The sequence below is a fragment of the Lentisalinibacter sediminis genome (assembly GCF_040706615.1).
Lineage (GTDB): Bacteria > Pseudomonadota > Gammaproteobacteria > Steroidobacterales > Woeseiaceae > Lentisalinibacter > Lentisalinibacter sediminis.
This window is the reverse complement of record NZ_JAPDRF010000007.1, coordinates 114,609-227,988: the sequence shown is the minus strand read 5'-3', so window position 1 is coordinate 227,988 and position 113,380 is coordinate 114,609. Positions and strand designations below refer to the sequence as shown.

Below are 113,380 nucleotides of genomic sequence, written 5' to 3'. Positions count from 1 at the left end.
GCCGTTACCGGAAGCAAGCCACCAGCGGCGATACCTCAGTCACTGCCCTTCAGAACCAGGGCGCGGCGGTACAGGCGGTTGCGGGGGATGCCGGTCAGGCGGGCGGCCAGCCTGGCGGCAGTCTTCACCGGCAATTCCTCGAGCAGCAGGCCGAGTACCCGGTCGGCTTCCGCCGCGTCCTCGTCTGCCCCGGCCGGCGGCGCGGCGCCCACGCAGACGACGAACTCCCCTTTTGCCGTGATGGCGCCACCCCGCCAGGCTGCGGCCATGTCGCCGGCAGAGCCCCGGTGGAAGGTCTCGTGGGACTTGGTGAGTTCCCGCCCGATCACGACCGGGCGCTCCGGCCCGAGCACCGAGACCAGGTCCTCGAGCAGCTCGCCGCAGCGATGCACGGATTCGTAGAGGACCAGTGTGCGCGGGTCCGCGCGCACCGCCTCCAGCCATCTCCGGCGGGCCTCGCGACGCGCCGGCGGGAAGCCGAGGAAGGCGAAACTGTCCGTCGGCAGTCCCGCGGCGCTGAGCGCGGCCACGGCGGCACAGGGGCCCGGGACGGGCGAGACCGTCAGGCCCGCGCCGGCCGCCGCCCGCACCAGGCGGTAACCGGGGTCGCTCACCAGCGGCGTGCCCGCATCGCTCACCAGCGCCACGGATTCGCCGGCGCGGAGGCGCTCGACGAGACCCGGGATCGCCTGTTCCTCGTTGTGCTCGTGCAGCGCGAATAGCGGCTTTTTGATGCCGAAATGCGTTAGCAATCGCCGGGTGTGCCGGGTATCCTCCGCTGCGATCAGGTCGACCGCCACGAGCGTCTCCCGCGCCCGCACGGACAGATCGTCCAGATTGCCGATGGGCGTGGCAACGACGTACAGTACTCCGGCGGTATCCGGCGCCGGTGAACTCTCTCCAGCGGCTCTGGCCATCTCGGGATCTTTCATGAGGAATCGTCGCATCGTGCATGGCAAATACACGCGAGGGCAAGCTGCCCTGCGCATCTTCGCGCTGCTGCTTACGGGGCTTTTCGCCGCCGGCTGCCAGACCACGCCGGGCGGCACGGGCTATCCCCAGGCCGAGGCCCGGGCCGATTCGCTGGCGGCGGCCGGCCGCCACCAGGATGCGGCCCGTATCTACATCGCGCTCGCCGGCGACGCGGGCGGCGACGAGCGCGCCCGCCTGACGCTGATGGCCGTGGAGGAATGGCTGCGCGCCGGCGATATCGCCCGGGCGCGGACCGCCTTCGCCAGCACGCAGCAGCCGGCGGATGCCGATCTCGCCACCGACTGGGCGCTGACCGCCGCACGTCTGGATCTCGCGGCCGGCGACGCGGCCGCCGCGCTCGAACGGCTGCAGGCGATGAACGACCTGAGCCTGCGGGTGGAACAGCGCCTGCGCCGGGATGCGCTGCGGGGCGCAGCGCTGTTCGACACGGGCAACACCCGGGAGGCGCTGGAACTGCTGGTAAGGCGGGAGCTGTGGCTGGACAACGCGCAGGCCGTGCGCACGAATCACGAGATCATCTGGGCGGGCCTCATCGCCACGCCGCCGGCGCAACTGGAGGCGACGCTGGCAGAGGCGTCCGACCCCACCATACGGGGCTGGCTCGAGCTCGGCCTGACAGGCACGGCCGCCGCCGCGGATACCCTGGCCTTCCGGCGCGGCGTCATGGACTGGCGCCGGTCGTACCCGCGGCACCCGGCCCTGGCCGACCTGGTGCCCTCCCTCCTGAACATCGACATGGCCGCAGGCGCCTATCCGCGCCAGATCGCTGTGCTGCTGCCCCTCTCAGGCCGCAGCGGCCGGGCCGGCGCGGCCATCCGCGACGGTATCCTCGGCGCCTGGTTCAACGACTTCCGCGAGGGCATGAAGCCGCTCATCCGGTTCTACGACGTCGCCGCCGAGGGCAACGTCTACGCATACCGGCAGGCGCTGGAGGAGGGGGCCGAGTTCGTGATCGGTCCGCTGCTGAAACCCTCGGTGATGGATATCGCCACCGGGGTGGAGATCGCGGTACCGACGCTGGCGTTGAACACGCTGCCGGACGAGGTCCAGCCCCCCGCCGGTCTGTACCAGTACGCCCTGGCGCCGGAGGACGAGGCGGCCCAGGTCGGCCGCCGGGTGGTCATCGACGAGCACCCCCGAGGGGTGGCACTGGTTCCTGCGTCCGACTGGGGCGAGCGGGTGCTGGGCGCCTTCGCCGCCTCGCTGGACCAGTCCGGCGGCAGGCTGCTGGACTACCGCCGCTACCAGCCCGGCGCCGCGGATTTCTCCGACACGATCGAGGATCTGTTGCTGCTCGACGAGAGCATCCAGCGCTACCGCCGGCTGCGCGGCGTCGTGGGCGGATCGCTGCAGTTCGAGCCCCGGCGGCGCGGCGATATCGACTTCATCTTCCTCGCCGCCGACGGCACGACCGCAAGGCTGCTGCGCCCGCAGCTGCGATTCCATTACGCCGGCGGCCTGCCCGTCTACGCCACCTCCACCATCAACGAGCGCGACGGCCGCAGCAACTCCGACCTGAACGGCATACTGTTCCCGGAGGTCCCCTGGATCGTCTCCGAACGCGCGGAGATCGGAGGCCTGCGTGCCACCTATACGGAGCTGTGGCCGGGGTCGCCCCCCCTGTCCCGACTGCACGCCATGGGCTACGACGCCTACCGCCTGGTCGGCGCGCTGCAGGACGGCGCCGGCAGCGGCCTGGAAGAACCGCTGCAGGGCATGACCGGGGAACTCAGCATGGACCTGCGTGGCGTGATCCACCGTCGCCTGCCCTTCGCTACCTTCGAGCAGGGCGAGATCGTCGCGGTGGCGGAACCGGTGCCGGAGACCGGGGACGAGGCCGACCTGCCGCCGGGCATCGACATCCTGCTCCGGGACTCGCCCCGGGCGCGGCCGCCGGCATCGTGGGACGCACCGGCCGACAGCGACTAGGAGACGGCGCCGAGGACCTGGCCCGCCGCCACCTCGAGAGGGCCGGGCTCGACTGCGTGGCGGCGAACTACCGCTGCCGCCTGGGCGAGCTGGACCTGCTCATGCGCGCCGGCAATACACTGGTCGTGGTGGAGGTCCGCTACCGGGGTGCCGGCGCACGCTACAGCGCCCGCGACTCGGTCTCGCCATCCAAGCAGCGCCGGATCGTCCGTGCCACCGAGCAGTTTCTCTGCCGGTATCCCCGCTACGCACAGATGGAATTCCGCTTCGACGTCGTCTGCATCGACGTGAGCGCGGACGGGCGTCCACGGTTACAATGGCTGCAGGACGCCTTCCGACCCTGGTGAAGACCACGGACGAGAGCACCGACGAGAGCAAAGAGTCACCATGGAAACCGAGAGCATCGTCAGAGACCACTTCGCCGAGAGCATCGCCGTCAAGCAGGCCGCGTCGGAGACCCTGGCGCTGCCCGTCGCCGCCGGCGGCGCCATGCTCACCCGCTGTCTGCTGGAAGACGGCAAGATCCTGTCCTGCGGCAACGGCGGATCGGCGGGTGACGCCCAGCACTTCTCCTCGGAGCTGCTGAACCGCTTCGAGCGGGAGCGCCCCGGCCTGCCGGGGCTGGCGCTCACCACGGATTCCTCGACGCTGACGTCGATCTCGAACGACTACGCCTACGACGAGATCTTCTCCAAGCAGGTCCGCGCACTCGGTCGGCCGGGCGACGTGCTGCTCGCGATATCGACTTCCGGGAACTCGGAGAATGTGTGCCGCGCCATCACGGCCGCCCACGAGCGCAGCATGCCGGTGCTGGCCATGACCGGGCGCGACGGCGGCCGCATGGCCGGCATGCTGGGCGCCGACGACGTGGAGATACGGGTGCCGGCGGAGCGCACCGCGCGCATTCAGGAAGTGCACCTGGTGGTGATCCACTGCCTGTGCGATCTCATCGACCGCTCGCTGCTGGGTGCCGGCTAGGGTCTATCGACAGGCGCTGCTGCCTACTTCACCACCTTGAGGTGAGACGGCCGGCTGCTGCGCCCGCCATCGTTCTCATTGTCGTCATCATTACCGCCGTCGCCGCCGGGGCCGTCGGGCGGCTCCGGGCCGTCGTCGTTCTGGGAGAAGATCATGCCCTGGCCCGTCTCCCGGGCGTAGATGCCCAGGATGGCCGTCACGGGTACCCAGACGTTGTAGGGTGTGCCGCCGAAACGGGCGCGGAAACTGACCGCCTCGTTGTCCAGCCTGAGGTCATGGGCGGCGGAATAGCTGATGTTGAGGATGATGCGGCCGTCCTTCGCGTGCTGCTCGGGCACGTTGACGCCGGCCATGGTGGCGTCGACGACGATGTGCGGCGTATGTCCGCTGTCACTCATCCACTCGTGCATCGCCCGCACGAGATAGGGACGCTTCGATACCGCGGCCGGGACGTCGGAACTCATCCTCCGGCTGCCGACCGCAGGCTCACAGCCGCATCTCCTGTTCGCGTTCGGTGAGACTCTGCTGGAACGAAGAGCGCGCGAAGATCCGGTCCATGTAGGCCTCGATGGCGCCGCTCTTGGTCGAGATGTCGATGTTGTAGACCGGGAGACGCCACAGGATGGGCGCGATGCTCGCATCCACCAGCGAGAACTCGTCGCTCAGGAAGAACTCCCTCGCGGCGAACACGTCCGCACTCTGCAGGATGGACTCCTTCAGCATTTTCCGGGAGCGGGTCGCCTGCTTCTTCTCGCTGGCCTCCTCGATCTCCTCAGCGAGGCGGTACCAGTCCGTCTCGATACGGAACAGAGCCAGGCGGAAATGGGCGCGGGTCACCGGGTCGACGGGCATCAGCGGCGGGTGCGGGAAGCGCTCGTCCAGGTACTCGATGATCACCCGGGAGTCGTACAGCACGAGGTCCCGGTCCACCAGAGTGGGCACCGTGTGGTAGGGGTTCAGATCGAGCAGGTCCTCCGGCAGCTCCGGTCCCTCGACGTTGACGATCTCGATGTTGATGCTCTTCTCGGCGAGCACCAGCCGCACCCGGTGACTGTGGATGTCGGTGGGCCGGGAAAATAGCGTCATCACTGAGCGCCGATTGGCAATTACCGCCATGATGGTCTACCTCTGACGTCCTGTTGCGGCGGGGCGCAAGGCCCGGCGGCAGGCTGGTAACTCAGTGTACGTCCTTCCAGATCTCTTTCTTCAGCAAGTAGGCGAAGAGGAAGAATACCACCAGGAACAGCAGCACCCAGATGCCGAGCACGCGACGCTCCAGCTGAACGGGCTCGCTGATGTAGTCGAGGAAGTTGACCGTGTCGCGAACGAACTGGTCGTACTCCCCGGGCGAGAGCGTACCCTCTGTGATCTGCTCGAACTCCACGAACTGCTGCACCGTGTGACCTTTCTCGTCCGTCACCTCCTCGTACACCGGCCGCTGCAGGCCCTGCAGCTTCCAGAGCACGTGGGGCATGCTGGCACCGGCCAGCAACATGTTGTTGGTGCCGGTGGGCCGGCTGTCGTCCACGTAGAAGGTGCGCAGAAAGTTGTAGAGATAATCCGTGCCCCGGCTGCGGGCGATGAGGGAGAGATCCGGCGGCGTCTTGCCGAACCAGCGTGCCGACTGATCGGCCGGCATGGAGGCCTGGACGGTCTCGTGGGTTTTCTCGGCGTTGAACATCAGGTTCTCGATGAGCTGTTCCTCGCTCAGCTCGAGACCGTCCGCCAGCGTGTTGTAGCGCACGTACTTGGCCGAGTGGCAGCCGGCGCAGTAGTTCATGTAGTTACGCGCCCCCCGCTGCAGTGACGCCTCGTTGCCCACGTCGTTGTTGGCCGGCTCGTTGAACTGCGAGCCGCCGCCGGCGGCCGTGGCCTGGACCGAGAAGGAAGCCGCCGCGGCCGCGACGAGCGTGACGACGATTCTTGCCTTAGCCATGGTAGACGACCCTCTCCGGCACCGGTTTGGTTTTCTCGATCTTCGTGTAGAACGGCATCAACAGGAAGAACGCGAAGTACACCACGGTGAAGATCCGCGCCAGCAGCGTGTACAGACCGGTCGCGGGCTGCACCCCGAGATACCCCAGCACGATGAAGCTGACGACGAAGGCAGCCAGCGCGCCCTTGTAGATCGCGCCCCGGTAACGGATGGACCTGACCTTGCAGCGGTCCAGCCAGGGCAGGAACAGCGGCAGCAGCACTGCCGCGCCCATCAGGATGACGCCGAGCAGCTTGTCGGGCACCGCCCGCAGGATCGCGTAGAAGGGCGTGAAGTACCACACCGGTGCGATGTGCTCTGGCGTCACCAGCGGATCCGCCGGATCGAAGTTGGCGTGCTCCAGGAAGTAACCGCCCATCTCCGGCGCGAAGAAGACGACCGCCGAGAACGCCATCAGGAAGACGATGATCGCCACCAGGTCCTTGGAGGTGTGATACGGATGGAACGCGACGCCGTCGACCGGCACGCCGTCCGCGTCCTTGTGCTCCTTGATCTCGATACCGTCAGGGTTGTTCGAGCCCACCTCGTGCAGCGCCAGGATGTGTACCACCACCAGCATGACCAGCACCAGCGGCAGCGCGATCACGTGCAAGGCGAAGAACCGGTTCAGCGTGATATCCGAGATGGAGTAGTCACCGCGTATCCACTCCACCAGCGTGTCGCCGATGGCCGGTATGGCGCCGAACAGGGAGACGATGACCTGGGCACCCCAGTACGACATCTGGCCCCAGGGCAGCAGGTAGCCGAAGAACGCCTCCGCCATGAGGACGAGAAAGATCAGCATGCCGATGATCCAGATGAGCTCACGCGGCTTCTTGTAAGAGCCGTACAGCATGGCCCGGAACATGTGCAGGTAGACCACGACGAAGAAAGCGGATGCGCCGGTGGAGTGCATGTAGCGGATCAGCCAGCCCCAGTCCACGTCGCGCATGATGTACTCGACCGAGGCGAACGCCTCCGTCGCCGAGGGCTTGTAGTTCATGGTGAGGAAGATGCCCGTCACCAGCTGGATGACCAGCACCACCATCGACAGCACGCCGAACACGTACCAGACATTGAAATTCTTGGCGGCGTAGTATTCGGTGACATGCTCTTTCAGCATGCTCTCCAGCGGGAAGCGGTCGTTGATCCACTTCACCAGGCCACCGCGGGTCGACTCGGTCACTTCAGCTTCGGTTCTAGCCATCGTCTTACGCTGCTCCCGTCTCGTCACCGACCAGTATCACGTCGTCATTGATGAAGCGGTACGGCGGCACCGGCAGGTTCAGCGGTGCCGGCACACCCGCATACACCCGGCCGGACAGGTCGAACTTCGAGCCGTGGCACGGGCAGTAGAAACCGCCGTACCAGTCGTCGCCCAGGTCCGCGGGCTGGACCTCGAACCGCTTGATGGGCGCGCAGCCGAGGTGGGTACACTGGCCGACCACCACGAAATACTCGGGTTTACGCGCCCTCGCCGGGTTTTGCGCGTATTCGGGCTGTTCGGATTCAGAGGAGTCCGGGTCGCGCAGGTATTGTTCAGCTTTCTCCAGACGCTCCAGCATGTCCGGGCTGCGACGGAGCACCCAGACCGGCTTGCCGCGCCACTCGACACGGACCATCTCGCCGACCTCCAGGGGGCCGACGTCGATTTCCACCGGCGCGCCGAGAGCCTCGGCGCGGGCGCTGGGCCGCAGGGAAATAACGAAAGGCGCCGCGGCGAGCACCGCGCCCACACCACCGGTTACGGCGGTCGCTACAGCAAGGAAATGACGTCTGCTGCGATCAACGTCGTCCGTCATCAGGCACTCCCATACAACCGGCTATGACAAGCTCGTTCTAGGTTTGGCTCGAAACTGGTAAATTGACTGAGATTCCCGGCGGGAGCCCGACAGGCCCGGAGAGGTCCTGGGCCGGAGGCCGCGCATGGGTCAAAACCGGGATTATACACACCGCCAGACGGAGTTGCCTACCAGCGGGCCGCCGGATGACCCGGGTCCAGGCGGTGTCCACGAGCGTCACGAGAGCGTCATGGCAGGCATCCAGCGGGCAGTCTACTTCCTCGTCCAGTCGATCGTGATCGGGCTGGCTGCGGCCTTCCTGATCGTGCTGGTGAGGCCGGAGCTGATGCCTGTCTCCGGCGGGCCGGAAGCCGCCGGCGTCCCCGCTCCGGGGGGCTACGCCGACGCAGTGGCCCGCAGCGCCCCGGCCGTGGTGAACGTGTACACCACACGACTGGTGCGCGACGGCGCGCGGCCCGAAGAACGTCGGCCGGAGCGCTTCCGTCTCGACTCCAGCCTCGGCTCGGCCGTCATCATCGACAGCGAAGGCTACCTGGTCACCAACTACCACGTGGTCGCCGGCGCCGTGCAGATCCGCGTGCAGCTCGCCGACGGCCGCGTGGCCGACCCGGTGCCCGTGGGCCAGGACCTGGAGACCGACCTCGCGCTCCTGAAGATCGACCTGCCGGACCTGCCGGCGGTGCCGCTGGGCCGCTCGGACCGACTGCGCATCGGCGACGTGGTCCTGGCCATCGGCAACCCCTACGGCCTGAGTCAGACGGTGACCCAGGGCATCGTCAGCGCGACCGGCCGCGGCCTGCTCGGCCTGACCACTTTCGAGAACTTCATCCAGACGGATGCCGCCATCAACACCGGCAACTCCGGCGGCGCGCTGGTGAACACGCGCGGCGAGCTGGTCGGCATCAACACGGCTGTGCTCGCGCAGGACATCGCCACCGAAGGCATCAGTTTCGCCATCCCGGTGAACCTGGTGCGTGGCGTGGTGCGCGAGCTGAAGGAGCACGGCCGCGTCATCCGCGGCTGGCTGGGCATGGAGCCCGACGATCTCACGCCGGCGGAACTGGCGGCACTGGGTCTCGAGAGCACGGGGGGCATCCTGCTGGAACGGGTCCATGAGAACAGCCCGGCGAGCCGCGCCGGTCTGCGGCGCGGCGACGTGCTGGTGGCGATCGACGGTGCGCCTATCGGCAACACGCAGCAGGCGCTGCTGAGGGTGGCCGGGGTGAAGCCGGGCACGCGCCTCGCTATCACCGGCATCCGCGACGGTGAGCGCTTCGAGACCGAGGCGGTCGTCGGCGAGCGGCCCCAGTTCCGACCGGCGTCCTCTTCCCCGCCCCCGCCGTCGGCGGAATCCTCCCGCTAGCCGGCCGCTCGTTCCGCTGCACCCTCGCCGTCGGCAGTCTCGCTGCCCGGCACCCGTCGAATGACCGCGCCGAGCTGGCGCAGCTTCTCCTCGATGCACTCGTAGCCGCGGTCGACGTGGTAGATGCGGTCCACCAGGGTCTCGCCCTTCGCGACCAGCCCTGCGAGCACGAGGCCGGCGGAAGCCCTGAGGTCCGTGGCCATGACCGGCGCGCCCTGCAGCGCCTCCACCCCCTCCGAGATCGCGGTATTCCCTTCCAGACGGATGCGCGCGCCCATGCGCTGCATCTCGAGCACGTGCATGAAGCGATTCTCGAAGATGGTCTCGGTGATGGTGCCGACGCCTTCGGCCACCGCATTCAGCGCGCAGAACTGCGCCTGCATGTCCGTCGGGAAAGCGGGATAGGGCGCGGTTCGGATGTCCACGGCGCGGGGCCGCCGTCCGCCCATGTCGAGCTCGATCCAGTCCTCGCCCGTGCGGATCTGCGCCCCCGCCTCGGTCAGCTTGGCCAGCACCGCCTCCAGGATGTCCGGCCGGGTCTGCTTCAGCCGCACGCGGCCCCGGGTCATGGCGCCGGCCACCAGGTAGGTACCGGTCTCGATGCGGTCCGGCAGCACCGTATGGCGTGTGCCCGAGAGCGTCTCGACGCCCTGGATGCGGATGGTCCCGCTGCCGGCTCCCTCGATCCGCGCACCCATGCTGTTCAGGAAGGCGGCCAGATCCGCCACCTCCGGCTCACGCGCGGCGTTTTCCAGCACCGTTTCGCCCCGGGCCAGCGTGGCCGCCATCATCAGGTTCTCCGTGCCGGTGACCGTGACCGTCTCGAACACGAAGTGGGTGCCCTGCAGGCGGCCGGCCCGGGCGCGGATATAGCCGTCCTCGATCTCCACCTCGGCGCCCATCGCCCGCAGTCCCGCCACGTGCAGATCAACCGGCCGGGCGCCGATGGCGCAGCCGCCGGGCAGCGAGACGTCGGCAGCGCCGTGGCGCGCCAGCAGCGGCCCCAGCACCAGAATGGAGGCCCGCATTGTCTTCACCAGGTCGTAGGGAGCCCGCAGCTCGCGTATCGCCGAGGCGTCCACCTCGACGCTGAGCCGGTCGTCCACGGTCACCTCCACACCCATGCGCTGGAGCAGCGAGATGGTGGTGGTCACGTCCCTGAGATGGGGAACGTTGGCAACGGTGACCCGCTCGGAGGCCAGCAGGGTGGCGGCAAGGATCGGCAGTGTGGCGTTCTTGGCGCCGGAGATGCGGATCTCGCCATCCAGCGCTGAGCCGCCGGTGATCTTCAGTTTGTCCATGCTCGAAAACGGGCCGCCGGGCGCCTCAGCCCTGGCGGCTCCACTCGTCCGGCGTGAAGGCGCGGATCGAGAGTGCATGGATCTCCCGGCCCATGCGCTCGCCGAGGCAGCCATAGACCATCTGGTGGCGCTTTAGCGGACGCTGGCCCTCGAACTGCGGACTCACGACGACGGCCTCGAAATGGGTGTTGTCGTTGCTGGCGACCTGCGCCCGGGTATCGGGCAGGCCCTGCTCGATAAGCTGCGAGATTTCCTGAGGTGTAATCATCCCCAAACTGATGAAGCACTCTGTATGATTCCGCGCGCAGTGTAGCCCAAAGGCAGTCCGGACCCAACGGCTGCGCCCGGCGTCGCGGCGGCCGGGCCCTATTGTGTATGATTCTGCCCCTCTTCGCCGTGGGGGCGGCTGCCGCGGGCGCTGGGTCGCCCCTGTCGAGGTTCGAACCTGACCATGTTGCTCGATCTCATCTCCGTCGCAATCGGCCTGGCGCTCCTGATCTGGGGCGCGGACCGCTTCGTCGTGGGCGCAGCAGGGACGGCTCGCAACCTGGGCGTCCCCACGCTGCTGATCGGGCTGACCATCGTCGGATTCGCGACCTCCGCACCGGAGATCCTCGTCTCCGTGGTCGCCGCCCTCGCGGGGCGCCCGAGCCTCGCACTCGGTAACGCGATCGGCTCGAATATCGCCAACGTCGCCCTGGTGCTCGGGGCCGTCGCGGCGGTGCGGCCCATCCTGGTCACCTCGACCATCCTGCGCCGGGAGATGCCCCTGCTGCTGGCGGTCACGCTGCTCACGCTCGCCCTGTTCCTGGATCTGCGCCTGACCCGCATCGACGGCTTCGTGATGCTGGGGGCCCTGGTCGTGGTGCTGTACTGGATCGTGCGGCTCGGGACCGGCGCGCGCGCCGCCGATCCCATCGAGGCGGAGTACGAGGCCGAGATCCCCCGCGACATGCCGATGCGCACGGCCATCCTGTGGCTGGCGGTAGGGCTCGCCGTCCTGCTCGTAGGCTCGGAATTGCTGGTGGACGGCGCCCTCCAGCTGGCCCGGGAGCTCGGTGTCAGCGAACTCGTGATCGGCGTCACACTGGTGGCCATCGGCACCAGCCTGCCGGAACTGGCGGTGTCGCTGGTGAGCGCGCTGAAAGGCGAGCAGGGTCTGGCCATCGGCAACATTCTCGGCTCCAACATGTTCAACCTTCTGGCCGTCATCGGCCTGGCCGTCGTCATCCACCCGGCGACGGTGGAACCGACGGTACTGACGCTGCACTTCTTCGTCATGGTGGCCGTCACGCTGGTCCTGTTCGCGATGACGTACAATTACGCTGATGCCGGCCGTATCGGCCGGCTGGAAGGCGTGGCGCTGCTCGTCGCGTTCGTGGCTTACCACAGCTACGTGGTCTCGCAGAACCTGGGGCAGACGCTCACCTGAGCCGCGGCGGCGACGCCGTCAGGAGCGAATGCTGGACGCAAAAGCCACCAGAGAACTGGCCCGCAACGTGCTCGGCATCGAGGCACGGGCGGTGCAGGACCTGGCCGAACGCATCGGCGAGGACTTCGACCGCGCCTGCAGCCTGTGCCTCGCCTGCACGGGGCGCATCGTTGTCACCGGCATGGGCAAGTCCGGACACATCGGCGGCAAAATCGCCGCCACCCTCGCCAGCACCGGCAGTCCGGCCTTCTTCGTCCACCCGGGCGAGGCGAGCCACGGCGATCTGGGCATGATCACCGCCACCGATCTGGTCATGGCCGTCTCCTATTCCGGCGAGACCCAGGAGATCGTCACCATCCTGCCGCTGGTCAAGCGGCTCGGGGTACCGCTGATCACGCTGACCGGCAAACGCGACTCGACGCTGGGCAGGGCCTCCGACGTAGTCCTCGACGTCGGCGTGCAGGAAGAGGCCTGCCCGCTCAATCTGGCCCCGACCGCCAGCACCACGGCGACGCTCGCCATGGGCGACGCCCTCGCGGTGGCACTGCTCGAGTCGCGCGGCTTCACGGCCGAGGATTTCGCCCGCTCGCATCCCGGTGGCAGCCTGGGCCGGCGTCTGCTGCTGACGGTGGGCGACATCATGCACACCGGCGACGACGTGCCCCGGGTGGGCCCCGGGGTCACGCTCAGTGATGGCCTGCTGGAGATGACCCGCAAGGGCCTGGGCATGACCGCGGTGGTGGACGCGGCCGGCCGCGTGGTCAGCATCTTCACCGACGGCGACCTGCGCCGCACACTCGACACCGGCGCCGACATACGCGCTACGACCATGGCGGAGGTCACCCACGCCGGCTGCCTGACGGTGACGCCGGATACGCTCGCCGCGGAAGCGGTGCACATCATCGAGCAGAACAAGATCACGGCACTGCTCGTCGTGGACGAACGCGAGCATCTGATCGGAGCGCTGAATATCCACGACCTGTTCCGCGCCGGCGTCATGTAACGGTGGCGGACCTCAGCGACAGGCTGTCCAGGCTGCGTCTGATCGTCTTCGACGTGGACGGCGTGTTCACCGACGGGCGCTTCCTCATGGACGAGGACGGCAGGGAATACAAGACCTTCCATACCCAGGACGGTTACGGCGTACGCCGCCTGCTGGAGGCGGGGGTGCAGGTGGCCGTCATCAGCGGGCGGCGTTCCGGCGCGGTGGACCGGCGCATGGCGGAACTGGGCGTGACCCGGGTCGTGCAGGGCTGCCGGCACAAGATCCCCGAACTCCACGCGCTGGCGCAGGAACTCGGTATCGACCTGGCCGAGGCAGCCTACGTGGGCGACGACCTGCCCGACCGGGAGGCGATGCGTGCCTGCGGCCTCGCCATCGCGGTGGCCAACGCCGTACCCGACATCGTCGCCGAGGCGGACTACGTCACGGCCCGCGGCGGCGGCCACGGCGCCGTCCGGGAAGTGGCCGATCTGGTACTCGCTGCAAGGCTCGCCGCCGCCGGCGACGGAGGCGCGTCCGCGTGAACCTGCGCGGCGTCCTCGCCCTGCTGCTGCTGGCGGCGGCCGCCGTCGGCACCTGGCTGCTGAGCCTGCGGGGCACCGAGGAGGTGCCGGAGGCGGCCGACCCGAGCACGATCGTCAGCGGCTACTACATGCGCGATGCCACCGTCACCGGTACGGCCGAGGACGGCGACGTCCTCTACCGGCTGCATGCGGCGGAAGCGACCCAGGCCGAGGACGGCGGTCCCGTGCAACTCACGGACGTGACCGTGCGCTACAGCCCGGAGGCCACCGTGCCCTGGTCGCTGACCGCCGCCAGCGGCGTGCTGCAGCCGGCGTCGCGGAAGATCGTATTGAGCGGCGATGTGCGCGCGGTCAGCGAACCGGACGACAACGGTGAGATCACCGAGCTCACCACGCTGCACCTCGAATTCGACCCGCGCGCGAAGACGGCGAGTACCGACGAACGCGTCACAATCCGCATCGGCGAGCAGAGTCTGTCGGCGACCGGCATGCTAGCATTCCTGCAGGAAGACCGAGTGGAGCTGAAGTCCAATGTCAGCGGCAAATTCATGCCCTGACGCCGGGCGCACCCTGCGCCGGCGAGGGTTCGACAAGCGACTCACGGCCGCGCCCCTGCTGGCGGCGGCCGTCGTCCTGCTGGCGGCTCCTCTCTTCACGTCGGGCCAGAGCCTTCGCGAGGGCGTCGACAGCCGGCTGCCGATCTCCCTGGATGCGGACTCCAGCGAATTCGACCGCCGTAACAACCTGATGATATTCCGCGGCCTGCGCATCACCCAGGGCACGATCGGCATCGAGGCCGACCGGGGCCAAACGCTGTTCGGCGGCGACAGCAGCCCGGACTTCCGGGACAGCGTCTGGCGTTTCGAGGGCAACGTACGCATCGACGTGGACACCACCAATATCCTCTGCGACAGCGCCGAGCTCACCTTCAGAGACCACCGCCTCTCCAGCGCCGTGGCCGCCGGCGACCCCGCCCGGTTCCGGGACGAACGGCCGGAGGAAGGCACGGTTACCACCGGCCGGGCCGGCCGCTTCGAGTACGACGTGACCGCCGGCCGGGTCAGGTTCACCGGTGACGCCCGCATCCGCGAAGGCTCCAACACGATTGCGGGCGAGCTGCTGGTCTACGACCTCGATCAGCAGGTGGTCACCGCACGCGGACGGGAGGGCGAGGACGGCAAGGTAAGCCTCACCATCGTGCCGGAGGAGGTGGAGCAGCGCCTGGACGACGACGAGGCGCCATGAGCATCCTGAGCGTCCAGGACGTCCACAAGAGCTACAAGTTCCGCGAAGTCGTCAAGGGTATCTCGCTGGAGATCTCCAGCGGCGAGGTCGTCGGCCTGCTGGGCCCGAACGGCGCCGGCAAGACCACCGCCTTTTATATGATCGTTGGCCTGATCCCCTGCGACAAGGGACGCATCCTGCTGGACGCGCAGGACCTCACCCACCTGCCCATGCACCGGCGCGCCCGCCTCGGTCTGGGCTACCTGCCGCAGGAGGCATCCATATTCCGCAAGCTCACCGTGGAGCAGAACGTGCTCGGCATCCTGGAAACCCGGGACGAGCTGGAACGCAGCGACCGCGAGCGTATCCTGGACGAGCTGCTGGACGAGCTGCACGTCGGTCACGTGCGTACCAGCCTCGGCATGAGCCTGTCCGGCGGCGAGCGCCGGCGCGTGGAGATCGCCCGGGCCCTGGCGGCGGACCCGCGCTTCGTGCTGCTGGACGAGCCGTTCGCCGGCGTCGACCCGATCTCGGTCATCGACATCCAGCGCATCATCCGCCACCTGAGCGACCGCGGCATCGGGGTGCTCATCACTGATCATAATGTGAGGGAGACCCTCGGAATCTGCAGCCGAGCCTATATACTCAACGAGGGGTCATTGATCGCAGAAGGCACGCCGGAGGAGATTCTGGCGGACCGCCATGTGCGGCAGGTCTATCTGGGCGAGGGGTTCCGGCTCTGACCATCGGCAGACGCACACGGACTCACCGGCAGCGCGACAGGGGCTGCCCGGCAGCAAGATGTTGAAACCGTCACTCCAGCTAAAACTCAGTCAGCAGCTGACGATGACACCGCAGCTGCAGCAGGCCATCCGCCTGCTGCAGCTGCCCGTGATGGATCTGACGGCGCAGATCCAGGAAGCGCTGGAAGAGAACGTCATGCTGGAGGCGGAGGAGCTGCCGGAACCGCCGCGCGTGAACGGCGAGTCCAGCGCCGAGGAGACGCCCGGCGACGTGCGCGCGGTCACCGCGGAGGACAGCTGGCGCGACCTGCCCGCGAGGAGCCAGGACTCCGGCTGGAGCGGCGATCGCGGCATGTCCGAGTTCGCCGACGAGAGTCAGGAATCGCTGCACGAGCATCTCCACTGGCAGCTGGAGCTGGAAAAGTTCACGGCCCGGGAGATGCTGATCGGCGAGGCGATCATCGACGCCATCAACGACGACGGCTATCTCACCGTCTCGCTGGACGAGATTCGCGACATCGCCGGCCCCGAGCTGGACGTCAGCGAGGAAGAGGCCGAACGCACGCTGAGGAAAATCCAGCGCTTCGACCCGGCCGGCATCGCGGCGCGCTCGCTGTCCGAATGCATCGACCTGCAGCTGCGCCAGCTCGCCGGGGACACACCCGGTCTCGGACTGGCCCGGGAACTCGCGGCCGAGCACCTGGAGCGGGTCGCCGAGAACGACCCGGCACACCTGCAGCGCGAACTGCAGGTATCGGGCGACGAGCTGACCGACGCGCTGGCGCTCATCCGCGGCTGTCATCCGCGGCCGGGACAGGCCATCGCACCCGCCCGCACCGAGTACGTCATCCCCGACGTCTTCGTGCGCAAGATCGACGGCGAATGGCTGGTCGAGATCGCCTCCTCCGGCATACCCCGGCTGACCGTCAACCAGCGCTACGCCGAGATGCTGCGCGGCGACGGCGGCCATACCGCACTGAAGGCACAGCTGCAGGAGGCCCGCTGGCTGGTGCGCAGCCTCGAGATCCGCAACGAGACGCTGATGAAGGTAGCCACCTGCATCGTCGAGCGCCAGACGGAGTTCTTCGAGCACGGCGAGGAAGCCATGAAGCCTATGGTGCTGCGTGACGTGGCGGAGGCCGTGGAGATGCACGAGTCGACGATCTCGCGGGTCACGAACAACAAATACATGCACACGCCGCGCGGCGTGCTCGAGTTCCGCTATTTCTTCTCCAGCCACGTCGGCAGCATCGACGGTGAGGACCAGTCCTCCGTGGCGGTGCGCGCGAAGATCCGCAAGCTGATCGGCGCGGAGGACCGTCGCAAACCGCTCAGCGACAGCAAGATCGCGGCGATGCTGAAGGAGGACGGCGTGGTTGTGGCGCGGCGGACCGTTGCGAAGTATCGTGAGTCCATGGACATACCGTCTTCCAGCCAGCGCCGCGAGCGCAGCTCCGCATGAGAGCTGAGGGGGCCCGGCGCGGCCTCGTCCCGAATGATCCCGGCCGCAGGGCGCGGCGGACCGACGCCCCCCTCCCCGGCCCCACCCAGCAGAGGAGAGAGCCATGCAGCTAGATGTCACCGGTCACCACGTGGAAGTGACGCCTGCGCTGAAGGATTACGTACAGACGAAGCTAGGGCGCATCGAGAGACACTTCGACCACGTGACCGACGTGCACTGTATCCTCACCGTCGAGAAACTGCGGCACAAGGCCGAAGCCACCGTGCAGGTCAGCGGCGGCCGGCTGTATGCCGACGCGACGGAAGAAGACATGTACGCCGCCATTGACGGACTCATCGACAAGCTGGACCGGCAGGTCAAGAAGCACAAGGAGAAGCTCTGCGACCACCATGCCCGCGAGGCGGACAAGCGCGCATTCAGTTGACAGTCACCGGCGGCCCGTCGCGGCGCGCGGCGGGCCGCCCCTTTCACGGTCTTACCCCATGACACTGCACGAACTCGTCAGACCCGACTCCGTACTCTGCAACGTCGAGGCGCGGAGCAAGAAGCACGCCCTGGAGATCCTGAGCGAGTTGCTCGCACACGGCTCGGACGATCTGCGCCAGCCGGATATCTTCGCGGCGGTCGCGGAACGCGAACGTCTCGGCTGCACGGCGCTCGGCCGCGCAGTCGCGGCACCCCACGCCCGCATCGCGGACGCCCCCTTCCCCATTGGCGCGCTGCTGAAGCTGTCCACGCCGGTGGACTTCGACACCCCGGACGACGATCCCGTGGACCTGATCTTCGGCCTGATCGTCCCCGAAGACGTGGACGACCAGGCCATCGAGGACTTCCGCGGTCTGACGGAGATGCTCTCGCAACGGGGCACGCAGGCGCGGCTCAGGAAGGCCCGCAGCAGCCGCGAACTCTACGAGGCGCTGATGGTCGAAGACCGTCCCCGCGCCGAGGGCGGCCTGGCGGCGGGCGGCGGGGCCTGAGGAGGCCGCGTGGCGCCCGGCACCGGAGAACGCCGCTCGACGCGCCTGATCATCGTCAGCGGACTGTCGGGCTCGGGCAAGAGCGTCGCGCTGAACGTCCTCGAGGACCTCGGCTTCTACTGCATCGATAACCTGCCGGCGGGATTGCTGCCGGCCCTGCTGCCCGAGATCACGCGGGACGGCGGCGCCGTCGCCACCCAGCGCATCGCCGTGGGCATCGACGCCCGCAATCCCGCCACCGACCTGGAGGCACTGCCCGGCCTGGTCCAGCGCATGAAGCACGACGACATCGAATGCGACGTCATCTTCCTGCAGGCCGAGGACGACATCCTGCTGAAACGCTACAGCGAGACCCGCCGGCGCCATCCGCTGGGGGACAGCGGCCTGGCACTGCGCGACGCCATCGATCGCGAGCGCGACCTGCTCGGTCCGGTGATCAACACCGCCGACCTGGTCATCGATACCACCCGCACCAGTGTCTACGAGTTGCGCGATGCGCTGCGCGAGCGCGTGGCGGCACGCCTGCCCCGGTCGCTGTCCACCCTGATCGAGTCCTTCGGTTACAAGCACGGCATCCCCACGGACGCCGATTTCGTCTTCGACCTGCGCTGCCTGCCGAACCCGTACTGGGAGGCGAACCTGCGGCCGCTGACCGGGACGGACGAAGCCGTCATCCGCTTCCTGGACGAACAGCCACTGGTGCAGTCCATGTACCGGGACATCATCGGCTTCCTGCGCCGCTGGATCCCGGAGTACCTGAGCTTCCACCGCAGCTATCTCACAGTGGCGGTCGGTTGCACCGGCGGCCAGCACCGCTCCGTGTACATGGCCGAGAAGCTCGCCCGGGCGCTGGCCAAAGAGCACGAGCCCATCCACACCCGCCACAACGAGCTGCCCGGCAAGAAGGCGCCGGACGCGGGCTGAGCCCGCGCCACCCTTAGCTTTGTCACCGGCCGCGGGCTAAACTGCCCGCTGATCCGGGCGGCCGCGGGGGCCGCCGTACACCCACCGCCCGACGGGCGGATGCGCCGGCAGCATGGATAACCAGGAACACAAGCAGACACCGCTGGAGACGCTGCGCGAGGCCCTGGAGGGCGGCGCCATGCGTCCCGTGCGGCGCATGATCGGCAGCCTGCATCCGTCCGAGGTGGCGCGGCTGCTGGAGTCACTGCCTCCGGCCGAGCGCGCCGTCGTCTGGGAGCTGGTGGACCCGGACGACGAGGGCGACATCCTGGTCGAGGTGGCCGACGAGGTCCGCAGCGGGCTCATCGAGCGCATGGACGCCCAGGAGCTCATCGCCGCCACCGAGGGCATGGAACTCGACGACCTGGCCGACCTGGTGGCCGGCCTGCCGGAGACGGTCACCCGCCAGGTGCTGCGCTCGCTGGACAAGCAGGACCGCGACCGTCTGCGCGAGGTGCTGGCCTACCCCGAGGACAGCGCCGGCGGCCTCATGAACAAGGACACCATCACCGTACGTCCGGATGTGACGCTGGAGGTGGTGGTGCGCTACCTGCGTGTACACGGTGGTATGCCGGACCAGACAGAGTCGATATTCGTCGTTAACCGGGACGACATTTTCCTCGGCACGCTCACCCTGTCCCGGCTTCTCACGAACGACCCGGACCTCACCGTGGCCGAGGTGATGGACACCGACACGAAGCCGATCCCCGCGGAGACCAGCGACCAGGAAGTGGTGCGCTTCTTCGAGAATCGGGACCTGCTGTCGGCGGCGGTGGTGGACATGGACAACCGCCTGCTCGGGCGCATCACGGTGGACGACGTACTCGACGTCATCCGCGAGGAAGCCGAGCACTCGCTCATGAGCCGCGCCGGCCTGGACGAGGAAGACGACATGTTCGCGCCGGTGGTGACCAGCGCACGGCGCCGGGCCGTGTGGCTGGGCATCAACCTCGCGACCGCCTTCCTGGCCGCCTCGGTGGTGGATCTGTTCCAGGACACGGTGGACGCCATCGTCCTGCTCGCCGTACTGATGCCGGTGGTGCCCAGCATGGGCGGCGTCGCCGGCACCCAGTCGCTGACCATCATCACCCGGGCGATGGCACTGGGTCAGATCGACAAGTCGAATGCGCGTCAGATCCTCGCCAAGGAGGTCTCCGTCGGCATCCTGAACGGCATCGGCTGGGCCCTGGTGGTGGCGGTCGTGACGGTGCTGTGGTTCGGCACCTGGATGGTGGCCGCGGTGATCGCCGCGGCGCTCACCCTGAACATGATCGTGGCGGCGGCGGCGGGCTTCATCGTGCCGCTGACGCTGAAGCGTCTCGGCGTGGATCCGGCCATCGCCGGCGGCGTGGTCCTGACCACGGTGACCGACGTGGTCGGTCTCATGGTGTTCCTCGGTCTGGGGACGCTGCTGCTGCTCTGAGGTACTCCAGGGCGCTCAGACGGCCAGGTCGCGGCGCATCCAGGAAGGCGCGAACAGCCGCGGCACGTCCGCGCCGCGCACGAACGCCTCGAGTTCGTCGCGCACCTTCATCGCATCACGGTAACCGAGGTCGATCAGCGCGCGGGTGAACTCCGACTCGAACAGCAGGTAGCTCAGCAGCCGCCGCTCGCCCTTGTCGGGGCCGCCGAGCCCGCGCATCAGCGCCCGCAGCGGCACCGGCGCCGCCTTGCGGCAGCTCGCCGCGATCTCCCGGATCTCCTCGCTGGGGATCACGATCATGGTATCGATGGGGCGCATCTTCGCCGCGGGACCGGTGCGCTCGGCCTCCGGTATGGAATCGAGCAGGTCGTTGATGCGGGACAGCCGCTCCAGGTCCGAGTACAGGCCGTCCAGGAACAGCGTGTCCAGCATGTAGCCGGCGATGTGTCCGAAGCTCGGGTAGATCGGCGGCGTGTGCGGGTCGCCGGCCGGCTCCGGCGTCTCGTCCCGGATGCCGATGACCAGGATGCGGTCGGCGCCGAGATGGACCGCCGGTGACAGCGGCGTGGAATGGCGCATCGCTCCGTCGCCGTAATACTCGCCGCGGATGCAGGCAGGCGGGAAGACCAGCGGCACGGCGATGCTGGCCATCAGGTGGTCCAGGTTGATGGCGCAGCGCACGCCGATGCGCCGCGTGCGCTGCCAGGCGCGGGTCCCGGGAGACGCCTGGAAGAAGGTCACCGAACGGGCCGACTGGTAACCGGCGGCCGTGATGGCCAGCGCCTGGACGTGCCCGCGGTCGATGGCAGTCTGTATCCGCGGGAAGCGGATATTGCGCGAGAGCAGCGAGCGCAGGGGATCGTTGTCCAGCAGCGAGCGCGGATTGTGTTCACCGAGGCCGCCGAGCACGATCGTCGCCAGCCAGTGCAGGCTCGACTTCAGCATGGTCAGTGCATCGGTGCGGAAGACCTGTTCCGAGCGGAAGCCGGCCCAGACGGCCTCCATCTCGCCCACCGCCGAGCGGAAGCGGCGGGCGCGGCTCGCGAGTACGGCCGAATTGATGGCGCCGGCGGAGGTGCCGCTCAGTATGGGGAACGGATTGGGGACGTCACCGGGCAGGATCTCGGCGATAGCCTTCAGTACGCCCACCTGGAATGCGCCACGGGCGCCGCCGCCGGGGAGTACCAGACCGAGTTTGCTGCCGCTCACCCCTCACCTCGCCCGGCGCGCAGCCGGTGTCCTTTCCTGCGTTCAGTGCAGACGCTTGATGCCCTGGTCGAGCCCGGCGACGGTCAGCGGATACATGCGGTCGTCCATCAACTCGCGAGTCAGCTTGACCGACGGCGTGTAGTCCCACCGCGCCCGCGGCTCCGGGTTCAGCCAGATGGCCTTCGGGAAGGCCTTCAGCAGGCGCTCGATCCACACCGCGCCCGGCTCCTCGTTCCAGTGCTCGACGCTGCCGCCGGCGTAGACGATCTCGTACGGGCTCATGGTGGCGTCACCGACGAACACCAGTTTGTAGTCGTGGCCGTACTTGTGGATGATCTCCATCGTCGGGATGCGCTCCGCGTGCCGTCGCCGGTTGTCCTTCCACAGGCTCTCGTAGACGAAGTTGTGGAAGTAGAAATACTCCAGGTGCTTGAACTCGCTGCGGGCGGCCGAGAACATCTCCTCGCAGACGCGCACGTGGTCGTCCATCGAGCCGCCCACGTCGAGGCACAGCAGCACCTTCACCGCGTTGTGCCGCTCCGGCACCATGCGGATGTCGAGCAGCCCCGCATTGCGGGCGGTCTTGTCGATGGTGTCGTCGAGGTCGAGCTGGTCGGCCGCGCCCTCGCGGGCGAACTTGCGGAGTTTCCTCAACGCCAGCTTGATGTTGCGGGTGCCGAGCTCTACGGAATCGTCCAGATTCTGGTACTCACGGCGATCCCAGACCTTCGTCGCCTTGCGGTTGCCACCGCCCTTCTGGCCGATGCGCACGCCCTCCGGATTGTAGCCGTAGGCGCCGAAGGGCGAGGTGCCGGCGGTGCCGATCCACTTGTTGCCGCCCTCGTGACGTTCGGTCTGCTCGCGCAGGCGCTCCTCCAGCGCGCGCATCAGCTCCTCGAATCCGCCCATGGATTCGATCTTCGCCTTGTCCTCCTCCGAGAGCTGGAGCTCAGCCATACGCTCGAGCCAGTCGTCGGGCACGTCGGCGACGAGGTCGGAGAAGGCGTCCTCGATGCCCTTGAAGTGAGCGCCGAAGATGCGGTCGAAACGGTCGAACTGGGTCTCGTCCTTCACCAGACAGGCGCGGGAGAGATAGTAGAAGTTATCGACGCTGCGTTCGGCCAGCCCGTTCTTCAGCGCATCGAGCAGAGTCAGCAGCTCGGTGATGGAGGTCTTCATCCCCCCTTCGCGCAGCATGAAGAAAAACTGGATCAGCACGGCTCAGCGCGCCCTCCTCGACATGAACACCAGCTGCTCGAACAGGTGCACGTCCTGTTCGTTCTTCAGCAGCGCGCCATGCAGCGGCGGTATCGCCTTGCGGTTGTCGTCGCTCCTGAGCGCCTCGGGCGGGATGTCCTCGGCCAGCAGCAACTTGATCCAGTCGAGCAGCTCGGAGGTGGAAGGCTTCTTCTTCAGCCCCGGTACGTCGCGCACCTGATAGAAGCTCTCCAGCGCCTCGCGCAGCAGATCCTTCTTCAGCCCCGGGAAATGGACGTCGACGATCTCGGTCATCGTCTCCTTGTCCGGGAACTTGATGTAGTGGAAGAAGCAGCGGCGCAGGAACGCATCCGGCAGCTCCTTCTCGTTGTTCGAAGTGATGATCATGATCGGACGGTGCCTGGCCTGCACGAGTTCCTTGGTCTCGTAGACGAAGAACTCCATGCGGTCGAGTTCCTGCAGCAGATCGTTCGGGAACTCGATGTCGGCCTTGTCGATCTCGTCGATCAGCAGCACCGGCTGTTCGTCGGAGGTGAACGCCTCCCACAGCTTGCCGCGCACGATGTAATTCGCGATGTCGTGCACCTTCGGGTCGCCCAGCTGCGAGTCGCGCAGCCGCGCCACCGCGTCGTACTCGTAGAGCCCCTGCTGAGCCTTCGTCGTCGACTTGATGTGCCACTCCAGCAGCGGCTTGCCCAGCGCCCGGGCCACCTCCTGCGCCAGCATCGTCTTGCCGGTGCCCGGCTCGCCCTTCACGAGGATGGGCCGCTGCAGGGTCACCCCCGCGTTCACCGCCATCATCAGGTCTTCGGTCGCGACGTAGCGGTCGGTACCCGTAAATCTGCTTTCCGTCATGTCCAGTCCTGTACCCGTGCGTTGCGCACTGAGCCATTCAGTATCCGGGTACAGCCCCGCGCTGACAACCCGGCTCAGCCGCCCGCCGGCGGCACCAGTTCGAGGCGATACGCGGCCGTGCCCGGCAGAAACGGGGTCGGGCGGCCTTCGGCCCAGTCCCCGTGACCGGCGTCGTACCAGGGCGAGAGCGGGTGGCCGCTCTGGCCCGTCGGCATGTGGAAATAGCCCTGCTCCTCCGCTCCCGGGGAGACGGCGAAACGCTCGGAGGCGCCGAAACGCGCCGACTGGGCCCGGGGCAGGTTGGCATCGCCCGGCAGGGGCTCGTACGGCATGTCCAGCCACGGCGCCAGCGCCGGCAACGCACGGGACAGAGGGTGCTGGATGCGCACCGTGTTGCGCTCGCCCCAGGTGCGCTGCGCCAGCGGCGAGTCGTAGTTCTCGTCGTACCAGTCCAGCGAGACGTCGACGGCGTCCAGCAACAGCTCGCGCCAGGTGCCGTAGTCCGGGTTCAGGAGATGCGGCGGCCGCTCGGTGACCAGGCGCCAGGCCGTGCCCTCGAACTGCCGGCTGAGCGCCAGGCGGCGGTCCTCCGGCAGCGCCGGCGTCAACTCCGCGGTGAGGCCGGCCATGACCCGCTCCAGGACCCGGCTGCGGAAGCTGCGTACCAGCCGGTAGCCCACGGAGTCCACGCTGGCGCGGGGAATCCAGTCCTCCGCCAGCGCCCGATAACGACCGCGCGCCGGGTCGGCCTCGATTGCCTGCCGGTCGAGGAGGTCGAGCAGCAGACGGCGCCAGCGGGCGAGGAAGACGGCCCGGTCGTCCAGCTGGATGGCCAGCATGTCCTCGGGCTGCGCCGCGTCTATCAGGGCGAGCGCATCGCGGATCTGCCCCGCCCGGGCGCCCAGATCGTAGTCGCCGGGACCGATCACGCGGAAGGCCTCGCCGTCGATCACGCGGGCGTTGGCGGTCCAGATGCGCCCGGAGGACGGATTGACGATGCGCGGGTACTCCTCCGGCGCCAGCCAGCCGTCCCAGCCCGTGCCCGGCCGGCTCCAGTCCGCCGGCCGGCGCGAGTCGAAGCCGCCGATACGCCGCGGGATGCGGCCCGCGATGGTCCAGGCGATGCGGCCGTCCGCGTCGGCCACCGTGAAGTTCTGCGGCGGTATGCCCGCGGCGGCGGCCAGCGGCAGCGCCTCGGTCACGCTGCGCGCCCCCTCCAGGCGCATGAGGCCCAGGTTCACCGCCCCCGGGCGGTGCGCGGTCCAGGCGACGGCAAATTCGCCGTCCTCCGGCGTGATGCCGGGTATCACCGGACCCCAGATCGTCTCGCGCACGAGGAGCTCCGCGGGCTCGCCGCCGGCGATCTCGATGGTCTCGGTGACGTGCCGGTACTCGCGCTCGCCGTCCGGCGTCCTGTAGGTGCCGGGTCGCGACCCCGGACGCAGCGCCACGAGGTCCGTCCAGTCGCCGTAGCTGTTGGTGAAGCCCCAGGCGATACGGCCGTTGGAGCCCGCGACGAGGGCCGGTGTGCCGGGCAGGGTGACGCCGCACAGGCGCACGCCGTCCGCCTCGTGCACGAGACAGGCGCGGTAGAACGTATTCGGCACTGCCAGACCCAGGTGCATGTCGTTGGCGACCAGGCCGCGGCCGTCCGCCGTCAGCGGGCCGGCCAGCGCCCAGTTGTTGCTGCCCGGGATCACGGGAGGCTCCGGCTCCGCCGCGGGCGCCGGCGCCACCCGACCGGTGACCCTGCGCAGGTCGTAGCGCGTCTCGGCCGGCAGCGGCGGCAGCGGCGCGGGCCCGCCCGCCAGCGGCGCGTCCCATTCCGTGCCGAGCGGATAGAGCAGGTCATACAGCGGGCGGGGCACGCGGCGATGGACGAAGCCCCGCTCCATGTCGCGGCGGCCGGTCTCGTCGTTGAGCTGCAGGAACATGGCATAGAGAACCAGCACCGTGTCCTCCGGCCGCCAGGGTACGGGCTCCTCGCCGAGCAGGAGATACTCGAACGGTCGCGCGCCGAGGCTCCCGAGCCCGGCGTTCACACCGGCCGTGTAGGCCCGGATGATCGCCTGCTCCGCGGCGCTCGACGCGGCCACCACGGCCTCGGCCCGGCTGCGGAAACGGTGCAGGCGCAGGCCGCGGTCCATCTCCACCGCGGCCTCGCCGAACAGCGCCGCCAGCTCGCCGGCGGCACCCCGGCGCGCGAGATCCATCTGGAAGTAGCGGTCCTGGCCGTGCACGAAGCCGGTCGCGAACGCGAGATCGGTGCGGTTGCCGGCGCCGAGCGTCGGCACGCCCCCGGCATCCCGCTCGATGGCGACAGGCGCCGCCAGGCCGGCCTGCTCGATGCGCCCGTCGACGGGAGGCAGGCTAGCCCGCAGGAGCCACCAGACGGCGGCGAGCGCGCCGAGCGCGGTCAGTCCGAGCGCCGCCGCGCCGCGCACGAGCCAGCGTCGTCGCCGCCCGGTCGTCATCGTCTCCGCCGTTCAGCCGCCACGCAGGACGCGCAGGATCTTCATCGCGTTGGTGCCGCCCTGCACGCCGGTCATGTCGCCCTTGGTGAAGATCACGAGGTCGCCCTCCTCCACCAGACCGCGGCCGAGCATCAGGTCGAAGACTTCACGATAAACGCTCTGCGCATCCGTGTGGGTGATATCGAAAGACACCGGATAGACGCCCCGGTAAAGCACCACCCGGCGCCGCGTCCGCTCGTGGCGCGTGAAGGCGTAGATGGGGATGTCCGAGCGCACCCGCGACATCCAGCGGGCTGTCGAGCCGGACTCGGTCAGCGCGATGATCGCCTTCACCGCGAGGTGGTTGGCGGTATACATCACGGCCATGGCGATGGCCTCGTCGACGTAGCGGAAGGTATCGTCGATACGCTCCCGGCGCCGGGAGCCGGCGGTGCCATACTTCTCCGCTCCCACGCAGACCTCGGCCATGGCGCGGACGGCCTCCACGGGATACTGGCCCACGGCGCTCTCGGCGGAGAGCATGACCGCGTCGGTGCCGTCGATCACGGCGTTCGCCACGTCCGATACCTCGGCCCGGGTGGGCATGGCGCTCGCGATCATCGACTCCATCATCTGCGTGGCGGTGATGGCGATCCGGTTGTACTGGCGGGTCCTCGTGATGATGCGCTTCTGCAGACCCGTGAGTTCGGCGAATCCCATCTCCACGCCGAGATCCCCGCGGGCCACCATGACCACGTCGGACGCCTCGATGATGGAATCGATCTCCTCGACCGCCTCGGCACGTTCGATCTTGGCCACCATCAGGCCCTCGCCGCCGGCCTCGCGGAACAGCCGGCGGGCTTCCTCGATATCGGCCGCGGTGCGCACGAAGGAGACGGCGAGGTAGTCGAAGTCCAGCTCCGCCGCCAGCCGGATGTCCTCCCGGTCCTTGTCCGTGAGAGCCGGAGCCGAGAGTCCGCCGCCGCGCAGATTGATGCCCTTGTGGTCGGACAGCACGCCGCCGATGACCACCCGGGTGTGCACCCGGTTGCCCTCGATGCCGGTGACCTCCAGCTCGATCTGGCCGTCACTCAGCAGCAGCATGTCGCCCGCTTCGACGTCGGCGGCGAGGCTCTCGTAGGCGATGCCCACGCCGGCATCGGTGCCCGCGTCGGCGTCCAGATCCGGATCGAGGAAGAAGTTCGTGCCGCGCGCCAGCTGCTCGCTGCCGTTCTGGAACCGGCGGATACGGATCTTCGGCCCCTGCAGGTCACCGAGCAGCGCGACATAGCGCCCCTCCGCCGCGGCCACCTGCCGCAGCCTGTCTGCGCGCTCGCGCATCTCGTCCGCGCTGCCGTGGGAGAAATTCAACCGGGCCACGTCCAGACCGGCGCGGATCATCTGGGCCATGACCTCCGGCTTAGCGGTGGCCGGCCCGAGGGTCGCCACGATTTTCGTTCTTCTCAAGTGCCTGCCCTCCTGTCAGAAGCGCGGGATTATCGCACAGCCCCGCCCCGTCAGGATTCCGCAGCGCGCTCCTCGAGCATGGCCACGGCGGGCAGCGTCTTGCCTTCCAGGAATTCCAGGAACGCGCCGCCGCCGGTGGAGATGTAGGAGATGCCGTCGGCCACGTCGTACTTCTCGATCGCCGCCAGCGTATCGCCGCCGCCGGCGACGGAGAACGCGTCGCTGTCGGCGATGGCCTGGGCGAGTATGCGTGTGCCCTCGCCGAACTGGTCGAACTCGAACACGCCGACCGGCCCGTTCCAGACCACTGTGCCCGCCTCCGCGATGATCGCGGCGAAACCCTCCGCGGTATCCGGGCCGATGTCCATGATCATCTCGTCCTCGGTCACCGCCTCCACCGGCTTCACGTCCGCCTCGGCCGCGGCGTCGAACTCCCGGGCAACGACCACGTCGCTCGGCACCGGGATGTCCGCCCGGTCGGTCTCGTCGGCGGCCAGGCGCTTCGCGACGGAGAGCATGTCGGCCTCGTGCAGGGACTTGCCCACGTTGTGGCCGGCGGCCGCGATGAAGGTATTCGCGATACCGCCGCCCACGATGAGGTGGTCCACCTTGTGCACCAGCGCCTCCAGCACCGACAGCTTCGTCGACACCTTGGAGCCACCGACGATGGCCACCACGGGCGTCTGCGGATGCTCCATCGCCTGGGTCAGCGCCTCGAGTTCCCGGGCCAGCAGCGGACCGGCGCAGGCCACCGGCGCGAACTTCGCCACGCCGTAGGTGCTGGCCTGGGCGCGGTGGGCGGTGCCGAAGGCATCCATCACGAACACGTCGCACAGGGCCGCCATGCGCCGTGACAGGGATTCCTCACAGCCCTTTTCGCCCTGCTCGAAGCGCACGTTCTCCGCCAGCACCACCTCGCCGGGCGCCACGTCGACACCGTTCAGCCAGTCGGTGACCAGTTTTACCTCGCCGCCCAGCAGCTCGCCGAGCCGCCGCGCCACCGGCGCCAGCGAGAACTCGGGCTGTACGGCGCCTTCCTTGGGCCGGCCGAGATGGGACATCACGATGACCGCGGCACCGGCGTCCCGCGCCAGCCGAATGCCTTCCAGCGCGGCACGGATGCGGGTATCGGAGGTGATACGTCCGTCGTCGATCGGCACATTGAGATCTTCGCGGATCAGGACCCGCTTTCCCTGCAGATCCAGATCCGTCATCTTGAGGATAGTCATTACCTGCTCCACGGAGGTGGGCCGGCACGGCCCCGCGGCGGCCGGCGGCCGCCGCCCGGCGCCGCGCCGGAGTTGGAAGGGTCAGCCGGCCTTCGCCAGCGCCAGGGCCGTATCCAGCATGCGGTTGGAGAAGCCCCACTCGTTGTCGTACCAGGCACAGACCTTCACCAGCGTGCCCTGCATGACCTTGGTCAGCGTCGAGTCGTAGGTGGAGGATGCCGGGTCGTGGTTGAAGTCGACGGAGACCAGCGGGCCGTCGCTGTAGGCCAGGACGCCTTTCAGCGGACCCTCGCTGGCCTCCTTCAGGATCTTGTCGATCTCCTCCTTGCTCGTCTCCCGGGAGGCGACGAAGGTCAGATCGACCATGGAGACATTGATGGTGGGCACGCGCACGGCGAAACCGTCCAGCTTGCCCTGCAGCTCGGGCAGCACCAGCCCCACGGCCGCGGCCGCACCGGTCTTGGTCGGGATCATCGACATGGTCGCCGAGCGTGCCCGGCGCAGATCCTTGTGGAAAACGTCGGTGAGAACCTGGTCGTTCGTGTAGGCATGGATCGTGGTCATGATGCCGTGCTCAACGCCGATGGCATCGTGCAGCGGCTTCACCATGGGCGCCAGGCAGTTGGTGGTGCAGGATGCATTCGAGACCACGGTGTCCGAAGCGGAAAGTGTGTCGTGATTCACGCCGTAGACGATCGTCGCATCGGCATCACCACCTGACGGCGCCGAGATCAGCACCTTGCTCGCCCCCGCCTTTATGTGGGCTGACGCCTTCTCCTTGGTGCGGAACAGGCCGGTACACTCCAGCACGATGTCCGCTCCGAGTTCGCCCCAGGGGAGCTTCGCCGGATCCCGCTCGGCCATGACCCGGATGCGGTCGCCGTTGACCACGATCGCATCGTCCTCCACCTCGACGGTACCCGGGAACTTGCCGTGAGCGGTGTCGTAGCGGGTCAGATAGGCGTTGGTCTCGGCGTCGCCGAGATCGTTGATGCCCACGATCTCGAGTTCCGCGCGCCGGTTACTCTCGTAAAGCGAGCGCAGGACCATGCGTCCGATCCGTCCGTAGCCGTTGATGCCAAGCTTGATAGTCATCGATTCCTCCTGGTGCGGCGCGCGAAGGCGCGCCTGCTCTGCTGACCGTTCCGTCAGACGGCCCTCAGGCGCCGAGCCTGCGGGCCACCGTTACTACATTCTCCACCGAGAAGCCGAACTTCTCGAATAATTCTCCTGCCGGGGCGGACTCGCCGAAGCGGTCGAGACCGATCACGGCCCCGTCGGGCCCGACGTAGCGCCACCAGCCCGCTGTCGCTCCCGCCTCGATGGCCACCCGTCGGGTGATCGACGGCGGCAGCACCGCCTCGCGATATGCGCGGTCCTGGCGGTCGAAGACCTCGCAGCAGGGCATGGAGACCACCCGTACTGCGCGACCCTCGCCGGCCAGTTCTTCGGCCGCGGCCATGGCGAGATGCACCTCGGAGCCCGTCGCGATCAGGATGAGCTCCGGGTCCCCTTCCGCCTCGCGCAGCACGTAGCCGCCCCTCTCGATCGCCCCGATGCGCTCGCCGTCACGCTGCTGATGCGCCAGCCCCTGGCGGGTCAGCACCAGGGCCGTTGGCCCGTCGCACCGCTCCAGGGCCGAGCGCCACGCCACGGCCGTCTCGACCGTGTCGCAGGGCCGCCAGACCCGCAGATTCGGCATCAGCCGCAGACTCGCGGTGTGCTCGATCGGCTGATGGGTGGGGCCGTCCTCGCCGAGACCGATGGAGTCGTGGGTGTAGACGAGGATGTTCGGCACCTCCATCAGCGCGGCCATGCGCACCGCGTTGCGGGCGTAATCGGAGAACACCAGGAAGGTGCCGCAGTAGGGCCGCACCCCGCCGTGCAGGGCGATGCCGTTGCAGATGGCGGTCATCGCGAACTCGCGGACGCCGAAATAGACGTAGTTGCCCGAGGCGTCCCCGGCGTGCACGGCCTTCGAGCCGTCGTGCCAGGTGTTGTTCGAGCCGGTGAGATCGGCCGAGCCGCCCACCAGCTCCGGCAGCCGGGGCGCGAAGGCGTTCAGCGCGATCTGCGAGGCCTTGCGGGTCGCCACGTCGGCGCCGGCGGCGGCGATCTCGCGGATCGCGGCGTCGGCAGCCTCCGCCCAGTCCGCCGGCAGCTCGCCCGCCATGACCCGGCGGTATTCGGCAGCCGGCCCGGGATGGGCCTCGCCGTACGCTTCCAGCAGACGGTCCCACTGCGCTTCGGCCGCGGCGCCCCGCTCGCGCGCGTCCCAGGCCGCGCGTACCGGCTCCGGCACCTCGAACGGCGGGTGATGCCAGCCGAGTTCCTCGCGGGCGGCGGCGATCTCGTCCTCGCCCAGCGGCGCGCCGTGGGTATCGGCGCTGCCCTGCTTGGTGGGTGCGCCGTACCCGATGACGGTGCGGCAGCAGATGAGCGTGGGGCGATCCGTCTCCGCCCTGGCCGCCTCCAGCGCCTCGGCCACGGCGTCCGGGTCGTGGCCGTCCACATCCGGGACGACGTGCCAGCCGTAGGCCGCGAAACGGCCTGGCGTATCGTCGGTGAACCAGGAGTCCACCTCGCCGTCGATGGAGATGCCGTTCTCGTCGTAGAGGCACACCAGCTTGCCAAGACCCAGCGTGCCCGCGAGCGAGCAGGCCTCGTGGGAGATGCCTTCCATCAGGCAGCCGTCACCCAGGAACACGTAGGTATGGTGATCCACGATCGGGAAGTCCGGCCGGTTGTAGCGGGCCGCCAGCATCTTCTCGGCCAGCGCCATGCCCACGGCATTCGCCAGTCCCTGCCCCAGCGGCCCGGTGGTGGTCTCGATGCCGAGATCCGGCTCGCGCTCGGGGTGGCCGGCCGTGCGGTAGCCCAGCTGGCGGAAATTCCTGAGTTCATCCAGACCCAGCTCGTACCCGGTGAGGTGCAGTAACGAGTACAGCAGCATCGAGCCGTGCCCGTTCGAGAGCACGAAGCGGTCCCGGTTGTCCCAGCGGGGATTCGAAGGATTATGTCGCAGGAAGTCGTTCCACAGCACCTCGGCAATATCCGCCATGCCCATCGGCATGCCCGGGTGGCCGGAGTTCGCCGCCTGCACGGCGTCCATGGACAGCGCACGCAGCGCGTTGGCCCGTTCCCGCCGCGGCGGGCGGCCGGCGCGCGTGTCTTCTGCGGTGCTCGACATCGGAATTCCCCAAACGATGAGGCGCGCATTTTCGCTTTTTGGTAGGGTGCGGGCAAGCGCGGCCCGGACCGATCCGCGCTTGCCCTGTCTCGCTTCTGCGCAGCAAACCGTAAAGTGGCCGGGCCGGGTCCTGAATAAATTCTTGTATCATTGACTGTTACGTCGACAATAACGTCTCAATTGCGGAAACAAGCCCATGAGCAATGCCTTCCTGTTCACCTCCGAGTCTGTCTCCGAGGGCCACCCGGACAAAGTCGCGGACCAGATCTCCGACGCGGTGCTGGATGCCATCCTGGCCGACGACAAGAATGCCCGCGTGGCCTGCGAGACGCTGGTGAAGACCGGCATGGTCATGGTAGCGGGCGAGATCACCACAACGGCCTGGGTGGACATCGAGGCCCTGGTCCGCGAAGTGGTCACGGACATCGGCTACACCAGCTCGGACATGGGCTTCGACGGCGACTCCTGCGCCGTCCTGAATGCCATCGGCAAGCAGTCGCCCGACATCGCCCAGGGCGTGGACCGCGAGGACCGGCGCAGCCAGGGCGCGGGCGATCAGGGGCTCATGTTCGGCTATGCCACCAACGAGACCGACGTGCTGATGCCGGCACCGATCACCTTCTCCCACCGCCTGGTGAAGCGTCAGGCGGAGGTGCGCAAGTGCGGCGACCTGACCTGGCTGCGACCGGACGCCAAGAGCCAGGTGACTTTCCGCTACGAGGACCACAAACCGCTCGCCATCGACGCGGTGGTGCTCTCCACCCAGCACGCCCCGGACATCTCCCAGGCAGAGCTGCGCGAAGCCGTGATGGAGGAGATCATCAAGCCGGTGCTGCCGGCCGAGTGGCTCGATAAGGACACCGTCTATCACATCAACCCCACCGGCAGCTTCGTGATCGGCGGCCCCATGGGCGACTGCGGGCTGACCGGGCGCAAGATCATCGTTGACACCTACGGCGGCAGCGCCCGGCACGGCGGCGGTGCCTTCTCCGGCAAGGACCCGTCCAAGGTGGACCGTTCCGCCGCCTACGCCTGCCGCTACGTAGCCAAGAACATCGTCGCGGCCGGCCTGGCGGAGCGTTGCGAGATCCAGGTCTCCTACGCCATCGGCGTGGCCGAGCCCACCTCCATCTCCGTGCGCACCTTCGGCACGGGCAAGGTGCCGGAGGACCGGCTCACCGCCCTGGTACGCGAGCACTTCGACCTCACGCCCTACGGCATCCTGAAGATGCTGGACCTGGTCCGGCCCATCTATCGCAAGACCGCGGCTTACGGCCACTTCGGCCGCCTGGACGCCGACTTCACCTGGGAACGCACGGACGTGGCAGAGACCCTGCGGGGCGCCGTCGCCGCCTGATGCATTGGCAACGCATATGCACTGCATGTGCAATGCATCGGCGCCGCATGGCGGGACGAAAGAACAGACTCTTAGAACATCTGACGGAGAAGACCCAATGAGCAGCAACGCCGCCGAAATGCCGGCACAGGACTACCGGGTAGCCGACATCGGCCTGGCCGAGTGGGGCCGCAAGGAGATCGCCATCGCCGAGACGGAGATGCCCGGCCTGATCGCCGTCCGCGAGGAGTTTGCCGATCAGCAGCCTCTCAAGGGGGCACGCATCGCCGGCTGCCTGCACATGACCATCCAGACGGCGGTGCTGATCGAGACGCTGACCGCGCTCGGCGCCGAGGTGCGCTGGTCCTCCTGTAACATCTTCTCCACCCAGGATCATGCGGCGGCGGCCATCGCCGCCACCGGCGTGCCGGTATTCGCCTGGAAGGGCGAGACCGAGGAGGAGTACTGGTGGTGCGTGGACCAGACGATCACCGGCCCCGACGGCTGGAAGCCGAACATGCTGCTGGACGACGGCGGCGACCTGACCCAGGTCGTGCACGAGAAGCATCCGGAACTGATGGAGGAGATCCGCGGACTCTCCGAGGAGACCACGACCGGCGTCAAGCGGCTCTACGAGATGCAGCGTGACGGCACGCTGGGCTGCCCCGCCATCAACGTCAACGACTCGGTCACCAAGTCCAAGTTCGACAACCTCTACGGCTGCCGGGAGTCGCTGGTCGACTCGATCAAACGGGCAACCGACGTGATGATCGCCGGCAAGATCGCCGTGGTCTGCGGCTATGGCGATGTGGGCAAGGGCAGCGCGCAGAGCCTGCGCGCCCTGGGCTGCACCGTCTGGATCACCGAGATCGACCCCATCTGCGCGCTGCAGGCCGCGATGGAAGGCTACCGCGTCGTCACGCTGGACGAGGCCTTGGACAAGGCGGACATCTTCGTCACCGCCACCGGCAACTACCACATCATCAGCGGCGAGGACATGGAGCGGATGAAGGACCAGGCCATCGTCTGCAACATCGGCCACTTCGACAACGAGATCGATGTGGCCTACCTGCGCGAGCTCGAGTGGGAGAACATCAAGCCCCAGGTCGACCACGTGATCTTCCCGGACGGCAAGCGCATCATCCTGCTGGCGGAGGGCCGGCTGGTGAATCTCGGCTGCGGCACCGGCCATCCGAGTTTCGTGATGTCCAACTCGTTCACCAACCAGGTGCTGGCACAGATCGACCTCTGGCAGCATCCGGAGAACTACGAGAAGCGGGTCTACGTGCTGCCGAAACACCTCGACGAGAAGGTCGCCCGCCTGCACCTGAAGAAGATCGGCGCGAACATCACCACGCTGAGCGAGGAGCAGGCGCGCTACATCGGGGTACCGGTCGAGGGGCCCTACAAGCCGGATCATTACCGCTACTGAGACCTTCGCGCGGCGCGGCGGCAGCCGCAGCCGATGCGCGATATGATCGGGGCGGAGCCCGGCCGGGCTCCGCCCTTTTTCATGCCCGGCCATCCGAGGGAAGGAGCCTCCGGTGACTGACGATTCGACGACGATGCAGATACTGCACATCACGGACCCGCACCTCTACGCCGAGGCGGACGGTGAGTTGCGCAGCGTGCGCACGGCGGAATCGCTGGCTGCCGTGCTGCGCGCCGCGTGCGGCGAGGCAGGGCCGTACGCCGTGCTGGTCACGGGTGACATCGCCCAGGACGAATCCCGCGGTGCCTACGAGCGCTTCCGGGACCTGCTGGCCGGCTGCGGGGCCCCGGTGTGGTGCCTCGCCGGCAATCACGACGACCCCGCCCTCATGACCGAGGTCCTCGCCGAGACTCCGTTCACCTTCGGCGGAATCGTCCACGCGGGCGCCTGGCGAGTGCATCTGCTGTCCACCTGGGCAGAGGGCGAGGTGGGCGGACGCCTGAGTGCCGAGGCGCTGGCCGCCGTCGAGGCGGACCTCACCGCCCACGCGGACGCTCCTGCGCTGGTCTGCCTGCACCACCATCCGGTGCCGGTGGGCAGCCGCTGGCTGGACGGCATCGGACTGGCGGAGCCCGACGGCCTGCTGCAGCTCGCCGACCGCCACACGCAGGTGCGAGGCATCGTCTGGGGCCACGTGCACCAGGAACTCGACCGCCGCCGAAACCATTGCCGCTTGCTGGCGACGCCCTCCACCTGCCGGCAGTTCATGCCGCGCCGTGACGAATTCGCCGTGGACGACCGCCCGCCGGCGTGGCGCTGGCTGGAGCTGGGCGCCGACGGCAGCCTCGACACCCGGCTGCGCTGGCTCGAGCGGGGAGCCCGGCCTTGAACCGCTGCCGGTCTGCGCGATCAGCTCGCCCGGCGGGCCTCGGCCGGCTCGTCCTGCTGCTGCTCGTGCTCGGCGCCCCCGCCGCAGCGGCGGGAGCCGACGGGCTGCCGCTCTGGCAGATCCGCGATGCCGACAGCCGGGTATGGCTGCTCGGCTCCATCCACCTGCTGCGCGAAAGCGACTACCCCCTGCCCGAACCGATCCGGGAGGCATACGCGCAAGCCGATGCGCTCGTGATGGAGCTGGACATGGACGACCTAGACTCCGCGATGGTGTCTGCCGTCATGTTCGCCCGCGGAACACCGCCGGAAGGCGAGACGCTGGCGTCGCTCATGGGCAGCGAGAAATACGCCCGCGCCCGCGAGGCGGCGGCGGCGGCCGGGATCGACCTCGACCGGCTGCAGGGCGCCGAGCCCTGGTTTGCTGCGCTCACGCTCACCCAGATGCTGTTGATGCGCCATGGCTACGACCCCCGCCAGGGACTCGACGTACACATGGCTGCCCTCGCCCGCCGTGACGGCAAGCCGGTGGAGGGGCTGGAGACCTTCGAGGAGCAGATCGTCTTCTTCGACACCCTGCCCATGGCGCTGCAGAGCGACATGCTGCTCGAATCACTGGCCGAGATCGACGATCTCGAGGCGGGCATGGGGCGCACGGTCGACGCCTGGCGGCGCGGCGATACCGCCTACCTGGCCGACGAGCTACTGCAGGAACTGCGTCATTATCCGGACCTGTACCAGCGGCTGGTCACGGAGCGAAATCGCAAGTGGGCGCCGCGCCTCGCGGCGCTGCTGGATCGTGACGGCGACTATCTGGTCGTGGTGGGAGCGCTGCATCTCGTCGGACCGGACAGCGTGCTGGCCATGCTGGCCGCCGAAGGCGTCCGGGCGAAGCAGCTCGGCGCGGCGCCCCACGCCGACGGGCCCTGAAGGTTCAGACGCGAGCGCTCACACCTCGACCATCTCGAAGTCTTCCTTGCCGGCGCCGCAGTCGGGGCAGCGCCAGGACAGCGGCACGTCCTCCCAGCGGGTGTTCGGCGGGATGCCGGATTCGGCATCGCCCTCGGCTTCGTCGTAGACGTAGCCGCAGATAAGGCACATATAGCTCTTCACGGGAGATCGCTCTTCATGACAAATCCCAGCGCTTTGCAGTAGCGGATGTCGACGGCAATGATACGGACCGGCCGGCGGGTTTTGAAGGCGGTTCGGCCTCGGTTAGGATGCGCCCAGCACAGGAGGTAAGCATGAGTCTGTTTTCCGAAGCCAGCAAGTACATCCCCGGCGGCGTGAACTCCCCCGTGCGGGCGTTCGCGGCGGTGGGCGGCGAGCCGCTGTTCTTCAAGCGCGCCAAGGGCCCGCGAGTGTGGACCGAGGACGGCCGGGAGCTGATCGACTACGTCGGCTCCTGGGGCCCCATGATCCTGGGCCACGCCCATCCGACGGTCATCGAGGCCGTGCAACGCACGGCGGAAGACGGCCTGTCGTTCGGCGCGCCCTGCGTGCTGGAGACCGAGATCGCCCGCAAGATCACGGAACTCGTGCCCTCCATGGAGCTGGTGCGCATGGTGAGCTCCGGGACCGAGGCCACCATGAGCGCCATCCGGCTCGCCCGCGGCTACACCGGCCGCGATCTGATCGTGAAGTTCGAGGGCTGCTATCACGGCCATTCGGACTCTCTGCTGATCAGCGCCGGCTCCGGGGCGCTCACCTTCGGTGTGCCGAGTTCGCCGGGCGTGCCGGCGGGGCTGGCCGAGCTCACGCTCACGCTGGAGTTCAACAACAGCCAGCAGGTGCGGGAAGCGTTCGACGAGTACGGCGAGCGCATCGCCTGCGTCATCGTCGAGCCGGTGGCCGGCAACATGAATTTCGTGCCGCCCGTGCCGGGCTTCCTGGAGACGCTGCGCGAGACCTGCTCGGCCGCCGGCGCCGTGCTCATCTTCGACGAGGTGATGACCGGATTCCGGGTGGCGAAAGGCGGCGCCCAGTCGGTGTTCGGCATCCAACCGGATCTCACCACCTTCGGCAAGGTCATCGGCGGCGGCATGCCGGCCGCGGCCTTCGGCGGAAAGCGCGAGATCATGGAGCATATCGCGCCCGTCGGCCCCGTGTACCAGGCCGGCACGCTGTCCGGCAATCCCGTGGCCATGGCCGCGGGTCTGGCCACGCTGGAGGGCATCGACCAGGAGGGTTTCTACGAGGGCCTGACGGCGCGGACTCAGCAACTGGCGGACGGCATGGCCTCCGCCGCGGCGGAGGCAGGCGTCCCTCTCGCCACCGGTTCACTGGGCGGCATGTTCGGCTTCGTCTTCACCGATGACGGCCCCGTGCGCACCTACCGCCAGGTCGCGGGCGGCGACGTGGACCGGTTCCGCCGCTTCTTCCACGCGATGCTCGAGCGCGGCGTCTACCTCGCGCCGTCGGCCTTCGAGGCGGGCTTCGTCTCGGCCGCCCACGGCGAGACGGAGATCGCAACGACGCTGGAGAAGGCGGCCGAGGCCTTCGCGGAGGTCGCCGACTGACGCTCAGCCGTCGTCTTCGTCCGCTTCCTGCGCGGAACGCAGTATCACGCGGATGATCTCCAGCCGCTGCAGCGCGTCCTCGGTCTCGAGGCAGAACTGTTTCTGCTCGGGCGTGATCGGCAGAATCTCGGCGAAGCGGTAACCGACCCACGTGGCGTCGTCGTAGCGGCGCTCCAGCAGTTCGTACAGCCGGCCGAGGTCGTCCAGCACGCCCCGCAGGATATCCACCATCGGCCGGAAGGCGGCCGGCACATCCACCCGGGGCTCCGGCGCAAGCCAGGAGACCTGCGCGAGGTTCAGCCCGTCCGGGGCCTGGCGCACCGACTCCACGCGGAATCGGTCGCTGCCCTGGGCCGTGATGCCCAGCAGCCCGTCGCTGCCCTGGTACCAGTCGACGATCTTCGCCAGCGTGCCGGTGCCGCAGGTGCTCGCCGTGCCCGTCTCTGTGCCCTCGCGGATGAGCACGACACCGAAGCCCGTGTCCTCGCGCAGGCAGCGGCTGATCATATCCAGGTAGCGGGTCTCGAAGATGCGCAGCGGCAGCGGGCCCTCGGGGTAGAGGACCGTGCGCAGGGGGAACAGCGGGATCTCGGTTTCGCTCATGCTCACCTGCCATTCGCTGCCAGGCAGCCGGCAGATGCGCCAGCCGCCGTTCGGGCTTCAGCCGCGTGCGGTCAGCGCGGCAACCACCCGCTCGCGCAATCCGCCGAAGCCGCCGTTGCTCATCAGCACGAGGATATCGCCGGCGGCCACCTCGCGCAGCACTCCCGCGGCCATCTCGCCGTAGTCCCCGGTTAACGTGGCCCGCTCGCCCAGCGATGCGAGCGCCGCAGCCAGATCCCACTCGAGCCCGTCGGGTGCGAAGACGAATACCCGGTCGGCGCCGGCGAGCGAGCCGGCCAATGTCTCACGGTGCACGCCCAGACGCATCGTGTTCGAGCGCGGCTCCAGTGCCACCACGATGCGGGCATCGGGCTCGCGCCGGCGCAGGCCCGCCAGTGTCCTGGCGATGGCGGTGGGGTGATGGGCGAAGTCGTCGTACACCCGGATGCCGCCGCCCTCGGCGGCCAGCTCCAGGCGCCGCCGAACGCCGCGGAAGCGGGCCACCGCGGCCAGCGCCGCCGCCGGCTCCACGCCCACCGCCACGGCGGCGGCGACCGCCGCGGCCGTGTTCTCCAGGTTGTGCTCGCCGGCGAGCGGCCAGTCGTCCTGCAGCCGTTCCCCGCCCGGCCCGGTCAGGCTGATGCCCTCGCCGTCCGGCCCGAAATCCACCCGCCAGTCCGCCGCGCCGCCGGCCGCGAAGGTCTCCACCGGTGTCCAGCAGCCCATCGCCAGCGTCTCGGCGAGTTCCGCATCGCCCGCCCGCACCACCAGCCGTCCGCCGCCCGGCACCGTGCGGATCAGCTGATGGAACTGCCAGCGGATTGCCGCCATGTCCGCGTAGATGTCGGCGTGGTCGTATTCCAGATTGTTCAGCACCGCCACCCGGGGCCGGTAGTGCACGAACTTGGCGCGCTTGTCGAAGAACGCCGTGTCGTACTCGTCGGCCTCCACCACGAACAGGTCGGAGCCGCCGAGGCGGGCGGAGGCACCGAAGTCGAGCGGGATGCCGCCGATCAGGAACCCCGGCTCGAGTCCGTTGGCCTCGAATATCCATGCCAGCAGGCTGGAGGTGGTGGTCTTGCCGTGGGTGCCGGCCACCGCCAGCACGCGCCGCCCGGCCAGCACGTGCTCGGCGAGCCAGGCCGGTCCCGACGTGTACGGCAGCCCCCGCTCCAGCACCGCCTCCACCAGCGCGTTGCCCCGGCTCATCACGTTGCCGATCACCACCATGTCGGGCGCCGGTTCCAGCTGGCCGGGATCCCAGCCCTCGGTCACCTCGATGCCGAGCCGCGCGAGCTCTTCGCTCATCGGCGGATAGACCTCCCGGTCACAACCCGTGACCCGGTGGCCGGCCGCCTTCGCCAGGCCGGCGATACCGCCCATGAAGGTGCCGCAGATGCCGATGATGTGGATGTGCATGGTCGAACGGAACGCCGGGCAGAGCCTCAAGCCGCGGGGAATTGCTGGTACAGCACGAGCTGACCCGAGAACACGGCCAGTGCCAGCAGCGTGCCGCCGATCAGCGGCACCTCCAGCGCCCGCGCCATGATGTGGCCGTCCACCAGAATCGACCAGGCGATGAGCGCCAGCAGCACCATCACGCCGCCCTGCCCCTCCGCATCCAGCGCACCGGTGGCGAGCAGCGGCAGCTCGGCGAGGCTGATCAGCGCCGAGGCACCGAACAGCGCGGCGAAGGTCTGGGGGATACGGCCCTCACGGCCGCGCAGCCGCAGGGCGACGGTATAGGTGCCGAGCGACAGGCCGAGGCTGAGCGCGAAGAAGACGGGAGACCAGGGCTGCCAGCCGCCGGACAGGGCCAGCCCGGTGAAACTCGCGCACAGCATGGCGGCGAACAGCAGGACGGCCAGGAAGAACGAGCGCGGCAGCGCGTCCGGCCCCAACCGCAACAGCACGATACCCGTCAGTGTCCGGAGCAGTATCAGCACGCTGCGGCAGTGTATCCTCCCATGCAGCGCATAGTCTCACGATAATACCGGAGGGCAAAGACCCGCCCATGAGCGACATCCTCTTCATCGATACGCAGGCTTCCCTGCAGCAATTCCTGGAAACCTGCGCGGCCGGCGAGAGGCTCGCGGTGGATACGGAATTTCTTCGGGAGCGCACCTATCACGCCCGCCTTTGCCTGGTGCAGCTCGCTGCGGACGAACGCATCGCCTGCATCGATCCGCTGGCCGGTCTGGACCTGGAACCGTTGTGGCGGTGCTTCGACGGCACCGAGCTGACCCTGCACGCCGCGCGTCAGGACCTGGAGGTGCTGCTCGGCACGGCCGGCCGTCTGCCCGGTCGCATCTTCGACACCCAGGTGGCCGCCGCCCTGTGCGGCTACCCGGCGCAGATCGGCTACGCCTCCCTGGTCCGGGAACTGCTCGGCATCGACCTCGGCAAGCATCACACGAGAACGGACTGGTCCCGCCGGCCGCTCAGCGCCGAACAGCTCGAGTACGCTGCCGACGACGTGCGCTACCTGGAGGAGATGCGCGCCATGCTCGGCGCGCGCCTGGAAGAAGTCGGCCGGCTCGACTGGGCCGTGGCCGACAGCAACGAGCTGCTGGATCCCGCACTCTACGACCCCGCGCCGGCGTCGGCGTGGCAGCGGCTGAAGGGCCTCGCCCGCATGGACGAGCGCAGCGCGGGCGCGGCCGCCGCCCTCGCCGTGTGGCGGGAGCAAGAAGCGCTGCGGGCCGACCGGCCCCGGCAGTGGATACTGAAAGATGCGGCACTCATCGCGCTCGCCCAGGGCCGGCCGACCAGCCGGGAGGCGCTGGCGGAGACCGAGGGCGTTCCGGCCGGGCTCGCCCGGCGGGCGGGAGACCAGCTGCTGCGGGTTATCGGCGCCGCCGGGCCGTCGCCGGTGGTGCGGCGGGGCGCGCCGTCGGCGGCGGAGAAGGCGCTGGTGGCGAAGATGGCAGCGGTCGTCAGGGGCAAGGCCGAGGAACTCGGCATCGAGCCGGAGCTGATCGCCTCGCAGAAGGACCTGCGCCGGGCGGCCGCCGGCGGCGACGGGCTCCGGGCCCTGTCCGGCTGGCGCCGGGAACTGGTCGGCGAGGCCCTGGAGACGCTACTCGAGCGGCGGGCTCAGTCCTCGACGGCGGAGACGAGCCGCTCGTAGACGGCCGCCACGGTGCCTTCGGCATTGACGGTCTTCAGCAGGCCCCGGTCCCGGTAGTAACCCACCAGCGGCGCGGTCTGCTCCCGGTAGACCTGCAGCCGGTTGGCGATGGTCTCCTCGTTATCGTCGTCGCGTTGCAGGAGTTCACCGCCGGCCTCGAGGCAGGCATCCAGCTCTTCCTGCGGCGAGAAATGGATGTTGAGCACCTTGCCGGTGGCCGAGCAGGTGCGCCGCCCGGTCAGTCGCTTCATGAGGATGTCGAAGTCCACGTCCATGAGCACCGCAGCGTCCAGGGGCTGGCCCAGCTCGGCCAGAAGGTCGTCGAGGGACCCGGCCTGGGACTCGTTGCGCGGGAAGCCGTCCAGGATGAAGCCGTCGGCCACGTCGTCCTCGTTCAGTCGTTCCCGGATCATGCCGAGCACGAGATCGTCGGAGACGAGTTCGCCGGCGTCCATGGCCGCCTTCGCCTTGCGGCCCAGCTCACTGCCGGAGGCGACGGCCGCGCGCAGCAGGTCGCCGGTGGATATCTGCGGGATGCCCTTCCGGGCCATCAGCCGCTGGGCCTGGGTCCCCTTTCCGGAGCCGGGGGCGCCGAGCAAAACGATGCGCATGATTGAACTCCCTGCCGCATACCGGCTGCTTGCCGGCAATAAGTCGACGATAAGTCGACAACACGCCTGTGAGGCGCGCAACCGTAGCCGCTCCCCGTGACGCCGTCAATTCAGCCCGCCGCATGAAGGCGGGCCGGAAATTGGCTATGCTCCCCGGCCAGTCGTCCATTGAGCCGAGCGAGGGATCCCATGTCAGCAAAGAAGGCAGCCAAGAACGCATTCTATGCCCAGTCGGGCGGCGTCACCGCCGTCATCAACGCGAGCGCCTGCGGCGTCATCGAGACGGCCCGCCAGCACAAGGGCCGCATCGGCAAGGTCTACGCCGGCCGCAACGGGATCATCGGCGCGCTGACCGAGGACCTGATCGACACCAACCGGGAGTCGGCCAAGGCCATCGCCCAGCTGAAGCATACCCCGGGCGGGGCGTTCGGTACCGCCCGCTACAAGCTGAAGGGACTGGACGAGAACAGGCGCGAGTACGAGCGTCTGATCGAGGTCTTCGAGGCCCACGACATCGGCTACTTCTTCTATAACGGCGGCAACGACTCCATGGACACGGCCCACAAGGTGTCCCAGATCGGCCACAAGCTCGGCTTCCCCATCACCTGCATCGGCGTGCCGAAGACGGTGGACAACGACCTGCCGGTCACGGACAACTGCCCGGGCTTCGGCTCCGTGGCGAAGTACGTTGCCGTCTCCACCCGGGAGGCAGCGCTGGACGTCGCCTCCATGGCCGAGACCTCCACTAAGGTCTTCATCCTCGAGGTCATGGGCCGGCATGCCGGCTGGATAGCCGCGGCCGCCGGCCTGGCGGGCGAGGGCCCCGACGAGCCGCCGCACATCATCCTGTTCCCGGAAGTCCCGTTCGAGAAGAAGAAGTTCCTCGCCCGGGTGAAGCGCTGCGTGAAGGACTACGGCTACTGCGTGGTCGTCGTCTCCGAGGGTGCCCGCTACAAGGACGGGCGCTTCCTGGCCGATGCGGGCACGAAGGACGCTTTCGGCCACGTGCAGCTCGGCGGCGTGGCGTCGGAGGTCGCGACGATGGTGCGCGACGGCACCGGCTTCAAGTTCCACTACGCCATCGCCGACTACCTGCAGCGCTCCGCACGCCACATCGCCTCGGCCACGGACGTGGAGCAGGCTTACGCGGTGGGCCGTGCGGCCGTCGAGATGGCGCTGGCCGGCGAGGATGCGGTGCTGCCGGTAATCAAGCGCACCTCGGACAAGCCCTACCGCTGGAAAATCGAGAAGGCACCTCTCGGCCGGGTGGCCAACCGGGAGAAGAAGCTGCCGAAACGCTACATCACGCAGGACGGCTACGGCATCACCGGGGCAGCCCGGCGCTACCTGGCACCGCTGATCCACGGCGAGGACTACCCCCCGTACTCCCGCGGCCTGCCCGTCTACGCGAAACTGCGCAACGTGCCGGTGAAGAAGAAGCTCAAGAAACGATTTGTGGTATGATGCGCGCGCTGTCGCCGCCGGGGACGTATGGCGGCGACCTCTTGAGTGCCAATAAACTCCGACAAACCAGCGAGTTACGGAACGAGCACCGGATCAGAAAACCAGCCGTAGCGGGGTGCGAGTCGCCACCGTCTGCGCAGCGGATCCGGAACCCCGACCGGTCTCGTACCCGCCGCCTGGGGCACGGGCGGAGGGCACTCCAGCTGAACAATCACGAACAACCGACGGTCCGCCGGGCCGATCGGTGGACATGATCGGGAGGAATAACTCATGTCGTATGAACTCGCGCTGTGGCTATGCATCGGCGCCGGCGTACTCGCCATCCTGTACGGACTGTTCTCGGTCCAGTGGGTCCTGAAGCAGTCCGGCGGCAATGACCGGATGCAGGAGATCGCCGCAGCGATCCAGGAAGGCGCCGCGGCCTACATGAACCGCCAGTACACGACCATCGGCATCGTCGGCGTCGTGCTCGCCATCGTCGTCGGCTTCGCCCTCGACTGGTGGACGGCGCTCGGCTTCGTCATCGGCGCGGTGTTCTCCGCCATGGCCGGCTACATCGGCATGTTCGTCTCCGTGCGGGCCAACGTGCGCACCGCCGAGGCCGCCCGCAAGGGGCTGAACCCGGCGCTGGACGTCGCCTTCCGCGGCGGCGCGATCACCGGCCTGCTCGTGGTCGGCCTGGGCCTGCTCGGCGTTGCCGGCTACTACGGCCTGCTGGGCGCGTTCGGCATCGAGGGCGAGAAGGCCATCAAGGCGCTGGTCGGCCTGGCCTTCGGCGGCTCGCTGATCTCCATCTTTGCCCGACTCGGCGGCGGCATCTTCACCAAGGGCGCCGACGTCGGCGCCGACCTGGTGGGCAAGGTCGAGGCCGGCATCCCCGAGGACGATCCCCGCAACCCGGGGGTGATCGCCGATAACGTCGGCGACAATGTGGGCGACTGCGCCGGTATGGCCGCGGACCTGTTCGAGACCTACGCGGTGACCATCATTGCCACCATGCTCCTCGGCGTGCTGTTCCATGCCGACTGGGGCTGGGCGGCCTGGGTCTATCCGCTGGTCCTCGGCGCAGCCTCCATCGTCGCCTCGATCATCGGCACCTTCTTCGTCAAGGCGGGCGCCAGCGGCTCGATCATGGGTGCACTGTACAAGGGCATGATCGCGGCCGGCGTCCTCGCGGCCGCGGCCTTCTATCCGATCACCACGGTGATGATGGGCGACACCGGCGAGGCGGGCGTTCTGTACGGCGCTGCGGTCATCGGGCTGGCCCTGACCGCCTTCATGGTCTGGATCACCGAGTACTACACCGGCACCGACCACAAGCCGGTGCAGCTGGTGGCCGAGTCTTCACTGACCGGTCATGCCACGAACATCATCGCGGGCCTCGGCGTCTCCATGAAGGCGACGGCCTGGCCGGTGCTCGCGGTGTGCGCCAGCATCTGGGGCGCCCACGAGCTGGCCGGTCTGTACGGCATCGGCATCGCGGCGACCACCATGCTGTCGATGACCGGCATCGTGGTGGCGCTCGATGCCTTCGGTCCGATCACGGACAACGCGGGCGGCATCGCCGAGATGGCCGAACTCGAGTCCGAGGTGCGCAACATCACCGACCAGCTCGACGCCGTGGGCAACACGACGAAGGCAGTGACCAAGGGCTACGCCATCGGCTCCGCCGGTCTGGCCGCCCTGGTGCTGTTCGCCGACTACACCCACGCGCTGGAGGCCAACTTCGACCAGCTGTTCGAGTTCGAACTGTCCGATCCCATGGTGATCATCGGCCTGCTGATCGGCGGTCTCGTGCCGTATCTGTTCGCCGCCCTGGCGATGGAGGCGGTGGGCCGCGCCGCCAGCTCGGTGGTGAACGAGGTGCGCCGGCAGTTCAAGGAGATGCCGGGCATCATGGAAGGCACCCAGAAGCCGGATTACTCCCGCGCGGTGGACATGCTGACCAAGGCCGCCATCAAGGAGATGGTGGTGCCCTCGCTGCTGCCGGTGCTGGTGCCGATCGTGGTGGGCCTGATCCTCGGCCCGATCGCCCTCGGCGGCATGCTGCTCGGCACGATCATCACCGGCCTGTTCGTGGCCATCTCCATGACCGCCGGCGGCGGTGCCTGGGACAATGCCAAGAAGTACATCGAGGACGGCAACTTCGGCGGCAAGGGTTCCGAGGCGCACAAGGCTGCGGTCACCGGCGACACGGTCGGCGACCCCTACAAGGACACCGCCGGCCCGGCCATCAACCCGCTGATCAAGATCATCAACATCGTGGCACTGCTGATCGTGCCGCTGCTCTGATCGGGATCGGCCTGACGGCCCAGAACCGCCGGGCTCCCCAGGGGCCCGGCGGTTTTTTTGGTTTTTTTGTTTTTTGGTGCCGGTCACCCGTAATTTGCGGAATGAAACTTTTGTGAGTTTGGGTGCCGGACACCGAAACTTTAGAAAGTTGCGAAAGTTGGATTAGTTCGGTCCGGCACCCAAGAGGCGGGGGCGGTCGATCAGGTAGCCCTGGGCGAAGTCCACGCCCATCTCGCGCAGCATGTCGAAGTCGTGCTGCTCCTCCACCTGTTCGGCCACGGTGCGGAAGTTCATCTTCCGGGCGAGCTTGATCATCGCGCTCACCATCTCCTGGTTGACCGGGTCGCGGCCGAGGTGGCGGGTGAAGCTGCCGTCGATCTTCAGATAATCGATGGGCAGATGCTTCAGGTTGGAGAAGGCGCCGAGGCCGCTGCCGAAGTCGTCCAGCGCGAACTTGCAGCCCATGCCATGCAGCACCTCGATGAAGCGCTGGGCCTCGCGCGGCTCCATGATCAGCGCCGCCTCCGTCATCTCGAAACAGATCCGGGCCGGGGCAACGCTCGTGCGGTCCAGCGACTCGACGACGAACTCCAGAAAATCCGCATCGCCCAGCGTCTGGCCTGACAGGTTGATGATACAGCTGCGCCCGGCCGGAACCCGGATGTCCCCGGCAGCGACAGCGGTCAGCGTTGCGCTGACCACCCAGCGGTCGATCCGCGGCATCAGGTGATACTGCTCTGCCGCCGGCAGGAAGTCCTTCGGCGACTCGGTCCTGCCCTGGGCGTCCTGGAAACGCAGCAGCACCTCCATCGCAGGCCCGGATTCCCGCTCGGCGTCGAGCGCGATGATCGGCTGGGTCGCCAGCACGAAACCGCCGTTCGACAGGGCGTCCTGCAGGCGCCGCAGCCACTGGATCTCCCCACGCTCGCGCGCCGCCGCCTCGTCCGCCGAGGAGTACACATGCACCTGGCCGCGCCCCCGCTGCTTCGCCATGTAACAGGCGGAGTCCGCGGCGGCGAGCATGTCCTGCACCGAGCCGCTGTCGGGGCCGAGCTCGACGATGCCGACGCTGACGCCGATGGTGAAGATGCGGTCCTGCCACACGAAGCGGTGATCCGCCACCGCCTGCACCACGTCGCCGGCGATCTGGCGGGCCTTCTCCAGCGGGCAGCCGATCAGGAGCATGCCAAACTCGTCGCCGCCGATGCGCGCAACCGAATCCGAGTCGCGCACCTGATCCTTGATCAGCGACGCCACCTCGCGCAGCAGCGCATCCCCCGCCATGTGGCCGCAGGTGTCGTTCACTGCCTTGAAACGGTCCAGGTCCATATAGCAGAGCACATGGTTCGCCTTCTCGCGCCTGGCATTGTCGATGGCCTCCTCCAGCCGCCGCTCGAGCTCGCGCCGGTTGATGAGACCGGTCAATGCATCGTGCGCCGCCTGGTAGCTCATCTGTCGCGTGAGCCCGCGCATTTCGCTCACGTCCTGGAATACCACCACCACGCCACGGATGTCGCCGTCTCCGGTACGGATCGGCGATGCCGTCAACTCGACGGAATGCTCGTGCTCGTCGTCGCGCCCCACCATCAGCGCCCGTCGCCCCATGTTGACCCGCTGGCGCATGGACAGACACCGCTCCACCGGGTCGCCGAGGGATCGCTTGTCGAGTTCGTCGATCAGCCGCATGATCTCGCCGAACGGCCGGCCCTCGGCCTCGCCCCGACCGTAGCCGGTGAGCAGCTCGGCCTCGCCGTTCATGTACTCGATACGGCCCCGGGTATCGGTGGTGATCACGCCGTCGCCGATGGACTCGATCACGGCCAGTGCCTGTCTCCTGTCGCCGCGCAACCCCGAATCGTTCTCCCGGCGATGGCTGACGTCGCGGCCAACCGTGAGCACCAGCTGGCGATCACCCCACGCCACCACCGCCATGCCGGCCTCCACCCACATGCCTTGCTCGCCGCCGTTGATGAGCTGCATCTCCAGCGTCTGGGGCCCGATCTCGCCGGCGATCAGTCGGCTGACGGTGCGTCGGAACAGCGCCCGGAAGGCCGGGCGCACGAGGTCGCTGACCGGCCGTCCCTCCAGCTGCTCGGCCTCCAGACCCACGAGCCGCGCGGCGGACTCGTTGGCGAGTTGCACGCGATCGTCGTGCAGCAGCACCACCTCGGGCATCGTGCGTACCAGTCGCCGCAGCGCGCGGTCACGTTCGAAGACGGCCTCGTCCTTCTCGGCGAGGGCATCGAACAAGCGGTTCAGGGAACGTCCGAGCGGGCCGAGCACGGGGTCGTCCGCGGGGCGCAGCCGGCGCCCCACCGAGGCGTCGGCGGACACCTCGACGATCTCCTGGTTGAGCCGCCGCAGCCGTTCCTGGAAACGCCGCCGCAGCACGATGAGCAGTATGGCCAGCACCAGTACCGCCGGCACCAGAACGGTGACGGCGACGATCAGTGCGGTTGGCGGCATGGTTCGCTCATCGGTCCCCGGCGGCAGGACAGGTTAAAATTCTTGTTGTTTCAAGAGCCTAGACTCTCAGCACGACAAGCATAGCCTAATCCGTATCGGCACGGCCGACCAATTCACCATAACGCCCTCTGGATCGTCGCGCAGCGCGCTTGTCAGCCTTCTGTAAACTCCGTAACCTCACCCGCCGTCCTGCCGCTTGCGGCCAATCGAGCAGTTGCCACGGATATCAAACACGGCTATCAAGAATGGATATCGAGATCGCAAGGGAACAGATGATCGACCAGCAGATCCGCGCCTGGGACGTGCTGCAGCCCCGGGTCCTCCGGGTCCTGGGCGAGATTCCCCGCGAACGGTTTGTGCCCGAGGCCTGGTCGAGCCTGGCGTTCGCCGACACCGAGATTCCCGTGGCCCACGGCGAGAACATGATGGCGCCGAAGGTGGAGGGCCGGCTGCTGCAGGCGCTGGAGATAGAGCCTGGCGACCGGGTACTGGAGATCGGCACGGGCACCGGTTTTCTCACCGCCTGCCTCGCCCGGCTGGGCGAACACGTGGTCAGCGTCGACTGCTATTCGGACTTCGTCGCCACCGCGGGCGACCGGCTGCGGGAGTCCGACATCGTCAACACCGAACTTCTGACCATGGATGCCATGCAGGAACTCCCGGCAGGCGGATTCGACGCCATCGCGGTGACCGGCTCGGTGCCACGCTTCGAGCAGCGCTTCGCCGACGCGCTGGCGATGGACGGGCGCCTGTTCCTGGCGGTGGGTGAGGCACCGGTCATGGAGGCCTTCCTGATCACGCGCACCGGCGAGAACGAATGGAGCCGCGAGAGCCTGTTCGAGACCGTCCTGAAACCGCTGCGCAACGCCGAGCCGCCGTCCCAATTCCGCTTCTGAGCCGGGACGGGACGCGCAGGCCGCCGTTCACGAGGAAATCCTGCGATGGTGGAAGAGCTGACACCGGCCGAACTGGCCGCACGCATCCGCGCCGGTGAAGACTGGCAGGTGCTGGACGTGCGCGAGCCGTGGGAACTCGGCATAGTGTCGCTTGCCGACGCCGTCGCCATCCCGATGAACCAGGTCCCGAACCGCCACCGCGAACTGGATCCGGAGCGGCCGCTGGCCGTACTCTGCCACGGCGGCATGCGCAGCTACCGGGTGGCCGCCTGGCTGCAGGAACACGGCTTCCGGCGCGTGGTGAACGTGGCCGGAGGCATCGATGCCTGGGCGACGGAGGTGGACTCGTCCATGCCCCGCTACTGAGCGGGTGTCCATGCCCCGCTATTGAGAGAGGCCGGAGAGCGGTGCTATAGTGATATACCTGACTAAAACACCTGTCTCGCAGAACGAGGATACGAAGAAAACGATGGTTATCCGCAGATCCAGGCTGCTCCTGCCGCTGGCCGCCCTGTTCGCCGCCTTGCCCGCCGGGGCGGAGTCTCTGCTGGAGGTCTACCAGCGCGCGCTGCAGAGCGACCCACTCATCCGCGAGGCGGAGGCGAATCGCCGGGCGACGGAAGAGGCCGTGCCCCAGGCGCGCGGCCTGCTGCTGCCCCAGCTTTCGGCCTCGGCCAGCGAGACCCGCGGCACGGCCGAGGGCGCCTCCGCGTTCCAGCAGGTATCGCCGACGGGCGAGACCATCACCGTCACCAGTGACTTCGAGGACGAGAGCATCGAGACCACCCAGTGGCAGATCGAGCTGCGCCAGACCGTGTTCCGCTGGGACCAGTTCGTCGGCCTGAAGCAGGCCGGCAAGCAGGTGGCCCGCGCCGAGGCGGACTTCGAGGCGGCCCAGCAGGACCTGATCGTCCGGGTGGCCAACCGTTATTTCGAAGTGCTCGCCGCGGAAGACGCGCTCGAGGCCGCCCAGGCGAGCAAGCGCGCCATCGACCGCCAGCTGGAACAGGCCCAGCAGCGCTTCGAGGTGGGACTGATCGCCATCACCGACGTGCAGGAAGCCCAGGCCGCCTACGACCAGGCCATCGCCGAGGAGATCGCCGCCAAGCGCCAGCTGGCTTCGGCGCGTGAATTCCTGCGCGAGATCACGGGCGAGTACCTGAAGAACCTGGAGACGCCGGGGCAGCAGCTCGCGCTCGAGACGCCGGACCCGGCGCAAGAGGACGACTGGGTGGACACCGCTTTCGAGCAGAATCTGGCCCTGATCGCGGCGCGGCTGAACGCCGAGATCGCAAGCCAGGAGATCGACTCGCGCCGGTCGGGTCATTACCCGACGCTGGATCTCGTCGCCACGCGCAGCGACTTCGACCGGGAATTCGAGCGCTCCAACGAGGGCGGGCCCTTCAACGACGTCTTCAACAATCAGACCTCGGACAGCATCGCGCTGGAGTTCCGCATCCCGCTGTTCTCGGGCGGCAGGACCTCGGCCCAGGTGCGAGAGGCGGTCCACCTGCATCGCGCGGCGAGAGAGCAGCTGCAGCGGGTGGCCCGGGAGACGGAACGCCAGGCCAGGGACGCCTACCTGGGCGTCCTGGCGGAGATTTCCCGGGTGAAAGCCCTGCGCCAGGCCCTCTCGTCGGCGAAGACGGCGCTGGAGGCGACGGAGGCCGGCTTCGAGGTGGGAACCCGCACCACCGTGGACGTGCTGGACGCCCAGCAGCGAGTCTTCTCCGCCCGCACGAACTACCGCCGTGCGCGCTACGACTACCTGCTGAACGTGCTGAGGCTGAAGCAGGCAGCCGGCATCCTGCGCATCCAGGACCTGGAAGACATCGACTCTATCCTCGTACCGCGGAGCGAGATGGCCGACTGACGCCGCACCGGCCCGGTTCAGCCGTCATTGAACCGCCGGGTAAGGGGCTCCAACAGCTCGAGCAGGCTCCTGAGCGAGCCCCGGTTGTCCAGCAGCAGCCGTCGCGCACGCTCGCCCATCTCCCGCCGCGCCGCCTCGTCGGCAAACAGCTGCTCCAGCGCAGCGGCGAGTTCCGCCTCGTCCATGACCACCCGGGAGGCGCCCCGCTCCGCGAACATGGCCGCGATGTCCTCGGCATTGAACAGGTGCGGGCCGGTGAGGATGGGCAGGCCCAGGGAAGCGGGCTCCAGCAGGTTGTGCCCGCCGATGGGCACCAGGCTGCCGGCAACGAAGGCGATGTCCGACGCGGCATAGAGCAGGGGTAGCTCGCCCATCGTATCGCCGAGGAAAACGCGGGTCCCGGAATCGCAGCGCTCGCCGCCGGTACGGCTGACGAAATCGAGGCCCTGCTCCCGGACCATATCGGCGACGGCGGGGAAGCGTTCGGGATGCCGGGGGACCAGCACCAGCAGCGCGTCCGGTACGGCTGCGAGCAGACGCCGGTGGGCGGCGAGGACGATCTCTTCCTCGCCCGCGTGGGTGCTGGCCGCGATCCAGACGCTGCGGCCGGGGAAATGCTCCGCCGCAAACTCCCGTCCCCGGGCCGCGAGGCTCTCGTCGATTTCCACGTCGAACTTGATATTGCCGGTTACGAAGGTGCGCGCCGGGGCCGCTCCCAGATCGCGGAAGCGCTGCGCGTCCTGCTCGCTCTGGGCGGCGATGATGATGCCGTGGGACAGCGCCTCCCGGAACAGCGGCGTCAGGTGGCGGTAGCGTTCCACCGAGCGGGGCGAGATCCGCGCGCTGGCCAGCACCAGCGGGACCCGGCGACGGCCGCATTCGGCATAGAGGTTCGGCCAGAGCTCGGTCTCGATGATGACGGCCAGCTCGGGCCGGATGCGATCGAAGAAGCGACGCACCGCGCCCGGCGTCTCGAACGGCGCAAAGCAGTGCACCACCTCGTCGCCGAACAGGCGGCGCACCCGCTCGGCGCCGGTGGGAGTCACGGTGGTGACCACGACGGCCCGGGACACGAACCGGTCCTTCAGCGCCTTGATCAGCGGTGCCGCGGCCTGCACCTCGCCAACGGAGACCGCATGGATCCAGACCGATCCGGAACGGATGTCCGGGAAGCCGATACCGAAGCGCTGGCCGAGCCGATCGTGATAGCCCTTGCGGGTGAAGCCGCGCCAGAGCCAGAAGAAGAACACGAACGGCGTGGCCAGGTAGACCAGCAGCTGATAAGCGAATCGCACCGTCGCGCTTCCGGCCTCAGGGCAGGCCGCGGATGGACTCGATGATACGGGTGCTGGAACGACCCTCGCGGAACGCGAGCACACGCACCTCGCCGCCTGCCGCGAGCACGGCCGGGCCGCCCGCGATCTCCTCCGGCCTGTAATCGCCGCCCTTCACCAGTACCTCCGGCAGCACGGCCTCGATCAGGCGGGCGGGCGTTTCCTCGGCGAAGGGCACCACCCAGTCGACGGCCGCCAGCCCGGCGAGAACCGCCATGCGGTCTTCCACCGGATTCACGGGCCGGCCCTCGCCTTTCAGCCGGCGCACGGAGTCATCGGTATTCACGGCCACCACCAGCCGGTCGCCCAGCGACTTGGCTTCCTCCAGATAGGTGACGTGGCCGGCATGCAGGATGTCGAAGCAGCCGTTGGTCATCACGATCCGCTCGCCCCGGCTGCGCGCCTCCGTCACGAATTCGAGCAGCGCGGTCTCGTCCACCATGCCACGGCCGCCCTTGCCCCGCTGGTGCAGCGCCACCCTGAGTTCGGACGGGGTGACCCCGGCCACGCCGATCTTGCGCACCACCAGCCCGGCCGCCAGGTTGGCCAGCGCCGCTGCCTCGCCGAGCGTGGACCCCGCTGCCATCGCCGCGCCGAGCGTGGCGATCACCGTATCGCCGGCGCCGGTCACGTCGAAGACCTCACGAGCCTCGGTTGACAGGAACTGCGCTTCCCCGCTGCGCTCCGCCACCAGCATGCCGCGTTCGCTGCGGGTGATAACCAGCGCTTCCAGGTCGAGGTCGTCGAGCATCAGCCGGGCGCGGCGCAGCAGGTCTTCGTCATCCTCGGCGCTCCCGGCCACCGCCTCGAACTCCGCCTGATTCGGTGTGAGCAGCGTGGCGCCCCGGTAACGCGCGAAGTCGGTACCCTTCGGGTCGACCAGCACCGGCACGCCTGCCTCGCGGGCGGCGGCGATGAGCTGGCCCACCTCGTGCAGCGCCCCCTTGGCGTAATCGGACAGGATGACGAGCCCGGCATCCCGGAGTGCCGAGACGAACGGTTCCCGCACCGAGACGGCGGCTCCGGTCGCGGTCTCCTCCCGGTCCAGACGGATGAGCTGCTGGCCGCGGGAGAGTACCCGCAGCTTCGTGGTGGTCGGCGCCGCCGGCGAGACGGCGAAACGGCAATCGACGCCCCGCTCCGCCAGCAGCGCCTCGAGGCGCCCGGCGGCCTCGTCGGCGCCCACGATCCCCACCAGCGCCGCGGGCGCTCCCAGCTCGGCCAGGTTCACCGCCACGTTGGCGGCGCCGCCCGGCCGCTCCTCGCCGTCGCGAACGTGGACGACCGGCACGGGCGCCTCCGGCGAGATGCGGCCGGTGGCGCCGAACCAGTACTGGTCGAGCATGAGGTCCCCGGCCACCAGGAGACGGGCGCCGGAGAAGTCTGGTATCTGCAGGGTCACGAGCTTGCCGCCGGGGAAACCTCGGAAGCCCGGCATGTTAGCAAAGAGAGCGCCCCTTTACGCTGCGCTCAGCCGCACTTGGACTCGCCGCAGCTCAGACACGTCATGCAGCCGTCCATCATGATGACGGCGGCCACGTTGCACTTGGCGCAGAGCTGCGCGCCCTCCGGGAACTCGCTCTCGGAGAAGGCATCGGTCTGGGCCGCGCGGGCCTCGAATTCCGCCCGCTTCTCGGCGATCAGCTTCTGCTGGTGCTCGTCCGGGCCGGCCGGCTTCAGCAGCCCGATGGTGTGCAGGTGCTTCTCCACGATGTGGCCCAGCTCGGCGATGATCGAGGGCATGAACTTGCCGCCCGGCTGCCAGTATCCGCCGCGGGGATCGAACACGGCCTTCAGCTCGTCCACCAGGAACGTGACGTCGCCGCCCTTGCGGAACACCGCCGAGATGATGCGGGTCAGCGCCACGATCCACTGGTAGTGGTCGAGGTTCTTCGAGTTGATGAAGATCTCGAAGGGCCGGCGCTGCTCGTGGGGCGTGTCCTCGTTCAGCACGATGTCGTTGATGGTGACGTACATCGCGTGATCCGAGACCGGCGTCTTCACCTTGTAGGTGGAGCCGATCAGCACCTCCGGGCGCTCGAGCCGCTCGTGCATGCGGATGACGGTGGCGCCGTCGCCCTCCTGCTCCACCTCGTACGCGCGCTTCTTCTCCGCCTTGCCTTCCGGCTTCTTCACGGAGTAGCCGACGATCTTCCTGTCTATCTTCTTTGCAGCCATTCTTCGGTTCCTCGTCTGGCCCCGCCGCGGCGGGGCCGCATCAATCCTTGCCAGCTCCGCACTCAGAACTTGCCGTAGTAGCCTTCCTTCAGCGCGTCGAACAGGTTCGCGGCGGTATGCATCTCGCCGTCGTACTCGATCTCCTCGTCGCCCTTCAGCTCCACCGTGCTGCCGTCATCCAGCTCGAAGACGTAGGTGGTGTTCTTCAGATCCTGCTCCTTCACGAGCACGCCCTGGAAGGCCTCCGGATTGAAACGGAAGGTCGTGCAGCCCTTCAGGCCCTGCTCGTAGGCGTAGAGGTAGATATCCTTGAAATCCTCGTAGGGATACTCGGTGGGCACGTTCGCCGTCTTCGAGATGGACGAGTCCACCCACTTCTGGGCCGCCGCCTGGATGTCCACGTGCTGCTTCGGTGACACGTCCTCCGACGTGATGAAGTACTCGGGCAGCTTCTCCTCCGGCGCTTCCGAGTGCGGCATCGCCCGCCGATTGATCAGCTCGCGGTAGGCGAGCAGCTCGAAAGAGAACACGTCCACCTTCTCCTTGGACTTGCGCCCCTCGCGGATGACGTTGCGGAAGTAGTGATGGGCAAAACTGGGCTCGATGCCGTTGCTCGCGTTATTGGCCAGCGACAGCGAGATGGTGCCCGTCGGCGCGATGGAGCTGTGATGGGTGAAGCGGGCGCCCACCCGCTCCAGTTCCTGTACCAGCTCGGGAGCCTCGGCGCCGACCTTCTGCATGTAACGGCTGTAGCGCGCGTGCAGCACGCGGCCGGGCAGACGATCGCCGGGGCGGATGCCGTCGGCGGCCATCTCGGGTCGCTTGCGCAGCATCTCCGGCGTCACCTCGAACTCCTCCTCCATGATCGGCGCCGGCCCTTTCTCCCGGGCGAGTTCCAGGCCGGTCTCCCAGCCCGAGATCGCGAGCTGCTTCGCCACCTTCTCGGTGAATTCCACGGAACCCGGCTCACCGTACTTCATGCCCATCATGGTGATGGTGGAACCCAGCCCCAGGAAGCCCATGCCGTGGCGGCGCTTGCGCGTGATCTCGTTGCGCTGCTCGCCCAGCGGCAGGCCGTTGATCTCGACGACGTTGTCCAGCATGCGGGTGAACACCTTCACCACCTCGCTGAACTCCTCCCAGTCGAAACGCGCCTCGTCGGTGAACGGCGAGACCACGAACTTGGTCAGGTTGACCGAGCCGAGCAGGCAGGAGCCGTAAGGCGGCAGCGGCTGCTCGCCGCAGGGGTTGGTGGCGCGGATGTTTTCGGTCCACCAGTTGTTGTTCATCTCGTTCACCCGGTCTATCAGCACGAATCCGGGCTCGGCGAAATCGTAGGTGGAGGCCATGATCATGTCCCACAGCCGCCGCGCGGGCACCGTCTTGTAGATGCGGCAGGCCACCAGGCCGCTCTCGTCCTGCACATAGTCGCCGCCGCCGGGCCACTCGCGCCAGATGAACTGCTCCTGATCGGCGAGGTCGAGCTGGTCGTGCTCCGCCTCGTCCACCGACACGGGGAATGCAAGCTTCCAGTCTTCGTCGTCCTTCACCGCCTGCATGAATTCGTCCGTGACCAGCAGCGACAGGTTGAACTGGCGCAGGCGGCCGTTCTCGCGCTTGGCGCGCACGAAGTCCATGACATCGGGGTGACCCACGTCGAAGGTACCCATCTGGGCGCCGCGGCGGCCGCCCGCCGACGAGACCGTGAAGCACATCTTGTCGTAGATATCCATGAAGGACAGCGGGCCGGAGGTATAGGCACCGGCACCGGTCACGTACGCGCCTTTCGGCCGCAGGGTGGAGAACTCGTAGCCGATGCCGCAGCCCGCCTTCAGCGTCAGGCCGGCTTCGTGCACCTTGTTCAGGATGTCGTCCATCGAATCCATGATGGTGCCGGACACCGTGCAGTTGATGGTGGAAGTCGCCGGCTTGTGTGCCTGGGCGCCCGCATTGGAGGTGATGCGCCCGGCCGGGATGGCGCCGCTCCTGAGCGCCCACAGGAAACGCTCGTACCAGTGCTCGCGGCGGTCGGCGGGCTCCACGTCGGCGAGCGCACGGGCCACCCGCTGGTAGGTGGCGTCGACAGAGGCATCGATCTCCGTGCCGTCCTTGGCTTTCAACCTGTATTTGGAATCCCAGATGTCGATAGACGCATCCTGGAAAGCGATCTCCGAGACTGCGGTCGGTGCCATCATCTCTGCCGGTTTCATCGTACGAGAACCCCCAAAAAGCCGGGCCGTCGGCCAAGTGCCTGAACGGCGGTATATTCTGTCAAATGCGGTGGCCAGAACACCGCATAAGAACCCCTGGCATCCGGCACGAGCGCGCCGGATACCTGCCCTGAAGCAAGGTTTATGCTTGTTTTGCGAGACACAAGATGTTGTGCCAGCGAGTGGTTAGATTAGGACCGTGAGGGGCCGCTGTCAAGGGGAAACCGGAAACTTTTTCCCTAACAAAATATATTATAAATCAATAGTTTAATGTATTTACCGCAAAAAGCGCATTAAAATCCGTTTATTTTCTGCGCGTCGGAGTGTCATATCAGTGACACAATATCTTGTGCGGACGGCGGGGACACGCCGAATGCCTTCGCCGACGTCTTTCCGGCCGTGCGGAGCACTTGAAAAGCCACGCACCGGTCCACATTTCGGCCTCATCGAACAGGAGCGGGCAGAGTGCCCGTCAAGCAACGAGGAGGTCGATTATGAGCCTTGTAACCTATGAACCCTGGAGCCTGGTGAACCGGCTCCACCGTGATCTCGACAAGCTGATGGCGGGCCGCATGCCGGCGGACCCGGAGAGTTCGTCCGCCGTCGCCGACTGGATCCCCGCCGTCGACATCAGCGAGGAGTCCGACCGCTTCGTCCTCACTGCCGATGTACCGGGTGTCGATCCGGAGGACATCGAGGTGAGCATGGAGAACGGCGTACTCACACTGAGTGGCAAGCGGGAATTCAGCGACCGTGACGAGCAGAACGGCTACCGCCGCGTCGAGCGTGTCAGCGGCAGCTTCTTCCGCCGTTTCACGCTCCCGGAGACCGCGGATGCCGAGAGTATCACCGCGAAAAGCTCCCACGGTGTACTCGAGATCAGCATTCCCAAACAGCCTAAGGTGATGCCGCGCCGCATCGACGTCACCGTCGAATGAGGCCGGCGTCGGGCGCGGCGCGGCCCTGCCCGACGGGCGTGTCACGGACGGCGGAGACCGGAACCAACCGGTCTCCGCCGTTGTCTTTGCTGGACTGCTCACATCACGAGCGTTCATGATGGATTCAGCAGGTCGGGCCCAGGATGACCGAAAATCACCCGCGACCGCACTGGCTGGGCCGTTCAGCGACATCCATTTCGCACCGAGGAAATCATCGCATGACAAGACGTAGCGTTCTGGCAACCCTCATCCTGGCGATCGGCCTGGCAGGCCCCGGCTGGGCCGCACTGCCCCAGCTCGTGGATGACGAGAAGGTGCCGAGCCTCGCACCCCTCGTCCAGCGTGTCTCTCCCGCCGTCGTGAATATCCGCGTCAGCGCCACTGTCGAGATGCGCACGCCTTTCCACGACAACGACCCCTTCCGCCGCTTCTTCGGGCTGCCCGACCAGCAGCCTCGAGAGCGCCAGATGCAGAGTGCGGGCTCCGGCGTGATCGTGGATGCGGATAACGGCTACATCATCACGAACCACCACGTGGTGGACGGTGCGGACGGGATCGAGATCACGCTGTTCAACGATCGTACGCTGGACGCCGAGATCATCGGCTCAGACCCGGGCACGGACATCGCGATCCTGAAAGTCGAGGAGGACGGGCTCGTCGAGCTGCCCATCGGCGATTCCGACGTCCTGGAGGTCGGCGACTTCGTCATCGCCATCGGCAATCCGTTCGGCCTGCAGCACACGGTGACATCGGGCATCGTCAGCGCACTCGGGCGGTTCGGGCTGAATCCGGACGGCTACGAGGACTTCATCCAGACGGATGCCTCGATCAACCCGGGTAACTCCGGCGGCGCGCTGGTCAACCTGCGCGGCGAGCTGGTCGGCATCAATTCGGCGATCATCTCGCGCTCCGGCGGCAACGTCGGCATCGGCTTCGCCGTACCGTCCAACATGGCCAACGCGATCATGCGCCAGATCCTGGAGTACGGCGAGGTGCGGCGGGGCCTGCTGGGCGTGCAGATCAGCACCGTCGACGAGGATACCGCCGACGCGCTGGGGCTCGACGACGTCCGCGGTGCGCTGGTCCAGTCCGTGAACCCGGGCTCCGCCGCCGAACAGGCGGGTATCCAGGTGGACGACATTATCGTCGAGGCGAACGGCGAGCCAATCGCCAGCGGCACCGAGCTGCGCAACACGATCGGCCTGCTGCGCGCCGGCGACGAAGTGGAGATCCGCCTGCTGCGCGACGGCCGGGAGAGGACCGTGACCGCCGTACTCGACGACCGTAACGCCATGATGAGCAGTGCCGGCGTCGATCTGCATCCCGGCCTAGAGGGCGCCGAGTTCACGCCGGCAACGGGGCCCGACGCCGACGGCGTGGAGGTGGTCTCCGTCGAGGCCGGCAGCCCGGCGGCCCAGCGCGGCCTGCGGCCCGGCGACATCATCGTCGAAGTCAACCGCAGCCCGGTCACCAACATGACGGAACTGCGCGAGGCGGCCGGCGACAGCCGGATTCTCTTCCTGAAAGTCATCCGCGGCGAGCGCGTGCTGCTGTTGCAGATACGCTAGGCAGATACGCTAAGCAGATACGCAAGACCCGTCCATCGTAGCGAGGCCGGCCCGCAGCGGATGCGGGCCGGCTTTTTTTTCACCTTGCCTCCGCCCGGGCCGCTGAGTATGTTCTCAACATGCACGACTCGCGCGCTCTTCCCTTCTCTTTCCCGGCCGTGGCGGCCCTCGGCGCCCTGGCGGTCATGACTGTCATGGCTGCCATGGCTGCAATCGCGGGCGGCCCGCCGTCCGCCGCCGACGACATCGACATCGACAATATCGAAGCGCGCCGAGAGCTGTTCGCGGCCGTCTACGCCGAGGCGCGCGAAGGAGAGTGGGCGTCGGCGGAAGCCGCCGCTGCCGAGTTGCGCGACTATCCGCTCTGGCCGGATCTGCGCGCGGCCTGGCTGCAGGCGACAATCCGGCACGCGGATAGCGCGCAGGTCGAAGCCTTCCTGCGCGAACATGCGCACCTGCCGCCCGCCCGCCGGCTCGCCGACCGCTGGATCCACGAGCTGGCGCGACGGGGCGACTGGTCCCGCTTCCTGACCCTGTATAGCGGGCGCTATGCGGACGCGGGCATCACCACACTCGACTGCACGGCGGCCGAGGCCCGGAGCCTGACCGAAGCCGGCCACCGCTACACGGAGAACGACGTCGCGCGCCTCTGGCTCGCGGGCCGGAGCCAGCCGCGGGAGTGCGATCCCGTGTTCGAGGCCATGCGCGCTCAGGGCCTGTTGGACGCCGAGCGCTACCGGCAACGGTTCGCACTCGCCATCGACGCCCGGGAGTTCCGGCTCGCCCGCTATCTGGCACGGGAGCTGGACGAAGACGCGCGGCGGGAGGCGGCGGCGTGGATCGCCATGCAGAACGATCCCGCCGCAGAACTCGTCCGGCTGGATCCGGCCGGCGTCAACGAAACCGTCCGGGCGCGTGCCCTGTGGGGCGTCGAAGCGCTGGCGCGCCGTGATCCCGCCTATGCCGCCGAACTGTGGCGCCGGCTGGCATCACAGCTGCACGTTTCGGGCCGCGAGCGCTGGGAGGTGGCCGGCTACATCGGTATCCGCGCCGCCCTGCGGCGCGAGCCTGCAGCACCGGGCCTGCTGAAGGCGATTCCCGCCCATCTGGCATCCGCCGACGTGCTCGCCTGGCGCACCCGGGACGCGCTCCGCCGCGAAGACTGGCCGGACGTGCTGGCCGCCATCGAGGCGATGCCGGCCGACATGGCCGGCCAGGATATCTGGCGCTACTGGCGCGCACGAGGGCTGGCCGCCACCGGCGAGCAGGCCGCGGCCGAGAGCCTGTGGCGCGCACTCGCCGCGGAACGCAGTTATCACGGTTTCCTGGCCGCGGACGCGCTGGACCTGCCCTACGCCTTCGGCCATGCGCCGCTGCCAGCCGATGGGGAGACCCTCGCGGGGCTGGCGCGCGACCCCGCGATCCAGCGGGCCAGCGAGCTGTTCCTCGTGGGACTGGAGAGCCTGGGACGCAGCGAGTGGAACGAAGCCGTCACCGGGCTCGACAACCACAGGCTGGCCCAGGCTGCGCTGCTCGCGCACCGCTGGGGCTGGCACTCCCGGGCCATTGCCACCGCGGCGAAGGCCGGCCACTACGACGACCTCGGTCTGCGCTATCCGCTGCCGTGGAAGACGGACTTCGAGACGCACGCCGCGGCCGCCGACATCCGCGAGGCCTGGGCCTACGGCATCGCCCGCAGCGAGAGCCTGTTCATGGCGGACATCCGTTCGTCCGCCGGCGCCATCGGCGTGATGCAGCTCATGCCGGCCACGGGGCGCGGCACGGCGCAGCGCGCCCGGTTGCGCTGGCGCGGCTATGCGACGCTGATCGACCCGCCGGCCAACATCCAGCTCGGTACCCGCTATCTGGCCGAAGTCTACGAGCGCTTCGACGCGAACCCGGTACTGGCCACCGCGGCATACAACGCGGGCCCGCATCGGGTCGAGCGCTGGCTGCCCGAGGCCCGCTCGCTGCCCGCCGACATCTGGATCGAGACCATTCCGTTCGCCGAGACACGCAGCTACGTCAAGCGCGTCCTCACCGCGGACAGCATCTTCAGCTGGCGCCTGACCGGTCGTGAACTCCGGCTTTCGGCACTGCATCCCCCCGTGGCGCCGCCCGGCGAGCGGCTGGCGCTGGCGCGGGCCGGGGACAGCGGACGATGACACACAGGATCTGCGTACTGGGCGGCACCGGCTTCGTCGGCACGGAGATCGTCGAGCGTCTCGCCGCGGATCAGCACCGGATTCTGGTGCCCACGCGCAACGTGGAGAACGGCCGCCACCTGAAGGTGCTGCCGACGGTGACAATGGTCGCTGCCGACGTACACGACCCGGCCGCGCTGGAGCGGCTGTTGCAGGGGCAGGATACCGTGATCAACCTGGTGGGCATCCTGAACGAGTCCGGCCACAGCGGCCGTGGCTTCGACGCCGCGCACCGGGAACTCACCCGCAAGGTGGTGGCGGCCTGCCGGGCGGCAGGGGTGGGACGCCTGCTGCAGATGAGCGCGGTGAAAGCCAGCCCGGCCGGCCCGAGCCATTACCTGCGCACGAAGGGCGAGGCCGAGGAGATCATCGAGCGCGACAGCGGCGACGCGCTGGCCTGGACCATCTTGCAGCCCTCGGTGATCTTCGGGCCGGACGACGGCTTCGTGAACCGCTTCGCCGGTCTGCTGAAATTCCTGCCCGCGCTGCCGCTGGCCATGCCGGACTCGCGCTTCGCGCCGGTCTCGGTGGACGACGTGGCCGAGGCATTCGCCCTCTCCCTGGACGACGCGGAGACCGAGTCGCGCCGCTTCGAGCTCTGCGGCCCCAGGACCTACACGCTGCGGGAACTCGTCGAGCTCATCTGCGCCACGCTGGAGATCCGCCGTCTGATCATCGGCCTGCCGGAATGGGCGTCGCGCCTGCAGGCGCGCATCTTCGAGTATGTGCCGGGCAAGCCGCTGTCTTGGGACAACTACCTGTCCCTGACGGTGCCGAGCGTCTGCGACAGCGACGGCTTCAAGCACTTCGGCATCCGGCCCCGCTCTCTCGAGACCGCGATGCCTCTGTATATCGGCAAGGCAGGGCGCAACGCGCGTTATTCCCGCTACCGACGCGAAGCCGGTCGCATCACTCAGCGATAGGCTGCCAGGCCGACCCTCAACGATAGGCCGCCAGGCGCTCGCGCCGCACCGCGGGCTCCAGTTCCGCCAGGGCGGCGGCCCGCTCGTAGAAACACCCGAGTTCGCCGTCGCAGGCCTCCAGCATCCCGGTGAAGCCGGGCACCAGGCCGTGGTAGGCCATCGCCGGCACCAGTGCCGCATTGTCGTTCGGCACTTGCCGGGGAGCCATGGGCAAGCGCGCCAGTCCGGCGAACAGACGCTCCTTCCCGGCGCGCATCTCCGCCGGCGGCCGCCCGCTTGCGTACAGTGCCTGCAGACGGCTTTGCAGGGCCTGCACTTCCGCCATCCAGTCGCGCAGCCATGCCACCCGCCGCTCCAGCGCCGTGAGACCCTCCGCGTCACCGCGCCACTGCAGCCAGCGACGCGCGCCCACGCGACCCACCACCGTGGCGAACGACTCGTTGAACTCGGTGTCGTCCTGCACGTACAGGCGCTGGTGCGCGAGTTCGTGGAACAGGGTCTCCACCAGCAGCGGGTCGGACCAGCCCATCATCGTGTTCAGCACGGGGTCCTCGAAACGGCCCAGCGTGGAATAGGCGGCGACGCCGGCGACGTGGGTGTCGTAGCCGTCCGCGGACAGCCGCGCCGCCTCCGCTTCGGCCGCCCCCCGGTCGAAGTAACCCCGGTAGGCGACACAGCCGGCCACGGGAAAACACCAGCGCTTCGGCTCCAGCGAAAATTCCGGCGCCGCGAAGACGTTCCACACGACGAAGTCACGCCCCAGGTCTGCGTAGCTGCGATAGCTGCCGTTGTCCGGCAGGCCGAGCTCGGCCACGCCGAATTCCCGCGCCGAGCGCACCAGCTCCAGGCGCCGGCGCAGCGAGGCGGGCGTCGCCGGATCCTCCATTACCTCGGGAATCGGCGTGCGCTTGCGCACGATCTCCAGCTGCCCGCGCGCGGCCTGCAGGTAGTAGCAACCGCCGAGGCCGGTCGAGAGGACGACGACGGCGAGCACCGCCATGGCCGTACGGATGAGGGATTTGCGGACCATTCGTGTCTTCACGTTAGAATGCGGCGATGGAAGTCTACCTCGTCGGCGGGGCGGTCCGTGACCGTCTGCTCGGGCTGCCGGTCAGGGAGCGGGACTGGGTCGTCGTCGGCGCCAGGCCGGCCGAGATGACCGATCGGGGCTACCGCCAGGTCGGCAAGGACTTCCCGGTGTTCCTGCACCCGGAGACCGGCGAGGAGTACGCGCTGGCCCGCAGCGAGCGCAAGTCCGGCCACGGCTACCACGGCTTCGAGTTCGACACCTCGCCGGACGTCACACTGGAAGACGACCTCCGGCGCCGCGATCTCACCGTCAACGCCATAGCCGAGGCCCCCGACGGCACGATCATCGATCCTTACGGCGGCCGACTCGATCTCGAGGAGCGCATACTGCGGCACGTCTCCCCGGCCTTCTCCGAGGACCCGCTGCGGGTACTGCGCGCTGCGCGCTTCGCCGCCCGCTTCTCCGACCTGGACTTCACCCTCGCTGGGGAGACACTCGGCCTGATGGCGGAGCTCGCCCAGTCCGGCGAACTGGAGCACCTCACTCCCGAACGGGTCTGGCAGGAGACGGCGAACGCGCTCGAGGGGCCGCGCCCCGCCGTTTACTTCCATATCCTCTACGTCTGCGGTGCCCTGGCCGTCCTGTTCCCCGAGGTGGAGGCGCTGTTCGGCGTGCCCCAGCCCGAGGAATGGCACCCCGAGATCGACACCGGCCTGCATACGCTGCTGGTGCTGGAGCAGGCCACCCGACTGTCGCCGTCACTGGCGGTGCGCTTCGCCGCCCTCACCCATGACCTGGGCAAGGGCGAGACACCCGAGTCGGAATGGCCGCGTCACCGGGGACACGAACGGCGCAGCGTGCGCCTGCTCGGCCGCCTGTGCGAGCGGCTGCCCGTGCCGAAGGCCTGCCGCGACCTCGCCCTGCTGGTGGCCGAGTATCACGGCCTGTGCCACCGCGCCACGGAACTCAGGCCGTCGACGGTGATGAAACTGCTGGAGGCGGCGGATGCTTTCCGGCGGCCGGAACGCTTCGAGGAATTCCTGCTCGCGTGCGAGGCCGACGCTCGCGGCCGCACGGGCCTCGAGGACCGGCCCTACCCGCAGGCCGACCGGCTGCGCCGGGCGCGGCAGGTCGCCGCCGCGGTCTCGGCCGACGACGTGGCCGGCGAGAATCTCGAGGGACCCGCCATCGGCCGGGCCATCCGGGAAGCGCGTATCGAGGCCCTGCGCGGGGCGCTCCCCCGCGACGCCGGCTAGCCTTCGCCTGTGCTCTCTGCCAATGCCGTTCTGCCGATACTCTCTAGACCACCAGCCAGAGGATCGCCGCTGTCAGCACCAGGCGGTACGCGGCGAAAGGCCACATGCCGATGCGCTCGATGAAGCCGAGGAACAGCCGTATGGCGAGATAGGCGGTCACGGCGGAGATGGCGGTGGCGCCGGCCAGGATGTCCCAGCGGACCGGGGCGGTGGACTCGATCAGGTTCCAGGTCTCGAGACCGGTCGCCGCCAGGATGGCCGGCACCGACAGGAGGAAGGAAAACCGTGCTGCCGCGCTGCGCGTCAGTCCCAGCGCCATCGCGGCGGTCATCGTGATGCCCGAACGCGACGTCCCGGGTATGAGCGCGAGCACCTGCGCCAGCCCGACCAGCAGGGCGTCGCCGAGCCGCAGTGAGTCTTCCGAGCGGCGCTGTGCGCCGAACGCATCCGCAAGCCACAGTGCGACGCCGAAGCCGCCCGTGGCCGCCGCGATGACGAGTGCCGAGCGCAGGTTCGCCTCGATCCAGTCGTGCCCGACGAAGCCCACCAGACCCAGCGGCACCGTGCCCACGATCACTGCCCACGCCAGCCGGGACTCCGGCGACGGACCGCCTCCGCCGACCTGGCGGAACCAGCCGCCTGCCATCGCCAGCAGGTCACGGCGGAAGACGATCAGTACGGCGGCGAGGGTGCCGAAGTGCACGGCCACGTCGAAGGCGAGACCCTGGTCCTGCCAGCCGGCGATCACCGGCACCAGCACCAGATGGCCCGAACTGGAGATGGGGAGGAACTCGGTCAGCCCCTGCAGCAGGGCGAGGACGACCGACTGCCACCAGGTCATGGCAGTGGACTCGGCTGCGGACTCACAGGGTGCGCCTGAGATCGCTCAGGGCGAAGCCCCTCGGCCGCAAAGGACGTTGGTCTGCCGCCCGGCCAAAGCCCATGAATCTGAATGCCTCGCCCATCTCGCCGGGGAGCGTAAGGGTTTTGACCCCGGCAGACAACGACAGACGCTGCCGCTCGTCGAGTGACTCCTGCCCGGCCAGCTCGGCCTCCAGTCCCGCCGCGATCAGGAAGTGCGCCTGGGTGGTATAGCCGACGAGATCCAGTCCGGCAGCCAGGCCTGCCTGTGCCAGGGCCGTGAAATCGACCCACGCCGTCAGATCCTGCAGGCCCGGCCACAGCAGGGCGTCCTCGTGGGCACGGTGCCGATAGTGGCAACGGAACGTGCCGCCGCTGCGCTCCGGCGCGTAGTACTCCGACTCGCTGAAGCCGTAGTCGGCGAGCAACAGGAACCCCTCGTCGAGGGCGGCGGCGATGTCGGCCATCCAGCCGCCGAGCCCGAGTGACAGTTCGGAGACGTAGCCGGACGCCAGGCGTCCGCCGAGCCGCGCTTCCAGGGCGGCCACCGCCCCGGCGAGCGCCGGCGGCGCCGGGGCCCAGTCCAGCGCGAGGCCCGCCGGCTTCTCGGTAATCACGGCCCCGCTCACGCCCTCCGCCTCGCGGCGGAATCGCTCCACCGGCAAGGCGTCGACAACCTCGTTGCCCACGATCACCCCGCGCAGTGGCTCGGCGGGCAGCCCCTCCAGCCAGTGCACCCGCTCGAGCTGCCCCGGCATCCGCGCGGCGATCGTCTCCCGCTGCCGGGCCCGGAGATCCGCGCTCACCTCGAGGATCCGATAGCGCGCCGGCAGGGCCTCCGCCGCGGCCAGCGAGGCCAGGATCTCCGCCGCCATGACGCCGCTGCCGGCGCCGAGCTCCAGTATGTCGCCGCCGCCGACGGCGGCGAGCATCTCGGCGAGCTGGCGCGCGAGCACCCGGGAGAAGAGCGGACTCACTTCCGGCGCGGTGACGAAGTCCCCGCCCGGACCGAACTTCCGCGTGCCGGCCGAGTAATAGCCCAGCCCCGGGGCGTAGAGGACCAGGTTCATGTAGTCCGCGAAGCCGAGCGCGCCGCCCGCTGCGCGGATGCGCTCGCGGACCAGCGCCTCCAGCCGCGCCGAGTGAGCCAGGGCATCCGGCTGCGGCGTCGGCACCGCCTCGGTTCCAGCGCCGCGGACTTGCATCATCCCCGGCGAATCCGTATCACTGCCGGAGCCGAAACACAGGCGCGGCTATTGACCGACGGATGGGCGAACGGACGGGCGGACGGAAGGCGGCCGGTATGGGCGAAAACGACAGTCACAAGAATCTCGATTCCCGCTGGGTCCTGATCACCGGCGGCGCGAAGCGCATCGGCGCGGAGATCGCGCGCACGCTGCACGGGGCCGGAGCGAACATCGCCGTGCATTATCGCAGCTCCGCCGGGCCCGCCGAAGCGCTGGCGGCCGAATTCGAAGCCGCACGGCCCGGTTCGGCGGCTGCCTTCGCCGCCGACCTGCTCGATGACGATGCCCGCGATTCGCTGGTGCAGCGGGTCGTGGAGCGCACCGGGCGGCTGGACGTGCTGGTGAACAACGCCTCCACGTTTTATCCGACACCGATCGGCACCATCACGCGCGAACACTGGGACGACCTGCTGGGCACCAACCTGAAGGCGCCGCTGTTCCTGTCCCAGGCGGCGGCGCCACACCTGCGCCAGACCGGCGGCGTGATCGTCAACCTGGTGGACATCCACGCCCGCCGCCCGCTGCGCGATCATCCGGTCTACGGGCCCGCCAAGGCGGGGCTCGCCATGCTGACCCGCTCGCTGGCCAAGGACCTCGGCCCTGAGATCCGGGTCAACGGCGTCTCGCCGGGCGCCATCCTGTGGCCGGAGGACGAGGACATGACCGAGTCGGTGAAAGAGAACATCATCGGCCAGACGGCGCTGAAGCGCACCGGCTCGCCGGCCGACATCGCGTGCTGCGTTCTCTACCTGGTGCGCGACGCCACTTACGTCACCGGCCAGATCATCGCCGTCGACGGCGGCCGCAGCCTGGGGTGGTAAGCGGGGCTGACGGACCAGAGTTCAGAAGAACCCGTCGATACTGCGCCAGGGCGGCGCCGGCGCGGTTTGGTATTCGTACTTCGGGACAGCCGGTTTCTCGGCGGCGACTGCAGCCGGGCAGCTGCCCGTCAACAGCACGTCCAGAGCCGCCTGCAACGACGGATCGTCCAGATCGCCGATCGGGAAGCGGATGTCGTCCGCGGCCGGGCAGTCGGCCGGCAGGCCGTCGAAGTAGCCACCCTCATCCAGCGCATTGACCGTCTCGAAGGCCACGGGCCGCAGGATCACGTCGCACTCATCCAGCACCTCGCCGGTCTGACCGACCGGCTTGCCGAAAGTATCCGCGCCGACCACGCTGACCTGTACGTGCGGCGCCATGCCGTTGATCACCAGTTCACTGGCCGAAGCGGTCGCCCCGGTGGCGATGAACACAATGCGGGAGAGAACCGGCGCCGCATCGACGAACTCGAAGAGCTCATCGTCATTCCGCGCCGCATTCGTGGCATTGAACAGCGTGCGCGAAAACACGTCGCCGGGTGCAGCCCCCCAACCCAGATAGTCGCCGAGCAATTCGGCGGTACGTACCAGCCCGCCGCCGTTGTAACGCAGATCCACGACGAGATCGGTAACGGCGGCAGCCTCGAACTCTTCGAAGGCGCGGTCCAGAGGGCCGTCGGCGCCCTCGGCGGTGCTGATGAACTGCGACATCTCCATGTAGCCCGCGCGAAGGGCATTCGTCTCGATGATCCGACGCTGCGGCACCGGATCGATCGTCACCACGTCTTTGCTGACGCTGACCTCGAATTCGGAGCCGTCCAGCTCCCGGATAAGAAACAGGCGCGTGACCCCCACTTCCGACGGGCCGAAAGCCGCGTTGATGCCCTCGGCCGCCTGTATCTCCGCGATCGTGCGTCCGTCGATCTCCAATATCCGCTGGCCGCGCTCGAAGCCGGCCAGCGCCGCCGGGCTGTCGGCAAAGACCCGGGTAAATCTCAGGTCGTTGTCCGCCTCGAAGCGACTCGAGAAACCGAAGCCGGCAAACTGGCCCTCGCCGAAGAACTGGGCATCCTCCGAGGCAGAGCCGATGAAACTGAATCGGTCGACGCCACCGGGGCTGAAAGACCTCAGCTCGGCGAGCAGCGCCTCCGGGGTGGCGAAGTCCGCGATATCGATGGCGGCCGGCAGCCGGTCCGCCCAGAGGTAGACATCACGCATCCGCTCTAGCACGAACTCCTTCTGCGCGGTAGCAGTGCAGTCGTCCGCACCGGTCGGCGGTGGCGCGGTGGTGCCGCCGCCTCCGCCGCCCCCGCCGCAGGCGGCGCTAGTCAGCGCGGCAACAACCATGATCCCGACGGTCTTGAGTCTCTTCATCCCTGTCGCCTCTCTCGTCCGCATGCGGTGTCGGACCCTCGTCGTCGCCAATCTATCCTCCACGGCGCCATTTTTCGAGGCCTCAGATCCGGGCCTCGACGTCGACGTCCTCCACGGTGAGCCGGCGGTCGCCGTCCTCGAAGGCCTCCCAGAGGTCGGCGAGACGGCGCCCGTCGACCGGGTGGACGAGATCCGGGACGAGCTCGGCCAGCGGTCCCAGCACGAAATCGTATTTCAGGACATCGTCCCGGGGCAGCGTGAGCGGCGGCCCCTCGGTGACCAGATCGTCATAGAGCAGCAGGTCCAGATCCAGCGTCCTCGGCCCGTAGCGCTCCGCGCCCCGCTGTCTGCCGGCCAGCCGGTGGATCTGCTCCAGCTCGGCGATCACCTCCTCCGGATCGCCTTCGGTGTCGAAGCCCGCTACCAGGTTGAGGAAGTCCTCGCCATCGAAGCCCACCGGCGGGTTGCGATACACGGAGGAGAGATCCAGGTCGCCGAAGCGCCGCTCGAGTTCCGCGCAGGCCAGGCGGAGATTCTCTTCCGGCCGTATATTGCTGCCGACGCTGACGAACACCCGGGCCATCTCATTCGGGCCTCGCGCCGCGCTCGATGCGTACGCCCACGTCCCGGGAGCCGCGGATGGCGCCGGGCTTGTTCACCGTGACGCGCACCCAGGGCACCTCGAATTCCCCCAGCACGATCTCGGCGATGCGCTCGGCCATGGTCTCGACCAGCTGGAACTCCGACGCCTCGACGTAGGCAATGAGCCGTTTCGCCACGCGCTTGTAGTTGAGCGTGTCGTCGATGCTGTCGGTCGCGGCCGCGCGGGCGATGTCGGCGGCCATCTCCAGATCGATGCTGACGGTCTGGCGGATGCGCCGCTCCCAGTCCCAGATGCCCACCACGGTGTCGATGCGCAGATCGCGCAGAAAGATGATATCCATGAGTCCTCCGCTCAGGCGGCCAGCGCCGGCAATTCCTCCAGCGACCAGCGGGCCCGCGCCAGGATACGGGGCTCGTCGCCGGATTGTGCCAGCCGGAGTGCGCCGGCCAGTGCGATCATCGCGCCGTTGTCCGTACAGAACACCGGCCGCGGAAAGTACACCCGGCCGCCGCCGGCGGAGACGTCCGCCACCAGTGCTTCGCGCAGCCGCCGATTGGCGCCCACGCCGCCCGCCACCACCAGACTGTCACGCCCGGCGGTCTCCAGCGCCCGGCGGCACTTGATGGCCAGGGTCTCCACGACCGCCGCCTCGAACGCGGCGGCCATGTCGGCGCGGGCGCCCTCGTCCCAGGCGCCGGCATCGCGCAGGCGCCGGGCCTCGACCAGCACCGCCGTCTTCAGGCCCGAGAAGCTGAAGTCCAGCCCCGGCCGCCGCGTGAGCGGACGGGGGAATGCGAAGGCGCGCGGATCTCCCCGCTCGGCCAGCGCGGCCAGGGCGGGACCGCCCGGGTAACCGAGCTCCAGCAGCTTCGCGGTCTTGTCGAAGGCTTCTCCGGCCGCATCGTCGAGTGTGGTGCCGAGTACCGAGTAACTGCCGATGCCGGCCACGTCCACCAGCAGCGTGTGGCCGCCGGACACCAGCAGGGCGACGAACGGGAACTCCGGCGGCTCCGCCTCCAGCAGCGGCGCCAGCAGATGGGCCTCCATATGATGCACGGGGACGGCGGGCAGGCCGGCAGCGGTGGCGTAGCTGGCGGCGAAGGTCGCTCCCACCATCAGAGCGCCGATGAGCCCGGGACCGGCGGTGTAGGCGATCCCGTCCAGGTCGCCGGTCTCCATGCCCGCGTCGGCCATGACCTCTTCCACCAGCGGCACCAGGCGCCTGGAGTGATCCCGTGACGCCAGTTCGGGCACCACACCCCCGTAGCGCGCGTGCAGATCCACCTGGCTGTGCAGGCGGTGCTCCAGCAGCCCGGTCTCGGTGTGGTACAGGGCCACCCCGGTCTCGTCGCAGCTCGTTTCGATGCCCAGTACCAGCATAGCGGGCGGATAATACCCCAGGAAAAGGACAAAAGGCTTTTGCATTCGCCGGGTACCGGCCGTAAACTTAGCGGTCTTTGTCCGCCGCGGCGGATTTGTCCAACCAATTGTTCAACGAATTGTCCAACCACGGTCCGAGTGCCCCGCCGGCCTGAATGCCATGCGGCAGCCTCGACTCGAGAGCAGATAGATCGGAAAACCTATGCCGAGCGTTAAAGTCAGAGAGAACGAATATTTCGACGCCGCACTGCGGCGTTTCAAGCGTGCCTGCGAGAAGGCGGGCGTGCTGACGGAGCTGCGTCGCCGCGAGTTCTACGAAAAGCCCACCCAGGAGCGCAAGCGCAAGAAGGCGGCCGCCGTGAAGCGCCACATGAAGCGGATCTCCCGCGAGCAGAACCGCCGCAAGCGGCTGTACTGAGCGCCGCCGCCCCGGCCATCCTGGCCCCGGGCCACACAGGCAACCGAGCCATGAACCTGAAAGACCGGATCACGGCCGACATGAAGACGGCCATGAAGGCGGGCGAGAAGGACCGCCTCGGGGTGATCCGCATGACGCTCGCCGCCGTGAAGCAGCGTGAGGTGGACGAGCGCAAGGAACTCACGGACGCCGACGTGCTCGCCGTCATCGAGAAGATGGTGAAGCAGCGCCGGGAGTCGGTGAGCCAGTACGAGGCCGGCGGCCGCGCCGACCTGGCCGGGAAAGAGAATTACGAGATCGGCGTCTTGTCGGAGTATCTCCCCGAGCCGCTCTCGGACGACGAACTCGCCGCACTCATCGATGCCGCCATCGCCGAGACGGGCGCCGAGTCCCTGCGTGACATGGGCAAGGTCATGGCCCGCATCAAGTCCGAAGCCCAGGGGCGCGCCGACATGAGCGCCGTGAGTGCGAAGGTCAAGGCGAGGCTCGCCGGCTGACCCCATCCGCATCGCGCATTCGCGTCCGCGCCACACGCCGGCTATCCTGTGCCGGGCACGCCGGAAGAGTCGGGTGAGGGCAACCTGGTGAGGGCAATATGAGCGGCCGCATCCCCCAGGAATTCATCGACGACCTCATCGCCCGCGCGGATATCGCCGAGGTGTTGGGCACCCGCATCCAGCTGAAGAAGGCCGGCCGGGAGTACAAGGCCCTGTGCCCCTTCCACGGCGAAAAGACGCCGTCTTTTACCGTCAGCCCGGACAAGGGCTTTTACCACTGCTTCGGCTGCGGCGCCCATGGCACCGCCATCGGCTTTCTGATGGAGCACGATCACCTCGGGTTCCCGGAGGCCATCGAGGAACTGGCGGGGCTGATGGGGCTGGAGGTGCCACGGGAGGCCGATTCCCGGCCCACGCGCAAGCTGGACCGGCTGCTGGAGCTGACCGCCGCGGTCGAGCAGTACTACGTCGATTCCCTGCGCGACAGTGACGAGGCCGTGGCTTATCTCAAGCAGCGCGGCATCGACGGCACCACCGCGCGGGCCTATCGCATCGGTTTCGCGCCCGCGGGCTGGGATCATGTGCTGAAGCGCTTCGGCACCGAGGACGAAGCCGTCGAGCGGCTGCACGCCGCCGGGCTGGTGATCCGGCGCGACAACGGCGGCTACTACGACCGCTTCCGCCATCGTGTCATGTTCCCCATCCGCGACTCGCGGGGACGCACCATCGGCTTCGGCGGCCGGGTGCTCGGCGACGAGGAGCCAAAGTACCTGAACTCGCCCGAGACGGTGCTGTTCCACAAGGGCCGGGAACTCTACGGGCTCTACGAGGCGAAGAAGCGCCTGCGCGACATCGAGCGCCTGGTGGTGGTGGAGGGCTACATGGACGTGGTCGCCCTCGCCCGCCACGGCATCGGCTATGCGGTGGCGACTCTCGGCACGGCCACCACCGCCGATCACCTCTCACGCCTGTTTCGTCTGACCGACGCGGTCTGCTTCTGCTTCGACGGCGACCGGGCCGGCCGCGCCGCCGCGTGGCGAGCGCTGGAGAACGCCCTGCCCCAGGTACGCGAGGGCCGCCAGATCTACTTCGCCTTCCTGCCGGAGGGCGAGGATCCGGACTCCCTGGTCAGCAGTCGCGGCGCCGCGGCCTTCGAGGCGGTGCTGGACGACGGGATGCCCCTGTCGGATTTCCTGGTCGGCGAACTGGCCGGACAGGTCGATCTCGGGTCCGTGGACGGCCGCGCACGGCTGGCGGAGCTCGCGCGCCCGCTGGTGGCGAAGATTCCGGCGGGCATCTACCGGGAGCTGCTGCTCGAGCGCCTCGGCGAGACGGTGGGCCTGTCCGGCGAGCGGCTGGCCGGCATGATGGAGGCGCCCGAGGAGAAGAAGGCTGAGCCGAGGCGGCACGCCCGGCCCCGCATACAGACCGGCCGGCCCACCCTGGTACGGCGGGCCATCACGTTGCTGCTGCATCATCCGGCGACGGCCTCGTCGGTGGACGTGGAACGGCTGGCCGGTCTCGACCGCCCGGGCGCCGACCTGCTGGTGGAACTCCTTGAAACGCTGCAGGCCGAACCTCATATGAATACCGCAGGCATACTGGAACGCTGGCGTCACCGTCCCCACGGCCGGCACCTGGCGGCACTGGCCGCTGCCGAGAGTCCCGGTCACGAGGATTTCGACGCGGCGGCCGAGCTCGAGGGCTGTGTCCGGCAGCTGGTCCAGGCCGCCCGGCATGACCGGGTGGAATTCCTGCGGGAGAAGGGCCGGAGCGGTGAGCTCTCGACCGAAGAGCGGGAGGAGCTGCGTCAGCTGCTCTCCCGGCCTGCGAATCCGGCGTCCGGTGATGGAAATATCACGGAAAATTCAGTATAGTTGGCCGTTTGCCCAACCCACGCACAGAGGTTCTGTTTGTGAGCGAAAAACGCAACAGCGCGTCCGCGATCCCGAACGATAAGCAGTCTCAGCTCAAACTGCTGATCGCGCGGGGCAAGGAACAGGGTTATCTGACCTATGCGGAGGTGAACGACCACCTCCCGAACGACATCGTCGATCCGGAACAGATCGAGGATATCGTCAATATGATCAACGACATGGGTATTACGGTGCACGAGAAGGCGCCGGATGCCGAGTCTTTGCTGCTGTCGGACGCCGCAGTCTCGAACGACGACGACGACACCGAAGAGGCGGCAGACGCGCTGGCCTCGGTCGACAGCGAGTTCGGCCGCACTACCGACCCCGTGCGCATGTACATGCGTGAGATGGGCACCGTGGAGCTCCTCACCCGGGAGGGCGAAATCCAGATCGCCAAACGCATCGAGGAGGGCCTGGACCAGGTCAAGGCCTCGCTGTCGCACTTCCCGCCGAGCGTGCAGTTCATCCTGGACGTCTTCGCCGCCGTCCAGGACGGCAATGCGCGGATGCAGGATCTGGTGGTGGGTTTCATCGACCCGAACGAGCCGGACGAAATCCCGACGCCGGGTCAGCGCAGCGACGACGATGAAGACCCCAACGCGCCGCCTGACCCGGCGGATGTTGCCAAGCGCCTGAAGAAGCTCCAGAAGCTGCACATCAAGGTGATGACGGCGCTGGACAAGTACGGCAGCCGCGACAAGAAAACGAAGAAGGCCCGGGACGAGCTGACCGCCGAACTGATGGAGCTGAAGCTCTCGCCGAAGCTGTTCGACGCGATGATCACCATCCTGCGCGACACGGTCCAGACAATCCGCTCCCAGGAGAGGGCCGTGATGCAGATCTGCGTCAGGCAGGCCGGCATGCCGCGCAAGGACTTCATCGCGAGCTTCCCGAAGAACGAGACCAATCTGAAGTGGGTGGAGAAGCATATCCGCGCGAAGCGCAAGCACTCCTCCACGCTGTCGAAGCTGAAGGAAGACATCCTGCGCGCCCAGCGCAAGCTGGTGCAGGTGGAAGAGGAGACCGGGCTCTCCATCGCCCAGATCAAGGAGATCAACCGGGCGATGTCCATCGGCGAGGCGCGGGCACGGCGGGCGAAGAAGGAAATGGTCGAGGCCAACCTGCGCCTGGTGATCTCCATCGCCAAGAAGTACACCAATCGGGGCCTGCAGTTCCTGGACCTGATCCAGGAGGGCAACATCGGCCTCATGAAGGCGGTAGACAAGTTCGAATACCGCCGCGGCTACAAGTTCTCGACCTACGCCACCTGGTGGATCCGGCAGGCCATCACCCGCTCCATCGCGGACCAGGCCCGCACGATCCGCATCCCGGTGCACATGATCGAGACCATCAACAAGCTGAACCGGATCTCCCGGCAGATGCTGCAGGAGATGGGCCGCGAGCCGACGCCTGAGGAGCTGGCCGAGCGCATGGAGATGCCCGAGGACAAGGTGCGCAAGGTGCTGAAGATCGCCAAGGAGCCCATCTCCATGGAGACGCCCATCGGCGACGACGAGGACTCGCATCTCGGCGACTTCATCGAGGACGCCTCGGTGGAATCGCCGATCGACTCGGCGACCTCCGAGGGCCTCAAGGAGACCACCCACGGCGTGCTGGCAGGCCTCACGCCCCGGGAGGCGAAGGTACTGCGCATGCGCTTCGGCATTGACATGAACACCGACCACACCCTCGAGGAGGTCGGCAAGCAGTTCGACGTCACCCGTGAGCGCATCCGCCAGATAGAGGCGAAGGCGCTCAGGAAGCTGCGCCACCCGAGCCGCTCGGATCAGCTCAGGAGCTTCCTGATAGAGGACTGAACCTGCCGGAGTGCAAGACGGAGGGCGGCATCCTGCAGGTTGCCGCCCTTTTTCGTGGACGGCCGCGGCGCGGCGTTACGGGGAAGCCGTTACCAGCGGAACTCCGCCACCAGCGGATAATGATCGGAGCCCACATCGGGGCCGCTCTGCACCCGCACCGCCACGAGGCCGCCGCGGTAGACGCAGTGGTCGATGGGGATCCAGACCGGCAGCCAGCCGGCCGGGAAAGTGGCCGGGTAGCCCTGCCCCGCCGCGGCATTGGCCACGCCCGCCCGCGTCATGAAGGCGCGGAAGCTCGCCGAGAACGGCGTGTCGTTGAAATCCCCGCAGACCAGCGTCGCATCGCGGGACTCCCGGACGAGGTCGGCCAGGGCGGCAAGCTGGGCGTTGCGCTCCGCGGTGAAGCCGGCCGAGATGGGCGAACGGGGATGGATACCCAAGACCCGGAGCTGCCGCCCCCCTGTATCCAGCACGGCATCCAGCGCCGGACTGTCGATGCCGGCCGGACGGATCACACGGCCCGAGGCGATCGGATGGCGACTCAGCAGGGCGATGCCCCAGGCGCCTTCGCGGGCCGCCTCCAGGCGATGAGGATAGACGTCGGCCAGGGAGGCAAGACGCCGCGCGGCGGCCGGCGTGTATTCGGGTAGCACGACGAGGTCGGCCCGCAGTTGGCGCAGCCAGGCCTCGGCGGCACCGAAGTCCGGATTGCGCCAGTCCAGGTTCAGGACCGCCGCCGTGAGGTCGGTGGGGGAAGCCTCGGCCGTCGCGAAGCCGGGGAGGTGCTCGCGGGCCTGGAAGAGGCAGAGCGCCACCGCCGCCGCGAAGACCAGCGCAGGCACCCGCTGCCGGGCCGCCAGCGCGACGGCCAGGAGCAGCAGACAGCCGGCGGCGATCTGCAGCGGGAAGTGCACCGGCAGGCCGAACACCCACCAGAGCGGCTCGGCGAGGGGCAGCGCGAGCAGCGCCACGCTGCCCGCCGCCGCGGTGGTCAATACGCCTCTACTCATTTCGCCTGCTCACGGCCGCCTCAATGCCCGGGCCGGTCCCCGCCGGCTTCGCCCGCAGTGATCACCTCGTCGAACCGCCGGATCAGCGCCAGCAACTCGTCCGTGTCCCGCGTGTCCTCGCGCAGGCACTCCTCGGCATAGGCGTGGATGCCGCTCTCCGACGGCATCCCGTCGCCGCCCGCATCGAGGATGCGCTGCATGCGGGGCAGGAACAGCCACTGCAGCCACTGGTGGAACCGCAGCGTGTCGAAACAGAACGGCTGGGCACTGCCGAGACGGCTGAGCGCCGGGCGTTCCTCCTCCCAGAGTCCGACGCGCCTCATCTCCGCCTCGATCCCGCCGACGATTTCAGCCACTGCCTGCTGGAATCCGTCCATCCGTTTATTCTGGCATATCGGGACGTCGGGGACGCGGGAGCGGTTCGCAGAATGTGTCGCCGTGAGCTGGCAGTGGCCGTGATGACGAGACCGGACTTCGTGGCTATACTGGCCCGCCCGACGGGCCCTTAGCTCAGTTGGTTAGAGCAGCGGACTCATAATCCGTAGGTCCCAGGTTCAAGTCCTGGAGGGCCCACCATCTCTCCCGCGGCCGCAGCGGCTATCGCCGCTATCGCCGCTTCCGCGCGCCCAGCGCCACCCGATCCAGCCACCAGCCGCTGCGGAAAGTGAGATAGGCGAGCATCGCCATGTCCGCGACGGTGATCACGAGCTTGTGGGAGATGCCCTCCGCCACGTCGATCACGTGCAGCAACAGCACGGCGATGACGGCCTGGACGACGATGAAGCGGAACCGCTCGATGGCGTCGCCGCCCAGGGTCTCGCTGAGGAGATTCCTCCGCCTGCGATAGCCGGCGATCAGATCCATGTAGAGGCTGCGCAGAAACACCGCCGCGAACGCTGCGTGCACGGCCCAGAAGACGAATGGATCGGTATCGAGAGTCATGCCGGCCAGAGGAAGACGAGCGCCGTGCCGAACAGGATCGATACCCCCATCGTCGCGAGCGCGTAGGCGCCGAGCCGCCGCCCGCCCAGCACCGCCGCGGCGCCGATCTTGAACGCCAGATTCGACAGGGTCGCGATCAGAATCGCGCGCCATGCCGCGTCGCCGGACAGCCGGCCCTGGGAGAACAACTCCGCCGTGGACAGCGTCAGGGCATCCACGTCGGTCAGCCCGGATACCACGGCGACGCCGTAAATGGCGGCGTCCTCGCCGAACTCCTCGCGCACGGCCGTCACCAGCAGCAGGATCACCGCGTACAGGACGCCGAACACGATGGCGGTGCGGATCTGCGCCGGGTTTTCGAGATTCGGCGGTTGCATGTCGCGCGAATCGATCTTCAGCAGCAGGCCGACGCAGAGCAACGCCATGAAGGCCATCATGACGGCCAGCGGCAGCGCGGCCTGGCGCAGGAGGTCCGGGGCGACCGCACCCAGCTCGATGCCCACCCGCACGTAGACGATGGTGGAGGCGATCAGCACCACCAGCGCGGCGGCGGGGGCGGCGGCCGGGTTGCCGGCGCACTGCCGGGCGTAACTCACGGTGGTCGCGGTGCTCGAGATGAGGCCGCCCAGCACGCCGCCGGCCAGCGAGCCGCCGCGCACGCCCAGCACCCGATAGGCCAGGTAGGCGGCCAGACTGATCCCGACGATCAGAGTGACCATGAGCCACAGCGTGAAGGGGTTGAGGACGTCGTAGGGCCCGATGGTCTGGTCCGGCACCACGGGCAGGATCACCAGCGCCACCAGGACGAACTGCATCATCGCCGCGAACTCACGCTCGCCGATCGCGCCTATCAGCCCGTGCAGCTTGGTCTTCCACTGCAGCAGCACGGCGGCCACGCCGGCCAGCGCGACCGCCGGCGCCTCGATGCCGCTGGTGAGCATCGCGCCCACGCCGAACATCAGCAGGCCGGCAACCTCGGTGGTCAGGCCGAAATGCGCCGGGTTGGTGCCCTCGCCCCGTGCGCGGAGGAGATTGCCGAGGATGAACAGTGCGGTGATGCCGAGCAGGCCGGCGGCGATCATCCAGCCGCCATGGTCCTCGGCCAGGATGCCGCAGACGGCCCCCACCAGCGTGATGAGCGCAAAGGTGCGCACGCCGGCGATGCGGCGGTGTTCCTCGTCGCGCTCGCGCTGGCTGCCGACGAGCAGGCCCAGACCGAGCGCGATGGCCAGTGGTTCGAAGATGCCGAAATCCATGGATCCGTCGCCTGTCTGCTCGCTTCGAGGGTAACCCAGGCTCCCGGCGGCGGCGAGCCGGGATATGCCGCAGTCAGGCGAACAGCAGGTAGCAGCCGCCGGTGACGACCGCGGCGCCGATCAGGTTGAGCGCGAAGCCCTCCCTCGCCATCTGCTTCACCGTCAGCTCGCCGGAGCTGAAGATCACCGCGTTCGGGCCGGTGGCCACGGGCAGCATGAAGGCGAAGCTCGCGCTCATCGCAGCCGGCACCATGATGAGCCGATGGTCGAAGCCCGCGGTGGTGGCGGCCGCCGCGAGGATGGGCATGAGCAGCGTCGTGGTCGCGGTATTACTGGTGACCTCGGTGAGGAAGGTCACGGTCAGGCAGGTCAGCAGGATCATCACCAGCACGGGTAGCACGTCCAGGGCGGCGACCATCTCGCCGAGCGAGGTGCTGAGACCGGAACTCACAAACGCCTTGGCGATGGTGATGCCGGCGCCGAACAGGATCAGGATGCCCCAGGGGATGCGCACGGCGGTGTCCCAGTCGAGCAGGCGCCCGCCGCGGCCGTTCGGCACCAGGAACATCACGACCACCGCGAGCAGCGCCACGCTGGCGTCGTTGGCGCCGGGCAGATCCAGCCACGCGCTCCAGCCGCCGAAGGGCTCGCGCCGGGTCATCCACAGCACCGCGGTGACCGCGAAGACGATCAGCGTGCGGACCTCCTCGCTCCGCCAGGCAGCCACCGGCGGCATCGTTATGGCCCGCGCATGGGACAGGCCGCGGGTGAGCCACAGCGCCGTCAGCGGGATCATCACCGCCACCACCGGCAGCGCCCAGGACATCCAGCCGAAGAACGTCACCTCCCGGCCCGTATTCTCCTGGTAGACCTCCATGAAGATCAGGTTGGGCGGCGTGCCGATGGGCGTGCCCACGCCGCCGACGCTGGCCGCATAGGCCACGCCCAACAGCAGGCTCACCTTCAGCCGGTTGTCGTCGACCCGCTCCAGCACCGCCAGCACGATCGGCAGCAGCATCAGCGTGGTCGCCGTGTTGGAAATCCACATGCTGAGGAAGGCGGCCGCCGCCATGAAGCCGAACACGAGACTGCGGCCGCTGCCGCCGCCGAAGGCGCTTACCATGCCGAGCGCGATGCGTCGGTGGGCGCCGCTCTTCTCCATGGCCGTCGACAGGATGAAACCACCCAGCAGCAGCAGGATCAGCGGATTGCCGTAGGCCTCGCCCACCTGGGCGGGCGTCAGTACACCGATCAGGGGGAAGACCGCGATGGGCACCAGGGAGGTGGCCGGGATGGGGATCGGCTCGAAGATCCACCAGACGGCACAGAGCGTGGTGACCGCGGCGGTCCAGGCCACGTCGGCGGAGGCGCCGCGCGACTGCAGCAGGAGCAAGACAGCGAGGGCGGCGAGCGGCCCGGCATACAGAGCGATCCGGCGCACCATGGTCGGGTCCGGGTCCTCAGTCTTCGGCCGGCAGCACGAAGACTTCGTCCGCCACCGGCTCGTTCACGCGGAAGACCCGCCAGTGGATCTCGTTCTGTTTGACGCCGTCGTAGTACAGGCGCACCAGGCGAGGCTGGCGCCAGCCGCTGTCGGCGTCGCTGACGAAGTCGGAGTAGTACCGGTGGTGCCAGCCTTTCGGCGTCCCGAAGCCCACCATGCGCACCGCGTAGTCGTCCCTGTCGATGCCGAAGATCGTCTCCGAACCCGCGGGATCGCTCACACGCACGAAGTAGGCGGGATGGCCTTCCACCGTATCGTCCGGCAGCCGCGTCAGGCTGAAGCCCTCGTCGAGGGCATAGCGGATGATTCCGAAGCCGAACGAGTTCTTCCACTGGGGGCTGGCCGCGCCGCCGGGGATCGGGCCGTCGGCGTTGTAAGCCGTCTCGCCGTCGAAGGCGATCCGGAACATGGTGGTCTCGCCGAGGAAGCTGTCGATGCGCACCTTGCCGTTGGCGAGGTGGGCATCGGCACTCTCGGGCGCGTATTCGCGCCACATGCGGTAGCGGTCGGCCACCACGCGGCCGCCCTCGGTCCCGTCCGGCCAGAAGACGCCGTAACCTTCGAGATAGAGCGTTTCCGGCCGCCGCCACGTCTCGCCGCCATTCGCCTCGTATACCGCGGCGATGATCTCCTCCGCCGACAGGTCCTCGCCGGCCGCCGCGGCCGGCGGCGCCAGCAGCAGGCCTGCGCAGGCGACCGCCAGGCCTGCGGCCGCTTGCAGCGCCCCGGTCACTGCAGGAGCTCGATCACTCCGCAGGCGATGCGCGCGCCGGCGGCGCCGGTGGGCTGGGTCTCGAAATCGTCGGGCTCGGCATGGACGATCACCGCACGGCCGATGATGCCCGTGCCGCCCTCGAAGGTGAGTCCCTCGCCCAGCACCCGGTCGAAGCGGGCCTGACCGTGCTCGTCGAAGGTGATATTGCCGAGGTCGCCGGCGTGGTGCTGGCCATCGGGCTCGTCGGGCGAACCGTGGGGAGCGCCGGCGGGGTTGAAGTGCGGCCCGGCCGACGTGCCGTCCGGCGCGCTGCAGTCACCCACCTCGTGGATGTGGATGGCATTGGTGCCCGGCTCGCCGCCGTCCAGCACGCCGCCCATCACCATCGGGCCCTCGAAGGCGGTGAAGACCACGGCGCCGCTCACGGAAGAACCGGATTTCGGCTCCATGCGGGCGATCGCCCTGAGGCTGCTGCCCGTCGCCTGACGTGCCTCGGGCTGCTCCGCGGCCGGCTCCGCGGCCGACCTCTGTTCCATCGGCGGCGGTGACTCGCCGCCGCAGGCCGCCAGCAGGATGGCGCAGGCCGCTGCCGCCGCCAGGCTCTTCCGATAGTCTCCCATGGATCGCTCCCTGTCGATTGAGGTATTGATGCCGGTCAGTGAATTCTGGCCGGAAACGTCACCGTCTCAGCGCGCCCGGCGCCAGTATTGTATCAGCAGGAAGCCGAACAGCATGCCGCCCAGATGGGCGAAGTGGGCCACGCCGGGCTGCATGCCGGTGACGCCGTACATCAGCTCCAGCACGCCGAACAGGATCACCAGGTACTTCGCCTTCATCGGTATCGGCGGTATCAGCAGCAGTATCTGCCGGTTCGGGAACATGAGGCCGTAGGCCAGCAGGATGCCGAAGACGCCGCCGGACGCCCCGATGGTGGGATAGATCTCGGGCTGGAAGCTCGCCACCACCAGCTGCACGATACCCGCGCCCACGACACAGACCAGATAGTAGATCGCGAAATAGCGCGGACCCCAGAAACGCTCGATGTCGCGGCCGAACATCCACAGCGTGAACATGTTGAACAGCAGGTGGGTGAGATCGCCGTGCAGAAAGCCGTAGGTGACGAACTGCCAGGGCGCGAAGTACTCGGAGCCGGCAGGCCAGAGCGCCAGCGACCCGAGCAAGGTCACGAACATCTCCCGGGAGGCGTTCTGGGCGGCGAAGGCGAGGCCGTTCGCTACCAGCAGCGTGAAGATGACCGTGGGGATGAGACTGTTGTTGCCGGGGGGTTGCGGCCGGATCCTGTAGGCACCCATGCCGACGTTATACAGGAAACCCGGGCCCCGGGTCAGGCAGGGCCCGGCAGGGGGACGCGCGCACCGCAAGCTGTCCCGCTCCTGTCCAACCGCGGTTGCGGTAACATCGCATTCAGCCCGGCGGGCCGCCACCGTGTTCGCAGCCCGCCCGTCCCCCACGCCGACCCGGAACCCGGAGCTTATGGCTGCCGACAGCATCGTCATCCGCGGCGCACGACAGAACAACCTGCGCGACCTGGATCTGGAGATCCCGCTCAACGAACTCACGGTCATCACCGGCGTGAGCGGATCGGGCAAGTCTTCGCTGGCCTTCGATACGGTCTACGCGGAGGGCCAGCGGCGCTACGTGGAGACCTTCTCCCCCTACGCCCGGCAATTCCTGGACCGCATGGACAAGCCGGCCGCCGAGCGCATCGAGGGCATACCGCCGGCGATCGCCATCGACCAGACCAACCCGGTGCGCACGTCGCGCTCCACCGTGGGCACGATGACGGAGCTGAACGACCACCTGAAGCTCCTCTACGCCCGCGCCGCCACGCTGTACTGCAGCGGCTGCGGCCGGCCCGTGCGCCGGGACCATCCGGAATCGATCTGGGAGGAGCTCGGCGAGGCGTGGTCCGGGCACCGGGCGGTCATCACGTTTCCGGTGGAACGCCCCGACAACTTCAGCGAGGCCGAAATCCGCAGCTACCTGGAGGCCCAGGGCTATCTGCGCGTGCAGGAGACCGAGGGGCGCACCCTCCACGTCGTCGCCGACCGCCTCCGCGTGACGGACGACAACCGCAGCCGTTTCATCGAGAGCATCGAGTCGGCGATGCGCCGGGGCGACGGGCATGTGCGCGTCTACGACCACGACGCCGGCGGCGTGCAGCGCCGGTTCTCCGACCGGCTCCACTGCGCCGACTGCGATCTCGACTACCGGGACCCCCTGCCGAGCCTGTTCTCGTTCAACTCCCCGGTCGGCGCCTGCGAGACCTGCCGCGGTTTCGGCCGCACCATGGGCATCGACCGGGACCTGGTCGTGCCGGACGGCTCGCTCACCCTCGCGGAGGGCGCCATCAAACCCTGGCAGAGCAAGAGCTACCGGGAATGCCAGCGGGATCTCGAGCAGCACGCGCGCCGGGCCGGAGTGCCTCTGGACGCGCCCTGGAACGAACTGACGGCGGCCGAGCGGCGCTGGGTATTCGAGGGCGAAGGCAGCTGGGACGACAACGTCTGGTACGGCGTGGACCGCTTCTTCGACTGGCTCGAGAGCCGCGCCTATCGCATGCACGTTCGCGTGCTGCTGTCCCGCTACCGGAGCTACGACCTCTGCAGTGCCTGCAGCGGTGCCAGACTGAAACCGGAGGCGCTGCTCTGGCGCCTCGGCGCGGACGCCAGCCCTTCGGGCGCACCGGGCCTGAACGTCCACGAACTGACCTGCCTGCCCATCGAGCGCGCGGTGGCGTTTTTCGCCGGGCTCGAATTGCCGGCCCCGCTGGACGAGGCCACCGACCTCCTGCTGACCGAGATCCGCACCCGCCTCGACTACCTGCTGGAGGTGGGCCTGGGCTACCTGACGCTGGACCGCCAGTCGCGAACGCTCTCCGGCGGCGAGGTACAGCGCATCAATCTGACGACGGCGCTGGGCACCTCTCTGGTGAACACGCTGTTCGTGCTGGACGAGCCGTCCATCGGCCTGCACCCCCGGGATATCGACCGCATCAACGGCGTGCTGAGGCGCCTGCGCGACGCCGGCAATTCGCTGCTGGTGGTCGAGCACGATCCCCAGATCATCCGCGCCGCCGACCGGGTTCTCGACATGGGCCCCGGGCCCGGCAAACGGGGCGGCGAGGTGGTGTTCTTCGGCACGGCCAAACAGCTGGCCCGCTCCCGGCGCTCGCTGACGGCGCAGTATCTGCGCGGCGAGCTTCTCGTGAACGCGGAGCGCGCGGCGCGCCCGGTCGGCGACGACACCCCCGTGCTTCGGGTGCGCGGCGCCCGCGCCCACAACCTGAAAGGAGTCGACGCCGCCTTCCCGCTGGGCCGGCTGGTGGGCGTGACCGGCGTGAGCGGCTCCGGCAAGTCCACCCTGGTGGAGGACGTGCTGTGGCGGGGACTGCAGCGCCGCCGCGGGAAGGCGGGCGACGCTCCCGGCGAACACGATGCCATCGAGGGCGACGAGGACCTGGGCGAGGTGGTGATGGTGGACCAGTCCCCCATCGGCAAGACCACCCGTTCTAACCCGGCCAGCTTCGTGGGCGCCCTCGCGCCCATCCGCAAACTCTTCGCCGACGCCCCGCTGGCCATCGAGCGCGGCTACACCGCCGGCACGTTCAGTTTCAATTCGGGCGACGGCCGCTGCCCGGAGTGCGGCGGCAACGGCTTCGAGCACGTGGAGATGCAGTTCCTCTCCGACGTCTACCTGCGCTGCCCGGCCTGCGACGGCCGCCGTTATCGCTCGGAGGTGCTGGAGGTGCGCATCGGCGGCGACGCCGGCGAGCGTTCGCGCTCCGTCGCCGACGTCCTCGAGATGACCGTGGCCGAGGCAATCGCCTTCTTCGCCGGCGAACCCGCCGTGCTGCGCGGGCTGGAGCCGCTGGCCGCCGTCGGCCTGGACTATCTCGCTCTCGGCCAGCCGGTGCCGACCCTGTCTGGTGGCGAATCCCAGCGCCTGAAGCTGGCCGCGCACCTGGCCGAGGCACGCGGCCGGCGCTCGCCGGGCGAGCGCAAGCTGTTCCTGTTCGACGAGCCGACCACCGGCCTGCATTTCCAGGACATCGCCACCCTGCTGGATGCGCTGCAGGAACTCATCGCCGACGGCCACTCGGTGATCGTGATCGAGCACAACCTTGACGTGATCGACGCCGCCGACTGGATCGTGGACCTCGGTCCGGAGGGCGGCGAGGACGGCGGCGAGGTCGTGTTCGAAGGCCCGCCGGACACGCTCGCGAAGCGCCGCGGCAACCATACGGGCAAGGCGCTCGCCGCCTATCGCCGGGAACGGGGCAGCCCGGCCGCGGCGACGGCCAGGAGCGCGCGGCGAGAGAAGCCCGGACGCGCCGACCGCGACATCCGCATCCACCACGCCCGGGAGCACAATCTGCGCAACGTGGACATCCGCATACCGCGGGACCGGTTCACCGTCATCACCGGTGTCTCCGGCAGCGGCAAGAGCACGGTGGCCTTCGACATCCTGTTCAACGAGGGCCAGCGCCGCTATCTCGAATCCCTGAACGCCTACGCGCGGCAGTTCGTGCAGCCGGCCAGCCGCCCGGACGTGGACGCGGTGTTCGGTATCCCGCCCACCGTCGCCATCGAACAGCGCACCAGCCGGGGCGGGCGCAAGAGCACCGTGGCCACGATGACCGAGGTCTACCACTTCCTGCGCCTGCTGTTCGTGAAGCTGGGCACCCAGTACTGCCCGGACTGCGACGTGGCCATCGAGCCCCAGAGCGAGGAGCAGATGCTGGGCCGCCTGCTCGAGACGCGCCGGGGCGAGCGCATCGCCCTGCTGGCCCCGCTGGTGGTCGGCCGCAAGGGCTACTACACGGATCTCGCGAAGTGGGCGGCGAAGAAGGGCTACGACAGCCTGCGGGTCGACGGCGACTACCTGCCCACCGGAGACTGGCCGCGGCTGGACCGGTTCCGTGAACACGACATCGACCTGCCGGTGGGCGAGATCCGGCTGGCGCCGGGCTCGCGCGGCGAGCTGGCCGGCCTCCTCGGCCGCGCGCTCGACCTTGGCGGCGGCGTGGTCCGGGTGGTGGCGGACGACGGCGAGACCCTGCTGTCCGCGCGCCGGGCCTGCCCGTCCTGCAACCGCAGTTTCGACGAGCCGGACCCGCGGCTGTTCTCCTACAACTCGGCCCGTGGCTGGTGCGAGGGCTGCGCCGGTACGGGCCTGGCGGCCGCCGCCGAGGACGAGGAAGACGGCGCCGGCAGCGATCGGCAGCCCTGCCCCGTCTGCGATGGGGCGCGGCTGAACCCGGTGGCACTGAACGTGCGCTTCCGCGAACGCAGCATCGCGGACTACGCTGCGCTGCCGGTGGAGCAGGCGGAGGACTGGTTCCGCACTCTCAAGCTGACCGGCCGCCACGCCGAGCTGGCCCGCGACGTGCTGGCGGAACTCTGTGCGCGGCTCGAGTTCCTGCAGAAGGTCGGCCTCGGTTACCTCACGCTCGACCGGGCCGCGCCGACGCTTTCCGGCGGCGAGGCGCAGCGCATCCGGCTCGCCTCTCAACTCGGCTCCAACCTGCAGGGCGTGTGCTACATCCTGGACGAGCCCACCATCGGACTGCACGCCCGTGATAACCGGCGCCTGCTGGACACGCTGAAAGGGCTCGAGGCCCGGGGCAACACCGTCGTCGTGGTGGAACACGACGAAGACACCATCCGCGCCGCCGAACACGTGGTGGACCTGGGGCCGGGTGCCGGCACCCACGGCGGCCGGGTCGTCGCGGAGGGTTCGGTGGCGGCGATGATGCGCAGCAAGGACTCCCTGACCGGCCACATGCTCGCTCATCCCCTCGCGCATCCCCTGATGGAGCGTCGCCGTGAGGTGAACCCGCGGCGCCGGGACGTGGCCTCCGTTCGCATCGCCGGCGCGGAACTGAACAATCTGAAAGGCTTCACGGTGAACGTGCCGCTGCATGCCCTGGTGGCCGTCACCGGCGTATCCGGCAGCGGCAAGTCCACGCTGGTGCGTGACATCCTGCACGACAATCTCCGCGCCCTGCTGGCCGCCCGCCGCTCGCGCGGCAGGAAGATGCCCACGCCGTCCGGCTGCGCCGAACTCTCCGGCTGGGAAGCCGTCGACCGGGTGCTGGAGGTGGACCAGACGCCCATCGGCAAGACGCCGCGCTCCTGCCCCGCCACCTACATCGGCTTCTGGGACGAGATCCGGCAGTTGTTCGCCCGCACGCCCGAGGCGCGCATGCGCGGCTACGAGCCGTCCCGGTTCTCGTTCAACGTGAAGGGCGGACGCTGCGAGGAATGCGAGGGCCAGGGTGTGCGGCGCATCGAGATGAGCTTTCTGCCCGACGTACGCGTGGACTGCGAGGCCTGCGGCGGGCAGCGCTTCTCGCGCGAGACGCTGGCCATCCGTTACCGGGACCGCAGCATCGGCGAGGTTCTGGCCATGAGCGTGGAGGAGGCGCGGGAATTCTTCCACGCCCATACGCGCATCCATCATGCCCTCGACCTGCTGGCGCAGATGGGCCTCGGCTACCTCACCCTGGGCCAGCCCAGCCCGACGCTGTCCGGCGGCGAGGCGCAACGTATCAAGCTGGTCACGGAGCTGGCGAAAGCGGGCCCGGACCTGCCCGACAACGCCGGTGCCGGCAAGCGCCGCAGCCGGGACCACACGCTGTACGTGCTGGACGAGCCGACCGTCGGGCTGCACATGGCGGACGTCGAGAAGCTGATCCGGGTACTCCACCGTCTGGTCGACGCGGGCAACAGCGTGGTGATCATCGAACACAACCTCGACATCATCGCGGAGGCGGACTGGGTCATCGATCTCGGCCCCGAGGGCGGCGACGACGGCGGCCGGATCGTCGCCCGGGGCAAGCCGGAGGACCTGCTCGAGCGGCCGGGGCGTTCCCACACGGCCGCGGCGTTACAGGAATTCCTGGCCGATCGCAGCCGCTGATGGTGGCTCTCGACTGCTGACGATGATCGGTCGCTGGATTTTTTGACGAGTTTGTGTAGAATTTGACCCGTAGACACAATGTAGACGGGAGAAAGGCATGGCACAGACGGGAGCCGGACAAGGGAATGGCAGCAAGAGCGGCAACGACTATGCGATCGGCGCCGTCTCACGGCTGACCGGCATATCCACGCACACGCTGCGGATCTGGGAGCGGCGCTACGGCGCCGTGGTCGCCGAGCGCACGGACAGCGGGCGGCGGATCTATTCGCGCCGGGACGTGGAGAAGCTCGGGCTGCTGAAGATCCTCGTGGACCGGGGCTTCTCCATCGGCCAGATCGCCAATCTGGATCTCGACGAACTGCGCGCCCGCCGGGAAGAGGTGGTGCGCCAGGCCAATGACCTGCAGCTCGCCCGGGCCGACCAGCCCATCCGGGTGGCGGCACTGGGCCGCTTCGCCCTGCAGGGACTCGGCCGCAGCGGCGCACTGCCGGAACAGGTGGAGCTCGCCGCCCTCGAGAGCGACCCGCGGCGCTTCCGGGCGGATATCCGTCGGCTGCGCCCCGACGTGCTCCTGATCGAGGTACCGGTGGTCGACGATCGGACCGCCGAGCGAATCGCGGGCCTGCGCGACCTCTGCGGCGCCGGGCGCGTCATGGTGCTGTACAACTTCGGCCGCGGCGAGGACGTGAACCGGCTCGCCGCCGCCCAGTTCGAGCTGTTCCGGGCGCCCACCTCGACCCTGACACTCGTCGAGGCGCTGCTGCGCGGCCCGCGGGTGACCAACATCACCCCGCGCCCGGCGCGTTCCGAACAGCAGCGTGCCGCAAGCGACGCGCCGGAGGTGCCGGTGCTCACCGAGGAGCTGCCGCCACGGCGTTTCGACGACGGCCAGCTGGCGACACTGGCCGGCATCCGCACGGACGTCGACTGCGAGTGTCCGCACCATCTCGCGGACCTGGTGCAGAGTCTGACAGCCTTCGAGGTCTACAGCGACCAGTGCGAATCACGCAACAGCGAGGATGCCGCCCTGCATGCCTATCTGCATGCGATGACCGCCCGGGCCCGCGCCCTCATGGAAGAGTCGCTGGCCACGCTGGCCCGCGTCGAGAAGCTGGAGTACTGAGCCGCCGTGATCCGCGCCGCCGGCATCGTGACGGCAGCCTTGCTGGTACTCGGCGGCACGGCGACGCCGGCCGCCGGGGCGCCCGGCTTCGGCGTGCGCATCTCACCGGTGGCCAATCTGGTCTACCACCTTGATTGCCTGAGCGGCTACCGGCGTTGCACCCGCGCCGCCTTCGACGAACTCTGGCAGCGCCTCGACTGGAGCGTCGAAGACGAGCGCCGCCTCACCCGCTGGCGCCAGCTGCAGGAGCGTTACCGGCTGTATGCCGACTTCATCACGCCGGCGCCGGACACGCCCTACCCCTACACCTTCCCCTACCTGCAGGCCCGGGGCGTGGACATCGGCGAGAAGCTGCGCCTGACGAGTCTTCAGGCCCGCGATCTCGCCGACTACGGCGAGCGGCTGCGTCTGCTGCTGCAGCCGCGCGATGCCCGCGAGGCCCTGGCCATCGCCCGCCACTTCGAGCCCCGCTTCGACGCCTGGTGGCGAGATGGCGCCGCCGGCGACCTGGAGCGGCTCGCCGCCGGCTACCAGGGGACCGCACGGCGCGCCGAGCTCGACACCCTGCTCGCCCGCGTCGGCAGCCTGTTCGACCTGCAGCTGGAGGAAGTGGCCGACCTCGAGGTCAGTCTGGTGGCTTTGCCGGAGGGCGCGAGAGCCTCCCGCGCGACGCTGATCGAGAACCAGGCCATTGTCGAGAGCCGCCGCGGGGAGTCGCCCGCCGATCGCCTCGGCGTGATCGTCCACGAGTTCGTGCACTATCTGTACGCCCTCAGCCCCGACGCACGGCACGAGGCTCTGCTCGCAGCTTTCCTGGCGAGCGAGAGGCCCTGGAGCCTGCGGGCCTACAACCTGATCAACGAGGCGGTCGCGAGCGCCATCGGCAACGGCATCGTCGAGCGGCGGCTGCAGTCGGAGGTGGAGTATCGGCGCTACCACGCGCTGCCGGATTCCTTCTACGCGGATTTCTACGTCGACACTCTCGCCAAGGCCCTGGTGCCGGTGCTGGACCGCCACCTGGAAGATGGCCGTCCGCTCGGCGCGGCATTCGCGGGGGACTACCTGGACACCGCCGCCCGGGCGCTGGAGGGCCGGCTGGACGACCTGGCGCTGCAGCTGGTCTCCTCCGCGGTGGTCGCCACCGACCCGGCACTGGCCGAACTGGCCCGCCTCCCCGCCTCGGCATTGACGACCTTCTCGCTGTTCACCCACGTCACCGCCGAAGCGGGACTCCCGGCCACCGCGCTCACGCGCTACCCGGAACTCTCCGGCATCGTGCTGGTGCGCGCCGGCGACCTGCCGCGCCTGTCCGGCTTCGCCGACGAGTCCGTGATCGAGCTGATGCAGGGACTGTCCGCGCGGCTGGGCGCGTTCGTCTATGGCCAGCCGCGCAGCCCGCAGGCGACGGTCTACTTCGTGTGCGGCAGCGACGAGGCGGCCGTGGAACGGGCGCTCGAACACCTGCTGTCGCGCAGCGCGAGCTTCACCGGTCTGAGCCTGCCGGCCGGGACGGCTGGCCGCTACTCAGGCTATTCCGGCTCGTCGGACAGGATCTCGAAGCGGATGCCGATGGCTCGGAGTCTCGTCAGCAACGCATCGCCCATCGCTTCCGCTGGCGTCAGCACGCCGTAGCGCGGCGGCAGCGAGTCCGCGTCCAGGGACAGGCACAGCGCCGCCTCGGCCAGCATGCGGGACGTCTCGGCGTACCCGGGTTCGCCGCCGGACGCCTCGCCGATCAGGCGCCGGCCGTCGCCGCGGGCGACAAAGGTCACGCGGAACGAACCGGTGGCACGGGTGTGTTCGTCGGGGCCGGAGCCCGACGGCTTGAGCCCGCCGAGCCAGCGGCGTATCGGCCCCACCTGCGCCAGCCCGGTCACCGCGGCGATGCCCGAGGACAGAGCGACCAGTTTCGGCAGTGAGCCGACACGGATGTAATGGGCGTAGGTGAATTCACGCCCGTAAGCCGGCAGCGCCGTCGCCGAACGGATGATGATCTGCCGGTCGATAGTGGGGAACGGCATCACCCAGCCCTGCACCAGCTCCTCGTAATGGGCACCGCGTCTGTTCACGCTCACCCGGCGCTCGCCATTCACACCCTGCTCCATGCGCGCCGCGACGCGCCGGGTCTCGCCGAGATTGCCCAGGGCCTCCAGCGCGGAGTTCCAGGTGCCTCCCGAGATACCGCCCTTCGCCGAGACGAAGCCTTCGAGCTGCACGCTGGCGTCTTCGGGCAGTGCCTTGACCATCATCCAGGCACCGAGGTCGTGGGGGATGCTGTCGAAACCGCAGCAGTTGACCACCCGCACCTGCTGCTCCCGGGCGCTGGTGCCGCAGTGGTCCATCACCTGATCCACGAAGGCCGGCTCCCCGGTAAGGTCCGCGTAGCTTGTGCCCGCCTCGACGCAGGCCATCACCACCGCCTCGCCGTAGCGGATGTACGGGCCCACCGTGGTGGCGAGCACGCGGGTGCGCCGCGCCATCTGCAGCAGCGTGTCGTAGTCGCCGACGTCCGCGCGGATCACGCCCGGGCCGCCGCCCAGTTCCGCGGCCAGCGCCTCGAGCTTGTCCGCGTCCCGGCCGGCGATGGCCCAGCGGAAGTCCTCGTCGGTCTTCTGCGCCAGATAGGCCGCGGTCAGCCGGCCGGTGTATCCGGTCGCCCCGAACAGAACGACGTCGTATTCCCGGTTGTCAGCCATGAGCATCCTCCAGGCACACCGTGTCCCCCACCCCGATCTCGCCGGCGGCAAGCACCCGGCAGGTCACCCCGCCGCGCCAGTCCGGCTCGAGGGCTTGTCGCAGTCCCTGGCCGGCCTCCTCCATCCGCGAGCACGGATCCAGCTCGCCGGTGATCTCCAGCACCAGGGAGCCGATCACGAGCCGACGGCCGGCGGTCTCGGCGAGCGGGATCCCGTCGACGAGGAGATTGGCCCGGCGCGCCGTCCAGGGCAGCTCGCGCCCGAACTCGCGGCATGCGTCGTTCCAGCCCGGCGCCGTCAGCACCGTCACCTGCCGCGGGCCGGGCCGGCCGCGGAAGTCGCCGGCCACACCGCCGGCGGTGTCGACCAGCGCGCGCTCCAGGACTTCCATGGGCGCGTGCTTGCGCTCCCGCCGTGCGATCCCGATCAGCCTGCCCTCCGTCATGGAGCAGATGGTAGCAGGTAGGAGGGCCTTCAGGCCCGATCCGGCTCTTCCAACCGGCTCACCTTCTATTGTGGCCGCCCTGCGGGGGTATCCATCTTGCTCCCGACAAAAGGTCGCGGCGATGGATACCCCCGCATGACGGCCGTGCCCGCGGTGGCGTAAAGGAAGCGCCAGTCAGCAGCGCCTGCTGACTGGTGCCAAACCTCTCGGCTATGGGCCCGTCAGCGGGTGGACCAAGGTCGCGGGGTCGTCCGGGCCGACTGGAGCCAGGACGGCGGGAAGGAGGCCTGGCCGAAGCGAAGGAGGACAGGACGTCCGACTGAGCGTCCCCGCAACCCTCACCCACCCGATGGCGGGCCTGCGCTAACAGAACGCCGGATCGGGCCTGAAGGCCCTCCTACACAGGGGTCAGAACCAGAACGAGACGAACAGCTGCACTACGTCGGCATCGAAGCCGTACAGGGGTTCCTCGCCGGGGGCGGCGCCGGTCACCCTGAGATCACGGAAGTTCTCGTAGTCGAAGCGGATGCGGTCCCAGAACAGATTCAGCGAACCCTTTTCCACGACACTCCAGCCGTCGCTCACGAACTCCCAGCTCACGCCGGCGCGGATGGTCGCGCTCTCGAACGTGCTGAGCTCCTTGTCCCGCCCCATGAAGTTCTGGGCGCCGGAACGGGGAAACAGGTCGGCGTAGAAATCGGCCTGTTCCTGGGTGTAGTAGCGATAGCGCGTGGAGAACGTCAGCCCGTGCTTCCAGGGATGGACATACCCGATCTCCCCGGTGTGCGACTCGATACCCCAGGTGTCCGAGAAATACCGGTAGCTGCCGTGCAGCGCCGCGCGCCAGGGCATGCGGTAGCGTGCGGTGATCGAGCCGGCGCCGCTGGTACGGGTGTTCGGATAGATCTCGGGCTCGAACTGGTAACCCGCAGGCTGATCCGCGGCCAGGTAGCGCACGGATCGGTAGGGATTGTTCAGGAAGCCTTCGTCGGTGATGGCGTCGAAGGCGAAACTCATGATCAGGCTGCGGGTCACGATCTGCGTGAGCGCCAGGCTGTACTGCTGGCGGTCGACCTCGCGGCGGAACTCCGGATCGTTGGACTTGCCCACCTCGTCCCAGCCGAGAGCGTAGCCGAGCGTCACCGTGGTCATCTGCCCGAACAGGTCCTGGCTCACGCTGAAGTTCAGGCTGTTGGCGGCATAGTCGCTCTCGTCGCTGCGCGTGTAGCCCACGTTCATCAGCGTGTTGCCGTACAGGTAGGTCACGCCCAGGGAGCCCTGCTTGCGCTCCTCGGTGTAGGGGCTCGCCGTGGTCACCACGTCGATGGAGGCGCTGGAGACCATGTCGAGGTAATAGTTGGCCGAGAGCGACAAGCTCTTGCCGACCTGCTTGCGCAGCAGCACCGACGGACCGTCGATGGTGACGCCGCCGCCCTCGTAGCGGTGGTAGAGCACGTCCGCCCGGTCCTCCGGCAGCACGGTGGCAAGCACCGCGCCCGGCAGCAGTGCGAGCAGCACGAGCAAGCTTGCGAGGTGGCGGGCGATCATCATGATGCGGTGCTCAGTTACAGCCGCAGCCGCCGCCGGCGCCGCCCGTGCCGCCACGGGCGCCCTCGCGGGCATCCCAGACGTGCATCTCGTAGGCACTGGCCACCGGATGCATGTCCAGCGCCATGATCGGATCGGCCAGATGGTCGCGCTCGTAGGGCTTCACCCAGGGCTCGATACTGGAGCAACCGGCGCTCGCCACGAGTAACGCGCAGGCCGCCGCCATGCGGATCAGTGTCTTTTTCATCGTTCTTGCCTCCCTCCCCTGCATCAGAAGAAGATCGTGAAACCGATATGCCCCTCGATGTTGTGGGCGGTCTTTTCCTCGCCGAGGATGTCGATGTCGAACAGGTGGTCACGGACGTCGGCGTGCAGCGCGATCATGTCGTTCAGCAGCAACCGGTAGCCGAAACCGAAATTCACCGTGAAGCGGTCGTCGCCCGCGAACTCCGTGCTGCCTATCCCGGCGATGAGATACAGCGCCTGGGAGAAGGCCAGGTTGCGGCCGACGAAAGCTTCGCCCGGTAGCACGTTGTACCCGATCGATGCGTTGTAGTATGTGAACTCGCGCTCATCGTCGGTCAGAATCTCCGCCGCGCCGCTGAGACGCTCGAAACTGGTCTCCTCGGTGTCGGTACGGCCGTAGGCGGCCTCGACGAACAGGCCCTCGGTGATGTGATAGGCCAGGCGCACCCCGTAGACCGGGTTCACGCCGAAGTCCTCGACACTCATGAGTCCGGTGTAGGCGCCTATCTCGAAATTCTCGCTGTCGATCTTCGGCGGTTCGACGTCGCGGCGCTCCACCTCGGGGTCGATCACCTGCTCCGGCACCTCGGCCACGGCATCGCCGGGCCCGTCACCGCCGATGAACGGCAGGCTACCGCAGCCAGTCAGCGCGAACGCGAGCAGGGTCAGAAAAAGAACCCGAATCCGACTTTCCATTCTTCGATTTCCTCATTCTCGTCGCGGCTGGTGAATACGACATAACTTTTGTATTCGGCGCGAAAAATAAAGCGTCTCGTCACCCAGGCCCGTACGCCGGCGCCCACGTGGGCAGTCTGGTCGGTACGGTCGATCGGCTGCACCAGGGTGGCCACCGGCTCGATGCGCAGCACGCCGGTGCCGAGGGTGAAAAACGGCGAAACCCGCCAGTGCGGCCAGGTCTGGTGCACGATGCTCACGTTGGCCATCCAGCCGTCGGAGAAATTGCCGAGCAACTGGGTGCCCCACAGCTCCAGCGACAGGTTCGGCGTGAACGAGTAGCCGAGATAGCCGCTGATGACGTTGGCACCACCGAAGTCACCGGTGAGCCCGCCGGACTCCCAGCGCCGCACCAGGTATTCCTCCCGGCCCGTGGTCTCGAACTCGGCCGGCGTACCCGCCTCGTCCAGCGTCATCAGCATCTCGCGCTCGTGCACCCAGCCCTCGCGACCGCGTGCATCGCGCACCTTGAACCATTCGGTGCGCCGCTTCAGCAGTTCCACGGCATCGCCGCGCTCGACCACGTTGAACACGGGATAGCCCCGCCCCGGCCCGGTGTGCATCTCCAGAAAGGGCTCGGCCACGGTGACCTGACGGTAAAGCTCCTCCGCCTGCGCGCCCGTCGCGAGCGCGCAGCAGAGGAGCATCGAGAGCAGTACCGCCAGCGGTCTCATGGCATCAGTTTTCCGGCGCGTCGAACGGGTTGTTGTAATACTGGGCGCCGACGTCCAGCCACTCCGACAGCAGCTTCAGCTCGGCAGGCGTGAGCCAGCCGGCGTGGCTGCCGCCGGCGGCAAAGCGGTCGAAGAAGCGCCCGGAGGCATTGGCGCCGGCGGTGCGCATGCTCGCCGGAACCGTTACCGGCTCGAGGATGGGATCGCCGGTCTCGGGGTCGATGCCCACTTCGACCAGTCGGTCCACCAGCGCGCCCATGTCGAGGATCTGCTCGTTGTCCGCGGCCAGCAGCTCGCGATACGCGTTGAAGTGATCCGGCTCGTCCGGTGAAGCACCGTCGGTCAGCTCGAGCTGGCCGTCCGGCACCTTCAGCTGCCCCATCGCGTCCGTGCGGGTGTGACAGGTGATGCAGGTGTTGTCGGCCTCCGGGATGCCGTCCTCGTCCACATCCACTATCCGCGGCTTCGACCACAGCGGATGGATGTGCGCCTCGTAGTTGATCACCGCGCGGCAGGTCGCGCTCCAGTCGCCGATGCAGTCGGGCGTGGTCGGCGCCAGGGTCTCCAGACCGGACTCGCCGGGTATCACGGTGGGGCCGTAGCGCCAGGCGAACGCCTCGTCCTTCGCCCGGCCGGCCGCGACCTCGTCGGTCCAGACGTCCTCGTAGACGATATCTAGGGACGGCTCGATGGCGGCGCAATCGGTGGCGCAGCTGCTGCGCGCCCGCACTTCGGCCATTGTCTCGCCCACGTCGGCGAACAGTGCCGGATCGGTGTTGGGGAACGGCTGCCCGGTCACCTCGGCGCCTTCGTTCAGCACGGGGTACGCGTCCGCGCGGCCGTGGGACTCACCACTGGACGGGTCGTGACAGCCGGCACATTCCATCAGCTGGCCGGGCCGCAGCTGCAGCCAGTTGTTGTGCCGCGGTCCGATGCGCCGGCCCTGACCGTCCACGATGCTGACGCCGAAGGCCACGTTGGCCGGCACCTTGATCATCACCGAGCCGTCCGGCTCCACCTCGGCGTAACCGACAATCTCGCGCATGCCCTGGGCGGCGGAGACGCCGAAGGCACTGTTGTCGAAGTCACGCACGTCCTCGTCCGGAATGGAGACGGCCTTCACCACGCGCAGGAAGCGCGCTGGCCGCTCGCTCGCGGTCGTCTGCGCCGGGTCGGCGAGCACGTCGATGCCCGCCCCGGAGGCGTCCTGGCCGGCGACGTCGTAGACGCTGCGGATGTGGATCACCGCCGCACCCTCGGCCGCGATGTCCGGATCCAGGGTGAAGGGCTCGGAGTCGTCGAAGATCACCGGCGGCGTGCCGGTGCCCGGCTCGGCGGCGACGATGTCCGTGTACATGAAACCCTCTTCGGGGGCGACGACCGGCTGCTGGGTGTCCCCGCTGCGGTCGTAGATCCAGATGCCGTACAGCGGCGGCGCCTCGACGAGTGCCGGGTCCACCAGGTTGTCGTCGGTGCACGGCACGATCCTGAGATCGACAGGATCCTGCAGGCGGCACTGGCTCCAGCTCACCAGCAGGCGCTGGGTGCCGTCGCGCAGCGGGAATACGGAATTGTAGCGGCCGCCCGGTGAGGGGGCGTCGTCGTCGATCAGCACCTCGTTGATGGTGGCCGCCGCCTGCGCCGGGCCGGACAGCACGCCGATGTTGTCTCGGTTCGGCTGGGTGTTCTCGATGTAGTTGGCGACGTCGATCTCTATGATGTCGCCGCCGCCCCCGGCACCGTCGAAGGGGCGCAGCAGGGCCATGACGTTGCCGTTCGGCAGCTCGCGGGGACGCAGAAACTGCACGGACTCGCCGCCGCTGCCGGTATCGTGGCTGTTGGCGCCGTACAGCAGCTCCAGCGCGGCTCCGTCCGGATTCATGCGGTAGAGATGGATGCCGTCATTGCCCGGCGCGTTGTCCCAGCGGCTGAACACTACCTGGCCGTTGGAGAGCACGGCGGGATCGAGGTCGTGGCTCTGGTTGAAACTCACCTGTCGGATATCGGTGCCGTCTTCGTTCATGACGTGCAGCACCAGCGCGGGTACGTTTCGGTCCTCGTCGAGTGCCGCGAACTGGGGCTTGCCCTCGTCCAGCAGCACGGCGCCGGACTGGCGCTGGCGCGTGGACGAGAAAACGATGCGCCCGTCCGGCAGGTAGGCGGGGGCGAGGTCGTGGCCGGACTCCGCGACGATGTCCGAGGTGATGATACGCCGCAGCGTGTCGCCGGGTATGTCGTACTCCCAGACGTTCCAGGTCGGCTGGTCCTCCTCGTCGGCGCCCTCGATGAACTGCGCACGCATCGCGAACAGCACCCGCGTGCCGTCGCGCGATACTTCCAGGTCGCGGATGTCGCCCAGGCCTTCGGTGATCTCTCCGGTAACGTTGACGTCGGCGGTGCTGGGCGAGGCCCGGTCGCGCACGTAGAGATCGGCACCGATATCGAAGGTCACCGGTTCGCGCACGTCGAAGTCGGTCGGGTCGCCGTTGTCGTCGACCGGGACCGGCCGCTTCACGTAGGCGATGGGGAAGTCGAGCACGACAGGGTCGGGATCCTGCCCGCTGCCGAAGCCGATACGGCCTTCACCGCTGCCGCCGCCACCGCAACCCGCGGCGGCCACCACCGTGCAGGCGACGGCGACGAGAGCCGCCTTGGCCGGCGCTCTGCGATCATCTGTCTGCGTCGTGCTGTTCATGGGACATCCTCTTTCCTGCAGCCGTCACGCGATGCACTCCTGCGATCACTGCGGGAATGCTGCAGGCGCCCTGCACCGCCGGTCTTCCGACACGCGGCCCGAAGACTCGCGGCCGGCCGTGACCAATGGTGGACAGGGGCCTCACTGCATTCTGTTAACAAGATCACAAATCCATGGAGATCGTTGCGCGCGCGTCCTGATACTTGACGAGCGGCGGAGTATAGGGACGCCTTCGGCACGCGCGTAATGTGGAATTTCGGCGACAGCGAAAGCACGCCGGCACCCGTGCAACGACTGCCGCGAGGTGACACAGGCCCTGTCACACGGACGCGCCCTGTCGTCGTTCGGCGACAAGCCGAAACGCGCTTCTAATCAAGCAGTTGCCCTCCGGACGTCGCCGAAGTGTCGATTTCCGCCGACAAGCGGTTGACATATGTCGGCCGGGAGCCGCTTCCCGAAGCATGCGCAAAACCCTGTTTCGTATGGATAAAGCACTTTGTCGTGAATTGCGCCGCGAACTGGCACGCCGCTTGCAACCCCTCTTCGCGACAGTAGCCGGCCGCGGGGGAGCACACGTGACCGGAGTCCCGAAGGACTGCGGGACTTGTGAATGGAGTCACGGTGGCCCTGTCGGCGATCTGCGAGCATCGGACGCTTCGAATAGCGCGACGCGCACGCAGGGCTTCTGAAAAGGGCAAACCCGGCGAAAGGCGGGGACGCAAAGCCAGCGGTCTACGGATTCACGTCCAGGACGGCGAAGCTGCCAGGAGCGACAGCTGACGATCAGCAGGGATGATCCCGCAGGGACGTCCTCCGCTCCCGACGGTCTTCGCCCCCTGGCAGGAAGGGAAGACGGAAACGTATGAGCAGGATCGTCATGAACGCACCCATGAACGTACAGAAGCAGTTCGCGCACGCGCTTCCGCGCCGCGCCCTCCTTGCCATCGCCTGCCTTGCGCTCGCGCTGGCTGCCACGGCCGAAGCGGGTCCGCGGGAACAGGCCAAGCGGCTGCACGACCGTCTCGCCGGCGTACCGCCCACCGAGCAGGTGCTGGCCGGCATGGAAGCCGACATTCTCGCCGGCAACCCCATCGCGGCTGCGGAGACGGCCATGGAGAACAGCGCCTTCTATAACGTGACGCTGAAGAACTTCGTGACGCCCTGGACTAACCGGGACCAGACGGTGTTCGCGCCGCTGAACGACTACACCGCCACGGTCATCGGCATGATCCGCGACGACGTGCCGTTCAATACCGTGCTCTCCGCCGACATTCTCTACGTCGGCGACAGCGGTCTCGGGCTGCCCCCCTACTCCATGTCCGACAACGCTCATTACGAGGCCATGGAGCAACAGGGCATCGACCTGAAGACCGCGCTGGTACAGACCAGCCAGTCCGCGGTGACCGACCTGCCGGCCTCCGCCACCGCCGGCGTGGTCACCAGCCGCGCCGCCGCCGAGGCCTTCTTCATCGCCGGCACCAACCGGGCGATGTTCCGTTTCACGCTGATGAATCACATGTGCAACGACCTGGAGCAGGTGAAGGACGGCTCGCGCTCGCCGGACCGCATCCGCCAGGACGTCTCGCGCAGCCCGGGCGGCGACAGCCGCGTCTTTCTGAACAACTGCGTGGAGTGCCACGCGGGCATGGATCCGCTGGCGCAGGCCTATGCCTACTACAACTTCAACCCGGACACCGGCCGCATCGAGTACACCGAGGGCCAGGTGCATCCCAAGTACTTCAATAACGACGCCAACTTCCCGTTCGGCTTCCGCACCCCCGACGACCGCTGGGACAACTACTGGCGCCAGGGGCGCAACGCCGGGCTCGGCTGGGATCCGTCGCTGCCGGGCAGCGGCAACGGCGCCAAGTCACTGGGCCGGGAGTTCGGCGCGAGCGACGTCTTCGCCGAATGTCAGGTGAAGAAGGTGTTCGAGGCCGTGTGCTTCCGCCAGCCCCAGGACGCAGCCGATCGGGCCGCTCTGGACAGGATCACCGGCGTATTCCGCGCCGACCAGTACCGCATGAAGACGGTGTTCGCCGAGACCGCCGTGCACTGCATGGGCGAATGAGGAGTTCGGCAATCATGGATAGGAACAATATGATCTCTCTGCCCGCCCGCGCTCACCTCGTCGTCGCCCTGACGGCGGCCGCCGCACTGGCCGGCTGCTCCAGCGGTGCCGACGTCGAGGAGAATCCGGTAACGAGCGTCGCGCCGTCACCGGACTACACGGGCCCGGCGCCCGCCACCGACGACGTGCAGTCGTTCAAGATCGAGGTGTGGGACAACGTGCGCACGGACAACCGCTGCGGCGCCTGCCACGGCACCGGCGGCCAGACGCCCACATTCGCGCGCACGGACGACGTCAATCTGGCCTACGAGGAGGCCAACACCATCGTCGACCTGACCTCGCCGGCCGACTCGCGCCTGGTGACGAAGGTAGCTGGCGGCCATAACTGCTGGGAATCCAGCGACGCGGTCTGCGGCGAGATCCTGACGACCTGGATCACCAACTGGGCCGGTGATGCCGCGGGCGGCGGCAAGAACATCGATCTGGAAGCACCGGTGGAGAAGCAGCCTGGAGCCAGCAAGAGCTTCCCGGACGACAGCGGCGCCCTGTTCGGGCAGACCGTGCACCCCGTCCTCATGGAGTACTGCGCCGGCTGCCACACCAGTGCCGCAGCCACGTCCCAGTCGCCGTTCTTCGCCGAAGCGGACGTGGCCGCCGCCTACGATGCCGCCAAGTCGAAGATCAATCTGGACGACCCCGCAGCGTCCCGCTTCGTCGTAAGACTGGCCAGCGAGTTCCATAACTGCTGGAGCGACTGCTCGGCGAACGCGGCGGAGATGCAGTCGGCGGTCGAGGCCTTCGCCAATCAGGTGACCCCCACCGAGGTGGATCCGGCGCTGGTCCTGAGCCGCGCGCTTGCACTGACCGACGGCATCGTCGCCTCCGGCGGCAACCGCTACGAGCGCAACGTGATCGCGCTGTGGGAGTTCAAGACCGGCCAGGGCGACACCGCCTTCGATACCAGCGGCGTCGAGCCGGCGCTGAACCTCACCATCAGCGGCGACTACAACTGGGTCGGCGGCTGGGGCATCGCGCTGCGCGAAGGCAAGGCCCAGGCTACGACCACGGCCAGCCGCAAGCTGCACGACCTGATCAAGGGCACGGGCGAGTATTCGATCGAGGCCTGGGTGGTACCTGCCAACGTCGTGCAGGAAGAGTCCCGGATCGTCAGCTATTCCGCCGGCACGACCGCGCGCAATTTCACGCTGGGTCAGACCCTGTACAGCTACGACTTCTTCAACCGCTCGGATGCCACCGACGGCAACGGCGACCCGGCACTGACCACCTCCGCCGCCGACGAGGACTTGCAGGCCACCCTGCAGCACGTCGTCGCGAACTTCGACCCGGTGGAAGGCCGCAGCATCTACGTGAACGGCGTCCACACCGACGACATGGACCCGCTCGGCACCGGCGGCAGCATCGCCGACTGGGACGATACCTTCGCCTTCGTCCTCGGCAACGAGGTCTCCGGCGACCGGCAGTTCGCCGGCACGTTCCGCATGGTCGCCGTCCACAACCGGACGCTGACGCCGGAGCAGATCGTGCAGAACTTCGACGTCGGCGTCGGCGAGAAATTCTTCCTGCTGTTCGGTGTGAGCCATCTGATCGACGTGCCCGAGGCCTATGTCCTGTTCGAAGTGGCCCAGTTCGACAGTTACTCCTATCTGTTCACCAAGCCGCACTTTCTGAGCCTGGACGATACGGCCACCTGGAGCGGCATCGCGCTCGAAGGCATGCGCATCGGCCTGAACGGCGGCGAACCGGTCGCCGGCCAGGCCTACAAGACCGTCTCCGCGACGCTGTCGAGTGATGCGGCCACCGCCGACCTCGGCCAGCCGCTGGCGGACGTGGGCACGATCATCGAGCTGCAGAAAGGCCCCGAGTCGGACGAGTTCTTCCTGACCTTCGAGGTGCTCGGCGCGAATACCAACGTGCGCACCGAGCCGACGCCGCTCACGCCGGCCCCGACCGACCGCGAGCCGTCGCCGGACGTGGGCGTGCGGGTCTTCGACGAGCTGAACGCGTCGATGTCCCAGATCACCGGCGTGCCCACGACCCACCCGGACGTGGCGCAGACCTTCGAAACCGTGAAGCAGCAGCTGCCCACGGTGGAGAGCTTCGGCGCGTTCTCGTCCTCCCAGCAGGTGGGCGTGTCCCAGCTCGCCATCGAGTACTGCAACGCACTGGTCGAGGACACCGGGCTGCGCGCGCAGGTATTCCCGGGCTTCAATTTCGACGCAGCCGTGACGACGGCCTACGGCACGCTGGCCGCGCGCGACCAGTTGCTGGACCCGCTGATCACGCGGATCAACAACACCAATGTCGTGAGCCAGCCGCACCCGGACGACGTGAAGGCCGAGCTGAACAGCCTTATCGACCGGCTGACCGCCTGCGGCGGCGGCTGCGAGTCGGGTCGCACGGCGACGGTCGCAAAGGCGACCTGTGCCGCGCTAATCGGTAGCGCGACCCTGACCGTCCAGTGATCGACGAGTCACAGACAACGCATCAATCGAGGCAATGACCATGTCAAACAAGTTCGCCACCACCAATCCCGATGCGCCGCTGTGCCATCCGGATCACCCGCGGCCCATCACCCGTCGCCAGCTGCTCTCCCAGGGCTTCATCGCCGGCACCGGGAGTCTGATGGGAGCGGGCGTGATGAGCCTGTTCGCCAACCCGCGGGCCGCCTATGCGGCGCTGAGTCCCGACCTGCAGGCCCTGGCGCAGTCCTGCGGCATCGCCGTGCAGGGCGCGGGCAAGATCCCGTTCATCTCCTTCGACCTGGCGGGCGGCGCCAGCATGGCCGGCTCGAACGTGCTGGTGGGCAAGGAAGGCGGCCAGATGGACTTCCTCTCCACCGAGGGCTACGCCAAGCTCGGCCTGCCCGGCGACATGGTCCCGCCGGTCACCAATCCGCAGACCGGCACCAACGACTTCATCAATACCGATCTGGGACTCGCTTTCCACTCCGACAGCGCGTTCCTGCGCGGCATGATGATGCATCTGTCGCCGACCACGATAGCCAACGTCAACGGCTGTGTGATCCCGGCGCGTTCGGAGAACGACACCGGCAACAATCCGCACAACCCGATGTACGGCATCGCCCGTGCGGGCGCCGACGGCGAGCTGCTGACGCTGATCGGCTCGCGCTCGTCGGATTCCGGCGGCAACTCCATGGCACCGGCCATGCTGATGGACCAGTCGGTTCGCCCCACCAAGGTAGACCGGGCGAGCGACGTCACGGGCCTCGTGGACACCGGCAAGCTGGTCGGCCTGCTTGCGCAGGAGGACGCCGTCGCGGTGATGGAATCCATCCAGCGCATCAGCGACATGAAGCTCGGCCGGGTGGACACCCAGCTGGAGATCACCGCGGACGACGTGCTGAAGGACCTGGTGAACTGCGGCTACGTGAAGGCCGCGGACCTCGCAGACCGCTTCGGCGAGCCCGGCATCCTGGACCCGGACGCCGACCTCGACATCGTCGGCAACGACCTCCAGAGCATCTTCACCCAGGCGGATTACCAGGACGAGCGGGAATTTCGCAAGACGGCCGCCGTCATGAAGATGGTGGTGAACGGTTTCGCCGGCGCCGGCACCGTGGCCATGGGCGGCTACGACTACCACGGCGGCGCGCGACGCACCGGCGAGGTGCGTGACTTCCGCGCCGGCCGCTGCATGGGCGCATGCCTGGAATACGCCGCGCGCAAGGGTCTGCCGCTGATGCTGTACGTGTTCAGCGACGGCTCGCTGTCGGCCAACGGCACCATCGATAATTCCGAGGAAGGCCGCGGCAAGTTCGAGTGGACCAGCGACAACCAGTCCACGGCGGCCTCGTTCTTCCTCGTCTACAACCCCACCGGCAGACCGCAGCTGCTCGAGAGCAACGGCGGACCCGAGCGCCACCAGCAGATCGGCTGGTTCCAGGCGGACGGTTCCGTGCAGAACGCCTCGACCCCGGCGGCGAACAACGTCAACCTGCTGGTCGAGACGGTGATCCTGAACTACATGGCGCTGCACGGCGAGCAGGGCCTGTTCCCGAATGTGTTCCCGGGCCACGGCCTCGGCAACAACCAGCTGCGGGACAGCCTCACCGCCTTCGCGCCGATCGTGAGCGGCACGATCTAGACCCTGTCTCCCTGACCGGCCCGACCCTGCCGGCGAGCCACGGGGACAGTTAACTCGATTCGTGCGAGTTAACTGTCCCCGGCACTTCTTCGGCCCGCCGCCATGCGCGCCTCCATGAAGGCGGCCATCTCCAGGATGGCCTGCTTGGCCTCCGGCATGCGGCCGACGAAGAAATGCCAGACGTGCCACATGGCAGGCCAGACCCGCAGCGTGACGTCCACACCCGCTTCCCGCGCCTTCTCGGCCACCCGGGTCGAATCGTTCAGCAGCACCTCGTGGTCGCCCACCTGCAGCATCAGGGGCGGCAGCCCCTCCAGCGAGGCGTACAGCGGCGATACCAGCGGATGGCGGGGATCGGTGTCCTGGTGGTAGTGCCGCGCCATCGGCGCGATCTCGTCGGCATCGAACCAGGGATCCTTGTCGTTACGGCTCTTCAGCGAACCGCCGGTCGCGGCCAGGTCGGTCCAGGCCGAGATCAGCGCGGCGGCGCCGGGCAGCGGCATCCCCTCGTCCCGCGCCGCCACCATGACCGCAAGCGCGAGCCCGCCGCCGGCCGAATCGCCCGCAAGGATCACCTTGTGCGGATCCGCTCCCCGTTGCAGCAGCCACCGGTACGCAGCGAGGCCGTCCTCCAGGGCGGCGGGGAACGGGTGCTCCGGAGCCAGCCTGTACTCGGGCATGAGCAGCCGTATGCCCGCGGCACGGGCGATGTGGGACACCGCGTTGCGATGGCTGGCGCAGGAGCCGGCCGTGTAGGCGCCCCCGTGCAGGTAGAGCACCACTTCGTCCTCGGCGGCGCCTTCCGGGACGAGCCACTCCGCGTACAGGCCGTCTATCTGCTCCGGGGCGATCTGCACGCCGTCCGCCGCGGCGATGGCGCCGCCCAACCGCTCCAGCCGTGCGCGCCGCTCGGGCATCGGCGCGTCCGGTTTCCGGAAACGCACGCGCAATCGCAGCAGCGCCCGGGTGAGTCTCGCTCTCAGGCTGATCATCGGAATCCCGTCACCTTTACCGTCACCGTCCGGTCAGCCGGGCTCGCCGGCAGCCCGGGTTCGCTCCTCGAATCGCCGGCCGAACCACAATACGAGCCGGGGGAAGTAGCGCTGCAGCAGGTGCAGTCGGCGCGCCATGGGGTCCGGAAACACGTACTCGCGGTCTTCGCGGATGCCCTTCAGTATCGCTCGGACCACGTCGGCCGGCTCCGTGACGATGTCGTCGGGCACCTTGCGCGGCGGGTCCTCGCCGAACTGTATCGAATCCAGGATGGGCGTGCGGCTGAAGAACGGGAACACCGTGGTCACGCGGACGCCGGTCTCCTCCAGGTCCCGGGTGAGGCTGTCGCCGAAACCGCGCACGCCGAACTTGGAGGCGGAGTAGACGGACATGCCTCCTGCGGCCACCCAGCCGGCGATGGAGGAGACGTTCACGATGTGGCCCGAGTCGCGCTCGAGCATGGGCGGCAGGAACAGTGCAGTGAGACGCATCACCGAGAGCAGATTCACCTGCATGAGCGTCTCCCACTGCTGCCAGGGGATCCGGTCGATGCGCCCGCTCATGCCGATGCCGGCGTTGTTCACCAGGATATCGGGCACGGCGACTGCCCTGACCTTGTCGTAGAGCCGCTCGCAGCCGTCCCGGGACGAGAGGTCCGCCTCGGGCACCGCAAGAATCTCGCCCCGTCCCCCGGCCTCGGCCTGGATGGCCCGGCCCGCTTCCGCCAGCGCCGCGGCGTCCCGGTCCGTCACGATCAGCCGGCTGCCCGCGGCCAGGAACTGGCGCGTCATCTGCCGGCCGAAACCGCCGGATGCGCCGGTCACCAGCACCGTCGCACCGTCGAGGGTCGTCATTGCGCATACTCCGCCGTCGTCCAGCGGCGTAATGTACCGGAGCCGACCCTATAATGCCCACGGTGAGTGACCCGAGCGACAATCCGAAAGGCGTGCCGGCAGCCCACCGCGGGCGCCGGGATACGAGCCCCGGCAATCCCCGCCATATGGCAATCCTCGCCGCCGGTGCCTGCGCCGGTATCGCGCTCGCCGTCTACGGCCTGCTGGCCACCGACGCGCCGCGGAAGCTGCCGGACGATGCGGCAGCGCGGGTCAACGCTCGCCTCATCGCCAATACCGAACTCGCCGACGCCCTCGCCGCACTAGGCAGCGATTCCCGCGACGCCCTCGACCAGGCGGACCGGGACTGGATACTGCGCCGCCTGGTGGAGGAGGAATTGCTCGTGCAGCGCGCGCTGGAACTCGACCTGGGGCACACAGACCGGGCGGCGCGGGACGCGCTGGTGGACGCCATGATCCGGCGCATCACCCGGGATGCCGCGGCCCGTCGGCCTTCCGAGGACGAGCTGCGCGCCTGGTACGCGGACAACCGTTCCCTGTTCGCCGGCGCGCCGCGGCTGCGGGTGCAGGCGCGTGTGGCACCGGATGAGGCAGCGGCCCGCGCCCTGCGGGAACGACTCGCGAGCGGCGGCGACGGCGGCGAGTCGGCGGGTGCCGCGGCGGGCGGATCGGTGGCCGGCCTGCCGGATGCCCTGCTGCCGCCGGCGAAATTGCGCGACTACCTCGGTCCCCGCGTCACCGCCGCCCTGAGCACTGCGCCAACCGGCGAATGGCTGGCGCCGCTGCCTTATGCGGGGCGCTGGATCGTCGCGCGGGTGGCCGGGCGCAGCGAGGCCGCAGCACCGCCCTACGGCGAGATCCGCGACCGGGTGGAGGCCGCGTGGCGGCGCGCGCAGATGGACGTCGCCCTGGCCCGCTATCTCGACGAGCTGCGGGCGCGGGCGGATATCGACACGGCGGAGACAACGGAGCGGTGAGCCGCGCCGCCGGCACCCTCCTGCTGCTGTGTCTGCTCGCCGGCACCGCGGCAGCCCACACCCGCAGCGAATCCTGGTCGGAATGGCACACCGGTGCCCGGAGCGCCACGGGCATCGTGACCGTGCCGGCGCGCGAGGTGACCCGCCTGCCCGAGGTGACCCGGGACGGCCGCCCCCTCGGCCAGGTCTTCGCCGACTATCTGGCGGGCCGCGTCGTCGTGCGCTCGGCGGGCGGCCCCTGCACGCTGACCGCCGTCGAGCCCCTGACGGCCGAGGCCGGCTACGTCAGGGTGGAACTGCGCTACGACTGCGAAGGACCGCCCGCAACCGTGCGGGCGGGTGTGCTGTTCGACCGGGTGCAGGGCCACACTCACTTCGCGCGCCAGGCCGGCACGCTCACCGAATCCCTCATACGCGAGGGCGATCCGGAATTCCGTCTCGGCGGAAACGGCGACGCACCCGCAGACGGCAATGCAGGGTTCGGCGATTATCTTCGGCTCGGCACCGCCCACATACTGAGCGGGCCGGATCACATCGCTTTCCTGCTGGCCCTGCTGCTCGCCGCCGCGCACTGGCGCAATGTGGTCATCGCCGTAACCGGCTTCACCATCGGACACAGCGTGACACTGTCGCTGGCCGTCACCGGGCTGGTGCAGGCATCGCCGCCCCGCGTGGAGGCCTTCATCGGCTATACCATCGCCCTGGTGGCGGCGGAGACCGTCGCCCTGAGAGACGGCTACTGGCGCCGGCTCGCCGTCGCCGCCGCGCTCGTGGCCGGCATCGCCGGCCTCGCCGCGTGGGCGACGGCCGAACTGCCGGCGCGGGGTCTCGCAGCCTACACCGGTCTCGCGCTCTTCTCCGGCTGCTACCTGACCCTGGCCGGCGAGGCCGACGACCATACCCGGCGCAGCGGTTTCCTCGGCGCCGTCGCCGTGCTGTTCGGCCTCATCCACGGCCTGGGCTTCGCCGGCTTCCTGCTGGAGACCGGCCTGCCCGAGGACGCCGTCGCCCTGCCGCTGGTCGCGTTCAATATCGGCGTCGAACTCGGCCAGCTGGCGCTGGTGGCCGCCGTGCTGACCGCGGTGGGGGTCGCGGCCCGCCTGTTCCGCGTGACCCGGGCCGAACCGGCCCGGACCCTGCTGGCGGCCGTCCTCTGCGGCCTGGGCCTGGCCTGGTTCGCGGGACGCAGCCTCGGCTGAGAAGCTCCTCCGAGAGCCTCGTCCGGGAACGCAGGCGCTTGCGCTCCGGGTCGGCGGAACCGGACAATGAAGACACGCCAGCAGGGGAAACCGCCATGAAAGCCCTGAAGACACCGCCGGAGCGATTCCGGGATCTGCCCGACTATCCGTTCGGCGGGCACTGGACCGAGGTCGGCGGACTCGCCCTGCACTACGTGGACGAGGGACCACGGCAAGGCCGGCCGGTGCTGCTGCTGCACGGGGAGCCGAGCTGGTCCTATCTCTACCGTCACATGATCCCGGTCATCGTCGACGCCGGCCATCGCGCCGTGGCGCCGGACCTGATCGGTTTCGGCAAGTCGGACAAGCCGGCGGCGGTGGCCGACTACAGCTACCAGGGCCACATGGACTGGCTCACCGCTTTCCTGATGGAGCTGGACCTCACGGACGTGACCCTGGTCTGTCAGGACTGGGGGTCGCTGCTCGGCCTGCGGCTCGCCGCCGAGAACCCGGAGCGTTTCAGCGGCATCGTACTGGCCAACGGCGGCCTGCCCACCGGCGACCAGCAGCTGCCGGCCGCGTTCAAGGTATGGCAGCTGTTCGCGCGCTGGAGCCCCTGGTTCCCCATCGGCCGCATCATCGACAAGGGCACCACCACGCCGCTCCCCGCCGAGGTGGTCGCCGCCTACGACGCGCCCTTCCCCTCGCCGCGCTACAAGGCGGCCGCACGGGCTTTCCCGCCGCTGGTACCGACCCGGCCGGACGATCCGGCGGCGCCGGCCAACCGCAAGGCCTGGGAAGTGCTCGAGCGCTGGGAGAAGCCGTTCCTCACCGCCTTCAGCGACAAGGATCCGATCACCCGCGGCATGGACAAGGTGGCCCGGGCGCGCATCCCCGGCGCGGCGGGACAGCCGCACACGACCATCCGCGGCGGCGGCCATTTCCTGCAGGAAGACCGCGGGCCCGAGCTGGCCCGGGTGGTGGTGGAGTTCATGCAGGGGACCGGCCCGGCTGCCGGCACCGGCTGAGGCGGCTCAGGCTTCGCCGTCGTCCGGCGTGCCGGTCTCGATCAGCCGCTGCAGCCGCAGCAGCTGCTCGGCCAGCACCCGGTCCACCGCCGGCGCGATCTGGTCCAGCCCGCGGGGGTCGTAGCCGCCCACCGCGTAGTCCAGGGCGATGCGGGTGCGGCCTTCGTCCGCGGCCAGACTCCAGGTCATGTTGCCGTTGACGCCCATCAGGCCGAGGGGCCCCAGCCCGCCGGTCAGGCGCAGCATGCGGCCGGGCTCGACAAAGGTGACGGTCATGTGCACCACCGCGCCGTCCTCGCCCAGCTTCTCGCAGAAGCAGCCGTTCGGGCGAGTCTCGATATAGAGATTGTGTGCCTCGCCGGAATAGGTATGCGCGCCGCTCCACCATTCGCTCACGTGCGCGGTCAGCATGCGCCACGCCGTCTCCGGTGGCGCCTCCACGGCGGCCTCGACATGCACGGTGAAGCCGTGTGCTGCTGCGGCGGTCACCTCGGCGCCCGCGGGCGGCGGCGCGGCCGCGACGGCGAGGAACAGGACCATGAACGGCAGCAGCATACGCACGGCCCGCATCCTCACAGCACCAGCTCGATGAGATTCGGGCCGGGCTCCGGGACGAAGTCGGCCAGCGCCCGGTTGAACTCCTCCAGCGTCGTCGCCCGCCGGGCAGTGACGCCCATCCCCTCGGCCAGCGCCACCCAGTCCAGGTCCGGCCGGCCGATGTCGAGCATGTCCCGCGCCTTCGGTCCCGGTTCGCCGGCGCCCACCCGCATGAACTCGATGTTCAGGATGCGGTACTGGCGGTTGGCGAAGATGACGTTGGTGACGTCCAGTCCTTCCCGGGCCTGGGTCCAGAGGGACTGCAGGGTGTACATGCCGCCGCCGTCGGCCTGCAGCGCCAGAACCTTGCGGTCGGGACAGGCAATAGCGGCGCCGGTGGCCACGGGCAGGCCCTGGCCGATGGAGCCGCCGGTGAGCATCAGCCAGTCGTGGGGCGGCGCGGTGGCCGTGGCCGGCAGCAGGGCGCCGCCGCTGGTGGCGGATTCGTCGGAGACGATGGCGTTCTCGGGCAGCGCAGCGGCGATGGCGAGTGCCAGCGTCTCGGCACCGAGGTCCCCGCCGGGCGGCCCGGGCTGGCGGGCCGGCGCCAGTTCGGCCCGGTCCGCGCCAGCGCCGAGTTCGTCGGCCAGCACCTCCAGCGCGCCGATGCCGTCCTCGCCCGGTTCGGCCAGGCTCACGATGTCGCAGCCGTCCGGCGCGATGCGGCTCGCTACTCCCGGATAGGCGAAGAAGGTGACCGGTTCACGCGTGTTCACCAGCACCAGGTGGCGGATGCCGGCCAGTGCCTCCCGCGCTTCCTCCGCGAAATAGGGCAGGCGGCCGACGACCGCGCGGCCGGCGCCGCGCTCCTGGCGGCCGACGAAGGTATCCGTCAGCAGCCGCGCCCCGCTGGCGTTGGCGATACGGCTGGCGAGTTCCAGTCCGCGGCTGCGCAGCACGGGCCCGTTCACCAGGATGGCGGCCGGTTCGCCGCTCGCGAGCGCCCGGGCCACGGCCCGGATACGGTCGCCGTCGACCGGCGCGGGTGCGGCCGCCGGCAGGGCATCGCCGGGCGGCGGGCCGTCCTGCCAGGCAAGGTCCGCCGGCATGATCAGCGTGGCGATGCCTCCCGGCGGCGCCGTGGCGGCGGCTACGGCCTCGGCGGCATCGCCGGCCAGCGCAGTGCCGTCCTCGCAGGTGCGCACCCAGTCCGAGACCGGCCGGGAGACGCCTTCGATGTCGGAGGTGAGCGGCGCATCCAGCTGGCGATGCCAGGTGGCGTGTTCGCCGATGATGTTGACGATGGGCGTGTGGGCGCGCCGGGCATTGTGGAAGTTGGCCAACGCGTTGCCCATGCCGGGCCCGAGATGCAGCAGGGTGGCGGCCGGCACGCCGCGCATGCGCCCGTAGCCGTCCGCCGCGCCGGAGACAACGCCCTCGAACAGGCCCAGCACGCTGCGCATGCCCTCCACCCGGTCCAGCGCAGCGACGAATTGCATCTCCGAGGTGCCGGGGTTGGTGAAGCAGACTTCGACCCCGGCGGCGAGCAGCGTGCGCAGCAGTGATTCGGCACCGTTCATGGCGCCGATATTAGCAGACCCGATTGCGGACCCCGATTGCGGACGCCGATTGCGGACGCCGATTGCCGAGGCCGATTTCGGCTCAGGCGGAATGCTGCGGCAACCGTGCCGCACGCCGGCCCGCGACCCAGCGCTGGACGTCGGTCATGGCCAGGTAGCTCGCCGGCACCAGCAGCAGCGCGATGGCGGTGACGAACAGCACGCCGAAGCCGAGACTGATGGCCATGGGGATCAGAAAGCGCGCCTGCAACGAGGTCTCGAAGATGATGGGCGTGAGGCCGAAGAAGGTCGTCAGGGAGGTCAGCACCACCGGCCGCACGCGGCGCACGGTACCGGAGATCACCGCGTCCTGCAGTTCCACCCCCTCCTTGCGGAAATCGTTGATGGCGGTGATCAGCACCAGCGAGCCGTTGATGACCACGCCGGACAGCGCGACCAGACCGAGCACGCTCACGAAGCTCATCGTATAGCCCATGATCGCGTGGCCGAGCACGGCGCCGATCAGGCCGAACGGGACGGCGAAGAGCACCAGCAGCGGCTGCACGTAGCTGCGGAACGCCACGGCCATCAGCGCGTACATGGCCAGCAGCGCCAGCACCATGCCCCGCATCAGGCCGCCGATGGACTCCGCCTGCGCCTCCTGCTCGCCGGACAGGCTCCAGGTGAGCCCCGGCAGCTCCTGCTGCATAAGCGGCAGCACCTCGCCCGTCAGCGCGGCGGTGATCTGCCCGGCGTTGGCGACGTTCTCGTCCACGTCGGAACTGACCTCGATGACCCGCTTGCCGTCCTCACGGCGGATCTCCGTGAACGAGCGTCCCTCCGTCACCCGGGCGGCCTGTCCCAACGGGATCTCGCCGCCGCCCGGCGTGCGCACGATGAAGGTCTCCACGGAATAGAGCGTCTCGCGCTCGGACTCCGGCAGCCGCACGTACACGCGCAACTCGTCGCGCCCGCGCTGCTGACGCAGGGACTCGGCGCCGAAAAAGGCGGCGCGGATCTGGTTGGCGAGATCGCTCTCGGTGATGCCGAGGCTGCGGGCCGCCGGCTTCAGCTCCAGGTCGAGCTGGGGCTTGCCCTGCTCCAGGCCGCTGTCCACGTCGAACACACCCGCGTAATCCGACAGCTCCCCGGCGAGGCGGGCAGCGGCGTGCTCCAGGGTGAGTACGTCCCGGTGCGAGAGCTGGATGGCCACCTTGGCGCCGGCGGCGGGGCCCACAGAATAGTTGTAGGTCATGCGCTCGGCCGCCGGCGGCTCGCCGACCTCGCGGCGCCAGCGGTTGGCGAACTCTTCCGCGCTCACCTCCCGGTCGCCGGCCGGCGCCAGGTAGACGGTCACCAGCGCCCGGTGGCCGCCGGTCTGAGTGCCGATGCTGATGTCGCCGCCGCCGGTGTTGGGCTGGCTCTTGCCGATCTCCGAGTAGATGCCGGTGACCAGCGGCTCGTCGCCGGTGACCACGTCCTCGCCGCCGAGCTCCTCCTCCACTTCCCGGGCGGCCGCGATCATGCGCTCCATGACGCCGTGGGTCTCGTGCACCGGCGCGCCGAAGGGCAGCTCGACGCCCGCCGAGACGAAGTCGGCCTCCACCCGGGGGAAGAAGGTCAGCGGCACGCGCCCGCTGGCCAGCATGGCCCAGGCGACGATGAGCACGCTGAGCGCCGCCGACAGCGCCAGGTAGCGGCGCTCGGCCACCCGCTCGGCCATCGGTC

General features: G+C 68.5%; 98 protein-coding genes, 1 tRNA gene and 1 riboswitch (1 of these 100 running past the window's edge). Of the genes, 46 read left to right on the top strand and 53 right to left on the bottom strand.

The genetic code is table 11. From position 1 onward, the window contains the following. Positions 1-35: 35 nt before the first annotated feature. Complete coding sequence (rsmI, locus tag ACJMKX_RS16035) at positions 36-917, bottom strand: 16S rRNA (cytidine(1402)-2'-O)-methyltransferase (RefSeq protein ID WP_405227689.1); 882 nt, start codon at positions 915-917, stop codon at positions 36-38. A gap of 13 nt (positions 918-930) precedes the next feature. Here rsmI and ACJMKX_RS16030 point away from each other — a divergent pair, with 13 nt between their 5' ends. The 3 genes from ACJMKX_RS16030 to ACJMKX_RS16020 are packed head-to-tail and all read left to right on the top strand — an operon-like array spanning position 931 to position 3,900. Continuing rightward, positions 931-2,922: a penicillin-binding protein activator gene (locus tag ACJMKX_RS16030; protein WP_405227687.1), complete on the top strand. Its 1,992-nt coding sequence runs from the start codon at positions 931-933 to the stop codon at positions 2,920-2,922. Further along, positions 2,895-3,269, top strand: coding sequence for a YraN family protein (locus ACJMKX_RS16025; RefSeq protein ID WP_405227685.1), 375 nt, complete (start codon positions 2,895-2,897; stop codon positions 3,267-3,269). Before ACJMKX_RS16030 ends, ACJMKX_RS16025 begins: the two co-directional genes overlap by 28 nt. Positions 3,270-3,309: 40 nt before the next feature. Beyond that, positions 3,310-3,900, top strand: a complete 591-nt coding sequence (locus tag ACJMKX_RS16020) for a phosphoheptose isomerase (RefSeq protein ID WP_405227683.1) — start codon at positions 3,310-3,312, stop codon at positions 3,898-3,900. A gap of 23 nt (positions 3,901-3,923) precedes the next feature. Here the strand turns inward: ACJMKX_RS16020 and ACJMKX_RS16015 are convergent, their stop codons facing one another. The 5 genes from ACJMKX_RS16015 to petA all read right to left on the bottom strand — a co-directional run bounded on the left by ACJMKX_RS16015 (position 3,924) and on the right by petA (position 7,677). After that, the gene (locus ACJMKX_RS16015; protein WP_405227681.1) at positions 3,924-4,364 is read right to left on the bottom strand and encodes a ClpXP protease specificity-enhancing factor; all 441 of its coding nucleotides are present in this window, start codon (positions 4,362-4,364) and stop codon (positions 3,924-3,926) included. A 22-nt stretch (positions 4,365-4,386) separates the two neighbouring features. Next, positions 4,387-5,016 (bottom strand): glutathione S-transferase N-terminal domain-containing protein, encoded by a 630-nt coding sequence (locus ACJMKX_RS16010; protein ID WP_405227680.1) that lies wholly within the window; start codon positions 5,014-5,016, stop codon positions 4,387-4,389. A gap of 61 nt (positions 5,017-5,077) precedes the next feature. Then, complete coding sequence (locus ACJMKX_RS16005) at positions 5,078-5,836, bottom strand: cytochrome c1 (RefSeq protein WP_405227678.1); 759 nt, start codon at positions 5,834-5,836, stop codon at positions 5,078-5,080. Beyond that, entirely contained in the window at positions 5,829-7,082 is a 1,254-nt protein-coding gene (locus ACJMKX_RS16000; RefSeq protein ID WP_405227676.1) for a cytochrome b, read from the bottom strand. Before ACJMKX_RS16000 ends, ACJMKX_RS16005 begins: the two co-directional genes overlap by 8 nt. 4 nt (positions 7,083-7,086) lie before the next feature. Beyond that, on the bottom strand, positions 7,087-7,677 hold the full coding sequence (petA, locus tag ACJMKX_RS15995) for a ubiquinol-cytochrome c reductase iron-sulfur subunit (RefSeq protein ID WP_405227674.1): 591 nt from the start codon (positions 7,675-7,677) through the stop codon (positions 7,087-7,089). A 229-nt stretch (positions 7,678-7,906) separates the two neighbouring features. On the opposite strand from petA, the gene ACJMKX_RS15990 reads away from it, so the two are divergent. Next, positions 7,907-9,040: a S1C family serine protease gene (locus ACJMKX_RS15990; protein ID WP_405227672.1), complete on the top strand. Its 1,134-nt coding sequence runs from the start codon at positions 7,907-7,909 to the stop codon at positions 9,038-9,040. Here ACJMKX_RS15990 and murA read toward each other — a convergent pair. Further along, complete coding sequence (murA, locus tag ACJMKX_RS15985; protein ID WP_405227670.1) at positions 9,037-10,341, bottom strand: UDP-N-acetylglucosamine 1-carboxyvinyltransferase; 1,305 nt, start codon at positions 10,339-10,341, stop codon at positions 9,037-9,039. The two genes, ACJMKX_RS15990 and murA, sit on opposite strands and share 4 nt — an antisense overlap. Positions 10,342-10,366: 25 nt before the next feature. Continuing rightward, positions 10,367-10,609, bottom strand: a complete 243-nt coding sequence (locus ACJMKX_RS15980; RefSeq protein WP_405227668.1) for a BolA family protein — start codon at positions 10,607-10,609, stop codon at positions 10,367-10,369. A 183-nt stretch (positions 10,610-10,792) separates the two neighbouring features. Here ACJMKX_RS15980 and ACJMKX_RS15975 point away from each other — a divergent pair, with 183 nt between their 5' ends. From ACJMKX_RS15975 to mgtE, 11 genes are all read left to right on the top strand, one after another. Continuing rightward, positions 10,793-11,773, top strand: coding sequence for a calcium/sodium antiporter (locus ACJMKX_RS15975; protein WP_405227666.1), 981 nt, complete (start codon positions 10,793-10,795; stop codon positions 11,771-11,773). Between the two features lie 28 nt (positions 11,774-11,801). Continuing rightward, positions 11,802-12,776: a KpsF/GutQ family sugar-phosphate isomerase gene (locus ACJMKX_RS15970; protein WP_405227664.1), complete on the top strand. Its 975-nt coding sequence runs from the start codon at positions 11,802-11,804 to the stop codon at positions 12,774-12,776. A 2-nt stretch (positions 12,777-12,778) separates the two neighbouring features. Next, entirely contained in the window at positions 12,779-13,300 is a 522-nt protein-coding gene (locus ACJMKX_RS15965) for a KdsC family phosphatase (RefSeq protein ID WP_405227663.1), read from the top strand. Continuing rightward, a complete protein-coding gene (gene lptC / locus ACJMKX_RS15960; RefSeq protein WP_405227661.1) occupies positions 13,297-13,857 on the top strand; it encodes an LPS export ABC transporter periplasmic protein LptC in 561 nt (186 codons plus the stop codon). Before ACJMKX_RS15965 ends, lptC begins: the two co-directional genes overlap by 4 nt. After that, entirely contained in the window at positions 13,832-14,545 is a 714-nt protein-coding gene (lptA, locus tag ACJMKX_RS15955; protein ID WP_405227659.1) for a lipopolysaccharide transport periplasmic protein LptA, read from the top strand. The genes lptC and lptA overlap by 26 nt, the downstream gene beginning before the upstream one ends. Further along, complete coding sequence (lptB, locus tag ACJMKX_RS15950; RefSeq protein WP_405227657.1) at positions 14,542-15,267, top strand: LPS export ABC transporter ATP-binding protein; 726 nt, start codon at positions 14,542-14,544, stop codon at positions 15,265-15,267. The genes lptA and lptB overlap by 4 nt, the downstream gene beginning before the upstream one ends. Before the next feature lie 61 nt (positions 15,268-15,328). Beyond that, positions 15,329-16,729 (top strand): RNA polymerase factor sigma-54, encoded by a 1,401-nt coding sequence (locus ACJMKX_RS15945; RefSeq protein WP_405227883.1) that lies wholly within the window; start codon positions 15,329-15,331, stop codon positions 16,727-16,729. A 103-nt stretch (positions 16,730-16,832) separates the two neighbouring features. Then, complete coding sequence (gene hpf / locus ACJMKX_RS15940) at positions 16,833-17,153, top strand: ribosome hibernation-promoting factor, HPF/YfiA family (RefSeq protein ID WP_405227655.1); 321 nt, start codon at positions 16,833-16,835, stop codon at positions 17,151-17,153. Between the two features lie 58 nt (positions 17,154-17,211). Then, positions 17,212-17,706: a PTS sugar transporter subunit IIA gene (locus ACJMKX_RS15935; RefSeq protein ID WP_405227653.1), complete on the top strand. Its 495-nt coding sequence runs from the start codon at positions 17,212-17,214 to the stop codon at positions 17,704-17,706. 9 nt (positions 17,707-17,715) lie between these two features. Then, on the top strand, positions 17,716-18,630 hold the full coding sequence (gene rapZ, locus ACJMKX_RS15930; protein WP_405227651.1) for an RNase adapter RapZ: 915 nt from the start codon (positions 17,716-17,718) through the stop codon (positions 18,628-18,630). 112 nt (positions 18,631-18,742) lie between these two features. Next, positions 18,743-20,092, top strand: a complete 1,350-nt coding sequence (gene mgtE / locus ACJMKX_RS15925) for a magnesium transporter (RefSeq protein WP_405227649.1) — start codon at positions 18,743-18,745, stop codon at positions 20,090-20,092. 15 nt (positions 20,093-20,107) lie between these two features. Here the strand turns inward: mgtE and ACJMKX_RS15920 are convergent, their stop codons facing one another. The 8 genes from ACJMKX_RS15920 to tkt form a co-directional block, all read right to left on the bottom strand. Continuing rightward, positions 20,108-21,301 carry a patatin-like phospholipase family protein gene (locus ACJMKX_RS15920; protein WP_405227647.1) on the bottom strand — a complete coding sequence of 398 codons (1,194 nt, stop codon included), beginning with the start codon at positions 21,299-21,301 and terminating at the stop codon, positions 20,108-20,110. Positions 21,302-21,343: 42 nt separating this feature from the next. Next, a complete protein-coding gene (locus ACJMKX_RS15915; RefSeq protein WP_405227645.1) occupies positions 21,344-22,519 on the bottom strand; it encodes a vWA domain-containing protein in 1,176 nt (391 codons plus the stop codon). Between the two features lie 3 nt (positions 22,520-22,522). Next, on the bottom strand, positions 22,523-23,374 hold the full coding sequence (locus tag ACJMKX_RS15910) for an AAA family ATPase (RefSeq protein ID WP_405227643.1): 852 nt from the start codon (positions 23,372-23,374) through the stop codon (positions 22,523-22,525). A 74-nt stretch (positions 23,375-23,448) separates the two neighbouring features. Further along, a complete protein-coding gene (locus tag ACJMKX_RS15905) occupies positions 23,449-25,848 on the bottom strand; it encodes a penicillin acylase family protein (RefSeq protein ID WP_405227641.1) in 2,400 nt (799 codons plus the stop codon). A 12-nt stretch (positions 25,849-25,860) separates the two neighbouring features. Then, positions 25,861-27,294 carry a pyruvate kinase gene (gene pyk, locus ACJMKX_RS15900; RefSeq protein WP_405227639.1) on the bottom strand — a complete coding sequence of 478 codons (1,434 nt, stop codon included), beginning with the start codon at positions 27,292-27,294 and terminating at the stop codon, positions 25,861-25,863. A 50-nt stretch (positions 27,295-27,344) separates the two neighbouring features. After that, positions 27,345-28,523, bottom strand: a complete 1,179-nt coding sequence (locus ACJMKX_RS15895) for a phosphoglycerate kinase (protein ID WP_405227637.1) — start codon at positions 28,521-28,523, stop codon at positions 27,345-27,347. 81 nt (positions 28,524-28,604) lie between these two features. Beyond that, positions 28,605-29,618, bottom strand: a complete 1,014-nt coding sequence (gap, locus tag ACJMKX_RS15890) for a type I glyceraldehyde-3-phosphate dehydrogenase (protein ID WP_405227635.1) — start codon at positions 29,616-29,618, stop codon at positions 28,605-28,607. Positions 29,619-29,682: 64 nt separating this feature from the next. Beyond that, entirely contained in the window at positions 29,683-31,713 is a 2,031-nt protein-coding gene (tkt, locus tag ACJMKX_RS15885) for a transketolase (protein WP_405227633.1), read from the bottom strand. 196 nt (positions 31,714-31,909) lie between these two features. Here tkt and metK point away from each other — a divergent pair, with 196 nt between their 5' ends. The 4 genes from metK to ACJMKX_RS15865 all read left to right on the top strand — a co-directional run bounded on the left by metK (position 31,910) and on the right by ACJMKX_RS15865 (position 36,299). Then, positions 31,910-33,070, top strand: coding sequence for a methionine adenosyltransferase (metK, locus tag ACJMKX_RS15880; RefSeq protein ID WP_405227631.1), 1,161 nt, complete (start codon positions 31,910-31,912; stop codon positions 33,068-33,070). Between the two features lie 97 nt (positions 33,071-33,167). Further along, the gene (gene ahcY, locus ACJMKX_RS15875; protein ID WP_405227629.1) at positions 33,168-34,481 is read left to right on the top strand and encodes an adenosylhomocysteinase; all 1,314 of its coding nucleotides are present in this window, start codon (positions 33,168-33,170) and stop codon (positions 34,479-34,481) included. A gap of 112 nt (positions 34,482-34,593) precedes the next feature. Then, positions 34,594-35,370 carry a metallophosphoesterase gene (locus ACJMKX_RS15870; RefSeq protein WP_405227627.1) on the top strand — a complete coding sequence of 259 codons (777 nt, stop codon included), beginning with the start codon at positions 34,594-34,596 and terminating at the stop codon, positions 35,368-35,370. Continuing rightward, positions 35,367-36,299, top strand: coding sequence for a TraB/GumN family protein (locus ACJMKX_RS15865; RefSeq protein WP_405227625.1), 933 nt, complete (start codon positions 35,367-35,369; stop codon positions 36,297-36,299). The genes ACJMKX_RS15870 and ACJMKX_RS15865 overlap by 4 nt, the downstream gene beginning before the upstream one ends. A gap of 18 nt (positions 36,300-36,317) precedes the next feature. Here the strand turns inward: ACJMKX_RS15865 and ACJMKX_RS15860 are convergent, their stop codons facing one another. Beyond that, the gene (locus tag ACJMKX_RS15860) at positions 36,318-36,470 is read right to left on the bottom strand and encodes a rubredoxin (protein ID WP_405227881.1); all 153 of its coding nucleotides are present in this window, start codon (positions 36,468-36,470) and stop codon (positions 36,318-36,320) included. Between the two features lie 143 nt (positions 36,471-36,613). Here ACJMKX_RS15860 and hemL point away from each other — a divergent pair, with 143 nt between their 5' ends. Then, complete coding sequence (gene hemL / locus ACJMKX_RS15855; protein WP_405227623.1) at positions 36,614-37,888, top strand: glutamate-1-semialdehyde 2,1-aminomutase; 1,275 nt, start codon at positions 36,614-36,616, stop codon at positions 37,886-37,888. Positions 37,889-37,891: 3 nt separating this feature from the next. Here the strand turns inward: hemL and ACJMKX_RS15850 are convergent, their stop codons facing one another. Genes ACJMKX_RS15850 through ACJMKX_RS15840 form a run of 3 tightly spaced genes read right to left on the bottom strand, consistent with a single transcriptional unit; the run spans position 37,892 to position 40,437 of the window. Next, positions 37,892-38,491, bottom strand: coding sequence for an LON peptidase substrate-binding domain-containing protein (locus ACJMKX_RS15850; RefSeq protein ID WP_405227622.1), 600 nt, complete (start codon positions 38,489-38,491; stop codon positions 37,892-37,894). Positions 38,492-38,548: 57 nt separating this feature from the next. Then, on the bottom strand, positions 38,549-39,910 hold the full coding sequence (gene mpl / locus ACJMKX_RS15845) for a UDP-N-acetylmuramate:L-alanyl-gamma-D-glutamyl-meso-diaminopimelate ligase (RefSeq protein WP_405227620.1): 1,362 nt from the start codon (positions 39,908-39,910) through the stop codon (positions 38,549-38,551). 26 nt (positions 39,911-39,936) lie between these two features. After that, complete coding sequence (locus ACJMKX_RS15840) at positions 39,937-40,437, bottom strand: hypothetical protein (RefSeq protein WP_405227618.1); 501 nt, start codon at positions 40,435-40,437, stop codon at positions 39,937-39,939. Positions 40,438-40,505: 68 nt separating this feature from the next. Here ACJMKX_RS15840 and rnd point away from each other — a divergent pair, with 68 nt between their 5' ends. Then, positions 40,506-41,621 carry a ribonuclease D gene (gene rnd / locus ACJMKX_RS15835; RefSeq protein ID WP_405227616.1) on the top strand — a complete coding sequence of 372 codons (1,116 nt, stop codon included), beginning with the start codon at positions 40,506-40,508 and terminating at the stop codon, positions 41,619-41,621. Here rnd and ACJMKX_RS15830 read toward each other — a convergent pair. Then, positions 41,588-42,232, bottom strand: a complete 645-nt coding sequence (locus tag ACJMKX_RS15830; protein ID WP_405227614.1) for an adenylate kinase — start codon at positions 42,230-42,232, stop codon at positions 41,588-41,590. The two genes, rnd and ACJMKX_RS15830, sit on opposite strands and share 34 nt — an antisense overlap. 189 nt (positions 42,233-42,421) lie before the next feature. Between ACJMKX_RS15830 and ACJMKX_RS15825 the strand changes: the two genes are divergently transcribed. Continuing rightward, entirely contained in the window at positions 42,422-43,696 is a 1,275-nt protein-coding gene (locus tag ACJMKX_RS15825; RefSeq protein ID WP_405227612.1) for a 6-phosphofructokinase, read from the top strand. A gap of 270 nt (positions 43,697-43,966) precedes the next feature. Then, the gene (locus ACJMKX_RS15820) at positions 43,967-45,988 is read left to right on the top strand and encodes a sodium-translocating pyrophosphatase (RefSeq protein WP_405227610.1); all 2,022 of its coding nucleotides are present in this window, start codon (positions 43,967-43,969) and stop codon (positions 45,986-45,988) included. Between the two features lie 162 nt (positions 45,989-46,150). On the opposite strand, the gene ACJMKX_RS15815 is transcribed toward ACJMKX_RS15820, so the two are convergent. Continuing rightward, positions 46,151-48,454, bottom strand: coding sequence for a bifunctional diguanylate cyclase/phosphodiesterase (locus ACJMKX_RS15815; protein ID WP_405227608.1), 2,304 nt, complete (start codon positions 48,452-48,454; stop codon positions 46,151-46,153). 245 nt (positions 48,455-48,699) lie between these two features. Here ACJMKX_RS15815 and ACJMKX_RS15810 point away from each other — a divergent pair, with 245 nt between their 5' ends. The 3 genes from ACJMKX_RS15810 to ACJMKX_RS15800 all read left to right on the top strand — a co-directional run bounded on the left by ACJMKX_RS15810 (position 48,700) and on the right by ACJMKX_RS15800 (position 51,223). After that, positions 48,700-49,350, top strand: coding sequence for a protein-L-isoaspartate O-methyltransferase family protein (locus tag ACJMKX_RS15810; RefSeq protein WP_405227606.1), 651 nt, complete (start codon positions 48,700-48,702; stop codon positions 49,348-49,350). Between the two features lie 45 nt (positions 49,351-49,395). After that, on the top strand, positions 49,396-49,716 hold the full coding sequence (locus tag ACJMKX_RS15805; protein ID WP_405227604.1) for a rhodanese-like domain-containing protein: 321 nt from the start codon (positions 49,396-49,398) through the stop codon (positions 49,714-49,716). A 103-nt stretch (positions 49,717-49,819) separates the two neighbouring features. Beyond that, entirely contained in the window at positions 49,820-51,223 is a 1,404-nt protein-coding gene (locus tag ACJMKX_RS15800) for a TolC family outer membrane protein (protein ID WP_405227602.1), read from the top strand. A gap of 17 nt (positions 51,224-51,240) precedes the next feature. Here ACJMKX_RS15800 and waaA read toward each other — a convergent pair whose 3' ends face one another. The 4 genes from waaA to ACJMKX_RS15780 all read right to left on the bottom strand — a co-directional run bounded on the left by waaA (position 51,241) and on the right by ACJMKX_RS15780 (position 56,930). Next, positions 51,241-52,518 (bottom strand): lipid IV(A) 3-deoxy-D-manno-octulosonic acid transferase, encoded by a 1,278-nt coding sequence (waaA, locus tag ACJMKX_RS15795; RefSeq protein ID WP_405227600.1) that lies wholly within the window; start codon positions 52,516-52,518, stop codon positions 51,241-51,243. Between the two features lie 16 nt (positions 52,519-52,534). Further along, positions 52,535-53,959: a bifunctional D-glycero-beta-D-manno-heptose-7-phosphate kinase/D-glycero-beta-D-manno-heptose 1-phosphate adenylyltransferase HldE gene (gene hldE / locus ACJMKX_RS15790; RefSeq protein ID WP_405227879.1), complete on the bottom strand. Its 1,425-nt coding sequence runs from the start codon at positions 53,957-53,959 to the stop codon at positions 52,535-52,537. 68 nt (positions 53,960-54,027) lie between these two features. Next, the gene (locus ACJMKX_RS15785; RefSeq protein ID WP_405227598.1) at positions 54,028-54,735 is read right to left on the bottom strand and encodes a TSCPD domain-containing protein; all 708 of its coding nucleotides are present in this window, start codon (positions 54,733-54,735) and stop codon (positions 54,028-54,030) included. 62 nt (positions 54,736-54,797) lie between these two features. Further along, positions 54,798-56,930 carry an adenosylcobalamin-dependent ribonucleoside-diphosphate reductase gene (locus ACJMKX_RS15780; RefSeq protein WP_405227596.1) on the bottom strand — a complete coding sequence of 711 codons (2,133 nt, stop codon included), beginning with the start codon at positions 56,928-56,930 and terminating at the stop codon, positions 54,798-54,800. Between the two features lie 509 nt (positions 56,931-57,439). Between ACJMKX_RS15780 and ACJMKX_RS15775 the strand changes: the two genes are divergently transcribed. The 4 genes from ACJMKX_RS15775 to ACJMKX_RS15760 all read left to right on the top strand — a co-directional run bounded on the left by ACJMKX_RS15775 (position 57,440) and on the right by ACJMKX_RS15760 (position 62,578). After that, complete coding sequence (locus ACJMKX_RS15775) at positions 57,440-57,883, top strand: Hsp20/alpha crystallin family protein (protein ID WP_405227594.1); 444 nt, start codon at positions 57,440-57,442, stop codon at positions 57,881-57,883. A 218-nt stretch (positions 57,884-58,101) separates the two neighbouring features. Further along, positions 58,102-59,451, top strand: a complete 1,350-nt coding sequence (locus ACJMKX_RS15770) for a DegQ family serine endoprotease (RefSeq protein WP_405227592.1) — start codon at positions 58,102-58,104, stop codon at positions 59,449-59,451. A gap of 119 nt (positions 59,452-59,570) precedes the next feature. Further along, positions 59,571-61,616: a transglycosylase SLT domain-containing protein gene (locus ACJMKX_RS15765; protein ID WP_405227590.1), complete on the top strand. Its 2,046-nt coding sequence runs from the start codon at positions 59,571-59,573 to the stop codon at positions 61,614-61,616. Then, on the top strand, positions 61,613-62,578 hold the full coding sequence (locus tag ACJMKX_RS15760) for a complex I NDUFA9 subunit family protein (RefSeq protein ID WP_405227588.1): 966 nt from the start codon (positions 61,613-61,615) through the stop codon (positions 62,576-62,578). Before ACJMKX_RS15765 ends, ACJMKX_RS15760 begins: the two co-directional genes overlap by 4 nt. 16 nt (positions 62,579-62,594) lie before the next feature. Here the strand turns inward: ACJMKX_RS15760 and ACJMKX_RS15755 are convergent, their stop codons facing one another. Beyond that, on the bottom strand, positions 62,595-63,608 hold the full coding sequence (locus ACJMKX_RS15755) for an aminopeptidase (protein WP_405227586.1): 1,014 nt from the start codon (positions 63,606-63,608) through the stop codon (positions 62,595-62,597). 26 nt (positions 63,609-63,634) lie between these two features. Here ACJMKX_RS15755 and ACJMKX_RS15750 point away from each other — a divergent pair, with 26 nt between their 5' ends. After that, the gene (locus ACJMKX_RS15750) at positions 63,635-64,864 is read left to right on the top strand and encodes a multifunctional CCA addition/repair protein (RefSeq protein WP_405227584.1); all 1,230 of its coding nucleotides are present in this window, start codon (positions 63,635-63,637) and stop codon (positions 64,862-64,864) included. A gap of 43 nt (positions 64,865-64,907) precedes the next feature. Here ACJMKX_RS15750 and ACJMKX_RS15745 read toward each other — a convergent pair whose 3' ends face one another. Beyond that, positions 64,908-65,705, bottom strand: coding sequence for an undecaprenyl-diphosphate phosphatase (locus ACJMKX_RS15745; RefSeq protein WP_405227583.1), 798 nt, complete (start codon positions 65,703-65,705; stop codon positions 64,908-64,910). A 22-nt stretch (positions 65,706-65,727) separates the two neighbouring features. Then, positions 65,728-66,933, bottom strand: a complete 1,206-nt coding sequence (locus tag ACJMKX_RS15740) for a class I SAM-dependent methyltransferase (protein ID WP_405227581.1) — start codon at positions 66,931-66,933, stop codon at positions 65,728-65,730. A gap of 95 nt (positions 66,934-67,028) precedes the next feature. On the opposite strand from ACJMKX_RS15740, the gene ACJMKX_RS15735 reads away from it, so the two are divergent. Then, positions 67,029-67,793, top strand: coding sequence for a pteridine reductase (locus ACJMKX_RS15735; RefSeq protein WP_405227579.1), 765 nt, complete (start codon positions 67,029-67,031; stop codon positions 67,791-67,793). A 21-nt stretch (positions 67,794-67,814) separates the two neighbouring features. On the opposite strand, the gene ACJMKX_RS15730 is transcribed toward ACJMKX_RS15735, so the two are convergent. The 4 genes from ACJMKX_RS15730 to tsaD all read right to left on the bottom strand — a co-directional run bounded on the left by ACJMKX_RS15730 (position 67,815) and on the right by tsaD (position 71,148). Next, entirely contained in the window at positions 67,815-69,164 is a 1,350-nt protein-coding gene (locus ACJMKX_RS15730; RefSeq protein WP_405227577.1) for a S41 family peptidase, read from the bottom strand. Between the two features lie 82 nt (positions 69,165-69,246). Further along, positions 69,247-69,747 (bottom strand): 2-amino-4-hydroxy-6-hydroxymethyldihydropteridine diphosphokinase, encoded by a 501-nt coding sequence (gene folK / locus ACJMKX_RS15725; protein WP_405227575.1) that lies wholly within the window; start codon positions 69,745-69,747, stop codon positions 69,247-69,249. Position 69,748: 1 nt separating this feature from the next. Further along, complete coding sequence (gene folB / locus ACJMKX_RS15720) at positions 69,749-70,108, bottom strand: dihydroneopterin aldolase (protein WP_405227573.1); 360 nt, start codon at positions 70,106-70,108, stop codon at positions 69,749-69,751. Between the two features lie 11 nt (positions 70,109-70,119). Then, positions 70,120-71,148, bottom strand: coding sequence for a tRNA (adenosine(37)-N6)-threonylcarbamoyltransferase complex transferase subunit TsaD (tsaD, locus tag ACJMKX_RS15715; protein ID WP_405227571.1), 1,029 nt, complete (start codon positions 71,146-71,148; stop codon positions 70,120-70,122). Between the two features lie 202 nt (positions 71,149-71,350). On the opposite strand from tsaD, the gene rpsU reads away from it, so the two are divergent. From rpsU to rpoD, 4 genes are all read left to right on the top strand, one after another. After that, the gene (gene rpsU, locus ACJMKX_RS15710; protein ID WP_405227569.1) at positions 71,351-71,566 is read left to right on the top strand and encodes a 30S ribosomal protein S21; all 216 of its coding nucleotides are present in this window, start codon (positions 71,351-71,353) and stop codon (positions 71,564-71,566) included. A 50-nt stretch (positions 71,567-71,616) separates the two neighbouring features. Beyond that, positions 71,617-72,063: a GatB/YqeY domain-containing protein gene (locus ACJMKX_RS15705; RefSeq protein ID WP_405227567.1), complete on the top strand. Its 447-nt coding sequence runs from the start codon at positions 71,617-71,619 to the stop codon at positions 72,061-72,063. A 98-nt stretch (positions 72,064-72,161) separates the two neighbouring features. Continuing rightward, positions 72,162-73,940: a DNA primase gene (gene dnaG / locus ACJMKX_RS15700; RefSeq protein ID WP_405227565.1), complete on the top strand. Its 1,779-nt coding sequence runs from the start codon at positions 72,162-72,164 to the stop codon at positions 73,938-73,940. 38 nt (positions 73,941-73,978) lie between these two features. Next, positions 73,979-75,796: an RNA polymerase sigma factor RpoD gene (rpoD, locus tag ACJMKX_RS15695; RefSeq protein WP_405227563.1), complete on the top strand. Its 1,818-nt coding sequence runs from the start codon at positions 73,979-73,981 to the stop codon at positions 75,794-75,796. A gap of 89 nt (positions 75,797-75,885) precedes the next feature. Here the strand turns inward: rpoD and ACJMKX_RS15690 are convergent, their stop codons facing one another. Together ACJMKX_RS15690 and ACJMKX_RS15685 are read right to left on the bottom strand one after the other, a co-directional pair. Further along, on the bottom strand, positions 75,886-76,806 hold the full coding sequence (locus ACJMKX_RS15690; protein WP_405227561.1) for an endonuclease/exonuclease/phosphatase family protein: 921 nt from the start codon (positions 76,804-76,806) through the stop codon (positions 75,886-75,888). 20 nt (positions 76,807-76,826) lie between these two features. Continuing rightward, the gene (locus tag ACJMKX_RS15685) at positions 76,827-77,183 is read right to left on the bottom strand and encodes a YqcC family protein (protein ID WP_405227559.1); all 357 of its coding nucleotides are present in this window, start codon (positions 77,181-77,183) and stop codon (positions 76,827-76,829) included. Between the two features lie 122 nt (positions 77,184-77,305). Between ACJMKX_RS15685 and ACJMKX_RS15680 the strand changes: the two genes are divergently transcribed. Continuing rightward, a tRNA-Ile gene (locus ACJMKX_RS15680) sits at positions 77,306-77,382 on the top strand. 30 nt (positions 77,383-77,412) lie between these two features. On the opposite strand, the gene ACJMKX_RS15675 is transcribed toward ACJMKX_RS15680, so the two are convergent. The 6 genes from ACJMKX_RS15675 to ACJMKX_RS15650 form a co-directional block, all read right to left on the bottom strand. After that, positions 77,413-77,748 carry a hypothetical protein gene (locus tag ACJMKX_RS15675; protein ID WP_405227557.1) on the bottom strand — a complete coding sequence of 112 codons (336 nt, stop codon included), beginning with the start codon at positions 77,746-77,748 and terminating at the stop codon, positions 77,413-77,415. Next, entirely contained in the window at positions 77,745-79,004 is a 1,260-nt protein-coding gene (locus tag ACJMKX_RS15670) for an MgtC/SapB family protein (protein WP_405227555.1), read from the bottom strand. The genes ACJMKX_RS15675 and ACJMKX_RS15670 overlap by 4 nt, the downstream gene beginning before the upstream one ends. 73 nt (positions 79,005-79,077) lie before the next feature. Continuing rightward, a complete protein-coding gene (locus tag ACJMKX_RS15665; RefSeq protein ID WP_405227554.1) occupies positions 79,078-80,448 on the bottom strand; it encodes an SLC13 family permease in 1,371 nt (456 codons plus the stop codon). A gap of 16 nt (positions 80,449-80,464) precedes the next feature. Continuing rightward, positions 80,465-81,241 (bottom strand): hypothetical protein, encoded by a 777-nt coding sequence (locus ACJMKX_RS15660; RefSeq protein ID WP_405227552.1) that lies wholly within the window; start codon positions 81,239-81,241, stop codon positions 80,465-80,467. Next, entirely contained in the window at positions 81,238-81,843 is a 606-nt protein-coding gene (locus ACJMKX_RS15655; protein ID WP_405227550.1) for a superoxide dismutase family protein, read from the bottom strand. Before ACJMKX_RS15655 ends, ACJMKX_RS15660 begins: the two co-directional genes overlap by 4 nt. 66 nt (positions 81,844-81,909) lie before the next feature. Further along, positions 81,910-82,536, bottom strand: a complete 627-nt coding sequence (locus ACJMKX_RS15650; RefSeq protein WP_405227548.1) for a rhomboid family intramembrane serine protease — start codon at positions 82,534-82,536, stop codon at positions 81,910-81,912. Between the two features lie 181 nt (positions 82,537-82,717). Here ACJMKX_RS15650 and uvrA point away from each other — a divergent pair, with 181 nt between their 5' ends. From uvrA to ACJMKX_RS15635, 3 genes are all read left to right on the top strand, one after another. Further along, the gene (uvrA, locus tag ACJMKX_RS15645; RefSeq protein ID WP_405227546.1) at positions 82,718-88,168 is read left to right on the top strand and encodes an excinuclease ABC subunit UvrA; all 5,451 of its coding nucleotides are present in this window, start codon (positions 82,718-82,720) and stop codon (positions 88,166-88,168) included. 97 nt (positions 88,169-88,265) lie between these two features. Continuing rightward, positions 88,266-89,291: a MerR family transcriptional regulator gene (locus ACJMKX_RS15640; protein WP_405227544.1), complete on the top strand. Its 1,026-nt coding sequence runs from the start codon at positions 88,266-88,268 to the stop codon at positions 89,289-89,291. A 6-nt stretch (positions 89,292-89,297) separates the two neighbouring features. After that, the gene (locus ACJMKX_RS15635) at positions 89,298-90,923 is read left to right on the top strand and encodes a hypothetical protein (RefSeq protein ID WP_405227542.1); all 1,626 of its coding nucleotides are present in this window, start codon (positions 89,298-89,300) and stop codon (positions 90,921-90,923) included. Here ACJMKX_RS15635 and ACJMKX_RS15630 read toward each other — a convergent pair. From ACJMKX_RS15630 to ACJMKX_RS15600, 7 genes are all read right to left on the bottom strand, one after another. Then, the gene (locus ACJMKX_RS15630; protein WP_405227540.1) at positions 90,821-91,987 is read right to left on the bottom strand and encodes a saccharopine dehydrogenase family protein; all 1,167 of its coding nucleotides are present in this window, start codon (positions 91,985-91,987) and stop codon (positions 90,821-90,823) included. The two genes, ACJMKX_RS15635 and ACJMKX_RS15630, sit on opposite strands and share 103 nt — an antisense overlap. Further along, positions 91,980-92,432, bottom strand: a complete 453-nt coding sequence (locus ACJMKX_RS15625; protein ID WP_405227539.1) for an MOSC domain-containing protein — start codon at positions 92,430-92,432, stop codon at positions 91,980-91,982. Before ACJMKX_RS15625 ends, ACJMKX_RS15630 begins: the two co-directional genes overlap by 8 nt. 408 nt (positions 92,433-92,840) lie before the next feature. After that, positions 92,841-93,983 (bottom strand): DUF3570 domain-containing protein, encoded by a 1,143-nt coding sequence (locus ACJMKX_RS15620; RefSeq protein WP_405227537.1) that lies wholly within the window; start codon positions 93,981-93,983, stop codon positions 92,841-92,843. Positions 93,984-93,993: 10 nt separating this feature from the next. Beyond that, on the bottom strand, positions 93,994-94,227 hold the full coding sequence (locus tag ACJMKX_RS15615; RefSeq protein WP_405227534.1) for a DUF4266 domain-containing protein: 234 nt from the start codon (positions 94,225-94,227) through the stop codon (positions 93,994-93,996). Between the two features lie 23 nt (positions 94,228-94,250). After that, positions 94,251-94,922, bottom strand: a complete 672-nt coding sequence (locus tag ACJMKX_RS15610) for an outer membrane beta-barrel domain-containing protein (protein ID WP_405227531.1) — start codon at positions 94,920-94,922, stop codon at positions 94,251-94,253. After that, positions 94,892-95,635, bottom strand: a complete 744-nt coding sequence (locus tag ACJMKX_RS15605) for an SH3 domain-containing protein (protein ID WP_405227529.1) — start codon at positions 95,633-95,635, stop codon at positions 94,892-94,894. The genes ACJMKX_RS15610 and ACJMKX_RS15605 overlap by 31 nt, the downstream gene beginning before the upstream one ends. 4 nt (positions 95,636-95,639) lie before the next feature. Next, positions 95,640-98,330 (bottom strand): HzsA-related protein, encoded by a 2,691-nt coding sequence (locus ACJMKX_RS15600; protein ID WP_405227526.1) that lies wholly within the window; start codon positions 98,328-98,330, stop codon positions 95,640-95,642. A gap of 683 nt (positions 98,331-99,013) precedes the next feature. Then, a riboswitch (cyclic di-GMP riboswitch) is annotated at positions 99,014-99,098 on the top strand. A 94-nt stretch (positions 99,099-99,192) separates the two neighbouring features. Here ACJMKX_RS15600 and ACJMKX_RS15595 point away from each other — a divergent pair. Genes ACJMKX_RS15595 through ACJMKX_RS15585 form a run of 3 tightly spaced genes read left to right on the top strand, consistent with a single transcriptional unit; the run spans position 99,193 to position 104,526 of the window. After that, entirely contained in the window at positions 99,193-100,401 is a 1,209-nt protein-coding gene (locus ACJMKX_RS15595) for a hypothetical protein (protein ID WP_405227523.1), read from the top strand. 14 nt (positions 100,402-100,415) lie between these two features. Beyond that, entirely contained in the window at positions 100,416-102,884 is a 2,469-nt protein-coding gene (locus ACJMKX_RS15590) for a LamG domain-containing protein (protein ID WP_405227520.1), read from the top strand. A gap of 40 nt (positions 102,885-102,924) precedes the next feature. Next, entirely contained in the window at positions 102,925-104,526 is a 1,602-nt protein-coding gene (locus ACJMKX_RS15585) for a hypothetical protein (protein ID WP_405227518.1), read from the top strand. Positions 104,527-104,594: 68 nt separating this feature from the next. Here the strand turns inward: ACJMKX_RS15585 and ACJMKX_RS15580 are convergent, their stop codons facing one another. Together ACJMKX_RS15580 and ACJMKX_RS15575 are read right to left on the bottom strand one after the other, a co-directional pair. Continuing rightward, the gene (locus ACJMKX_RS15580; RefSeq protein ID WP_405227515.1) at positions 104,595-105,518 is read right to left on the bottom strand and encodes an alpha/beta hydrolase; all 924 of its coding nucleotides are present in this window, start codon (positions 105,516-105,518) and stop codon (positions 104,595-104,597) included. Positions 105,519-105,551: 33 nt separating this feature from the next. Then, positions 105,552-106,373, bottom strand: coding sequence for an SDR family NAD(P)-dependent oxidoreductase (locus ACJMKX_RS15575; protein WP_405227512.1), 822 nt, complete (start codon positions 106,371-106,373; stop codon positions 105,552-105,554). Between the two features lie 53 nt (positions 106,374-106,426). Here ACJMKX_RS15575 and ACJMKX_RS15570 point away from each other — a divergent pair, with 53 nt between their 5' ends. The 3 genes from ACJMKX_RS15570 (at position 106,427) to ACJMKX_RS15560 (ending at position 109,556) form a co-directional block, all read left to right on the top strand. Next, entirely contained in the window at positions 106,427-107,350 is a 924-nt protein-coding gene (locus ACJMKX_RS15570) for a peptidyl-prolyl cis-trans isomerase (RefSeq protein WP_405227509.1), read from the top strand. Next, on the top strand, positions 107,347-108,549 hold the full coding sequence (locus tag ACJMKX_RS15565) for a HupE/UreJ family protein (RefSeq protein ID WP_405227506.1): 1,203 nt from the start codon (positions 107,347-107,349) through the stop codon (positions 108,547-108,549). Before ACJMKX_RS15570 ends, ACJMKX_RS15565 begins: the two co-directional genes overlap by 4 nt. Positions 108,550-108,644: 95 nt before the next feature. Then, positions 108,645-109,556, top strand: coding sequence for a haloalkane dehalogenase (locus tag ACJMKX_RS15560; protein ID WP_405227503.1), 912 nt, complete (start codon positions 108,645-108,647; stop codon positions 109,554-109,556). 6 nt (positions 109,557-109,562) lie between these two features. Here the strand turns inward: ACJMKX_RS15560 and ACJMKX_RS15555 are convergent, their stop codons facing one another. The 3 genes from ACJMKX_RS15555 to ACJMKX_RS15545 all read right to left on the bottom strand — a co-directional run. Continuing rightward, positions 109,563-110,111 carry an SRPBCC family protein gene (locus ACJMKX_RS15555; protein ID WP_405227877.1) on the bottom strand — a complete coding sequence of 183 codons (549 nt, stop codon included), beginning with the start codon at positions 110,109-110,111 and terminating at the stop codon, positions 109,563-109,565. Between the two features lie 17 nt (positions 110,112-110,128). Beyond that, positions 110,129-111,673 (bottom strand): acetolactate synthase large subunit, encoded by a 1,545-nt coding sequence (locus ACJMKX_RS15550; protein ID WP_405227500.1) that lies wholly within the window; start codon positions 111,671-111,673, stop codon positions 110,129-110,131. Between the two features lie 82 nt (positions 111,674-111,755). Further along, positions 111,756-113,380, bottom strand: partial view of an efflux RND transporter permease subunit gene (locus tag ACJMKX_RS15545; protein ID WP_405227497.1) — the 3' portion only. The gene runs 1,579 nt beyond the window's last position; 1,625 of the gene's 3,204 nt are visible here — the last part of the coding sequence; its start codon lies beyond the right edge, outside the window; it ends in the stop codon at positions 111,756-111,758.

Bases quoted from the DNA above. Each gene is read 5' to 3' on its own strand.
- ahcY (WP_405227629.1), top strand. From the start codon at position 33,168: ATGAGCAGCAACGCCGCCGAAATGCCGGCACAGGACTACCGGGTAGCC.
- folB (WP_405227573.1), bottom strand. From the start codon at position 70,108: ATGGATATCATCTTTCTGCGCGATCTGCGCATCGACACCGTGGTGGGC.
- ACJMKX_RS15555 (WP_405227877.1), bottom strand. From the start codon at position 110,111: ATGCTGCTGCCGTTCATGGTCCTGTTCCTCGCCGTCGCGGCCGCGCCG.
- ACJMKX_RS15550 (WP_405227500.1), bottom strand. From the start codon at position 111,673: ATGAACGGTGCCGAATCACTGCTGCGCACGCTGCTCGCCGCCGGGGTC.
- ACJMKX_RS16005 (WP_405227678.1), bottom strand. From the start codon at position 5,836: ATGGCTAAGGCAAGAATCGTCGTCACGCTCGTCGCGGCCGCGGCGGCT.
- dnaG (WP_405227565.1), top strand. From the start codon at position 72,162: ATGAGCGGCCGCATCCCCCAGGAATTCATCGACGACCTCATCGCCCGC.
- ACJMKX_RS15745 (WP_405227583.1), bottom strand. From the start codon at position 65,705: ATGACCTGGTGGCAGTCGGTCGTCCTCGCCCTGCTGCAGGGGCTGACC.
- ACJMKX_RS15620 (WP_405227537.1), bottom strand. From the start codon at position 93,983: ATGATGATCGCCCGCCACCTCGCAAGCTTGCTCGTGCTGCTCGCACTG.
- ACJMKX_RS15905 (WP_405227641.1), bottom strand. From the start codon at position 25,848: ATGACGACCGGGCGGCGACGACGCTGGCTCGTGCGCGGCGCGGCGGCG.
- ACJMKX_RS15735 (WP_405227579.1), top strand. From the start codon at position 67,029: ATGGGCGAAAACGACAGTCACAAGAATCTCGATTCCCGCTGGGTCCTG.
- ACJMKX_RS16030 (WP_405227687.1), top strand. From the start codon at position 931: ATGAGGAATCGTCGCATCGTGCATGGCAAATACACGCGAGGGCAAGCT.
- mgtE (WP_405227649.1), top strand. From the start codon at position 18,743: ATGGATAACCAGGAACACAAGCAGACACCGCTGGAGACGCTGCGCGAG.
- ACJMKX_RS15755 (WP_405227586.1), bottom strand. From the start codon at position 63,608: ATGGTCCGCAAATCCCTCATCCGTACGGCCATGGCGGTGCTCGCCGTC.
- ACJMKX_RS15575 (WP_405227512.1), bottom strand. From the start codon at position 106,373: ATGACGACCCTCGACGGTGCGACGGTGCTGGTGACCGGCGCATCCGGC.
- ACJMKX_RS15805 (WP_405227604.1), top strand. From the start codon at position 49,396: ATGGTGGAAGAGCTGACACCGGCCGAACTGGCCGCACGCATCCGCGCC.
- ACJMKX_RS15990 (WP_405227672.1), top strand. From the start codon at position 7,907: ATGGCAGGCATCCAGCGGGCAGTCTACTTCCTCGTCCAGTCGATCGTG.
- lptA (WP_405227659.1), top strand. From the start codon at position 13,832: ATGTCAGCGGCAAATTCATGCCCTGACGCCGGGCGCACCCTGCGCCGG.
- ACJMKX_RS15630 (WP_405227540.1), bottom strand. From the start codon at position 91,987: ATGGCTGACAACCGGGAATACGACGTCGTTCTGTTCGGGGCGACCGGA.
- ACJMKX_RS15590 (WP_405227520.1), top strand. From the start codon at position 100,416: ATGGATAGGAACAATATGATCTCTCTGCCCGCCCGCGCTCACCTCGTC.
- ACJMKX_RS15980 (WP_405227668.1), bottom strand. From the start codon at position 10,609: ATGATTACACCTCAGGAAATCTCGCAGCTTATCGAGCAGGGCCTGCCC.
- ACJMKX_RS15650 (WP_405227548.1), bottom strand. From the start codon at position 82,536: ATGGGTGCCTACAGGATCCGGCCGCAACCCCCCGGCAACAACAGTCTC.
- ACJMKX_RS15800 (WP_405227602.1), top strand. From the start codon at position 49,820: ATGGTTATCCGCAGATCCAGGCTGCTCCTGCCGCTGGCCGCCCTGTTC.
- ACJMKX_RS15625 (WP_405227539.1), bottom strand. From the start codon at position 92,432: ATGACGGAGGGCAGGCTGATCGGGATCGCACGGCGGGAGCGCAAGCAC.
- ACJMKX_RS15775 (WP_405227594.1), top strand. From the start codon at position 57,440: ATGAGCCTTGTAACCTATGAACCCTGGAGCCTGGTGAACCGGCTCCAC.
- ACJMKX_RS15595 (WP_405227523.1), top strand. From the start codon at position 99,193: ATGAGCAGGATCGTCATGAACGCACCCATGAACGTACAGAAGCAGTTC.
- ACJMKX_RS15605 (WP_405227529.1), bottom strand. From the start codon at position 95,635: ATGAGACCGCTGGCGGTACTGCTCTCGATGCTCCTCTGCTGCGCGCTC.
- murA (WP_405227670.1), bottom strand. From the start codon at position 10,341: ATGGACAAACTGAAGATCACCGGCGGCTCAGCGCTGGATGGCGAGATC.
- ACJMKX_RS15810 (WP_405227606.1), top strand. From the start codon at position 48,700: ATGGATATCGAGATCGCAAGGGAACAGATGATCGACCAGCAGATCCGC.
- ACJMKX_RS15685 (WP_405227559.1), bottom strand. From the start codon at position 77,183: ATGGACGGATTCCAGCAGGCAGTGGCTGAAATCGTCGGCGGGATCGAG.
- gap (WP_405227635.1), bottom strand. From the start codon at position 29,618: ATGACTATCAAGCTTGGCATCAACGGCTACGGACGGATCGGACGCATG.
- uvrA (WP_405227546.1), top strand. From the start codon at position 82,718: ATGGCTGCCGACAGCATCGTCATCCGCGGCGCACGACAGAACAACCTG.
- ACJMKX_RS15975 (WP_405227666.1), top strand. From the start codon at position 10,793: ATGTTGCTCGATCTCATCTCCGTCGCAATCGGCCTGGCGCTCCTGATC.
- rsmI (WP_405227689.1), bottom strand. From the start codon at position 917: ATGGCCAGAGCCGCTGGAGAGAGTTCACCGGCGCCGGATACCGCCGGA.
- rpsU (WP_405227569.1), top strand. From the start codon at position 71,351: ATGCCGAGCGTTAAAGTCAGAGAGAACGAATATTTCGACGCCGCACTG.
- ACJMKX_RS16020 (WP_405227683.1), top strand. From the start codon at position 3,310: ATGGAAACCGAGAGCATCGTCAGAGACCACTTCGCCGAGAGCATCGCC.
- ACJMKX_RS15610 (WP_405227531.1), bottom strand. From the start codon at position 94,922: ATGGAAAGTCGGATTCGGGTTCTTTTTCTGACCCTGCTCGCGTTCGCG.
- ACJMKX_RS15850 (WP_405227622.1), bottom strand. From the start codon at position 38,491: ATGAGCGAAACCGAGATCCCGCTGTTCCCCCTGCGCACGGTCCTCTAC.
- ACJMKX_RS15705 (WP_405227567.1), top strand. From the start codon at position 71,617: ATGAACCTGAAAGACCGGATCACGGCCGACATGAAGACGGCCATGAAG.
- ACJMKX_RS15860 (WP_405227881.1), bottom strand. From the start codon at position 36,470: ATGTGCCTTATCTGCGGCTACGTCTACGACGAAGCCGAGGGCGATGCC.
- petA (WP_405227674.1), bottom strand. From the start codon at position 7,677: ATGACGGACGACGTTGATCGCAGCAGACGTCATTTCCTTGCTGTAGCG.
- hemL (WP_405227623.1), top strand. From the start codon at position 36,614: ATGAGTCTGTTTTCCGAAGCCAGCAAGTACATCCCCGGCGGCGTGAAC.
- ACJMKX_RS16010 (WP_405227680.1), bottom strand. From the start codon at position 5,016: ATGGCGGTAATTGCCAATCGGCGCTCAGTGATGACGCTATTTTCCCGG.
- ACJMKX_RS15615 (WP_405227534.1), bottom strand. From the start codon at position 94,227: ATGAAAAAGACACTGATCCGCATGGCGGCGGCCTGCGCGTTACTCGTG.
- ACJMKX_RS15665 (WP_405227554.1), bottom strand. From the start codon at position 80,448: ATGGTGCGCCGGATCGCTCTGTATGCCGGGCCGCTCGCCGCCCTCGCT.
- folK (WP_405227575.1), bottom strand. From the start codon at position 69,747: ATGGCCCGGGTGTTCGTCAGCGTCGGCAGCAATATACGGCCGGAAGAG.
- tsaD (WP_405227571.1), bottom strand. From the start codon at position 71,148: ATGCTGGTACTGGGCATCGAAACGAGCTGCGACGAGACCGGGGTGGCC.
- ACJMKX_RS15820 (WP_405227610.1), top strand. From the start codon at position 43,967: ATGTCGTATGAACTCGCGCTGTGGCTATGCATCGGCGCCGGCGTACTC.
- ACJMKX_RS15785 (WP_405227598.1), bottom strand. From the start codon at position 54,735: ATGGCTGCAAAGAAGATAGACAGGAAGATCGTCGGCTACTCCGTGAAG.
- ACJMKX_RS15640 (WP_405227544.1), top strand. From the start codon at position 88,266: ATGGCACAGACGGGAGCCGGACAAGGGAATGGCAGCAAGAGCGGCAAC.
- ACJMKX_RS15580 (WP_405227515.1), bottom strand. From the start codon at position 105,518: ATGATCAGCCTGAGAGCGAGACTCACCCGGGCGCTGCTGCGATTGCGC.
- ACJMKX_RS15690 (WP_405227561.1), bottom strand. From the start codon at position 76,806: ATGAGTAGAGGCGTATTGACCACCGCGGCGGCGGGCAGCGTGGCGCTG.
- ACJMKX_RS15825 (WP_405227612.1), top strand. From the start codon at position 42,422: ATGTCAGCAAAGAAGGCAGCCAAGAACGCATTCTATGCCCAGTCGGGC.
- ACJMKX_RS15675 (WP_405227557.1), bottom strand. From the start codon at position 77,748: ATGACTCTCGATACCGATCCATTCGTCTTCTGGGCCGTGCACGCAGCG.
- ACJMKX_RS15740 (WP_405227581.1), bottom strand. From the start codon at position 66,933: ATGATGCAAGTCCGCGGCGCTGGAACCGAGGCGGTGCCGACGCCGCAG.
- lptB (WP_405227657.1), top strand. From the start codon at position 14,542: ATGAGCATCCTGAGCGTCCAGGACGTCCACAAGAGCTACAAGTTCCGC.
- ACJMKX_RS15750 (WP_405227584.1), top strand. From the start codon at position 63,635: ATGGAAGTCTACCTCGTCGGCGGGGCGGTCCGTGACCGTCTGCTCGGG.
- ACJMKX_RS15830 (WP_405227614.1), bottom strand. From the start codon at position 42,232: ATGCGCATCGTTTTGCTCGGCGCCCCCGGCTCCGGAAAGGGGACCCAG.
- ACJMKX_RS15765 (WP_405227590.1), top strand. From the start codon at position 59,571: ATGCACGACTCGCGCGCTCTTCCCTTCTCTTTCCCGGCCGTGGCGGCC.
- ACJMKX_RS15655 (WP_405227550.1), bottom strand. From the start codon at position 81,843: ATGGGAGACTATCGGAAGAGCCTGGCGGCGGCAGCGGCCTGCGCCATC.
- ACJMKX_RS15970 (WP_405227664.1), top strand. From the start codon at position 11,802: ATGCTGGACGCAAAAGCCACCAGAGAACTGGCCCGCAACGTGCTCGGC.
- ACJMKX_RS15815 (WP_405227608.1), bottom strand. From the start codon at position 48,454: ATGCCGCCAACCGCACTGATCGTCGCCGTCACCGTTCTGGTGCCGGCG.
- ACJMKX_RS15910 (WP_405227643.1), bottom strand. From the start codon at position 23,374: ATGACGGAAAGCAGATTTACGGGTACCGACCGCTACGTCGCGACCGAA.
- ACJMKX_RS15670 (WP_405227555.1), bottom strand. From the start codon at position 79,004: ATGGATTTCGGCATCTTCGAACCACTGGCCATCGCGCTCGGTCTGGGC.
- ACJMKX_RS15780 (WP_405227596.1), bottom strand. From the start codon at position 56,930: ATGATGGCACCGACCGCAGTCTCGGAGATCGCTTTCCAGGATGCGTCT.
- ACJMKX_RS15760 (WP_405227588.1), top strand. From the start codon at position 61,613: ATGACACACAGGATCTGCGTACTGGGCGGCACCGGCTTCGTCGGCACG.
- ACJMKX_RS16015 (WP_405227681.1), bottom strand. From the start codon at position 4,364: ATGAGTTCCGACGTCCCGGCCGCGGTATCGAAGCGTCCCTATCTCGTG.
- tkt (WP_405227633.1), bottom strand. From the start codon at position 31,713: ATGTCGAGCACCGCAGAAGACACGCGCGCCGGCCGCCCGCCGCGGCGG.
- ACJMKX_RS15585 (WP_405227518.1), top strand. From the start codon at position 102,925: ATGTCAAACAAGTTCGCCACCACCAATCCCGATGCGCCGCTGTGCCAT.
- ACJMKX_RS16000 (WP_405227676.1), bottom strand. From the start codon at position 7,082: ATGGCTAGAACCGAAGCTGAAGTGACCGAGTCGACCCGCGGTGGCCTG.
- ACJMKX_RS15935 (WP_405227653.1), top strand. From the start codon at position 17,212: ATGACACTGCACGAACTCGTCAGACCCGACTCCGTACTCTGCAACGTC.
- hpf (WP_405227655.1), top strand. From the start codon at position 16,833: ATGCAGCTAGATGTCACCGGTCACCACGTGGAAGTGACGCCTGCGCTG.
- ACJMKX_RS15560 (WP_405227503.1), top strand. From the start codon at position 108,645: ATGAAAGCCCTGAAGACACCGCCGGAGCGATTCCGGGATCTGCCCGAC.
- ACJMKX_RS15770 (WP_405227592.1), top strand. From the start codon at position 58,102: ATGACAAGACGTAGCGTTCTGGCAACCCTCATCCTGGCGATCGGCCTG.
- ACJMKX_RS15895 (WP_405227637.1), bottom strand. From the start codon at position 28,523: ATGACTATCCTCAAGATGACGGATCTGGATCTGCAGGGAAAGCGGGTC.
- ACJMKX_RS15570 (WP_405227509.1), top strand. From the start codon at position 106,427: ATGCCCACGGTGAGTGACCCGAGCGACAATCCGAAAGGCGTGCCGGCA.
- mpl (WP_405227620.1), bottom strand. From the start codon at position 39,910: ATGCACATCCACATCATCGGCATCTGCGGCACCTTCATGGGCGGTATC.
- ACJMKX_RS15730 (WP_405227577.1), bottom strand. From the start codon at position 69,164: ATGAAGAGACTCAAGACCGTCGGGATCATGGTTGTTGCCGCGCTGACT.
- rnd (WP_405227616.1), top strand. From the start codon at position 40,506: ATGAGCGACATCCTCTTCATCGATACGCAGGCTTCCCTGCAGCAATTC.
- ACJMKX_RS15600 (WP_405227526.1), bottom strand. From the start codon at position 98,330: ATGAACAGCACGACGCAGACAGATGATCGCAGAGCGCCGGCCAAGGCG.
- metK (WP_405227631.1), top strand. From the start codon at position 31,910: ATGAGCAATGCCTTCCTGTTCACCTCCGAGTCTGTCTCCGAGGGCCAC.